The following is a 113132-nucleotide window of genomic DNA, read 5'->3' as shown; positions in this document are numbered from 1 at the left end:
CTCTGCGTGGGAATGCAGCCCGTGACGCTCCGCGTCACTGGACGCGGAGCGTCCCTTGAGGCAAGCGGAGCGTGGGAACGATCACCATAAAGCAGGGTATTTCGGGCCGTTTCGACGGCCTGTTTTTTTGCCTGAAAAAAGACAATCCGCATATTCATTTAGGGTATAACCAAATGAATAAATATGATTTATGGATATATTGATCAGCTGTTAAGGTCACTCCACCAACGCGAGATCGCAAGCTGCGAATCGCCAACACCGTTCAAGGAATTGTCTGAATGCTGGTCGTCTCTCTCGGTGGTAGTCCCAGCCTACGCTCCCGTTCCGGGGTTTTGCTGGAGCGCTCCCAACGCTGGTTGCAAAAGCAAGGGGTGGAAGTGGTGAGTTACCAGGTACGGGACTTCCCGGCCGAAGATTTGCTGCATGCCCGCTTCGACAGCCCGAAGGTGATCGACCTGTTGCAACAGATTGAAAACGCCGATGGCTTGCTGATCGCCACACCGGTTTACAAAGCGTCGTTCTCCGGCGCGTTGAAAACCCTGCTCGATCTGCTGCCCGAACGCGCGCTGAGCCACAAGGTGGTTCTGCCGATGGCTACCGGCGGCAGCATCGCCCACATGCTGGCGGTGGATTACGCGCTCAAACCGGTGTTGTCGGCGTTGAAAGCCCAAGAAATGCTGCAAGGGATTTTCGCCGTAGACAGCCAGATCGCTTACGGCGAGGGCAGCGCCCAGGCGCAGTTGGCGCCGGAGCTTACGCAGCGATTGTTTGAAGCGCTGGAGGAGTTTTTCAGCGCCATGGCTCGTCGGCCCAGGCCGCTCGATCCGAGCCTGTTGAATGAACGTTTGTTGAGTGCCCGCTGGAGCATTTAAGCCAGCACTCAAGCCACACCTGAATTTGAAGTACTCCACCTTACTCAGCCGCTAACGGCCAAGCAGGTGCAGCCAAAACCCAACTGCAAAAAGGAGAGCGCTATGCGCACTGTCATTTTGCGTCGTGGTCTGGTCGCTCTGTTTGCTGCGGCTGTAACCTTCGGCGCCATTACTCAAGCCCAAGCTGAGACGCTAAGAATCGGCTATCAAAAATACGGCACTCTGGTGCTGCTCAAAGCCAAAGGCACTCTGGAAAAACGCCTCGCCGCCCAAGGCGTGGACGTGCAATGGACTGAGTTTCCCGGCGGCCCGCAACTGCTCGAAGGCCTGAACGTCGGCTCCATCGACTTTGGCGTCACCGGTGAAACGCCACCCGTGTTCGCTCAGGCGGCCGGTGCCGATCTGCTCTACGTCGCCTACGAACCACCAGCGCCCCACAGCGAAGCGATTCTGGTGCCGAAGGACTCGCCGATCAAATCGGTGCAGGACCTCAAGGGCAAGAAAGTCGTGCTCAACAAAGGCTCCAACGTGCACTACCTGTTGGTGCGCGCGCTGGAAGACGCCGGCCTCAAATACACCGACATCCAGACCGTGTTCCTGCCGCCCGCCGATGCCCGCGCCGCGTTCGAACGTGGCAGTGTCGATGCCTGGGTGATCTGGGACCCGTACCAGGCCGCCGCCGAACAGCAACTTCAAGCACGCACTTTGCGCGATGGCAAAGGCCTCGTCGACAACCACCAGTTCTACCTGGCGACCAAACCTTACGCGCAGAAAAATCCTGAAGTGATCAAGGCGCTGGTGGAAGAAGTACGCGCGGTTGGCGAATGGTCCAAGGCCAATCCCGAGGACGTGACCCAGCAAGTTTCGCCACTGCTCGGCCTGCCAGCGGACATCACCCTGACCTCGGTGAAACGCCAGGGTTACGGCGCGCTGTTCCTTACACCGGAAGTGGTCGCGGCCCAGCAAAAAATCGCCGACAGCTTCTACCAGCTCAAGCTGATTCCCAAGCCCTTGAGCATCAAAGACGTGATCTGGACACCATCCGCCGCTGTGGCCAAAGCGCCGTAATTCGACTTCCCAAGGAGACCACTCCATGAGCCTCAATATCTTCTGGTTCCTGCCTACCCACGGCGACGGCCATTACCTTGGCACCGCCGAAGGCGCTCGCGCTGTCGACCACGGTTATCTGCAACAGGTCGCGCAAGCGGCGGATCGTCTGGGCTTCGGCGGGGTACTTATTCCAACCGGTCGCTCCTGCGAAGATTCGTGGCTGGTGGCCGCATCGCTGATCCCGGTGACCCAGCGTTTGAAATTCCTTGTCGCCCTGCGCCCCGGGATCATTTCCCCGACGGTGGCAGCGCGTCAGGCCGCGACACTGGATCGTCTGTCCGGTGGTCGTGCGCTGTTCAATCTGGTCACCGGTGGCGATCCGGAAGAACTGGCCGGCGACGGTTTGTTCCTCAGTCACGAAGAACGCTATCAGGCCTCGGTGGAATTCACCCGCATCTGGCGCCGGGTACTGGAAGGTGAAACCGTCGACTATGACGGTCAGCACATCAGCGTGAAGGGCGCCAAATTGCTCTATCCGCCAATCCAGCAACCGCGTCCGCCACTGTATTTCGGCGGCTCGTCGGAAGCCGCGCAAGACCTCGCGGCAGAGCAGGTCGAAATGGTCCTGACCTGGGGCGAGCCACCGGCCGCCGTGGCAGAAAAAATCGAGCAGGTTCGCGTCAAAGCCGCGAAGCTCGGACGCACCGTGCGCTTCGGTATTCGCTTGCATGTGATCGTTCGTGAAACCAATGCCGAGGCGTGGCAAGCGGCGGATCGACTGATCTCGCATCTGGACGACGAAACCATCGCCCGTGCTCAGGCGTCTCTGGCGCGTTTCGATTCGGTTGGCCAGCGACGCATGGCCGCCTTGCATGGCGGCAGCCGCGACAATCTGGAAGTCAGCCCCAACCTCTGGGCCGGCGTCGGTCTGGTGCGCGGCGGGGCGGGTACGGCGCTGGTAGGTGATGGTCCGACCGTGGCGGCTCGGGTGAAGGAATACGCGGACCTGGGCATCGACACGTTCATCTTCTCCGGTTATCCACATCTGGAAGAGTCCTACCGGGTGGCCGAGTTGTTGTTCCCACACCTCGATATCGAGCGCCCGGAGCTGCCGAAAAGCGCCGGTTACGTCAGCCCGTTCGGCGAAATGGTGGCCAACGACATTCTTCCCAACGCCGCGTCCCAGAGCTGAGGCGCCGCCATGAAGAAAATTTTCCACAACCTTGCGCCCTGGGCGTTGCCGGTTTTGCTGCTGGCGGTATGGCAGTTATCGGTGTCGGCGGGCTGGTTGTCGACGCGGATTCTGCCGGCACCGATCGCGGTGATCGAAGCCGGTGTGAGCCTGGTCAGCAGCGGTGCAATCTGGACTCACCTGGCCATCAGCGGCTGGCGCGCGGCGCTCGGTTTCGCCATTGGCGGCGGCATTGGTCTGGCCTTGGGTTTCATCACCGGCTTGTCGACATTGGGCGAGCGCCTGCTCGACAGTTCGGTGCAGATGATCCGCAACGTACCGCACCTGGCGCTGATTCCGCTGGTGATCCTGTGGTTTGGCATCGACGAGTCAGCGAAGATTTTTCTGGTGGCGTTGGGCACGTTGTTCCCGATCTACCTCAACACGTATCACGGCATCCGCAACGTCGATCCGGCGCTGGTGGAAATGTCCCGCAGTTATGGCTTGTCCGGTTTCAACCTGTTTCGCCAGGTGATTTTGCCGGGTGCATTGCCTTCGATTCTGGTCGGTGTGCGTTTTGCGTTGGGCTTCATGTGGCTGACCTTGATCGTGGCGGAAACCATCTCCGCCAGCTCCGGCATCGGCTACCTGGCAATGAATGCCCGGGAGTTCTTGCAGACCGACGTGGTGGTGTTGGCGATTCTTTTGTATGCGGTGCTTGGCAAGCTCGCCGACCTTGCGGCGCGCGGGCTTGAACGCGTGTGGCTGCGCTGGCATCCGGCCTATCAGGTTGCCAAGGGAGGTGCCGCATGACGGCTCAACAACCTCCACGCCTGCTGCGCGGTCTTCCGTTGGTGGTGCGCAAGCTACAAAAGACCTTCGGTTCACGGCAGGTGCTGCGGGAAATCGACCTGCACATTCCGGCCGGGCAGTTTGTGGCAGTGGTCGGGCGTAGTGGCTGCGGCAAAAGTACCTTGCTGCGCTTGCTCGCCGGCCTCGACAAACCCACGGCGGGCGGGTTGCTCGCTGGTGCAGCGCCGCTGAGTGAGGCCCGGGAAGACACGCGGCTGATGTTCCAGGAAGCGCGTCTGCTGCCGTGGAAAAAGGTCATCGACAACGTCGGTCTCGGGCTCAAGGGCAACTGGCGACCGCAAGCACTGGATGCCCTTGAGGCGGTCGGCCTGGCGGATCGCGCCAGCGAGTGGCCGGCAGCGTTGTCCGGTGGGCAGAAGCAGCGGGTGGCCCTGGCTCGCGCGCTGATCCATCAACCGCGCTTGCTGTTGCTCGATGAACCTCTGGGCGCGCTGGATGCCCTGACCCGAATTGAAATGCAGCAACTGATCGAACGGCTTTGGCACAAGCACGGTTTCACCGTGTTGCTGGTGACCCACGACGTCAGCGAAGCGGTGGCGATTGCCGATCGGGTGATCCTGATCGAGGAGGGCGAAGTCGGCCTCGACCTGACAGTGGAATTGCCGCGCCCTCGGGTCCGTGGCTCCCATCGGCTGGCGGCGCTGGAGACCGAAGTGCTCAACCGCGTGCTATCGCTACCCGGCCAACCGCCGGAGCCGGAACCTGTTTCACCCCTGCCCACGCAATTGCGCTGGGCTCAATAACTTAAAGATTCATCCAACGACAGGAATCAACATCATGACTATCAAAGCCATCAACGTTCGTAACCAGTTCAAAGGCTCGATCAAGGAAATCGTGCTGGGTGACGTGCTGTCGGAAATCGATGTGCAGACTGCCTCCGGCATCGTCACTTCGGTGATCACCACACGTTCGGTGAAAGAGCTGGAACTGGCGGTCGGCAGTGAAGTGATCGCGTTTGTAAAATCCACCGAGGTGTCGATCGCCAAGTTGTAAGCGCGTGCGCAAACAACTACCCCGGAGGGTGTGAGCCCTGATCGTTCCCACGCAGAGCGTGGGAACGATCAAAGCACTTCGCGCTTGGGCAGGTAGGGTGGCAAATACAACCCAAGATAAGCATCAAACACTCGCATCCCTTCCTCAGCCATTCGCGGCGTGATCTGCCCATGCTGCTGCACCGAGCGTGCATACACCCGATCGCCCAGCTCCATGGCCAGCGCAAACACATCGACATCACTTGGCAGCGTCGGCAGTTCGAAGTGGTGGTCGAACAGCTTGTGCATCAGGTCGCCGAGTTCGATGTCGTGCTGGCGGTCGGCCTGGGTGACTTCGGTCAGGCCATGCTGGGCGAGGATCAGCTGGCGGGCGGCGGCGTCTTCGTCGTAGATGGCGAGCATGCGTTGTTCCACCAATCGCGACAAATCGCGCCAGCCGTTGAGGGTGTGATGGTCGATGGGCGCTTGCAGGCAGGCGCGGAACGCGGCGTGGACGTCGGCGGTCAGGGCTTCGAGCAGGGCCGGGACGCTGGCGAAGAAATGGTAGACGGAGGAGGGCGGGATCTCGGCGCGTTCGGCGACGCTGTAGATCGACAGGCTGGCCACGCCCTCGGCGGCCAGCAGCGTGCGGGCGGCATCGAGTATCGAATCGATCCGGGCCTGACTGCGGGCGCGGGGTTTGCGAAGGGTGGCGGTGCGCGTCATTGAAGTCTCCTGCGGGGCAGCGGGCATTGTACGAGTCGAGTTGTGTGTTGTCTTCTCGGCCGCCATCGCGGGCAAGCCCGCTCCCACAGGGATCGTCTGCGTATTCAATATCTGTATTCGACACATGACACTGTGGGAGCGGGCTTGCCCGCGATGCAGGCACCTCGGTTCAGCTGAATAAACCCCATAAAAAAACGCCGCAGGCTGTAAGGCCGGCGGCGTTGTTTTTACTGCAACCGCTTACACGGTATGCAGGTACCAGTTGTACTCGAGGTCGGAGATGGAGTGTTCGAACTCCTCCAGCTCACTCTCTTTACAGGCCACGAAGATATCGATGTATTTCGGATCGATGTACTTGGCCATGACTTCGCTGTCGTCCAGCTCGCGCAATGCATCACGCAGGTTGTTCGGCAGGCTTTGCTCGTTCTGCTCGTAGGAGTTGCCTTCCACGGGCGCGCCCGGTTCGATCTTGTTGACCAGGCCGTGGTGCACGCCGGCCAGGACGGACGCCATCAGCAGGTACGGGTTGGCATCGGCGCCGGCAACGCGATGCTCGATGCGCACGGCATCGGAGGAACCGGTCGGTACGCGGATGGCCACGGTGCGGTTGTCCAGGCCCCAGCACGGCGAGTTCGGTACGTAGAACTGTGCACCGAAACGACGGTAGGAGTTGACGTTCGGGCAGAGGAAAGCCATCTGCGCCGGCAGGGTCTCGAGCACACCGCCGATCGCGTGACGCAGTGCGGCGTTCTGCTCGGGATCCTCGCTGGCAAAAATGTTTTTGCCATCTTTATCAAGAATCGAGATGTGGACGTGCAGACCGTTACCCGCCTGGCCCGGATAAGGCTTGGCCATGAAGGTGGTGTCCATCTCATGGTCGTAGGCGATGTTTTTGATCAGACGCTTGAGCAGGACCGCATAGTCGCAGGCCTTGATCGGGTCGGCCACGTGGTGCAGGTTCACTTCGAACTGTGCCGGGGCGCTTTCCTTGACGATCGCGTCGGCAGGGATGCCTTGCTCTTTCGCACCTTCCAGAATGTCCTGGAGGCAGTCGACGTATTCGTCGAGGTCGTCGATCAGGTAGACCTGTGTCGAGTGCGGGCGTTTGCCGGAGACCGGCGAGCGTGGCGGTTGCGGACGACCGTTCACGTTCTCTTGGTCGATCAGGTAGAACTCCAGTTCGAACGCGGCGCAGATGGTCAGGCCCATCTCGTCGAACTTGCGCACCACATTGGCCAGCACTTCTCGCGGGTCGGCAAAGAATGGCTGGCCTTCGAGTTCGTGCATGGTCATTAACAGTTGCGCGGTCGGGCGCTTCTGCCAGGGCTCATTGCACAGGGTGTCGGGGATTGGATAGCAGATTCGGTCAGCATCGCCGATGTCCAGGCCCAGGCCGGTGCTTTCCACCGTCGAGCCATTGATATCCAGAGCAAATAGAGAGGCCGGCAGGTTGATGCCTTTCTCGTAAACCTTGTGGAGACTGGTGCGTTCAATGCGCTTGCCGCGCACCACACCATTCATATCCGCAATCAGAAGGTCAACGTACAGAACCTCAGGATGTTCCTTAAGGAACGCGTTCGCTTCGTTAAGCTGAACGGCACGCGGGGGTACCGACATGATGCAACACCTTTGTTGTTAAAAATATCAATCATTGATCTCTTCGGATTCCAGTCAACCCGAACGGCATGCCGAAGTCAAGCGAGGCCTTTTTTGCCCTAAAAAAGCACTCGCAAGGCTTTTTTGAGGCACTTTGGGGCATTTTTTTGCCTTCAGTCGTCTTGGCGCCCGCGAGCTTGAGCGGACCGTGTTGTATTTTTTACGGGGGTGTTGTGTAAAAAAATGAACAAGGCTAAGCTCGATTTAAACCCATAACAGCAATAATACCGGGGTGCTTCATGTCTCGCCTGCCGTTAATCGGCGTCACCGCCTGCTCAAAGCAGATCGGTCTGCATGCTTATCACATCAGTGGCGACAAATACGTACGCGCCGTGGCATCAGCTGCCAAGGGCCTGCCGTTGATTCTTCCATCCCTGGCGGATCTACTGACATCGTCCGATATTCTGGACGCTCTGGACGGCATTCTCTTTACAGGCTCCCCTTCTAATATAGAACCGTTTCACTATAACGGCCCGGCCAGTGCGCCAGGTACTGCTCATGATTCTGCACGCGATGCCACCACTCTCCCGCTGATCCGCGCCGCTGTCGAGGCCGGTGTTCCTGTGCTCGGCATTTGCCGCGGCTTCCAGGAAATGAATGTGGCGTTTGGCGGCAGTCTGCATCAGAAGGTTCACGAGGCTGGTCCATACATGGATCACCGTGAAGACGACAGGCTGCCGCTGGAAGGACAGTACGCGCCAAGTCACCCGGTGCATGTCCAGCCGGGCGGTGTACTGGCCGGGCTGGGCCTGGCGAGCGAGCTTCAAGTCAACTCGATTCATGGTCAGGGTATTGAACGTCTGGCGCCTGGCCTTCGTGTGGAAGCCGTGGCGCCCGACGGGTTGATCGAAGCCGTCTCTGTTATCGAAGGCAAAGCTTTTGCTTTAGGTGTGCAATGGCATCCCGAATGGCAGGTAAGCTTGAATCCTGACTACCTTGCGATTTTCCAGGCATTTGGCGATGCCTGCCGCAAGCACGCACTACAACGCGACGCCGATGCGTCAAACAACGCCTGACTTATAAGAGTCAGGAAACTCAGCCTAAGAGGCATTTATGAGTAACAACCTCGACCAGCTCACCGATTGGTTGAAAGACCACAAGATCACAGAAGTCGAATGCATGATTGGCGACCTGACCGGCATCACCCGGGGCAAGATTTCGCCGACCAACAAGTTCATTGCCGAAAAAGGCATGCGCCTGCCCGAAAGCGTTCTGTTGCAGACCGTCACCGGCGACTACGTCGAAGACGACATCTATTACGAACTGCTCGACCCGGCCGACATCGACATGATCTGCCGCCCCGACCAGAACGCGGTGTTTCTGGTGCCCTGGGCGATCGAGCCCACCGCGCAGGTGATCCACGACACCTACGACAAGCAGGGCAATCCGATCGAGCTGTCGCCGCGCAACGTGCTCAAGAAGGTGTTGAAACTCTACGCCGACCACGGCTGGCAGCCGATCGTGGCGCCGGAAATGGAGTTCTACCTCACCAAGCGCAGCGATGACCCGGATTACCCGCTGCAACCGCCGATTGGGCGCTCTGGTCGTCCGGAAACCGGTCGCCAATCCTTCTCGATTGAAGCCGCGAACGAATTCGATCCGTTGTTCGAAGACGTCTACGACTGGTGCGAACTGCAAGAGCTGGACCTCGACACGCTGATCCACGAGGACGGCACCGCGCAGATGGAAATCAACTTCCGTCATGGCGATGCCTTGTCCCTGGCTGACCAGATTCTGGTGTTCAAACGCACCATGCGTGAAGCCGCGCTCAAGCACAACGTGGCGGCGACCTTCATGGCCAAGCCCATGACTGGCGAGCCGGGCAGCGCCATGCATTTGCACCAGAGCATTATCAGCATGGAGACCGGCAAAAACGTTTTCTCCAATGAAGACGGGACCATGAGCCAGCTGTTCCTCAACCACATCGGCGGCTTGCAGAAATTCATTCCTGAGCTGCTGCCGTTGTTCGCACCCAACGTCAACTCGTTCCGTCGCTTCCTGCCGGACACCTCGGCACCGGTGAACGTGGAATGGGGCGAAGAAAACCGCACCGTGGGCCTGCGGGTTCCGGATGCCGGGCCGCAGAACCGTCGGGTGGAAAACCGTCTGCCGGGTGCCGATGCCAACCCTTACCTGGCCATCGCCGCCAGCCTGTTGTGCGGCCTTATCGGCATGGTCGAGGGGCTTAACCCGAGTCCTCCGGTCGTGGGTCGTGGCTATGAACGGCGCAACCTGCGCCTGCCGTTGACCATCGAAGACGCTCTGGATCGCATGGAAAACAGCAAGACCATCGAAAAGTACCTGGGCAAGAAATTCATCACGGGCTACATCGCGGTCAAGCGGGCCGAGCATGAAAACTTCAAGCGCGTGATCAGTTCGTGGGAGCGGGAATTCCTGCTCTTCGCCGTCTGATGCGCCGGGCGCCGCTGCGCTTGGCGGCGCCCTCCACTCGAATCTTAGGAGAATTCGCATGACCAGCAACAACCCGCAAACCCGTGAATGGCAAGCCCTGAGCAACGATCACCACCTGGCCCCATTCAGCGACTTCAAGCAGCTGAAAGAGAAAGGCCCGCGGATCATCACCAGCGCCAAGGGCGTTTACCTCTGGGACAGCGAAGGCAACAAGATCCTCGACGGTATGGCCGGCCTGTGGTGTGTAGCGATCGGCTACGGTCGCGATGAGCTGGCCGATGCCGCCAGCAAGCAGATGCGCGAACTGCCTTATTACAACCTGTTCTTCCAGACCGCTCACCCGCCGGTGCTGGAGCTGGCCAAGGTGATTGCCGACGTTGCGCCTGAAGGCATGAATCACGTGTTCTTCACCGGTTCCGGTTCCGAAGGCAACGACACCATGCTGCGGATGGTTCGCCACTACTGGGCGATCAAGGGCCAGCCGAAGAAGAAAGTCATCATCAGTCGCAAGAACGGCTATCACGGTTCGACCGTGGCTGGCGCGAGCCTGGGTGGCATGACGTACATGCACGAACAGGGCGACTTGCCGATCCCGGGCATCGTCCACATTGCCCAGCCGTACTGGTTCGGCGAAGGCGGCGACATGACGCCGAACGAGTTCGGTATCTGGGCGGCCAATCAGCTGGAAGAGAAGATTCTGGAAGTCGGCGTCGACAACGTCGGTGCCTTTATTGCCGAGCCGATCCAGGGCGCCGGCGGCGTGATCATTCCTCCAGACAGTTACTGGCCGCGCATCAAGGAAATCCTCGCCAAGTACGACATTCTGTTCGTGGCCGACGAAGTGATCTGCGGTTTCGGCCGCACCGGTGAATGGTTCGGTACCGATTTCTACGACCTCAAACCCCACATGATGACCATCGCCAAAGGCCTGACGTCCGGCTACATCCCTATGGGTGGCCTGATCGTGCATGACGACGTGGTCGAGGTGCTCAACGAAGGCGGTGATTTCAACCACGGTTTCACGTATTCCGGGCACCCGGTGGCCGCTGCGGTGGCGCTGGAAAACATCCGCATCCTGCGCGACGAGAAAATTGTCGAGCGCGTGCGTGCAGAAACGGCACCCTATTTGCAAAAGCGTCTACGGGAACTGAACGATCACCCGTTGGTGGGGGAAGTGCGTGGGGTCGGTCTGTTGGGGGCCATCGAGCTGGTTCAGGACAAAGCCACCCGCAAACGTTACGAAGGCAAGGGCGTCGGCATGATCTGCCGCACGTTCTGCTTCGAAAACGGCCTGATCATGCGCGCCGTCGGCGACACCATGATCATTGCTCCGCCACTGGTGATCACACCGGCAGAAATCGACGAGTTGGTTACAAAGGCTCGCAAGTGTCTGGACCTGACCCTGAGTGCGTTGCAGGGCTAAGTGCTAGGCTCTGAGCGAGGTGCGGAGATTGCGCTTCGCTCAGTGCAAACAAAGGATGGGTCTTTCCTTGAAAGCCTGCCTTGGATCTTGCCAGACTACCGGTTGTTCGGATGCCCAGTAACAGGCCGCTGAGCACGTGGTTAAAAAGAAAAATTGGAGCATTACCCATGAAGGCATTAGGTATGAAGATAGCTGGCAAGACCCTCCTCGCCATGTCCCTGATGGGCGTGATGGCGGGTGCCGTTCAGGCTGACGACAAGGTGCTGCACGTGTACAACTGGTCCGATTACATCGCACCGGATACCGTGAAGAAGTTCGAGGCCGAGTCGGGTATCAAAGTCGTCTACGACGTGTTCGACAGTAACGAAACCCTAGAAGCCAAGCTGCTGGCAGGCAAGTCCGGCTACGACATCGTCGTGCCGTCGAACAACTTCCTGGCCAAGCAGATCAAGGCCGGTGTTTACCAGAAACTGGACAAGTCCAAACTGCCTAACTGGAAAAACCTGAACACTGACCTGCTCAAAGCGGTATCGGTCAGCGACCCGGGTAACGAACACGCGTTCCCTTACATGTGGGGTTCGATCGGTATCGGTTTCAACGCCGAGAAGGTCAAGGCTGCACTGGGTGCCGACGCGCCAACCAACTCCTGGGACTTGCTGTTCAAACCTGAAAACGCTGCCAAGTTGAAGTCGTGCGGTATCAGTTTCCTCGATTCGCCAACCGAGATGATTCCGGTGGCGTTGCATTACCTGGGCTATCCAACCGACAGCCAGGACAAGAAACAACTGGCCGAAGCCGAAGCATTGTTCCTGAAGATTCGTCCTTCGGTGGGCTACTTCCACTCGTCCAAGTACATCTCCGACCTGGCCAACGGCAACATCTGCGTCGCCGTGGGTTACTCGGGTGACATCTACCAGGCCAAGGCTCGCGCCGCTGAAGCCGGTGACAAGGTGAAAGTCAGCTACAACATTCCGAAAGAAGGTGCCGGCAGCTTCTACGACATGGTCGCCATCCCTAAAGATGCCGAAAACGTCGAAGGCGCCTACAAGTTCATGACCTTCCTGCAGAAGCCGGAAATCATGGCCGAGATCACCAACGCCGTACGTTTCCCGAACGGTAACGCGGCGTCCACCCCACTGGTTGATAAAGAAATCACCAGCGATCCAGGCATCTACCCGCCAGCAGAAGTGTTGGCCAAGCTGTACGCGATTGCCGACTTGCCGGCCGCCACCCAGCGGATCCTGACGCGCAGTTGGACCAAGATCAAATCCGGTAAATAAGCCGGTTTGAGGTAACTACCTGTTGCCGTCGTCTGCGCGGCGGCGGCAACAGGGATAATTAAATGTCAGAAAGTTTTGCTGGAACGGTTTTTCGAGGGTAAGTTGCGCGCCGGTTTTGTTGCCAGACAGCCATGGCTGTCATGTAACGCGGGGCAACTTGGGCCCAACTCATTTTAGAGGACCTCCACGTGCCTATTTTTTCTTTGTTGCGTAATGCCCTGCTGGTCGGCACCGGGCTGACACTTGCTGTCAGTGTTCAGGCCGCAGGCACAGTGCATATTTATAACTGGTCGGACTATATCGGTGAGACCACCCTGGCCGACTTCCAGAAAGAAACCGGCATCAAGCCGGTGTATGACGTATTCGATTCCAACGAAACCCTGGAAGGCAAGTTGCTGGCCGGGCGTACCGGTTATGACGTGGTCGTGCCGTCCAACCACTTCCTGGGCAAGCAAATCAAGGCCGGGGCTTTTCAGAAGCTCGATAAATCGAAACTGACCAACTATTCCAACCTCGATCCGGTACTGCTCAAGCGTCTGGAGCAAAACGATCCGGGCAACCAGTACGCCGTGCCGTATCTATGGGGTACCAACGGCATCGGTTACAACGTCGACAAGGTCAAGGCAGTGCTTGGCCTCGACAAGATCGATTCCTGGGATGTGGTGTTCGAGCCGCAAAACATCAAGAAACTGCACAGCTGTGGCGTGGCGTTCCTCGACTCCGCCGATGAAATGATGCCCACGGTCCTCAACTACATGGGCCTGAACCCCAACAGCACCAACCCTGAAGACTACAAAAAGGCTGAAGCCAAGTTGCTGGCGGTGCGGCCTTACGTGACGTATTTCCATTCGTCCAAATACATCGCGGACCTGGCCAACGGTGACATCTGCGTGGCGATCGGCTTCTCCGGCGATATGTTCCAGGCCAAGGCCCGCGCGGCTGAAGCCGGCAAAGGCATGAACATCGCCTACTCGATTCCGAAAGAGGGTGGCGCGCTCTGGTTCGACATGCTGGCGATCCCCAAGGATGCGGCCAACGTCAAAGAAGCCCATGCCTTTATCAACTATTTGCTGAAACCCGAGGTGATTGCCAAGGTCAGCGATTCCGTAGGCTACGCCAACCCGAACCCCGGGTCGGACGAACTGATGGAACAGTCCATACGCACCGACGCATCGGTATATCCACCGCAAGCGGTCCTCGACAAGACATACGTATCCATCGAGTTGCCACCGAACATTCAACGTTTGATGACGCGCAGCTGGACCAAGGTCAAGTCGGGCAAATAGCTTCAAACTATCCAGGTTCGCCACGTTGAGCGAACTGCAAATTCTGTTGGGAGTTTCGTAAATGGCAGTTGCCTCCGGCGCCTATAAGAAAGCCCTCGAGGGCGACCAGACACCTAAACAGGTGTTGGTCAAAATCGACCGGGTCACCAAAAAGTTCGACGAGACGATTGCCGTGGACGACGTGTCCCTGGAAATCAAGAAAGGCGAAATCTTCGCCCTGCTCGGCGGCTCGGGTTCGGGCAAATCCACCTTGCTGCGGATGCTGGCAGGTTTCGAACGGCCCACGGAGGGGCGCATTTTCCTCGATGGCGTAGACATCACTGACATGCCGCCGTACGAGCGGCCGATCAACATGATGTTCCAGTCTTACGCCCTGTTCCCGCACATGACCGTGGCGCAGAACATCGCCTTCGGCCTCAAGCAGGACAAGATTCCGACGGCTGAAGTCGATGCCCGCGTGGCCGAGATGCTCAAGCTGGTGCAGATGAGCCAGTACGCCAAGCGCAAACCCCATCAGTTGTCCGGTGGTCAGCGTCAGCGTGTGGCACTCGCGCGCTCTTTGGCCAAGCGGCCGAAGCTGTTGCTGCTCGACGAACCGATGGGTGCGCTGGACAAAAAACTGCGCTCGCAAATGCAGCTGGAACTGGTCGAGATCATCGAGCGGGTCGGCGTGACCTGTGTGATGGTGACCCACGATCAGGAAGAGGCCATGACCATGGCCGAGCGCATCGCGATCATGCACCTGGGCTGGATTGCCCAGATCGGCAGCCCGATCGACATCTACGAAACCCCGACCAGCCGTCTGGTCTGCGAATTCATCGGCAACGTCAACATCTTCGAAGGCGAAGTGATCGACGACGCCGAAGGCCACGCGACCATCACCTGCAAGGACCTGGATCGGCAGATTTATGTGGGCCACGGCATCAGCACGTCGGTGCAGGACAAGTCCGTGACCTACGCGATCCGTCCGGAAAAACTGCTGGTGACGCCGACCATGCCGACCTGCGAGTACAACTGGTCCAGCGGCAAGGTCCATGACATCGCCTACCTCGGCGGCCACTCGGTGTTCTACGTCGAATTGCCGAGCGGCAAGATCGTCCAGTCGTTCGTCGCCAACGCCGAGCGCCGCGGTCAGCGCCCGACTTGGGGTGATCAGGTTTACGTGTGGTGGGAAGACGACAGCGGCGTGGTACTTCGCTCATGAACATGCGCAAGCTCAAACGCCGGCTCAATCGAATAATTCCCGGTGGCCGTCAGCTGGTCATCGGGGTTCCGTTCATCTGGCTGTTCCTGTTCTTCATGCTGCCGTTCTTCATCGTCTTGAAGATCAGCTTCGCCGAAGCCGACGTGGCCATTCCGCCGTACACCGAGATCTACAGCTTCATCGACCAGAAGCTCCAGGTGCTGCTTAACCTGAGCAACTACGCGATGCTCGGCGACGACGAGTTGTACATCGCCGCTTACCTCGGCTCGTTGAAGATGGCGCTGATCAGCACCGTCCTCTGTCTATTGATCGGCTACCCGATGGCCTACGCCATTGCCAGCGCCCGCAAAGAGCTGCAAACGGTGCTGGTGTTGCTGATCATGATGCCGACCTGGACTGCGATCCTGATCCGCGTGTATGCGTGGATGGGCATCCTCAGCAACAACGGTCTGCTCAATGGTTTTCTGATGAGCATGGGCTGGATCGACGAGCCGCTGCAGATCCTCAACACCAACCTTGCGGTGTACATCGGCGTCGTCTATTCGTACCTGCCGTTCATGATCCTGCCGCTCTACGCCAACCTGGTCAAACACGACACCAGCCTGCTGGAAGCCGCATCCGACCTGGGTTCGAGCACCTTCAACAGTTTCTGGAAGATCACCGTGCCGCTGTCGAAAAACGGCATCATCGCAGGCTGCATGCTGGTGTTCATCCCGGTGGTGGGCGAGTTCGTGATCCCGGAACTGCTCGGTGGTCCGGAAACCCTGATGATCGGTAAAGTGCTCTGGCAAGAATTCTTCAACAACCGTGACTGGCCGGTGGCGTCTGCCCTGGCGGTGGTGATGCTGGCGATCCTGATTGTGCCGATCATCCTGTTCAACCGTAGTCAGGCCAAAGAAATGGAGGGCAAGGAATGAAGCGCTTCCGTTTCTCAAGTTTCATGCTGGTAGCGGGTTTGCTGTTCGTCTACGCGCCGATGCTGATCCTGGTGATCTACTCGTTCAACGCCTCGAAACTGGTGACGGTGTGGGGCGGCTGGTCGATCAAGTGGTACGTGGGGTTGATGGACAACACCCAACTGATGGGCTCGGTGGTGCGCTCGCTGGAAATCGCCTGCTACACGGCGATTGCAGCGGTGGCACTGGGGACGCTGGCGGCCTTCGTGCTGACGCGGATCACTCACTTCAAGGGCCGTACACTGTTCGGTGGTTTGGTCACCGCGCCACTGGTAATGCCTGAAGTGATCACCGGTCTGTCGCTGTTGCTGCTGTTCGTGGCCATGGCGCAGATGATCGGCTGGCCACAGGAACGCGGCATCGTCACCATCTGGATCGCCCACACCACGTTCTGTGCAGCGTATGTGGCGGTGGTGGTGTCGGCGCGCTTGCGTGAACTGGACCTGTCGATCGAAGAAGCAGCCATGGACCTGGGTGCGCGGCCGTGGAAGGTGTTCTTCCTGATCACCATTCCAATGATCGCGCCGTCGCTGGCGGCGGGCGGGATGATGTCGTTCGCTTTGTCGCTGGATGACCTGGTGCTGGCGAGCTTCGTGTCCGGGCCGGGTTCCACGACCCTGCCGATGGAAGTGTTCTCGGCGGTGCGCCTGGGCGTGAAGCCCGAGATCAACGCCGTGGCCAGCCTGATTCTGCTGGCGGTGTCGCTGGTGACGTTCCTGGTCTGGTACTTCAGCCGTCGTGCCGAAGAAATTCGCAAGCGTGCGATCCAGCAGGCCATCGAAGAAGGCGCCGCCGATTCCTGGAAACAACCGGACGTGCGCCGGGCGCAGGCGCCGGAAGCGGCTTGAGCCTGATGCCGGGTTGAGCACATCTGTGTGGCCAACCCAAATCCACTGTGGGAGCGGCGGTGCGACGATTCGACTTGCTCGCGAAGACGGACTGACATTCAACATCCATGTTGACTGACACACCGCTTTCGCGAGCAAGCCCGGCTCCCACATTGGTTTATGCCACCCAAGGTGATTTGCGGATGATCTCGACGAAGTTCATCGGTTTGAAACCCGGCTCGCTGTCCACCAGTACATCCGCGTTCACCGTGCCAAACGTGCTGTCCGGCTTATGTTTGAAGCCATTCAGGATCAAACACCTACCTGTGGCGAGGGAGCTTGCTCCCGTTCGACTGCGCAGCAGTCGCAGATAGCCGGATGCGGTATGCCTGACAGAATTCGGTGGGAACACCACGATGGCAACGGTTTTACTCATGGCATGAAACGCTCTCTGTCCCCGCAGGATCACTATCGGCTGGTGGTGATCGGTGTCGAGCATGGGGTGATGGTGTGTTCCAACGGTTTATCGCTCAATGCCCACCGGCATTTCAGTGAAGCGCTGGAGGCTTATGACTTGCTGTTGGTGGCGGGCGGGCCGCAGTTGCCGTTCATGAATTTTGGCGCGGCGTTCGATGCCTGGTTGCGCGATGCCTGTGCGCTGGCGCAACGGTTTGGTTCGATCTGCAATGGCGCCTTCATGCTCGCCCGGGCCGGATTGCTCGACGGGCGAACCGTCACCACCCATTGGGGCGATGCCGCAGCGCTGGCGCAGTTGTGCCCGTCGACTCAGGTCGAGGCTGATCGCTTGTACGTGCAGGACGGCGAGCTTTACACCTCGGCCGGGGTTACGGCGGGGATCGATCTGTCGCTGTATCTGCTGGCCCGGGATCACGGGCCGGACGTGGCACTCAGCGTGGCCAAGCGGCTGGTGGTGTTCACTCAGCGCTCGGGCGGGCAATCGCAGTTCAGCCCGTTCCTCACGCCCCATGCCGAACCGACTTCGGCGGTGGCGTTGGTCCAGCTCTATGTGTTGGCCAACCTCAATGGCGACCTGACCATCGCTGATCTGGCCAACGCCGCCAACATGAGCACGCGCAACTTTTCCCGGGTGTTCGCCAAGGAGGCGAAAATCACCCCGGCGGAATTCGTCGAACGGGCGAGGGTGGACGCGGCGCGGGTGATGCTCGAAAGCACCCATGCGCCGCTGAAAACCGTGGCGTACCAGTGCGGGTTTCGCGATGCCCAGCACATGCGCAGTGTGTTCAACCGCAGGCTGGGAGTGACGCCGCAGCAGTTCAGGTTGAATTTTTCGGTGATGGTTTAGCGGCAATTTGTGTTGCTTGTCAGGGCCTCTTCGCGAGCAAGCCCGCTCCCACATTAGACCGTGTCTGTCCGGACAACTCGGTCAACTGTGGGAGCGGGCTTGCTCGCGAAGGCGTCAGCCCGGCCAACTAAAATCTACTGCGCAGCCCGCGCCGGCAACAGCTTCAACGTACTACGTGTATTGGCCGTCACTTCTTCATCATTGAAATGCGCCTGGTAATAAACCCCTTCGATATACGCCTCGGTTTGGTCGGCATAGTGGCTGTCGAACGGCACGCCGCTCTGGCCGACCGGGTTGATGGTCAGGCTGTGGGCCGGGTCGGCGAAGTCGATCAGCCGTCGCGTCGACGGGCCGTAAGTCACGGGCCACGGCGCCGGGCCGATCTTGGCCGAGAGGTTATTCGGCACTTCGTGGGTGCCGGGCGCCGCGAACGGTCCGACGTTGAAGATCCGCTCCAGCGGTTTCTGCGTCCCCAGCGGATGGCCGTGAGTCAGGGTGTGCGCCTTGCCCCACTGCCATTGTGTGGAATCGGCGCCCAGAGAGGTCTTGAGATGAGCCATGCTCGCTTGCCAGGCCACCTTGACCGTATCGGCGCGGGTTTCCTTGCCGGGGGTGTTGCGGTTGTCCCACCACGGTGAGTCGGCGGAGGCCGCCAGACGCGGCAGTGCGGCATCGATCACCCGGGTCGGGAGCAGCGTTTCGAAGAAGTCATTGCCCAGTTCATCGCGCATCGCCGCGTCGGTGAGGTTAAACAAGAACTGGTTGAACAGCGTGGCGCTGATGGAGTCCAGCGGGTAATCGCCGCTCCACTGCGCCAGTTGCTCCACCATCTTGAGCTCGACGGGATCGCTCACCACTTCACGCAGTACCGGTAGCAACGGCGCCAGCAGACGCGGACCGTAGTCGGTGGTGGTGCCCAGTTGTAGCTTCTGGTTAGCCTCGTTGTCCCACTTCACGTTCTTGTCGCTGAGCTGACGATTGAGCTGCTGACCGCGATCGGCGAGGTTGTAGTACCCGGGAATTTCCATGCCGGTCGGCGACACTGGCTGGAAGTTGGCCGAGACGATATAGCCCCGCGCCGGGTTCTCTTCCTGTGGGTTGGCGCTGAACGGGTAAAAACCTTCCTTGTCTGCCTGAGGGGTGCTGCCGTCGAGGATGAAACCGGGCTTCACCCCGGCCGGGCGCTTGGGCAGCAGTGCCGAGGCCCACCAACCGATGTCGCCCTTGGCGTTGGCGTAGACGATGTTCAGCCCCGGAGCCTGAACCTTGGCCGACGCGGCGCGGGCCTTGGCCAGAGTGTCGGCGCGGTTGAGCTGGTAGAAACCGTCGAGGATCGGATTCGGGGTCTCGAGGAAAGCCCACCACATCGCGACCGGCGTCTTGCTGGCGGCAGCGCCAAGCGCATCGTTGATGATCGGGCCGTGGGGCGATTGGCGCAGAGTCAGCGTGACCGGTGACTGGCCTTTGACCGCGATCTGTTGTTCGGTGTTGACCATGTCGACCCATTGGCCGCGATACCAGACCTGGTTCGGGTTGTCCGGGTTGACCTTCTCGGCGATCAGATCCAGATCGTCGTTCTGGAACATCGTCAGGCTCCAGCCGAAGTCCAGGTTGTGGCCCAGAAACGCAAACGGCACCAGCGCCTGATGGTAGCCATAAAGCTCGAAGCCCGGCGCCGAAAGGTGCGCTTCGTACCACACCGACGGCACCGAGAAGCGAATGTGCGGGTCACCGGCCAGTAGTGGCTTGCCGCTTTTGCTGCGGTTGCCGGAAATCACCCAGGCATTGCTGCCTTCGAATTGTGGCAGGCCATTGTCGGCTAACGCCTGCTCACTCAAGCGGGCGAGGGCGTTCAGACCCTTCCAGTCATTGGCGGTGAGAGCCGGCGCAGGGTTGGCGCGCCCTTTGGCCAGCACACCCTTGGGCTGCCAGTCGAGATCGAAGATGTTCAGGTACTCGGCGCCCAGTTGGTCACGCACGTAAGTCAGCAACGGTTCGGTGCGAAACGCCGCGGCAAAGCTGTAGGCCATGTAGCCGGCGATGCTGATGCTGTCTTCAGCGGTGAAAGGGCGCTTGGGAATTCCCAGCACATCGAACTCTACCGGCGCAGCGTGGCTGTCCTGATATTGATTGATGCCGTCCAGATAAGCTTGCAGGGCCTTCCATGCCGGCGACTGACGATCCAGCGCAGCCACATAGCTTCCAGCCCGTTCGCGGATGCGCAGGCTGCGAAACAATTTGTCGGTGTCGATCAGTTTCGGGCCGAGGACTTCGGCCAGCTCGCCACGGGCCAGGCGCCGCATGGCTTCCATCTGGAACAGTCGGTCCTGGGCGTGCACGTAGCCGAGGGCGCGGTAGAGGTCGGTTTCGTTTTCGGCACGGATATGCGGCACGCCGCGCACGTCGTAGCGCACGGTCACCGAACCTTGCAGGTGCTGCAATTGCACCTGGCCCTGGCGCGTCGGTTGCTTGCTGTACACGTACCAGCTGCACCCGGCGACGAGCACGACAATCAGCAAGGCAAGTACGGTCAGGACGCGTTTCATGGTGACTCCTTGTTGTTATGAGTGGCAGTAGTTCCTTGGTGCCACTGTTTAACACGGCTCACCGAATTGGCCCACCGCTCGTAGGAGGAATTCGTATTTAAACGTGTTTGCTACTTCGTGGGGTCGACTGAGCAAGGTCGGTAACACCCCACCGCGAGTGTGTGCGTGGCCATCCCAAGAAAGTGTCACTGAATCTACGGACTCCATCTTCTAGTGTTCGTTGTCGTGTCTGGATTAAACAGTGTTACGTATGAGTTGTTTGGAGTAGTGTCTCATATAGGTAATTCCTTGCGCATAATTAGTACGTCTCCTACGCAAAGGCTGGTTGCTGGTTCGTACTGCGAAGTATATAAATAGTTGAGTCAAAAGTTCGCGGATAAATGAGATGGTTTTAGGCGGAAGAACATGATCTATAGCGTTGAGGCCGCTGATCTAGGATTAATGAAGCGGCACCATATTTCTGGGTGAGTAGCGGATTAATTGGTTGAGGTGATGTGGTTATAGGAGATTTCCTTCGTTAATTAGCGAATTGTACTACAAAAATAGCATTGCGAGTTATTGCTAAGCTGCCTATAAAGAATACAAGTGGTTTGGGTGGTGGGATGCGGGAGTCTCATAGTGACTCTGCCTTTTCAATCTGGAAACGACCTGTACAGATAAATGTGGGTAAGATTTCAGGGGGGGAGTGGCCTGGTTCCGTGCCCGAAAAGTGCAGCTTCACTTTTAATGTTGGTTTTTTGCCAGCTGCGTCGATAGAAGATATCGAAACTTTATTGAATACTCGAGTGAAATAACTGTTTCTGAGGAGGACATTTTTTTAAAGCGATTAGATCAATCTGTTTCCGAGGCGCGGGGGGTTAGCAAAGAACAATGGAATATTTGCATGGAGGGCTAGTTGTGATGCTCGACATTATGCCCGGGAAGCCAATATTCCCACTGCGATTTTTGGTGCAGGCTCTTTAAGTGATGCACACTCAGCTAATGAGAAAATCGATATCGATCAAATGCGATCTGGCATTAAAGCATTAGCAAATTTTTTATCTAACCCTTTAGTTGTTGTCTAGATTTTTGGTAATGGTTCGGTGGGCTGAAACCGTTTGTTTCCGTAAGTATTAGAATAATATGCGGGTATTAAATATGATAGATATAAAGCAGCTGCAAGAAAATCATCAGTCGATGAAGTCCAATTTGTCGGCACGAAATATAAAAATCGATTTGGATCGCATTATTTCTCTCTATGAGGACGTTAAATCGCAAAAGCGAGAGCTTGAGGATATGCAAGGTCAGTTGAATGCTCTTTCGAAAGGTCCCAGAGATAGTGCCTCAACGGCGGAAAGCCCGCCGTCCGTCGCGATGAGTACGAAGACATTAAAAGGTGCCATTATAAAAGCTAAGGAGAGGTTTAATTTACTTGATGCAGAACTTTCATTGTGTATCCGCCAGTTACCAAATTGGACATCGTCAGATGTGCCAATTGGCCTCAGCGATGAAGATAACTTAACTGTTCGAGTAAGTGGAGACATTCCCAAGTTCTTCTTGCCCAGTAAGGATCATCTTGAATTGGGGCGTAGTCTCGACTTGCTTGATTTTGACTCGGGTGCAAAAGTCGCAGGTTCAAAATTTTATTTTCTTAAAAATCAAGCAGTGTTCCTCCAGCACGCGCTGAAGAGCTATATTTTCAACAAGGCATTAAAGGCCGGCTTCACACCTTTGCAAACGCCGGACATATCTTACAATCATATAATGGAAGGCGTAGGATTTTCTCCCAAGGGGGACGAAAGCAATACGTACGAACTGGGTGGCCTAGATAAGAGTCTTATCGCTACAGCCGAAATATGTATTGCCGGTATGCATTCTGATGAGGTAATTGATCGTGCTCGACTGCCACTTCTTTATATTGCCGAAAGCCATTGTTTCAGGCGAGAAGCTGGGGCCTCCGGTAAGTCTAGCAAAGGCCTTTATAGGGTCCATCAATTTGAAAAATTAGAATTATTTGTAGTGTGTTTGCCCGAGGATAGCGCTGAATATCATGATAAAATTCTTGCATTGCAGGAAGAGATTTATACCGAGCTTGGTATTCCGTATCGAGTCGTACTAAATTGCACTGGCGACTTGGGGGCGCCGGCGTACAAAAAATACGATATTGAGGCTTGGATGCCGGGTAAAGGCACTGCCGGGGAATATGGTGAAATAACGTCAGCAAGTAATTGTACTGACTATCAATCGCGGCGCCTTAATATTAAATATAAGGATCCTCTTCTGAAGAAAAATCAGTATGTTCATACTCTCAATGGAACCGCTTCGGCACTAGGAAGAACGATGATCGCGATTTTGGAAAACTTTCAAAAGGCTGACGGCTCCGTAGAAATTCCGGGGCCATTAAGACGTTATTTGGATTTTAAAGATATTGTCTAATACCTTTGCCTAATATCATAAATCTTCGTAAAGCAATTTTTGCCCATCCTGACTTAAGGTGGGCATATTGCACTAGTTATCTATTGTTTTTTTTTTGGCCACGGGCAGTAGCAACCCACCGCCAGCGTATTCGTGGCATTCACCGCCCGCCCTTCATTCAGCGCTTGCAGGATCGGCTCGATAAAACTGTTGCTCGAGTTGCAGGTCAGGCCTTCGCTGTACGGACCGAAATACGCCAGCCTGCCACTGCGGTCCCAGATCGCCACCGCCGGGCTGGCAGGGATCTGTTCGGAACCTGGCAAGACAGTGATGGTTTTAAGGCGACTCAAGGTGCTCGGCAACTGACCGTGGCTGCCGGGCTTTTGTACCGCATAGAACTCGACACCCTGCGGTAGATATTGCTCAACCAGTTCGGTCAGGTGTTGTTGATTGCCGACATTGCACGGGCAGGCCGGGTCCCAGAAGTGCACCAGGCGAATGGCGCCGGGGCCTGCGAGTTCGTCCGGCAGGCGCAACGGGTCGCCGGAGAACACCGCAGTGTGCGAACTGAAGGCGCGCAAGTAGCGCCCCTGAAACCAGTCATAGGCGGCCCACAGCACGCCGGCACACACAAGGGCGAGCAGGCTGGTAAGCAGTGTGGTGCGGTAGGCCGGGCGCATGGGTTTCCATCCTCGAAGGTCGGCTAGCTTGCCATGCTTGCCGCGACAGATGAATATCGCAGGCCCATAAAGTCCGTTTCGCGTTCTGGAATAGCCCATGTCTGCCACTTTCGACCCCGATCATTTGCGTGCCGGCCTGCGGCCATTGGCCGAGTGGCAGCCGCTGTCGATGGAAGCCATGGCCTATCAGCATTTTTATGGACTGGATTTTGCGCAGCGAACCTTGCGCAATGGCCTGGGGCGTTTCGAGGTCGATGGCTATGAAGTGGTCAGCCAGCTCTGGTGGCCCGAGCGGGCGAAGGCGACCCTGTTTCTGTTTCACGGCTTCTACGATCACACCGGGCTCTACCGGCATGTAATCGAGTGGGCGCTGGACCAGGGTTTTGCGGTGATCGCCTGTGACCTGCCGGGGCATGGCCTGTCCAGTGGCGAACGGGCGAGCATCAAGGATTTCGCCGAGTATCAGAGCACGCTGCAAGGGCTATTGGCCGAGGCGCAATCGCTGGGCCTTCCGCAGCCTTGGCACTTGTGCGGGCAAAGCACCGGCGGGGCGATCGTGATCGATCATGTGCTCAATCAGGGGGCGAGCAGTCCCGCCCAAGGGCAGGTAATTCTGCTGTCGCCCCTGGTGCGGCCGCGAGCCTGGGGCTGGTCGAAGCTCAGTTATTACTTGCTCAAGCCGTTCGTCAACGGTATCGCCCGGCGTTTCAGCGAGAATTCCAACGACCCTGACTTCCTGGCGTTCCTGCAAGCCGATCCGCTGCAACCGCTGCGCCTGCCAACGGCCTGGGTCGGTGCGTTGGGGCGGTGGATCAAGCGTATCGAAGCGGCACCGAAGAGTCCGCGGCGGCCGCTGATCGTGCAGGGGCAGGCGGACATGACCGTAGATTGGCAACACAACCTTGAGGTGTTGCGGGGCAAGTTCGATCGGCCTCAGGTGCTGATGCTGCCTGAAGCGCGGCATCATCTGGCGAATGAGACATCGGCGTTGCGTGGGGAGTATTTCGGGTTTTTGAGCAAGCGGATGAAGGGGCGGAATCTTTAGCGGTCGTTCGGGCCTCTTCGCGAGCAAGCCCGCTCCCACATTAGATCTCCAGCGGATACAGAATTTGCATACGCCAGAGATCAAGTGTGGGAGCGGGCTTGCTCGCGAAAGCGATGTTCCAGACGCTGAATATTATTGACTGAGGCTCGACGTACTCTGCCCCACCGCCAACCCCGCCCGAATCGCCGCCAATGCCGCTTGGTAGTAAGCCTTGCCTTCAGTGGACTCGGCAAAGGTCGCGAACTCTTCCAGCTCTTCATCCGTCAGGTCGCGATAGACATACAGCAGTGTGTTGTTCAGGTCAGCGCCGATCTGCTCCATCAGGCGCTGACGCTGACCATTCAACATGCCTTGAGCCTGACCGCCCCCGAGCAGGCCGGGGATCATCGAGCTAAGGCTGTCGGCCGCCACGCCCGCGATCGCCAGGCTGACTTCAGCACCGGCCTCGCGGGCAGGCAGGGCCTGGGCGAGGTGGCCAATGATGAGTTGACGGGTATCGCTGGCCTGTATTTTCGGCAAGCCCTTGGCGTTTTTCGCCAATTGATCGCGGCGGGTCGCCAGCAGTTCGGCGGCGACGATTTTCTTGCCCAAGGGCGATTGGAAGAAGGTCAGTGCAGGTTTCGGATCGGTGAGTTTCTTGCGCAGTTGCGCCTCGGCACGCTGGTCCATGGCTTTGGGAGCAAAGCGCTGGTTGCTGTTATTGACCAGAGCCTGAAACACTGCCGGCGGCAGGCTATTCTGGTAACGCTGCTGAGCGGTGGAGAGAGCATCGTTGAAATGCGCGCGTTGTTCTGCCCAGCCGGCGACCTTGTACAACTGGTCGTGGCCGTCCGCCCAGGCGGGCAAAACGCAGAACATCAACAGTGAGAAAAGCAAACGACGCATAGGGGCTCCTGTCAGCAGGCGACTATTCTCCGTGGGGTATTCGTACTTGTCGAGAATTCGTATCAGGTTGAGTGCCTTATCCGACCAATCCTCCGCTGCGCGGCTCTGTCGGATTTGCGGGCACAGGAATACTATGCGCGCCATGCACATACCCTCTGATCACCCGCTGCTGTTACGTATCGTCGACGACCTGGCTGAGCGCGGTTGGTCGCAGCAGAATATTTTCCTGCCTCTGGATCTGACCCAAGCGCTGGCGGCCGAGTGCCGAAAACGTGCTGCGGAGGGCGAACTCGCCCCGGCCGCCGTGGGGCGCGGGCCGTTTTCGGAGATCCGCGAGGGCATTCGTGGCGACCATATTCAGTGGCTCGAACCCGGTCAGGCCGAGGCTTGCGACCGCTATCTGGGGTTGATGGACGGCCTGCGTGAGGCGATGAATCGCGATTTGTTTCTGGGCCTGGAAGATTACGAAAGCCATTTCGCCCTGTACCCGCCCGGCGCTTTCTACCTCAAGCATGTCGACCGTTTTCGCGACGACGACCGGCGCATGGTCTCGGCGGTGATCTACCTCAATGACGGCTGGCTGCCCGAACATGGCGGCCAGCTACGCATGTACCTGGACGAAGGTGTCGAACACGATGTAGTGCCCACCGGAGGATGCCTGGTGGTGTTCCTGTCGGGCGAAGTACCCCACGAAGTCCTGCCCGCGACCCGCGAGCGCCTGTCGTTGACGGGCTGGTTCCGCCGTCGTGGCAACGAGCCGTTCTGATCATGCAAAAAATTCTGGTAAGCCGCTGTTTGCTCGGTCACCGCGTTCGTTACGACGGCGGGGCGAGCGGGCCATTCAATCTGTTGGAACAGTGGATTGCCGAAGGCCGGGTGGTGCCGTTGTGCCCGGAAGTCGCCGGTGGTTTGCCGACGCCAAGGGCGGCGGCGGAGATTCCGGGCGGGCAGGGCGATGAAGTGCTTGATGGTCTTGTATCGGTCATCACCACCGAGGGCGAGGACGTCAGTGCCGAGTTTCTTTCGGGGGCTTATCAGGCGCTGGAACTGGTGCAACAGCACGGCATCCGCATAGCCGTGCTCAAGGCCAACAGTCCGTCTTGCGGGAATCTGTTGACCTATGACGGGACGTTCAGTGGCGTGAAGGTCAGCGGTGAAGGGGTTACCGCTGCATTGCTCAAGCGCAATGGCGTTCAGGTTTTCAGCGAGTTGGAGTTGCCACAAGCGGCGATAGCCCTGGCAACCCTGAACTGACGACCTGTCCAAAACCCATGTGGGAGCGGGCTTGCTCGCGAAGAGGGAGTGTCAATCGACATCAATGTTGCCTGACACACTGCATTCGCGAGCAAGTCGGATCGCCGCACCGCCGCTCCCACATTAAATCTTCATTGTCTTATTGTTTCGGCGCCACATTCGCATCCGCCCCGAACCACTTCTGTGACAACGCTTCCAGCCGACCATCCGCCTTGATCCGCTGCAGCGCGTTTTCCAGGCTGGCATGAAATGCCGGGTTACCCTTCTGAAACGGAATCGCCAGGCTCACGGTCTGGCTGGCTTTCGGCTTTTCCTCTGTGAGTGACTGCACCAGTAGTATTGAGCGCGGTTCTTCTTTCTGCGCGATCAATTGCGCATTGGTTTGAATGTAAGGTTGGCTGAAGTCGAAACGCTCCGTGAGCGCCGGACTCTCTGTAATGTGGTTGATGGCGATGTCGTATTTGCCACTTTCGACGCCGGTCAGCAAATCACTGGAATCGGTGACGACAAAGTCGGCGCGCACATCCAGCTCAGCGGCCAGCAACTGCCCCAGCTCGACCTCGAACCCGGTCAGTTTGTCGTCCTCCTTGAAATTGAAGGGCGGTGTATTAGCCTCAAGGGCAATGCGCAATTCGCCGCGGTCGTTTACATCGTCAATCAGTTCGGCATGAGCCAAAGGGCTCAAAAGGGGTAGCAGGCAAATCAGGCCAGGCAAAAATCGCATGGTCACTCCTTTGAATTCATTTATCGCGACGCGCTGTTCAGGCTCGCTTTGCTATGGTTGTCGTGTGCCTTCGACAACGAATGGCCGTGAAGTTGTCACGGTCGAGCGAATTTTACGGAAAAACTGGAGAAGAGAATGAAAAGCTTTATGTCACGTGCAGCGTTGGCTGGTGTGCTGATGGGTGTTTCGGTGTTGGCCAGTGCTGCCACGCCGGCTCCGAAAGGTGCCGAAGCGTCCATTGTCTCTCCTGAGGACGGCGCCACGGTTCCCCAGACCTTCACCGTCAAATTCGCTGTGAAGAACATCGCGCTGGCGCCTGCCGGTGATGTCACCAAAAACACGGGGCATCATCACCTGCTGATCGATGTCGACAAGCTCCCCGCCGAAGGTGCGCCGATCCCGACGGATGCCAATCACATGCACTTCGGTAAAGCGCAGACCCAGGCCGAAATCAAACTGGCACCAGGCAAGCACACCTTGCAGCTCGAACTGGGCGACAGTGGTCACATGCCGTTCGATCCGCCAATCGTTTCGAAGAAAATCACCGTGACTGTGAAGTAACTTTTTCACCGGCATGAAAAAGGGAGCTCCAAGGAGCTCCCTTTTTTGTCGCTCAAGTCGCGATCAGAACAACACGCGGCTACGGATAGTGCCGTTGATGAGCTGCAGCTTCTCTTGCGCCAGGTCCGAGTATTCGGCGTCTACGTCGATCACCACGTAGCCGACTTTCTCGTTGGTCTGCAGGAACTGACCGGAAATGTTGATGCCGTTTTCGGCGAAGACCTTGTTGATCTCGCTCATCACACCCGGAATGTTCTCGTGGATGTGCAGCAGACGGTGCTTGCCAGGGTGAGCCGGCAGAGCCACTTCCGGGAAGTTCACGGACGACACCGACGTACCGTTGTCGCTGTACTTGACCAGTTTTTCCGCCACTTCCAGACCGATGTTGGCCTGCGCTTCAGCGGTGGAACCACCGATGTGCGGGGTCAGGATCACGTTGTCCAGGCCACGTAGCGGGCTTTCGAACTCTTCTTCGTTGGAGCGCGGCTCCACCGGGAACACGTCGATGGCCGCGCCGATCAGGTGCTTGTCCTTGATCGCGTCCGCCAGGGCGTCCAGCTCGACCACGGTGCCGCGAGCAGCGTTGATCAGAATGCCGCCCTTCTTGATGGCGCGGATTTCCTTCTCGCCGATCATCCACTGGGTGGCAGCGGTTTCCGGAACGTGCAGGGTGACGATGTCGGACATGCCCAGCAGCTCGTGCAGGTTACCGACCTGGGTAGCGTTGCCCAGTGGCAGCTTGGTCACGGTGTCGTAGAAGTACACCTGCATCCCTAAGCCTTCCGCCAGGACCGACAATTGAGTACCGATCGAGCCGTAACCGACGATACCCAGCTTTTTGCCACGGATTTCGAAGGAGTTGGCTGCGCTCTTGATCCAGCCGCCACGGTGGCAGGAAGCGTTCTTCTCAGGGATGCCGCGCAGCAACAGGATCGCCTCGGCCAGCACCAGCTCGGCGACGGAGCGGGTGTTGGAGTACGGCGCATTGAATACCGCGATGCCGCGTTCACGAGCCGCGCCGAGGTCGACCTGGTTGGTGCCGATGCAGAAACAGCCGACAGCCACCAGTTTCTTCGCGTGATCGAAGATCTCTTCGGTCAGTTGAGTGCGGGAGCGAATGCCGATGAAGTGAGCATCAGCGATCTTTTCCTTCAGCTGGGCTTCCGGCAGAGAACCTGTGAGGTACTCGATGCTGGTGTAGCCCGCCGCCTTGAGGACGTCGACAGCCGATTGGTGGACGCCTTCGAGAAGAAGGAACTTGATCTTGCTCTTATCGAGAGAAGTCTTGCTCATCTGCGTAAACCTGTATCCCGGAGAAAATTGGCAGGGAAGTAGCCAGCAGACGCTGACCCGAGCGGCATGACAGCCGTCGCCGCAGAACAGCCGTTGGGCACTATCCTGCGGGGTCGGTATGCTAGCATATGCGCCCTGCTAAACACTCGTTCCTGCGACGTGAAGCGTCTTCAGGATGACCATGAATTGTTCGAGAGTTCTGTCGATGACCACTCCTGCCTTGATTGATGAGCTGAAGACCTTGGTTGAGCCTGGCAAGGTGCTGACCGATGCCGACTCCCTGAATGCTTACGGCAAGGATTGGACCAAGCATTTCGCCCCGGCCCCGACAGCCATTGTTTTCCCCAAGACCACCGAGCAGGTCCAGGCCATTGTCCGTTGGGCCAACGAACACAAGGTTGCGCTGGTGCCGTCCGGCGGTCGTACCGGGCTTTCCGCTGCGGCCGTGGCAGCCAATGGCGAAGTGGTCGTGTCCTTCGACTACATGAATCAGATCCTCGACGTGAACCTGACTGACCGCACGGCCGTTTGTCAGCCGGGCGTGGTCACCGAACAATTGCAGAACAAGGCCGAAGAGCACGGTCTGTACTACCCGGTGGACTTCGCCTCGGCAGGTTCCAGTCAGATTGGTGGCAATATCGGCACCAATGCCGGCGGAATCAAGGTCATTCGCTATGGCATGACCCGCAACTGGGTGGCCGGCATGAAAGTCGTCACGGGCAAGGGCGATCTGCTGGAATTGAATAAAGACTTGATCAAGAACGCCACTGGCTACGACCTGCGCCAGCTGTTTATCGGCGCCGAAGGCACGCTGGGCTTTGTGGTCGAAGCCACCATGCGTCTGGATCGTGCGCCGAAAAACCTCACAGCGATGGTCCTCGGCACTGCCGATTTTGATTCGATCATGCCGGTGTTGCACGCGTTCCAGAGCAAACTTGATCTGACCGCATTCGAGTTCTTCTCCGATAAAGCCCTGGCCAAGGTCATGGCGCGCGGCGATGTGCCGGCACCGTTCGAATCCGATTGCCCGTTCTACGCACTGCTGGAATTCGAAGCGACCACCATCGATGTGGCCAATCACGCCCTGGAAACCTTCGAGCACTGCGTCGAGCAGGGCTGGGTGCTGGATGGCGTGATGAGCCAGAGCGAAAGCCAGTTGCAGAACCTCTGGAAGCTGCGCGAGTACATCTCCGAAACCATTTCCCACTGGACGCCATACAAAAACGACATTTCGGTCACTGTGTCGAAAGTCCCGGCGTTCCTGAAGGAAATCGACGCGATCGTCGGCGAACACTACCCCGATTTCGAAATCGTCTGGTTCGGCCACATCGGCGACGGCAACCTGCACTTGAACATCCTCAAGCCGGATAACCTGAGCAAGGACGAGTTCTTCGCCAAGTGCGCGACCGTCAACAAGTGGGTGTTCGAAACCGTCGAGAAGTACAACGGTTCGATTTCCGCCGAACATGGCGTGGGCATGACCAAGCGTGACTACTTGACCTACAGTCGCTCGCCGGTTGAGATCGAGTACATGAAAGCCGTCAAAGCGGTGTTCGACCCGAACGGCATCATGAACCCGGGCAAGATTTTCGCTGTTTGATTCTTCGAACTTTAAGAGCACGAAGCAGGAGTCGGTAATGAGCTATCAGCACCAGTATGTCGACGGTACGCGTATTCATTTCCCGTTGGGGAAAGTGGTGTGCATCGGCCGTAACTACGCCGAACATGCCAAGGAGCTGGACAATCCGGTGCCCACCGAGCCGCTGCTATTCATCAAGCCGGGCAGTTGCGTGGTGCCGCTGGAAGGCGGTTTCAGCATTCCGACCGAACGTGGCTCGGTGCATTACGAAGCGGAAATCGCCGTGTTGATTGGCAAGCCGTTGTCGACCAAACCGAGCCGTGAAGAAGTGTTGGATGCTATCTCCGGCATCGCCCCGGCTCTGGACCTGACCCTGCGCGACAAACAGGCCGAGCTGAAAGCCAAGGGGCTGCCGTGGGAAATCGCCAAATCCTTCGACGGTGCGGCAGTGATTGCGCCGTTCGTGGCTGGCAGTACCTTCGCCGACCTGACCGACATCGGCATCCGCCTGAGCATCAATGGCGAAGTCCGCCAGGATGGCAACAGCAAGGACATGCTCAATCCGATCGTGCCGATGATCCAGTACATGGCCGGCTGCTTCTCGTTGCAGGCCGGTGACGTGATCCTCACCGGCACGCCGGTGGGTGTTGGCCCCCTGAATGTCGGCGACGAACTGGTGCTCGAACTGCCGGGCGCCAGTCGCTTCACCAGCAGCGTACGCTGACCCAACGCAAAACCCTGTGGGAGCGGCGGTGCGACGATTCGACTTGCTCGCGAAGAGGCCGTCAAATCCAACATCAATGTTGGATGACAGACCGCATTCGCGAGCAAGCCCGCTCCCACTTTGGTTTGTGATCCTTCCTGCAAATCGCATCTGCCCGCACAGGGCAATCCCGCCATTTCCCGTTTTTTTCACATTTTGTCTGGATAATTCCGGGGCTTCTGGCGTCTGAGCCAGTCTCAATGTGCTATTACCCATAGCCTGAATTTCTGGAACGCATCCCCGCATGACCACCCAACCGCTGCCCAAGCTGAAAACTGCCCGACGCTCGCGCTTTGTCATGCGTTGGTATTCCTGGTTTTTACTGGTGGCGGCCGCCGTGTATGGCCTCGTGTTTGCGATGCACTGGGATGATCGCGGCGTGCTCTGGGTAATGGAGCGGTTCGAAAGCCCGGCCGAACGTCAGGAGAGTGTCTGGCTGCCGGATTACCGGACGGTGATCGACGCCAAGCTGCTGCCAGGCATGGAGGAGGATGAAGCGTCGGACCTGTCTTATGACCCGCAGACCAAAACCCTGTTTGCGGTAATGGGCAAGAATCCGTTCCTGGTCGAGCTGACGTTGCAGGGCGATGTGTTGCGGAAAATGCCGCTGGTGGGTTGGGGCAACCCGGAAGGGGTGACGGTCATGGGCAACGGTTTGCTGGCGATTACCGATGAGCGCAAACACTTGCTTTCCATCGTCAAGGTCGATGCCGATACTCGCGAACTGAATATCACCAGTTTCCCGAAATATGACCTTGGGCCGTCGAAAAATCAGAATAAAGCCTTTGAGGCGATCGTTTGGGATGCGCGCAACCAGCAACTGCTGCTGGGTGAAGAGCGTCCACCGGCGCTGTTCAGCTGGAAAAGCGACGGCAGCCAGACCCTCAAGGGCGACAAGCAAAAGCTGGCCAGCGACGAACTGGATATCCGCAATCTGTCGGCCCTGGCCATTGATCCGCGCACCGGTCATACGCTGGTGTTGTCCGCCGATTCTCACCTGTTGCTGGAACTGGATGAGAAGGGCGAACAGGTCAGTTTCATGACCTTGCTCGGCGGTTTCAATGGTCTGAAAAAAACCATCCCCCGTGCCGAAGGCGTGACCATGGACGAAGCGGGAACGCTGTACATGGTGAGTGAGCCGAACCTGTTCTACCGCTTCGAAAAGCAAAAATAATAGCCCTACGCCATTAAGCTTGAATTCATACTGCCGTGGTATTTCATCCGCCCGTTTTGTTTCCGAGCTTGCCTGAATGCGCCGATTTGCCCGTCCAAAATCCCTGATGCTGATCCTGTCGGTAATCGTGCTGATCGTGCTGGTTGTCATCGGTCAGCACCTGCGTCTGTTCGAGCGCGCCTGGTTCAATGTGCAGGCGTTATGGCAACCGATGAATGCCCAGTCCATCGGCCTGGATCAGTATCAGGTAGCGATCGAGGCGCGAGTCATTGACGGTCTGGACGATGATGTTTCGGCGCTGACCTACGATCCCGTGCGCAAAAGCCTGTTCACCGTCACCAACAAAAATGCCGAACTGATCGAGTTGTCCCTGGAAGGCAAAATCCTGCGGCGTGTGGCGCTGGTCGGGTTTGGCGACGCGGAGGCGGTGGAGTTCATCAGTGCTGACACTTACGTGATCACCGACGAGCGCCAGCAACGGCTGATCAAGGTTCATCTGGAGAAGGACACGACGTTCCTCGATGCCGCGGACGCTGAGCAGATGACCCTCGGTGTGCACATGAGGGGCAATAAGGGGTTTGAAGGGTTGGCCTATGACTCAGTGGGCAAACGCTTGTTTGTCGCCAAGGAGCGCGACCCGATGCTGATTTACGAAGTGCAGGGGTTTCCGCATTACAACCCGGAAAAATCCTACGCGGTGCATGTGGTGAACAACCCCAAGCGTGATGCCGGGATGTTCGTGCGAGACCTGTCGAGCCTGCAGTACGACGAGCGCAGCGGCCATTTGCTGGCGCTGTCCGATGAGTCGCGACTGATCCTGGAGCTGGATGTCGACGGACGGCCGCTGACCACCCTGTCACTGAGCAAGGGCCGTCAGGGATTGCAGAAGACTGTGCCGCAGGCGGAAGGCATCGCCATGGACGATGACGGCACCCTGTACCTCGTCAGCGAGCCGAACCTTTTCTACGTCTTCAAAAAACCGGCACAACCCTGACAAACACTACAAAACAAATGTGGGAGCGGGCTTGCTCGCGAAAGCGCTCTGTCAGCCGACATCTCTATTGGCTGACACGGCCTCTTCGCGAGCAAGCCCGCTCCCACACTGTTTAGTGTTTGCCTTATTGGGCGCGCAGGGTTTTCACACCTCCGCTCGTGCCCAGCAGCAGCAAATCAGCCGGGCGAGCTGCGAACAAACCGTTGGTGACCACGCCGACGATGGCATTGATCTGTGTTTCCAGTTCCACCGGGTTGGTGATCTGCATGTTGAACACATCGAGGATGATGTTGCCGTTGTCGGTCAGCACGCCTTCACGGTAAACCGGGTCGCCGCCGAGTTTCACCAGTTCGCGGGCCACATGGCTGCGGGCCATCGGGATCACTTCCACCGGCAGCGGGAACGCACCGAGGACCGGCACCAGTTTGCTGGCGTCGGCAATGCAGATGAAGGTCTTGGCCACAGCCGCAACAATCTTCTCGCGGGTCAGGGCCGCGCCACCGCCCTTGATCAGGTTCAGGTGTTCGTCGCTTTCATCGGCGCCGTCGACGTAGAACTCCAGATTGCTCACGGTATTGAGCTCATACACCGGAATGCCATGGCTCTTGAGGCGGGCGGCGGTGGCTTCGGAACTGGCGACCGCGCCATCGAACGCGCCTTTGTGCTTGGCCAGGGCATCGATGAAACAGTTGGCGGTGGAGCCGGTGCCGACCCCGACGATGCTCTTGTCGTCGAGTTTTGGAAGGATGAAGTCGACGGCGGCCTGGGCTACGGCCTGTTTGAGTTGATCCTGGGTCATGCGGGCTCCGAAGTGCCGAAAGGGGAACGAAAGGCCGGCATTATAGGCCTCGCGATGGGGAAGGTCATTGCCGGTATGTCGAATGGTGGCGAGGGGGCTTGCCTGTGGCGAGGGAGCTTGCTCCCGCTCGGCTGCGCAGCAGTCGTAAAACCTGCTGATGCAGTGTGTCTGAAAGAACGGGGTGTCGGTTTTGGGAACGCTTCGCGCTCCAACGGGAGCAAGCTCCCTCGCCACAATGAGTCTCTTGCGCTCGCGAGCGGTTAAAACCACCTGTTTAGTGTGGTCGCCCGCCCAAAAGCCGGGTTAGACTCCTTGACCCTGCCCAACCCGCTCAGTGATGCTTTCCGATGCTCGAACAGTACGTCAAAAAGATCCTCACCTCGCGCGTTTATGACGTTGCCGTAGAAACCCCATTGCAGACTGCCCGCCAGCTCTCCGAGCGGCTGGGCAACGATATCTGGCTCAAGCGTGAAGACTTGCAGCCGGTGTTCTCGTTCAAGATTCGCGGCGCCTATAACAAGTTGACGCAATTGAGCGATGAAGAGCGCGCTCGCGGCGTCGTCACCGCGTCGGCGGGCAATCATGCGCAAGGCTTGGCCCTGGCGGCCAAGGTACTGGGCGTGAAAGCGACCATCGTGATGCCCAAGACTACCCCGGAGATCAAGGTCGAAGGTGTGCGCTCGCGCGGCGGCAAAGTGGTGCTGCACGGGGATTCGTTCCCGGAAGCCCTGGCCTACTCGCTGAAACTGGTCGATGAGAAAGGCTACGTCTACATTCACCCTTACGACGACCCCCACACCATTGCCGGGCAGGGCACGGTGGCGATGGAGATTCTGCGCCAGCATCCGGGGCGTCTGGATGCGATCTTCGTTCCTGTGGGCGGTGGCGGCCTGATCGCCGGAATTGCGGCGTACGTGAAATACCTGCGCCCGGACATCAAAATCATCGGCGTCGAACCGGATGACTCCAACTGCCTGCAAGCCGCCATGGCGGCCGGCGAGCGCGTGGTGCTGCCGACCGTGGGTCTCTTCGCCGATGGCGTCGCGGTGGCGCAGATCGGCCAGCATACCTTCGATATCTGCAAAGATTACGTAGACGAAGTCATCACCGTCAGCACCGACGAGATCTGTGCCGCAATAAAGGATATCTACGACGATACCCGCTCGATCACTGAGCCTGCTGGTGCCTTGGGCGTGGCCGGGATCAAGAAATATGTCGAGCAACGCGGTGTCACGGGGCATACCTTCGTGGCCATCGACTCCGGCGCCAACGTCAACTTCGACCGCCTGCGCCATGTGGCCGAGCGCGCTGAACTGGGCGAGGGCCGCGAAGCCATCATCGCCGTGACCATCCCCGAGAAACCGGGCAGCTTCAAGGCGTTCTGCGAAGCCATCGGCAAGCGCCAGATCACCGAATTCAACTACCGCTACAGCACCGGCAGTGAAGCGCACATTTTTGTCGGCGTGCAGACGCATCCGGAAAACGACCCGCGCAGCGCGCTGCTCGCCAGTCTTACCGAGCAGGGTTTCCCGGTGCTCGACCTGACCGACAACGAACTGGCCAAGTTGCACATTCGCCATATGGTTGGCGGGCGTGCTGCCCACGTTGTCGATGAAGTGGTGCTGCGTTTCGAGTTCCCGGAGCGTCCGGGGGCGTTGTTCAACTTCCTCAACAAGCTCGGTGGGCGCTGGAACATTTCGATGTTTCACTACCGCAACCACGGCGCGGCGGATGGCCGGGTGGTCGCGGGCCTGCAAGTGCCGCACGACGAGCGTCATCTGGTACCGGCCGCGCTGGAAGAAATCGGTTACCCGTACTGGGACGAAAGCGACAATCCGGCCTATAAGCTGTTTCTCGGCTGAGCGGCTACGCTGACGAGCAAGCCATAAGGAAATCGAACAATGGAAACGTTAACCACCCTTAAAATCGCTCACATGGTGGCGACGGTAGTGCTGCTAATCAGCGCACTGGGACTGGCGATCTGGGTCTGGCGCATACGCCGCAGCGGTGATGCGACGGCTCACACTCGTACCTTGCAACGGCCGCAGGTGTTCATCTGGCTGTTGATGGGGCTGGCATTGCTGAGCATGCCGTTCACCGGCTGGTGGATGGTGCATCTGGTGGGCTGGCCGTTGGGGCAGACCTGGCTGTTGGCTTCCAGTGTGCTTTACGCCGTGGCGGCGTTGGGCTGGTTCTGGTTGGTGGTGCGGCTCAACAAGTTGCGCAAGGCGCCGACGGGGAACGGCAAATTCACCTTTGCGCTCGCACTGTTCAGCTTTGTTTGTTTCATCGCGATTGCGGGGTTGATGGGCGCGAAGCCGGTTTAAGGCTTCAGACCGAGTTGGCCCCTTCGCGAGCAAGCCCGCTCCCACATTGATCTCGGCTGTGCACAAATCCTGTGTCCACCGAAATCATTGTGGGAGCGGGCTTGCTCGCGAAGGCGATATCAGTCGCGCAACGACATCACCGGCCAGCCACGCTTCTCGGCCTCGGCGCGCAAATTCGGATCAGGATCGACCGCCACCGGATTCGCCACTTGCTCAAGAAGCGGCAAATCATTCATCGAGTCGCTATAAAAATAACTGTCTTCCAGTGAATACCCGGTCTCTTCCAGCCAACGAATCAACCGGGTCACCTTGCCTTCTCGGAAACATGGGACATCGGTGCTGCGCCCGCTGTAACGGCCGTCGATCATTTCGCATTCGGTGGCGATCAGGGTTTCAACGCCTAAACGTGCTGCAATGGGCCCGGTCACAAAGCGGTTGGTGGCAGTGATGATCACCAGTTTGTCGCCGGCTTCACGGTGTTTGGTCAGCAGTTCGATGGCCTTGGGCAGCACGATCGGTTCGATGCAGTCGCGCATATAGTCCAGGTGCCATTGATCCAGCGTGGCCATCTCGGTGCGGCCAAGAACTTCCAGGCAGAAGTTCAGGTACGCGTCGTTATCCAGCTTGCCGGCCAGGTAATCCTGATAGAACTCGTCGTTGCGTGCCTTGTAGGCGACGGCGTCGAGGAAACCGCGCTCGCACAGGTAATCGCCCCAGGCGTGGTCACTGTCACCGCCCAGTAGCGTGTTGTCCAAGTCGAATAAAGCCAGCCGCATTGCAGTTACTCGCTGAAAAGTCTGTAGAAAGGTCTCCAGAATACGGACTTTTCACAAGAGTGCACATAAGGTAGGTCGGCTCGTTGCTGCTTTCACAACCTTTGTGGAACAATGCGGTGATATGCGTTTGCGAGGTTGTTGCCGTGATCGACCCCGATGGTTTCCGCCCCAATGTCGGGATCATTCTGACGAATGATGCCGGCCAGGTGCTATGGGCTCGCCGTATCAATCAAGATGCCTGGCAGTTTCCACAGGGAGGGATCAACCCCCAGGAGACGCCGGAAGACGCCTTGTACCGCGAGTTGAACGAAGAAGTGGGCCTGGAGCGCGAAGATGTTGAAATTCTCGCCTGCACCCGGGGCTGGTTGCGTTATCGTTTGCCGCAACGTCTGGTCAGGACGCACAGCCAACCACTGTGCATTGGCCAGAAACAGAAATGGTTTCTCCTGCGCCTGATCTCCAACGAGCAGCGGGTGCGGATGGATTTGACCGGTAAACCGGAATTCGATGGCTGGCGCTGGGTCAGTTATTGGTATCCGTTGGGCCAGGTGGTGACATTCAAGCGCGAGGTGTATCGACGCGCTCTCAAAGAGCTTGCCCCGCGCCTTTTAGCGCGCGACTGACGACGGAGTTCGACCCCGAGCCATGCTCAATACGCTGCGCAAGATCGTCCAGGAAGTTAACTCCGCCAAGGATCTCAAGGCGGCGTTGGGGATTATTGTGTTGCGCGTCAAAGAGGCCATGGGCAGCCAGGTCTGCTCGGTCTACCTGCTTGATCCAGAGACCAACCGCTTCGTGCTGATGGCCACCGAGGGCTTGAACAAGCGCTCGATCGGCAAGGTCAGCATGGCCCCCAACGAAGGTTTGGTCGGTCTGGTCGGCACGCGTGAAGAACCCCTGAACCTCGAAAACGCCGCGGATCACCCGCGCTATCGCTACTTTGCCGAGACCGGCGAAGAGCGCTTTGCCTCGTTCCTCGGAGCGCCGATCATTCACCACCGTCGCGTCGTCGGCGTGTTGGTCATTCAGCAAAAAGAACGCCGCCAGTTCGATGAAGGTGAAGAAGCCTTCCTCGTGACCATGAGCGCGCAACTCGCCGGCGTTATCGCCCACGCCGAGGCCACCGGTTCGATCCGTGGCCTGGGCCGTCAGGGCAAAGGCATCCAGGAAGCAAAGTTCGTCGGTGTACCGGGTTCGCCGGGCGCGGCGGTCGGAACCGCGGTCGTCATGCTGCCTCCGGCCGATCTGGACGTAGTACCGGACAAGGCCATCGCCGACATCGACGCGGAACTCGGATTGTTCAAGACCGCCATCGAAGGCGTGCGCGCCGACATGCGTGCCTTGTCCGCCAAGCTGGCAACCCAGCTGCGGCCTGAAGAACGGGCGCTGTTCGACGTTTACCTGATGATGCTCGACGATGCCTCGCTCGGCAGCGAAATCACCACGGTGATCAAGACCGGTCAGTGGGCCCAGGGCGCACTGCGTCAGGTGGTCACCGACCACGTCAACCGTTTCGAATTGATGGACGACGCCTACCTGCGCGAGCGCGCCTCGGACGTCAAAGACCTCGGTCGGCGCTTGCTGGCTTATCTGCAGGAAGAGCGGCAGCAGACGCTGGTCTACCCCGACAACACCATTCTGGTCAGTGAAGAACTGACGCCGGCGATGCTCGGCGAGGTGCCGGAAGGCAAGCTGGTCGGCCTGGTGTCGGTACTCGGTTCCGGCAACTCCCACGTGGCGATCCTGGCGCGTGCCATGGGTATCCCGACGGTGATGGGCCTGGTCGACTTGCCGTATTCCAAGGTCGACGGCATCCAGATGATCGTCGACGGCTACCACGGGGAGGTCTATACCAACCCGAGTGACGTGCTGCGCAAGCAGTTCGCCGAGGTGGTCGAGGAAGAGAAGCAACTGGCCCTCGGGCTGGATGCTTTGCGGGATCTGCCGTGCATAACGGTCGACGGTCACCGCATGCCGCTGTGGGTCAACACCGGCCTGCTGGCGGACGTGGCGCGGGCGCAGAAGCGTGGTGCCGAGGGCGTGGGACTGTACCGCACCGAAGTGCCGTTCATGATCAACCAGCGCTTCCCCAGCGAAAAGGAGCAGTTGGCGATCTATCGCGAACAACTCGCCGCGTTCCACCCGCAACCGGTGACCATGCGTACCCTGGACATTGGTGGCGACAAGGCGCTGTCGTACTTCCCGATCAAGGAAGACAACCCGTTCCTCGGCTGGCGCGGCATTCGCGTGACCCTTGACCACCCGGAAATCTTCCTGGTACAGACCCGCGCCATGCTCAAGGCCAGCGAAGGCCTGAATAACTTGCGCATTCTGCTGCCAATGATTTCCGGCACCCATGAACTGGAAGAAGCCTTGCACCTGATCCATCGGGCCTGGGGCGAAGTCCGCGACGAAGGCACCGACGTGCCGATGCCGCCGGTTGGCGTAATGATCGAGATTCCGGCGGCGGTATATCAGACCAAGGAACTGGCGCGACAAGTAGACTTTCTGTCGGTCGGCTCCAACGATCTGACCCAGTACCTGTTGGCGGTGGACCGCAACAACCCGCGGGTGGCCGATCTCTACGACTACCTGCACCCGGCAGTGTTGCAAGCCTTGCAGAGCGTGGTGCGCGACGCCCATGCCGAAGGCAAGCCCGTGAGTATCTGCGGCGAAATGGCGGGTGACCCGGCGGCGGCTGTGTTGTTGATGGCGATGGGTTTCGACAGCCTGTCGATGAACGCCACCAACTTGCCGAAAGTGAAGTGGATGCTGCGTCAGATCAACCTGAGCAAGGCCAAGGAGTTGCTGGCGGAGCTGATGACCATCGACAACCCGCAAGTTATCCACAGCTCGTTGCAACTGGCGCTGAAGAACCTTGGGTTGGCGCGGATGATTAATCCGGCTTCGGTTAAAACCCTTTAAAAGGCTGATGGCCTCATCGCAGGCAAGCCAGCTCCCACAGGAATTTGGGTCGATTCACTGATTTGTGATCAGCACCAAAACCTGTGGGAGCTGGCTTGCCTGCGATGGGGCCAGTCCAGGCAGCACAAAATTAAATCCTGACTTCCACTTCCCCCAAATGCCCCCCATACGGCCCGAAACTCCTTTCGACCATATGCCGCACCCCATCCGCCTGAACGATCAATACCGTGCTCGCCCGTGTCCCGTAAGTCGGGCTCTTGATAAACACGCTCGACAACAACGTCTCGGTGGCCTGCCCCACGCCGGTGTCCGGCAGTTCGGCAAGCGGTGCCGTCTGCGGGTCGCTGAGCAAGGCCAATAGCGCCTGCGGCTGCGGATCGCCCAACACCTCGCTCAATGCTGCCTTGGCCTTGAGCACTTTCGGCCACGGTGTATCCAGTCCCGCGTTCGATAACCCATAAATGCCCGGTTTGAGCATGACCGCCTCCGTCTCCCGGGCATTGAAGTGCCATAACTCGTGGGTATTGCCGACCAACAGATTAAACCCTGCATATTCAGGCGAGCGTCCGACAACGTCCTTTAAATAGTCGTCAATCGACATGTCCCCGCTGAGGAACTGCGCCACCAGTTCACCTCGCGATTTGCGCGCTGGCGGTTGAAGGGGATCACGGATATTGGTCAGCGCGGCGAAGCGCCCGTTGGCGCCGACACCGAGCCACGTACCGCCAGCCTCAAGGTCGCGACCGGCGTACATGTGCGGGGCTTGCGGCCATTGCCCCAGGGGCAGGCTGGGCCGGGCATAGAATTCGTCGCGGTTGGCCGCCACGATCAGCGGCTGGGCATGACCCGGCCGCCAGGCAAAAACAATCAGGCACATAAGGTGGTCCTTGTGTGTTTTTTGCTCACTCTACGCAGACATCGCTCATCGATCCATCGCCATCCACAGTGGAGCCCGAGGCCATGCTTCCGTTACCATGCCGCTCCTGATTCGGGATGCTTGGGGATGCGCCATGGAAATTCTGCTCTATCTGGCGCTGGGCGCCTGTGCGGGCGTGCTGGCCGGGCTGTTCGGGGTAGGCGGTGGGATCATTATTGTCCCGGTGCTGGTGTTCAGTTTCACCTTGCAGGGATTTGATGCGTCGATCCTGACGCATTTGGCAGTCGGTACCTCGCTGGCGACGATCATCTTTACCTCGGTCAATGCAGTTCGCGAGCACCATCGCCGCGGCGCCGTGCGTTGGCCGATTTTTGCCTGGATGACCCTCGGCATTCTGATCGGTGCCGGTTTCGGCGCGCTGACTGCCGAAGCGATTTCCGGGCCGAATTTGCAGAAGATCATTGGGGTATTTGCCCTGATCATCGCCGTTCAACTGGCTTTGGACTTCAAACCCAAGGCCAGCCGAACGGTGCCCGGTAAAGTCGGTCTGACCGTAGCCGGCAGCATCATTGGCTGGGCCTCGGCGATTTTCGGGATCGGCGGCGGCTCATTGACTGTGCCGTTCCTGACCTGGCGCAGCGTACCGATGCAGCAGGCGGTGGCCACTTCGTCGGCCTGTGGTCTGCCAATCGCCTTGGCCAGTGCATTAAGTTTCATGATTCTGGGGTGGCACGATCCATTGCTGCCGGCCCATAGTCTCGGTTTTGTTTATTTACCGGCGCTGCTGGGGATCGCCCTGACCAGCATGGTTTTCGCCCGCCTCGGTGCGCGACTGGCCCACACGCTGTCGCCGCGCTTGCTGAAAAGACTGTTTGCCGCTTTGCTGTTTTGCGTCGGCTTGAGCTTCTTGCTCTGACGCGCAACGCAATCCTGGCTTAATCCTGGTGTGACAGCGTCGCCCGGGAATTTGAAGGTTTCAACTCTAACGAGGAGTCGCAATGCTGCCTTACCCGCAGATCGACCCGGTGGCCCTGGCCATCGGTCCGCTGAAAATCCACTGGTACGGCCTGATGTACCTGATCGGCATCGGCGGTGCGTGGTGGCTGGCGTCACGCCGGCTGAACCGCTTCGATCCGACCTGGAGCAAAGAGAGACTCTCCGACATGGTGTTCTGGATGTCGATGGGCGTCATCGTTGGTGGCCGTTTGGGTTATGTGCTGTTTTACGATCTGAGCGCCTACATCGCCAACCCACTGTTGATTTTCGAAGTGTGGAAGGGCGGCATGTCGTTCCACGGTGGCTTCATCGGCGTGATGCTCGCGGCGTTGTGGTTCGGTAAAAAGAACAACAAGTCGTTCTTCCAGCTGATGGACTTCGTCGCGCCGATGGTGCCGATCGGCTTGGGTGCCGGGCGCATTGGCAACTTCATCAACGCTGAGTTGTGGGGCAAGGCGACCGACGTGCCGTGGGCGATGGTCTTCCCGACCGATCCGGCCCAACTGGCGCGTCACCCGTCGCAGCTGTACCAGTTCGCGCTGGAAGGCGTGGCGCTGTTCGCGATCCTCTGGCTGTTCTCGCGCAAGCCGCGGCCGACCATGGCGGTGTCCGGGATGTTTGCGCTGTTCTACGGCCTCTTCCGTTTCATCGTCGAATTCGTTCGTGTACCGGACGCGCAACTGGGCTATCTGGCGTGGAACTGGCTGACCATGGGCCAAGTGCTGTGCGTACCGATGATCGTCGGCGGGTTGTTCCTGATCTGGCTGGCTTATCGACGCGCCCCGGCTGCCCCGGCTGCCGCTGTATAAGAAGCAGGCGCTAAAAATTCGAACCCCGGGGCGACGGTCCCGGGTTCAAGGACACAGGTAATTCATGAAGCAATATCTCGAACTGGTCGCCCACGTCATCAAGAACGGCACCAAACAGGCCAACCGCACCGGCGTGAACACCATCAGCTTTCCGGGCGCGATGCTGCGCTTCGATCTGCAGGAAGGCTTCCCGGCGATCACCACTCGCAAGATGGCCTTCAAATCCGCCATCGGCGAAATGTGCGGTTTTCTGCGCGGGGTGAACAACGCCGCCGAATTTCGTGCGCTGGGCTGCAAGGTCTGGGACCAGAACGCCAACGAAAACGCTCAGTGGCTGGCCAACCCGTTCCGTCAGGGCGAAGATGACCTCGGCGAGATCTACGGCGTGCAATGGCGCAAATGGCCGGCGTACAAGCAGATCCCGGTCAGCAATCAGGCCGCCATCGAGCAGACGTTGAGCCAGGGTTATCGTCAAATCGCCGAAGGCGAAGAAGACGGTCAGGCCTACGTGGTGCTGTACAAGGCGATCGACCAGATCCGCCAGTGCGTCGACACCATCATCAAGGACCCGGGCAGCCGTCGCATTTTGTTTCACGGCTGGAACGTCGCCCAGCTCGACGAAATGGCCCTGCCGCCGTGCCACTTGCTGTACCAGTTCCACCCGAACGTCGAGACCAAGGAAATCTCCCTGACCCTCTACATCCGCTCCAACGATCTGGGCCTGGGCACGCCGTTCAACCTCACCGAAGGCGCCGCGCTGCTGAGCCTGATCGGTCGCCTGACCGGTTACACACCGCGCTGGTTCACCTATTTCATCGGCGACGCCCACGTCTATGAAAACCACCTGGACATGCTCAACGAACAGCTCAAGCGCGAGCCGTTCCCGATGCCGAAACTGGTGATTTCCGACCGCGTGCCAGAGTTTGCCAAGACCGGTGTTTATCAGCCGGAGTGGTTGGAGTTGATCGAGCCGAGCGATTTCTCGCTGGAAGGCTATGAGCACCACGCGCCGATGACTGCGCCGATGGCGGTCTGAAGCGTCACACGGTCCCTCTGGATCTCTGATGTTCACCAGCGGTGAGTTTACAGAAGATCCAATGTGGGAGCGGGCTTGCTCGCGAAGGCGGTGGATCAGTCGACATCAATGTTGAATGAATGACCGCCTTCGCGAGCAAGTCGAATCGTCGCACCGCCGCTCCCACAGGGGATTTGTGGTGTTCTTAGTGGCCATGACTTCTCCCAACATGAGAACGCTCAACCTCCGTCGCCACAACTCCGCCGCTCACTTCCAGCCGCTGCAAAATCCCGCACTGATCGATATCCGGCCCTTCGCTACAGCGTTGGCGCAGGTCGAGCAGTTGTGTCTGCAACGCCAGCAAACCATCGATCCGAGCCTTCACATGGTGGATGTGTTCGTCGATCAATGCGTTGACGTTTTCGCATTGATCCTGCGGGCTGTCGCGCAGGGCCAGCAGGCTACGGATTTCCTCGAGCGTCATGTCCAGAGTGCGGCAGTTGCGGATGAAAGTCAGGCGCTCGGCGTGCGCCTGGGTGTAGACGCGATAATTGCCGTCGCTGCGGGCCGGCTCCGGCAGGAGGTTTTCGCGCTCGTAGTAGCGGATGGTTTCCACGGCGCAGTCGGTGAGTTTCGCCAGTTCTCCGATTTTCATCGCGACAATCTCCAGAAGGGTGCTTGACCCTATAGTGGCTACAGGGTCTTTACTTGGCAACAGGCACCTTCATGGACGCGACCAATGAGCGATTCTCTGCACACCCACAAACCCGACGCTGGGCACAGCCACAAGCTACAGCCTGTACAGAAACATGATCATGGCGGCCACGGGGATTCCTGCTGTTCCTCCAAAGCGGCGGCACCTTCGCGGATTATGCTGAGCGAGACGCCAACCGCTGGCGCGCGGCTGAGCAGTTTCCGCATTGAGGCCATGGACTGCCCGACCGAGCAGACGCTGATCCAGAACAAACTGGGGAAACTTTCGGGTGTGCAGCAACTGGAATTCAACCTGATCAACCGGGTGTTGGGCGTGACCCATGACCTGCCAAGCACCACGCCGATCATCGAGGCCATCAAATCCCTCGGCATGCACGCCGAGCCGATGGAGCCGGGCGCTGAAGCGTCGGCGTCGAGCCCTGAACCTGTAAAAAAGCCCTGGTGGCCGCTGGCGCTGTCCGGCGTCGGGGCGCTCACCGCCGAGCTTATCCACTTCACCAATGCGGCGCCGAACTGGGTGGTGGCGGTTATCGCGCTAATTTCGATCCTCAGCGGTGGCCTCAGCACCTACAAGAAGGGCTGGATCGCCCTGAAAAACCTCAACCTGAACATCAACGCGCTGATGAGCATCGCGGTGACCGGCGCGATTCTGATCGGTCAATGGCCGGAAGCGGCGATGGTGATGTTCCTGTTCACCGTGGCCGAGTTGATCGAAGCCAGGTCTCTGGACCGGGCACGCAACGCCATCGGCGGGCTGATGCAGATGGCCCCCGAGCAAGCCACGGTGCAGCAGGCCGACGGCAACTGGGTCGCACAACCGGTTAAAAGCATCGAACTGGGTGCGCGGGTGCGGGTGCGTCCCGGCGAACGGATCGGTCTGGACGGCGAAGTGCTGTCCGGCAGCTCGACCATCGATCAGGCGCCGATTACCGGCGAAAGCCTGCCGGTGGAGAAGACCGTCGGAGACAAGGTGTTCGCCGGCACCATCAACCAGTCCGGTTCTCTGGAATACACGGTAACCGCAGCGGCGAACAACTCGACCTTGGCGCGGATTATCCACGCCGTGGAACAGGCCCAGGGCGCGCGCGCACCGACCCAGCGTTTCGTCGACAGTTTCTCGAAAATCTACACCCCGGCGGTGTTCATCCTGGCCTTGGCCGTAGCGGTGATCCCGCCGCTGTTCATGGATGCGCTGTGGTTCGACTGGATCTACCGGGCGCTGGTGTTGCTGGTGGTCGCCTGCCCGTGTGCCTTGGTGATTTCCACCCCGGTGACCATCGTCAGCGGCCTCGCGGCGGCGGCGCGCAAAGGGATTCTGGTCAAGGGCGGCGTTTACCTGGAGCACGGCCACAAACTCGATTACCTGGCCCTCGACAAGACCGGCACCCTCACTCACGGCAAACCGGTGCAGACCGACTATGTGTCCCTCGACCCAACCGCTGATGAAACAGCCCCGGCCATTGCGGCGGCACTGGCTGGTCGTTCGGATCACCCGGTGTCGCTCGCCATCGCCAATGCGGCTGTGGATAAACAAACCAAGCCGCTGGTTGTGGATAACTTCGAAGCCCTGGCCGGTCGTGGTGTGCGCGGCGAGATCAACGGTGAGCTCTATCACTTGGGCAACCATCGCCTGGTGGAAGATTTGGGCCTGTGTTCGCCAGAGCTGGAAGAGAAACTGTTTGCTCTGGAGAAACAGGGCAAATCCGTGGTGCTGTTGCTCGACAAGTCGGGTCCCTTGGCGCTGTTTGCCGTCGCGGACACAGTGAAAGCGTCCAGTCGCGAGGCGATCCAGCAGCTGCATGCGTTGGGCATCAAAACCCTGATGTTGACCGGCGACAACGTTCACACCGCCCAAGCCATCGCCGCCCACGTGGGCATCGATCAGGCGCAGGGCGATTTGTTGCCGACCGATAAGCTGCAAGCCATCGAAACGCTTTATGCCCAAGGCCACCGGGTCGGAATGGTCGGCGACGGCATCAACGACGCCCCGGCACTGGCGCGGGCCGAGATCGGTTTCGCCATGGCGGCCGCCGGTACCGACACTGCCATTGAAACCGCCGATGTCGCCCTGATGGACGACGATCTACGCAAGATCCCGGCCTTCATCCGCCTGTCGCGGCAGACCTCGAATATCCTCAAACAGAACATCGCCCTGGCATTGGTCATCAAAGCGATCTTTCTTGGGGTAACCTTCGCCGGGATCGCCACCATGTGGATGGCGGTGTTCGCCGACATGGGCGTGAGCCTGTTGGTGGTGTTCAACGGTTTGCGCCTGTTGCGCAAATAGACGATTTGCTGAGGCCCCGGCTTAAGAATTGCGGTGACTGGTCTGGCGCCTTCGCGAGCAAGCCCGCTCCCACATTGGATCTGCGTCGTACACAAAAACTTTGGTCACCGAAGATCAAATGTGGGAGCGGGCTTGCTCGCGAAGAGACCCGCCTGAACAGCACATCACTCGGGCTCTACAGCTGCTGCGCCAACCCCTCAACCTGCTCCTGCCGCTCCCCCTGATTCAACTTCGAATGAGGATTGAGTGACGACCACTGCGGATGCGCCCGCGCCTTGTTCAGCGCATCTGGCAGTTTGCCTTCGCGCCAGGTTTTGTCCTGCGGCGTGGCGACCTGAATGCTGTCCATCGCCGCATGCCCACGGGAATTCAGAGCCTGCAGCAATTGTCGCTGGCGCAAGGCCAACAGCCGTAACACACCGTCGTCGACGGTCAGTTCTCGCTGCCCTTTGATTTTTCCCAGCAGGCGACTGCCATAACTGCGGGCAGTTTGCAGGGCGCCGCCGGCAATCGCTCCGGCCAGTGCCGCCGCGCCGAGGGTCAGGCCGCCCACCAGCAAATCGACCCCGGCCCCGGCCGCCGCGCCGGCCGCGATACCGCCGCCGACCCGTACACCGAGCTGCTTCAGGGTTTCCGGGTTGAACAGGTCATCGCCCCAGCGGCCATCGAGCAACGGCAAGTCACTGGCCGCCGCATCTTGCGGGCGGAAGGCGTAGAGCTTGAGCAAGGCCTCGACGCAGCGTTGTTCGCGCTGACGCACTGCTTTGCGCAGTTCGCTGATCGCTTGCTGCTCCTGCGCCATCTCGCTGACTACACTGCGGCGGTAGGCGGCACAATCAATCAATAAATCGGCAATCAGCCGCGCTGCACTTTGCTGACGGGCCAGGCGTTGGGCCTGCTGGTCGGCGATCAAGCGCTCCAGTTGTTCACGGGAGTTTTCCAGCAGCAGCGCGAGGCTTTCATAGAGTCGACGCTCGCCATCTTCCGGTGGCGCGACGCTGTCGAAACGCACCAATGCATGCAAGCCCAATCGCGCCAGGGCTTCGCGCCAGTCAGGTTCGCGATGCTGGGCGCTGCTGACAAAATTCAGCACCGGCAGCAGTGGTTTGCCGCAACTGGCCAATACTTCCAGTTCGTCGCGGTACTTGGCCAGCACCGGCTCCCGGGCGTCGATCACATAGAGGCCGGCGTCCGAGGCGAGCAGTTGCCGCAGCACTTTGGCTTCTTGCTCGAAACGCTGTCGGGCTTCGCTGCCCTCAAGAAAACGCGCCAGTCGCGCTGGGCCGTCGAGGCGTTCGCCGGGTCGTTCCAGGCGTTCGAGGTAGTCGAGCAGGGCGATGGCGTCTTCCAGGCCCGGAGTGTCGAAGAGATCAAGCAATGGCTCGCCGTCTACCGACAATCGCGCGCCTTCGACGTGGCGAGTGGTGCTGGGGCGATGGGACACTTCGCCGAAGCCGACATCTCGCGTCAGCGTTCGCAGCAACGAAGTTTTGCCGACATTGGTGTGACCGACCACGGCGAGCTTCAAGGGATTAGTCATGACCCGTCTCCAGCCAGTTCAACGGCGCGCAATCGGCGAAGGGCAGGTCAAGTTGTCGTAGCGCAACATGCCAGTCACCCAGGCGTTCGGCATCCAGCGCTTCGCCGGGCGGCGCTTGCAACAACCACACACGGGTGGCGCTGGCGCTGCGAGCCAGTTCGGCAATCAGCGCCAGGCTGCCACGGTCCGGCGAACGCCGTGGGTCACAGGCGATGGCCAGACGGGCCGGGGGGAAACGACTCAGCTGTTCGAGCAGTTTGTGCCGGGATTCACGGCTGTCGAGGATGCCGGCGTTGTTGATGTTTTTCGGCAACTGCGGCGGCCAGGGGCGTTGGTCGTCCAGCTCAATGGCCACCAACAGCGCGCCATCGCTTTGCAGATCGCTGGCAGAATTTTCAACCCGATGAAGTTGTTCTGGCGCGGCATCGCTGATGCCCAGGCGTTCGCTGGTGGGCATCAGCCGTTCGCGCAACTGGGCGTAGCCGGGCAGGTTCAAATCCAGATGCAGGGCTGCTTGACCGGTTTTCCAGCGCCACAGGCAGAACAATGCGAGCAATAGGCGCGGCAAAACACCGTACACCAGCAGCACCCCAACCAGCCACCCCGCCCAGGCCTGGCGGGCGCTTTCGATGTTCAGCGCAGCATCGCCGCTGGCGCGGATCATCTCCACGCTGGGCACGCTGAAACCGAGCAAGGCCGGCAGGGCACCGAGGGCTTGGGTCATGGCGACGAAGGTGTCGCCGCCGAGAATGGTGGTCTCCCAGACGAAGCCGTAGCGCCGGGTCGCCATCAGCGTCAGCACCATCACCAAGGCGCTGAGCATTGCCAGCAACCACAACCCGTTGACCAGCACGCCCAGCGCCCAACGATTGAGTTTCTGCCGTTGCAGCAACAGCAGCAGGGCCGGCGCCAGTTGCACGGCGTTGGCATCGCGGGCGAGTTTTTCACTGAGCCACAGCCACAAGCGTCCAAGGGCTGCACCCTGTTCGCCGGCAAACACCAGGCCCAAGGCCCAACTCAGCAACAGAATCAGATTCAGCCCGAGCAGGCTGCCCAACGCCCAGAACACATTGACTGGGGTCTGGCCGTCGCCCAGCGCAGCAAATGCCAGGCCGGCGCCGCTGACCACCGCCAGCACGGCCAGTACGATCAGCGCCAGTCGCGCGCCTTGCAGCCAATGTTTGAGGGCGTGGGTCTGTCCGTCGCGCTCGGCCAGCCACAGGGCGCGGCGTTGAATGCGCGTCGGCAGGTCGCCGCCGGCGCTACGGGCGATTCGGTTGGCTTCCAGATCATCCAAGGGGCCTGCGTGTTCTTCACGCAGGCGTATGGTTTCGCTCAGCCAGAGGTTTTGCAGTGGAGTCAGTTCAGTCACGCGGCATCCCGTCGCTTAATTGAGCGGTGAGCATAACCGCTGTGACGCTTATCGGGGTAAGGGAGGCTCTGGTATCCTCGCCGACATGACTAAATCACTCCCCCTCAGCCTGATCGCAGCCCTCGGTGAAAACCGTGTGATCGGCGTCGACAACAGCATGCCCTGGCACTTGCCGGGGGACTTCAAATACTTCAAGGCCACCACCCTCGGCAAGCCGATCATCATGGGTCGCAAGACCTGGGATTCCCTCGGTCGTCCGCTGCCCGGCCGATTGAACATCGTGGTCAGCCGTCAGGCGGATCTGCAGCTGGAAGGCGCGGAGGTTTATCCGTCGCTGGAGGGAGCAGTGGTTCGCGCGCAGCAATGGGCGAACGAGCAGGGCGTCGATGAGGTGATGTTGATTGGCGGGGCGCAGTTGTATGCGCAAGGCCTCGCACAAGCAGATCGGCTTTACCTGACCCGCGTGGCGCTGAGCCCGGAAGGGGATGCGTGGTTTCCGGAATTTGATTTGAACCAGTGGAAGCTGGTGTCGAATGTTCCGAATTCGGCGGAGGGTGACAAGCCGGCGTATAGCTTTGAGGTATGGGAAAAAGCCTAGAAGCTTCGCGAGCAAGCCCGCTCCCACATTTGATCTCGGGTGTTCACAAATGCTGTGTACACCGCAGGACCAATGTGGGAGCGGGCTTGCTCGCGAAAGCGGTCTGTCAGTCGCCGATCAAGCCTGAGCCAACGCCCCATGCTCATCCGCATCCAGCAGCTCTTTATCCGTCTGCTGCATGATCTGGCTGGTGATCGCACCCGCCGTGATCGAACCACTCACGTTCAACGCCGTACGACCCATATCAATCAGCGGCTCAACCGAAATCAGCAACGCCACCAGTGACACCGGCAAGCCCATGGCCGGGAGCACGATCAACGCGGCGAAGGTCGCGCCACCACCGACCCCGGCCACACCGGCCGAACTCAGCGTCACAATCGCCACCAACGTCGCGATCCACAGCGGGTCCAGCGGGTTGATGCCTACGGTCGGCGCGACCATCACGGCCAACATTGCCGGGTACAGACCGGCACAGCCGTTCTGGCCAATGGTCGCGCCGAACGAGGCGGCGAAACTGGCGATGGACTGTGGAATACCCAAACGGCTGGTCTGGGCTTCGATGCTCAGCGGAATGGTGGCGGCGCTGGAGCGGCTGGTGAAGGCAAACGTCAGCACCGGCCAGATCTTGCGGAAGAACCGTAGCGGGTTGATCCCTGCGGCTGACACCAGCAGGCCATGGACTACAAACATCAAGCCCAGACCGATGTAGGACACCACCACGAAACTACCGAGCTTGATGATGTCTTGCAGATTGGAGCCGGCAACCACTTTGGTCATCAGCGCCAATACGCCGTACGGGGTCAGCTTCATCACCAGACGCACCAGGCGCATCACCCAGGCTTGCAGGGTGTCGATGGCGTTGATCACTTTCTGACCTTTCTCGACATCATCCTTGAGCAGTTGCAGTGCGGCGACCCCAAGGAATGCCGCGAAGATCACCACACTGATGATCGATGTCGGCTTGGCGCGGGCCAAATCGGCGAACGGGTTTTGCGGGATGAACGACAGCAGTAGCTGTGGCACATTCAGGTCGGCAACCTTGCCTGCGTAATCGCTCTGAATGGTTTGCAGGCGAGCCATTTCCTGGGTGCCAGCGACCAAGCCTTCGGCGGTGAGGCCGAACAGGTTGGTCAGGCCGATGCCGATCAGCGCCGCGATGGCGGTGGTGAACAGCAGCGTGCCGATGGTCAGGAAGCTGATTTTGCCCAGCGACGAAGCATTGTGCAGTCGCGCCACGGCGCTGAGGATCGAGGCGAACACTAGCGGGATCACGATCATTTGCAGCAACTGCACGTAACCGTTGCCCACCAGATCGAACCAACCGATCGAGGCTTTGAGTACCGGGTTGCCCGCACCATAAATCGTGTGCAGAGCGACACCAAATACCACGCCCAGCGCCAGCGCCAGCAGAACCTTTTTTGCCAGGCTCCAGGTGGTGTGACGGGTTTGCGCCAGGCCAAAGAGCAAGGCGAGGAATACCAGCAGATTGAGAATCAGCGGCAGATTCATAGAAGCTCCAATAACTTGTGCCAGCTGCATTCCGGGGCAGCTGCGAACCGGCAAGCCTAACAGCTTGATATGTAATGATTTAATATCAAAAACAGCGGCTGACTGTCGTTTTTGGAATAAGCCGCTGACGCTGTGGGGAATGCCGCTGACGGAATCAGGATGCAAGCGGTCGCGGGCAGGCGGGGACTGTCATAAAGATTTGTTAGCGTCGATATCTTTCAATCAGGGAGAAACGCCGATGAAACTCGCACCGAAATTTCTGGCTGCCGCACTGAGTTTGGGACTGGGCCTTGCCGGCCAGGTCTTCGCCACGGATTTGAAGCACTGGCCAGCCGATCAGGCCAAGGCGCTGGACGCGATGATCGCGGCCAATGCCAACAAGGGTAACTTCGCGGTGTTCGACATGGACAACACCAGTTACCGCTACGACCTCGAAGAGTCCTTGTTGCCGTTCATGGAAAACAAGGGCCTGATCACCCGCGAGAGCCTCGATCCCTCCCTGAAACTGATCCCGTTCAAGGACACCGCCGACCATAAGGAAAGCCTGTTCAGCTACTACTATCGCCTCTGCGAAATCGACGACATGGTGTGCTATCCATGGGTCGCCCAAGTGTTTTCCGGTTTCACGCTTCAGGAGCTCAAGGGCAACGTCGATGAGCTGATGGCGTCTGGTAAACCGGTGCCGAGCACTTATTACGACGGCGATGTGGTCAAGACCATCGACGTCAACCCGCCGAAAATCTTCACCGGTCAGAAAGAGCTCTACAACAAGCTGATGGAGAACGGCATCGAGGTCTATGTGATGACCGCCGCCTCCGAAGAACTGGTGCGCATGGTCGCTTCCGATCCGAAGTATGGCTACAACGTCAAACCGCAGAACGTGATCGGCGTGAGCCTAATGCTCAAGGACCGCAAAACCGGCGAGTTGACCACGGCACGCAAGCAGGTCACTGCCGGCAAGTATGACGAGAAGGCTAACCTGGGCCTCGAACTGACCCCATACCTGTGGACCCCGGCCACCTGGATGGCGGGTAAACAGTCGGCGATCCTGACGTACATCGATGAATGGAAAAAACCGGTCCTGGTGGGCGGCGATACCCCGACCAGCGACGGCTACATGCTGTTCCACAGCGTTGACGTGTCCAAGGGCGGCATCCATTTGTGGGTCAACCGCAAAGACAAATACATGACCCAGATTAACGGCATGATGGCGAAAAACGCAGCAGCCCAGGCGAAAGAAGGGTTGGCGGTGACGGCGGACAAGAACTGGGTGATCGTCAAGCCGGAAGAGATTCAGTAAGACCGAGTTGCTGCCAGACTCACTCTCAAAGGCAACATAGAACAAATGTGGGAGCGGCGGTGCGGCGATCCGACTTGCTCGCGAAGGCGGTCTGACAGTCAACATCGATGTTGAATGATCGTTCCCACGCTCTGCGTGGGAATGCAGCCCGTGACGCTCCGCGTCACTGGACGCGGAGCGTCCCTTGAGGCATTCCCACGCGGGAGCGTGGGAACGATCAGCCCCGCACTTGGCGGGGCATTTTTGTTTCTGCGACTGACGCTTACAGCCCGTCGAGCATCGCCTTGTTACGTACCGCACCCTTGTCGGCGCTGGTGGCCAACAGGGCATAGGCTTTCAGCGCAGTGGTCACTTTACGTGGACGCACTTCCACCGGCTTCCAGCCTTTTTTGTCCTGCTCGGCACGGCGCGCGGCCATTTCTTCATCGCTGATCAACAGGTTGATCGAGCGGTTCGGAATGTCGATCAGAACCTTGTCGCCATCCTGCACCAGACCGATCGCGCCGCCAGCAGCAGCTTCTGGCGAAGCGTGGCCGATAGACAGGCCCGAAGTGCCGCCAGAGAAACGGCCGTCCGTGAGCAAGGCGCAGGCTTTGCCCAGGCCTTTGGATTTCAGGTAAGACGTCGGGTACAGCATTTCCTGCATGCCCGGGCCGCCTTTCGGGCCTTCATAACGAATGATCACGATGTCGCCGGCCTTCACTTCGTCGGCGAGGATGCCGCGTACGGCGCTGTCCTGGCTTTCGAAGATCTTCGCGTTGCCTTCGAAGACGTGAATCGACTCGTCGACGCCGGCGGTTTTCACCACGCAGCCGTCCAGAGCGATGTTGCCGTACAGAACGGCCAGGCCACCTTCTTTCGAGTAAGCGTGTTCGACACTGCGGATGCAGCCGTTTTCACGGTCGTCGTCCAGGGTTTCCCAACGGGTCGACTGGCTGAACGCAGTTTGCGTCGGGATACCCGCCGGGCCGGCCTTGAAGAAGTGATGCACAGCTTCGTCGGTGGTCTGGGTGATGTCCCACTTGGCGATGCCTTCAGCCAAGGACTTGCTGTGCACGGTCGGCAGGTCGGTGTGCAACAGACCACCACGGGCCAGGGAACCGAGGATGCTGAAGATCCCGCCGGCACGGTGCACGTCTTCCATGTGGTACTTCTGGATGTTCGGCGCGACTTTGCACAGTTGCGGCACATGGCGGGAGAGACGGTCGATGTCGCGCAGGTCGAAATCGATCTCGGCTTCCTGGGCCGCGGCCAGCAAGTGCAGGATGGTGTTGGTGGAACCGCCCATGGCGATGTCCAGGGTCATGGCGTTTTCGAACGCCTTGAAGTTGGCGATGTTGCGTGGCAACACCGACTCATCGTTCTCGCCGTAGTAACGCTTGCACAGCTCGACGATGGTGCGGCCAGCTTGCAGGAACAGCTGTTCGCGGTCGCTGTGGGTGGCCAGAGTCGAACCGTTGCCCGGCAATGCCAGGCCCAGGGCTTCAACCAGGCAGTTCATCGAGTTGGCGGTGAACATGCCGGAGCAGGAGCCGCAGGTCGGGCAAGCGCTGCGCTCGTACTCGGCGACTTTCTCGTCAGAAGCGCTGGAGTCGGCGGCAATCACCATGGCGTCGACCAGGTCGAGACCGTGGCTGGCCAGTTTGGTCTTGCCGGCTTCCATCGGACCGCCGGAGACGAAGATCACCGGGATGTTCAGGCGCAGGGACGCCATCAACATGCCTGGGGTGATCTTGTCGCAGTTGGAGATGCAGACGATGGCGTCGGCGCAGTGAGCGTTGACCATGTATTCGACGGAGTCGGCGATGATCTCGCGGCTCGGCAGCGAATAGAGCATGCCGTCGTGGCCCATGGCGATGCCGTCATCCACGGCGATGGTGTTGAATTCTTTGGCGACGCCGCCGGCCCGTTCGATTTCGCGAGCGACCAGTTGCCCCAGATCCTTGAGGTGTACATGGCCTGGAACGAACTGGGTAAAGGAGTTGGCAATGGCGATGATCGGCTTCTTGAAGTCGTCATCTTTCATCCCCGTGGCGCGCCACAGTGCGCGGGCACCGGCCATGTTGCGGCCGTGGGTGGATGTTTTCGAGCGGTAATCAGGCATGAAGCACTCCGGGCGGCTAATCAGGTATCAAAAGGGAAGTGAGCTTCTATTGACGTCTGGAACACTCAGAAATGGCCGTGTGTCCGGAAGTTGCCGATAACTTTGCGGGATCGCCGCGCGCTTCAGCTTGAGCTCATAAACCCGCCGGGGGATGACTGGCGATGAATCTCGCGATTCTACACCGCTGGCGGCTGGAGGGAATGCCGGAAAATGTTGATCCAGCGCTGATGGGGCGTGTGGGGTGACGATCGGCGGGGTTATTCGACGCTTGGGCTGGCTCTCGGGCTTTTGGATCGGCGATTGATGCGACTGTTCAGCGCCAGCGCCACGCCGCTCAAAATGATGAAGCTGTATCCCAGGGTGGATTGCAGGTTGGCCGGGCTCAAGCTGATGAGTGCACTGATCAACCCGCCGCAGATGAAAATCACCGTGCTGCCGGCCGACGCCGAAGTCCCTGCATTTTCAGGGAACAGGCTCATGGCTTTGGAGGTGGCGGCCGGTCGGGCGATAGTGGTACCTGCGGTACAAATGAGCATCGGTATCAGGACGGTGGCCGGTGACAGCGCAAATTGATTTGAAAGATAAAGCATGATGAGGCCGGACAGCAGGATCAGGCTCAGCCCGCTGATGATTTGATGACCTGGACTGATGTATCTACCCAGCACAACCGCAACACTGCCGCCGACGATGTAGGCGCCGCCATATACCAGCAGGATTAACGAGAAGTCATAGGCCGATAGCTGGAGTTGATCCATGAAAATCAGCGGTGAAATAACGATGAAGGAAAAATGGCAGGCGAAGGCAAAGGCGGAAATCAGCCAGTAAGACAGGAAGTCGAAATCGCACAAGACCCGGCGATAGGGCTGGAAGATATTCGGGCGCGCTCCGGTTGCCGCCGGTCGAGTGTTTTCGAGAGAAAAACAGGCTTTGAGCAGCACGATTGCAGCCAGTGCGGTAAACACCCAGAAGCTGCCCTGCCAACCCAGCGTGGCTTGCAGAAACGTACCGGCCAAGGGTGAGACCGAGATGAAAATGCCGGTGGCAGTGACCATCAGAATCCGCAAGCGGTCACGCTCCTCACCCTCGAACAGATCCTGAACCAGCGCTTGTGACAGTACGAAGCACCCGCAGCCGAGCGCCTGAATGATTCGGAACAGAAGGAAGTGGGAATAGTCCGTGGTCAGTATGCAGCCCATCGCACCCAGCATCGAAACGATTATGCCGGCGAGCAACAGCCCTTTTCGCCCGATCACATCCGACAACGGCCCGATCAGCAGTTGAGACGCCGCTATACCGATGGCAAACAGACTGATCGAGAGCGCAATGTCGGCGGGCGTACTGCGAAAGTGTTCGGCAAGCGCTGGGAATGAGGGAAGCAGAACATCCAGCGGGAACACGCCAAGCAGCACCATTGCCAATAACAGGCTGACTGCCCCCCGACGTTGTTTGACGGTTGGCGCAGATCGTCGCTCATTCATCGATCAGTCCTGCCTTCATGAAAAGTTTACGGTTGTAAGCCAGGTCGATGAAACCGGCTTTTTTCAAAGCTTGAAGCGTCGCACCGGCACCGGATCTTGCCCGCTGAAGGGTCGCTTGCGGGCTGGTCAGTTCGCCGAGAACTTGCGTGACGACGGTCTCGTCGAGACCTGCGCCTTGCAGGCTTTCCCGCATCCACCGCTCATCGACCTCGAAGAAAATCCGGATGATGTCCAACAGCAGCCTGGCAGCGAACGTGCGTTGGCGGCTGTTCATCGTCAGCCACAGGTAATGGAACACTTCAGAGAAATAGCGACTGTGGCGAGCCTCGTCCGCGAGATGATCCCTGAGCATTGTCTGGACGCTGGACACCAGATCGTCACGGCAGACGTCGAGCAGTTCTTTGGCAATGATCGTCTCCGACACGAACCCGACGAGAAACCAGGCCAGCGCCCGGTGTTTGTCAGGTGTGCGCTCGAGCAAAGTGTTCAATCGCGTGATGCGGTGTGGCATGACCGGGCGCAGGCTGACCCCGTAGACCCCGGCAATCTGCTCGGCGAGGCTATTGGAGAACAGGGCGTGATAACCCTCGTCGGTATAAAGCTGAAGCGCGGCGGTCTTCATCCGTGGGGGAATGTTGACCTTCAATTCACCGTGGATGGTCTCCACGGATCGGTTGACAATGCGGTGTTCGAGCACAGTGGTGTAGTCGAGGAAGTACACCAGATGATTGGCCGACAGCCGATGGATGACGGTTTTCCCCAGCGCTTTGATTGCCGGGTGATTCAGGTAGGCCAGGAAGCTTGGGGGAAACCAGTGACGTGTTTCCAGTTGCTGTTCCAGATCTGGCGGCAATAGATAGTCATGCTCGCTGGTGCGCACCGACGCGCGGGTATTCCAGTCGCCGAGGGTGAAGCGCAGAGACCAGGAAACGGGACGGTCTAACGGGGCAATGATGGGGGCGGTCATTGTTGCGGCTCCCGACGGCTCAGCAGATCTTTCAATTCCTTGCACATCACTTGTCCGTCGCTGTGGCCACAGCCGACAAAAAACAAGGGTTGTTCTGCGTTGTCCTCGAGCCCCAGCAATGTTTCGACCTGATCGTCCGTCAGTGCTCCGGTCAGCCACGTGTTCAGCCCCAGTGCAGTGGCCGCGAGTTGAAAGGTCTGGGAAATATGGCCTGCCTCGACGTAAGCCATTCGGTAGGCTCGTGAGTGTTCATACTTCCACCACAATTTGTCGAAGCGAGCGGTAATGAACAGGCCCACGGGCAGGTTATTGATGAAGTGCTGCCCGCACAGCAACTGCCCCAGGGGCGAGTCAGGTGCCGGGTTGATGAAGCTCAGTGCATGATCGGTGGGGTGGTAGGCGTAGAACCCGGGTTTCAGGCCGCTGACGTTTTGTACATGAAGAAAGCCTTCGCAGGCATTCAGGCCGCCACCGGACGGGCTGCTGCGTCGGGCACCGAGGCCTTCGACAATGGTTTCGTCGACGTCATTTTCGCGTTCATGCAGGTAGCCCAGGGACAGATAAAGCAGTGTGCCGACCTCTTCCAGTGAAACCGCTTCATCCGTGAAGGTGCGGCAGGTTTTTCGGCCGATCAGGGCGTTGGCAAGAGAACCCTTCGGCAGGCAGGACGGTTTTGGCAGGGCAATCAGCTCGTGTGCCTGGCGCTCTGTGAGCCTGGCGTCTGGCGGTACGGCCAGTACTTCGATGCAATGGTCCAGATAGTATTTGGACCATTCATGGATATTCTGAGGAATATGTTCGCAGGGGATATTCTTGGTGCCGATATGGAATATTTTCGACAGTTCATCCCAGCCCCATTCAATAGTGTCTTGTATTGAGGTAGTCAGTATTCCGGAGTTTAGAAATTGAATGTCTATTCTGTTGTTGTCGTTATACAGGTTAGGGTTGCTGATAAGTTGTGCAAGTCGGGTTGAATATTCAAGATTGAGTTCAAATTGTTTGTGATTCTTGTAATCCCAGACTATTTGACCGGGCGTACGAGGGAGCATGAACAAGTATGGATTTATCTGCATGATGGACGGTTCACTCTGGACTGTGTCATAGAAAACGCTGGGTAGCCGGCACTCCCCAGCGTCTCATTTACTTAACGGGCTTTTGGCGCAACCAGAAAAGCCAGATTAGCGATCTTGTTAGCTTCCAGAGTAATTGCTTTCATGTTTTGAACTCCTTGTCATTGATAGTGAGTGTCACTTCGCGGTGACAACTTAATCATAGGCTGTAATGAGCTCTTATCAAGGGGATGTTAAGTAGGAATGTTCCAGTAATTTTGTCGGAACGATCTGAGGGTTAGAGAAAGTTTGTAGGCTATTTACTTTTAAATAAAATATGCAGGGAAACGTCCTGCAAGTCAGTAGGACCGCAAGAGTAAGAAGCAGAGTTGAAGAGTGGACGTCGTGGCGTTAAAACGGCTGACGGAGAGCCTGTTGGCTCCCCGTCAAACCAGCGTACTCAGCTGTTTGGCAGCAGACGGCAGGTGATGCTCTTGATGTAACGAGTCTCGGCAATCGCCGGGTGTACCGGGTGGTCTGGGCCCTGGCCGCCGCGCTCCAGCATCTGGATATTGCGGTCCAGGTGACGGGCGCTGGTCAGCAGAATGTTCTGCAGGTCGTCTTCCGGCAGGTGCATCGAGCATGAAGCGCTGACCAGGATGCCGTCCTTGCTAAGCAGGCGCATGGCTTGTTCGTTCAGGCGACGGTAGGCGCCTTCACCGTTCTTCATGTCTTTCTTGCGTTTGATGAAGGCAGGAGGGTCGGCCACGATGACGTCGAAACGTTCTTCGCTGGCTTTCAGTTCCTTCAGGGCTTCGAATACGTCGCCTTCGATGCAGGTCATTTTTTCGGCGACGCCGTTCAGTGCGGCGTTGCGCTCGACGCCGTCGAGGGCGAAGGCCGAAGCGTCGACGCAGAACACTTCACTGGCGCCGAAGGCCGCTGCTTGAACGCCCCAGCCGCCGATGTAGCTGTACAAGTCCAGTACGCGTTTGCCTTTGGCATAAGGGGCCAGACGCGCGCGGTTCATGCGGTGGTCGTAGAACCAGCCGGTTTTCTGCCCCTGGATGACTGGCGCTTCGAATTTCACGCCATTCTCTTCCAGAGCGACCCATTCCGGCACCAGGCCGAACACGGTTTCGACGTAGCGGTTGAGGCCTTCGGCATCACGGGCAGCGGAGTCATTCTTGAACAGAATGCCGCTTGGCTTGAGCACTTGGGTCAGCGCGGCGATCACGTCATCTTTGTGAGCTTCCATGGTCGCCGAGGCGATCTGCACCACCAGGATATCGCCGAAACGGTCGACCACCAGGCCTGGCAGCAGATCGGAATCGCCGTAGACCAGACGATAGAACGGCTTGTCGAACAGGCGATCGCGCAGGGAAAGGGCAACGTTCAGGCGATGCACCAGCAGCGACTTGTCCAGCGGCAACTTGATGTCGCGCGACAGCAAGCGGGCGCAGATCAGGTTGTTCGGGCTCATGGCAACGATGCCCAGCGGTTTGCCGCTGGCGGCTTCGAGGATCGCCTGGTCGCCGGCCTTGAAACCGTGCAAAGGAGTAGCGGCTACATCGATTTCGTTGCTGTAAACCCACAAGTGGCCGTTTCGCAGGCGACGGTCGGCGTTGGCTTTGAGGCGCAGGCTAGGCAGGGACATGACGTCGCTCCGGAAAAAAGAGCGGGAGTATAGCGTGTTGAGGGAGTGGCGGGTTTGGTGGTCGATGAACGCGAATGAGGGCAGTCAGTAAGGTGCGGAACCTGTGGGAGCGGGCTTGCTCGCGAAGGCGGTGTGTCAGGCAACATCTATGTCGACTGACACGCCCTCTTCGCGAGCAAGCCCGCTCCCACATGAATGCGCTGGACTGACTGTCAGACCCATCTTTTTAAGGGTTAGAATCCCCGCCTGACCCGGAGTGTGTACTTATGTCCCAAGAGTTGACGACCGAACAGATTCAACAGTCCCTGCAAGGCATCAGTGTGCCACCCCAGCCGCAGATCATGGTGGATCTGCAGATGGAGCAGTACATGCCCGACCCGGACCTGGAAATGATCGCGAAGTTGATCTCCCAGGATCCAGGCCTTTCCGGTGCCTTGCTGAAAATCGTCAATTCGCCGTACTACGGCTTGAGTAACAAGATCACCGCGATCCAGCGGGCAGTGAACCTGTTGGGCAGCCGTTCGATCATTAACCTGATCAATGCGCAGTCGATCAAGGGCGAGCTGAACGACGACGCCATCGTCACCCTCAACCGTTTCTGGGACACGGCGCAGGACGTGGCGATGACGTGCCTGACCCTGGCCAAGCGCGTCGGCGTCCAGGCCGGTGATGAAGCCTATGCGCTGGGCCTGTTCCACGATTGCGGCATCCCGCTGATGATCAAGAAATTCCCCGATTACATGAAAGTGCTGGAACAGGCCTATGGCAACGCCAGCGCCGAATGCCGCGTAGTGGATACCGAGAACAGGCAATACAACACCAATCATGCCGTGGTCGGGTATTACACCGCCAAATCCTGGCGCCTGCCGGAACACGTCACCCAGGCCATTGCCAACCATCACAATGCCCTGGCCATTTTCAGCGATGAATCGTCGCGCAACACACCGCTGAAAAACCTGCTGGCGATCCTGAAGATGGCCGAGCACATTTGCGCCTCCTTCCGGGTACTGGGCAACCAGTCCGAAGACCATGAATGGAACAGTGTCGGGCCACTTGTGCTCGATTACATCGGTCTATCGGAATACGATTTCGAAACCCAGAAACAAGAGATTCGCGACCTCGCCACTCGTTGAGTGTCGAACCTCGCCTGATTCGAGAGCCCCATGCCTGAATTGCCGGAAGTCGAAACCACCCGCCGCGGAATTGCACCGCACCTGGAAGGCCAGCGCGTCAGCCGAGTGATCGTGCGTGAGCGCCGTCTGCGCTGGCCGATTCCCGAAGACCTGGATGTGCGGCTATCCGGCCAGCGCATCGTGCTGGTGGAACGGCGCGCCAAGTACCTGCTGATCAACGCCGAAGTCGGCACGCTGATCAGTCATTTGGGGATGTCGGGGAATCTGCGGCTGGTGGAAGTCGGCATGCCGGCGGCCAAGCATGAGCATGTGGACATCGAACTGGAATCGGGCCTGGCGCTGCGTTACACCGACCCGCGACGGTTTGGGGCGATGCTCTGGAGTCTCGATCCGCTGAATCATGAGCTGCTGGTTCGCCTGGGGCCGGAGCCGTTGACCGACCTGTTTGACGGCGAGCGCCTGTTCCAGCAATCCCGCGGACGCTCCATGGCGGTCAAGCCGTTCATCATGGACAACGCGGTGGTGGTCGGCGTCGGCAATATCTACGCGACCGAAGCGTTGTTTGCAGCCGGCATTGACCCTCGGCGTGAAGCCAGGAGCATTTCCCGGGCGCGCTATTTGAAGCTGGCGATCGAGATCAAACGCATCCTGGCCGCCGCTATCGAACGCGGCGGCACCACGCTACGGGATTTTATCGGTGGTGATGGTCAACCGGGTTACTTCCAGCAGGAACTGTTCGTGTACGGCCGTGGAGGTGAACACTGCAAGGTCTGTGGCACAGGGCTGCGGGAGGTCAAACTGGGGCAACGCGCCAGTGTTTTTTGTCCGCGCTGTCAGAGCTGATATCGGCTACGGTCTATAGTCAGTGTTCTCACTGCCTAGCCGAAGGACCGTGCCATGAATCTGTTTCGAACCCTTGTCGTTACGCTGCTGCTGAGCGTCGGTGCGCCCACGCTGGCGGCTGAGAACGGCAGCGGCGATCCACGTTACACCATCCAGAACCCACCGGCCTACGCCATGCTTGGCGATTTACTGATTGCCCGACCGTTACTGGTGGTGGCGACGGTGATCGGTGCCGGGGCGTTTGTGCTGTCGTTGCCGTTTACCGCGCTGGGTGGCGGCATTGGCGATGCGGGGCAGGCGTTGGTGGTCGATCCGGCGAAAGCCGCATTTGTGCGGTGCCTGGGGTGTATCGGGGAGGGGTTTGAGCAGCGGGAGTGAGGCAGTTAAGTTTTCAGTGCTGCTGATGACGCCTTCGCGAGCAAGCCCGCTCCCACATGGGATTTGTGAACGACGCAGATTCAATGTGGGAGCGGGCTTGCTCGCGAAGAGGCCCGGGAAGACAACACAAAACGGTCAGGTTCAAGCCTTACCGGTAATCTTGCGGTACTTCTCCATCAACTGTTCTTCAGTCTCCGGATGAGCCTCGTCCAGCGGGATACAATCCACCGGACAGACCTGCTGGCACTGCGGTTCGTCGTAGTGGCCGACACATTGTGTGCACAGGTTCGGGTCGATCACGTAGATCTCTTCGCCCTGGGAGATGGCGGCGTTCGGGCACTCGGGTTCGCAGACGTCGCAGTTGATGCAGTCGTCGGTGATGATCAGGGACATGCTAACTCCAGCCGGGGCGGCAGGCCCGGGCGCAATAAATCAATGCGCACAATTGTGCCGCATTGTCGCTGTAGGAGCCAGCTTGCTGGCGAAGGCGGTGTATCAGGTGCACTGCGTGGTTCGTTCGCTGGCAAGTCGGACCGCCGCACCGCACCCCTGCAGCAGGGATTACTTCTTGAAGCGCAGGGTGAGGGCGTCGGCCACCACCGGGTGGACGAACTTGGTGATATCGCCACCCAAGGCTGCGATTTCACGAACCAGCGTCGAGGAAATGAACGAATAACGCTCGGATGGGGTAAGAAACAGGCTTTCCACATCCGGCGCCAGTTGGCGGTTCATGTTGGCCAGCTGGAATTCGTATTCGAAGTCCGATACTGCGCGCAAACCACGCAGGAATATGTTGGCGTTCTTCTCTTTGGCGAAGTGCGCGAGCAACGTCGAGAAACCGACGACTTCAACGTTCGGCAAATGTTTGGTGACCTCGCGGGCCAGCTCCACGCGTTGTTCCAGGGGAAACAGCGGGTTTTTTTTCGGGCTGGCGGCGACGGCAATGATCACATGATCGAACAGGCGCGAGGCGCGTTCGACCAGATCGCCATGGCCCTTGGTAATAGGGTCGAAGGTACCTGGGTACAACACTCGGTTCATCGCGTCGTCCTGGCGGGAATCCGTTGGGGAGTCGGATGGTATCGCAGCCTTCCCGGTCGGCCAAGTCGCCTTTTGGGTAAGAAAGCACTATAGACGATGGGAATATTCCGCGTTTTCATGGGTTTTTCAAACGTTCGGCCAGCGAAGTGGCCAATTGCGCCGTCAGTCCGTAAACCGACAATTGTGGGTTTGCGCCAATGCTGGTGGGGAAAAGCGAGCCGTCATGAATCGACAGATTGGTGAGTTGGTGATGTCGGCCGAGGCTATCGGTCACGGCGTTTTTCGGGTTTTCACCCATGGCGCAACCGCCCATCACATGAGCACTGCCCAGACCCGTGCGATACAACTCAAGGCTCAGGCCATCAATCAGCGAGCGTGCTTGGGCGAGGGTTTTCACGTAACGAGCGTCGGCGTGCATCGGCATCACGGCGTTGGCGCCACCGGCGAACTGGATCTCGGCCATGCTGTGGAAAGCCCGGCGCAACCCGTCCCAGGCGTAGGGTGAAACCTGATAGTCGAGTACCGGTGTGGCGTCACCGCGCAATTCAACGCTGCCGCCAGGGCTGTCCGGGTGAAAACCATCTCGCAGCAACGCCAGCATGGCGTGGGTGTGCGGCAGGTTTTCCATGTGCCGGGCGCTTTCCGTGCCGAAACCACCGAGCAGGGTGCTGGCCAGCGCGGGGTGCAGCGGTGGAACCTCCAGTTTGTAAGACATCTTGCCGGTGGTGCCATCCTGCCATTGGAAATGGTCGGAATAGATTGACTGCGGCGCGCCGTAGAACGGGTTGATCACCTCATCGAACAGCCCGGCGGACATATTTACCAGGTGCAGGAAGGTCCGTTTGCCCAGCCGCTCGTGCGGATCCGGCGCTTCGGAGCGCAATAGCAGCGCCGGGCTGTTGATCCCGCCGCCGGCCAACACGTAATGCCGCGCCTTGACCTTAATCGTGCGTCCGGTGGGCGCAACGCAACGCTCATCCATCGCCACACATTGCAGCCCCGTAACCCTGCCGTCTTTGATCGACAGCTTTTCGGCGCGGGCCAGATAGAGCAGCTCGCCACCTTTTTCCAGGGTTGCCGGGATGGTTGTGACCAGCATTGATTGCTTGGCGTTGGTCGGACAACCCATACCGCAGTAGCCGATGTTCCAGCAGCCGCGCACGTTGCGCGGAATCACATGCCAGGCGTAGCCGAGTTTTTCGCAGCCTTTGCGGATGACGTCGTTGTTGGCGTTGGGCGGCATCAGCCATGGAGCGACACCCAGGCGTTGTTCCATTTTCTCGAACCAGGGCGCCATCTCGGCCGGCGTGTGGCCTTTGACGTCATGCTCCTTGGCCCAGTGTTCCAGTGTCGGATCCGGGGTGCGAAAGCTCGAGGTCCAGTTGATCAGCGTGGTGCCGCCCACTGCCCGGCCCTGAAGGATGGTAATTGCGCCGTCCTTGCTCATGCGGCCGATGCCTTCCTGATAGAGGCTGGTGTAGGCCTGGTCTTCGAGCATCTTGAAGTCGCTGCTGGTCTTGAGCGGGCCTTCTTCGATCAGCAACACCTTGTAGCCGGCGGCGCTGAGGATTTCGGCAGTGGTCCCGCCGCCGGCACCGCTGCCGATGATCGCCACGTCCGCGTCTAAGGTCAGGTCCTGGGTCAGTCGGGCGCCGTTGTAGGTTTTCCAGCCACGGGCCAGGCCTTCGCGGAACGGATCGGGTACAGGCATGTCTGGGGTTCTCTTATTATTTTGGATTTGATGGTGATGCGGCTGACGTCGCGGGCAAGCCACGCTCCCACAGGGTTTGAGTCGTTCACAAAAGGGTGGTCCATCTCAAAACCTGTGGGAGCGTGGCTTGCCCGCGATAGGGTCGACTCGGTCTCAAACCGTAGGCGGCCCGGGATACCCGCAATGCACCCACGACTCCGCCCGGCTGTACCACGCCATCATCACCATTTGCAGCAACGAGCTGTGGCCCATGCGCAGCAGGTGCAACGAGCTGTTTTCCCAACGCTCGAGAAAGTGGCGGATCTCGCCGGCACTGGCGTTTTCCCAGCTACCCCAGATCCCGGTCAGTGGCCCGCGGGTGATGCTCATCCCCAACACATCGAATAATTGCCGGGTCAGTTTGAGCATTTCCGGCGACAGGTGATTCAGGCCGTTATCCAGGCAGTGCAAGGTCCCGGCAACAGCGGCCGGCATTTTTTCAACGGCCACCGCGCCATCGAGCATCACCGGAATCACTGCCCGCAGAAACAGCAGGTCACCGCTGCGCAGAATCGCAAAACCGCTGGCCGGGTTGCTCGACGAGCAGCCGCTGAGGCTCGCGCCTAATCCGGCCGTGGCCAGAAAGGCGCTGGCGCCGAGGCTGAATTTAAGCAGGCCGCGCCGTGACAGCGCGGGTGTGTCGGACAGGCTTGGGCTCATTATTGTTATTACCCGGCGGTGATGATCGTTAGCGGATAAACAGCTTCTGGATCAGTTTCTGAATGGATTTTCCGTACGGCGGATAGATCAGCTTCGCCGCGTTGAAGCGCTGTTTGATCAGTACACCTTTGGCCTTGCTGAAAGTCAGGAAACCTTCGCGTCCGTGGTAGTGGCCCATGCCCGATGCCCCGATGCCGCCGAACGGCATGTCGTCCTGAGCCACGTGCAGCAAGGTGTCATTGAGGCAAACGCCGCCGGAATGGGTTTCGTCGAGGACGCGGTTTTGCTCGCGCTTGTCGTAGCCGAAGTAATACAGCGCCAGCGGACGAGGTCGCTGGTTGATGTAGGTAAACGCTTCATCGAGATCCTTGTACGGCACGATCGGCAGCAACGGGCCGAAGATTTCGTCCTGCATCACCGTCATGTCGTCGCTGACGTTGAGCAGCAGGCTATGACTCATGCGCCGACCCTGGCCCTGATCGAACAGCGGAATCAGCAGCGCGCCCTTGCTGGTGGCGTCGCTGAGGTAGCCGTTGAGCCGCGCCAGTTGTCGATCATTGATGATGGCGGTGTAGTCCGGGTTATCGGCCAGTGTCGGATAAAACCCGCAAACCGCCTGACGATAGGCTTCGACGAAAGAGCCTACGCGGTCTTCCGGCACCAGCACATAGTCCGGGGCGACACAGGTTTGCCCGGCGTTGAGGGTCTTGCCGAAAGCGATGCGTTCGGCGGCGTCCTTGAGCGGCACATCGCGGGAAACGATGGCCGGAGACTTGCCGCCCAGTTCGAGGGTCACCGGCGTCAGGTTCTCGGCCGCCGCGCGCATCACATGTTTGCCGATGCTGGTGGCGCCGGTGAACAGCAAGTGATCGAAACGCAGCCGCGAGAACGCCACGCCGATATCGGCCTCGCCCAATACCACGCAGACCAGGTCCTGGGGAAAGATTCGACCTAGCAGTTCCTTGAGCAGCAAGCCGGTGGCCGGGGTCGATTCGCTGAGTTTGAGCATCACCCGATTGCCCGCCGACAACGCACCCACCAGCGGCCCGATGGCCAGATAAAGCGGGTAGTTCCACGGCACGATCACTCCGACCACGCCCAACGGCTGATAAACGACTTTGGCCGACGCCGGCTGAAAGGCGATGCCGACTTTGCGTCGCGAGGTTTTCATCCAGGTTTTGAGATGCCGGCTGGCGTAGTGAATGCCGTGCAGGCTGGGCATCAACTCGGCGAGCAGGGTTTCATCGGCGCTGCGGTGGCTGAAATCCTGGCTGATGGCATCGATCAGGGCCTGGCGCTCATTGCTCAGCAGATCCCGCAACGCTTTTAGCCATTGCTGGCGCTGAGCCGCGGGGGGCATCGGGTGGGCCGCATATGCCGCGCGTTGAGCGTCGAACAGGGTTTGGAGCTCGTCCAGAGGCTGCTGCAGGTTTTTCAGGTAGGCAATGTCAGCAGGCATGGTCGGCTCCGGATTTATTGTAATGAGGAACTTTTTAGAGTCTATGCTCTATAAAGTCAAATGCCATCCTGGTGCAGCTTTGTTTATCCATCCGCGGATAGGTCGTAAGATGCCCATCACCGCACTCTGAATTAAAGCTCAAGCCATGGCCCCTCGGATCAAAACCAGCGAGCGCATCGTGCAGAACAGCCTGGAGCTGTTCAATCAGCAGGGCGAGCGCAGCATCAGCACCAACCACATTGCTGCCCACATGGAGATTTCCCCGGGCAACCTGTACTACCACTTCCCCAACAAGCAGGCGATCATCGCCGTGTTGTTCAGTGAGTACGAAAGCCTGGTGGACAGCTTCCTGCGCCCGCCCCAGGGGCGTGCCGCGACAGTTGAAGACAAGCGCTTCTATCTCAAGGAATTGCTCTCCGCCATGTGGCGCTACCGCTTCCTGCATCGCGACCTTGAGCATTTGCTCGACAGCGATCCCGAGCTGGCCGCCCGTTACCGGCGTTTTTCCCAGCGCTGCCTGATCCAGGGCACACACATCTACGCGGGCTTCGTCGAGGCGGGCATTCTGTGCATGGATAAGGTTCAGATCGAATCCCTGACCCTCAATGCCTGGATCATCCTCACATCGTGGGTGCGTTTTCTGTGCACCACGCGCGAAAATTCCAACCATCTGAGCGAACAGGCCATCAAACGTGGCGTTTATCAGGTGCTGGTGCTGGAGGCGGGGTTCGTCACCGATCAAGCTCGCAATGCGGTGAATGCACTGTTCGAAGAGTTTTATGTGCCGCTGGCCCGGGCGCTGGAAGAAGTGGGATAGAGAAGTGGAATAAAGAGTGCAGTAGGATTCCAGACAAAAAATCACAGGAGCCCGTTATGCCCATTGCGCAACTGATCAGCCCGCAAGCGTTGGACCTGAAAAAGGAGACGCCGGGGCTGGTGATTCTGGATTGTCGTTTTGCCCTCGAAGACCCGGACTACGGTCAGCGCAGCTACGCCGAAGGGCATATTGCCGGATCGAGCTTTGCCGATCTTGAGCGTGATTTGAGCGGGGCAGTGGTCAAGGGGGTTACCGGGCGTCATCCATTGCCCGAGCCCGCCGACTTGATCGAACGCTTGCAAACCTGGGGCATCAACGCCGACAGCGAAGTGGTTTTGTACGATGACGGTCCCGGCGCCTACGCGGCGCGGGCCTGGTGGTTGCTGGCGTGGCTGGGCAAGCGCGATGGCGTGTTCATTCTCGATGGCGGACTGAAAGCCTGGCATGCCGCCGGATTGCCCCTGAGTCTTGATCCGCCAACAATCACTCGCGGCACCTTCACCGGGACGCCGGATGCTTCGTTGGTGCTCAGCGCCGAACAACTCCAGCAACGTCTCGGCCAGCCCGCGCTGACCTTGCTCGACGCCCGCGGCTTGCCGCGCTTCAAGGGCGAAGTGGAGCCGATCGATCCGATTGCCGGGCACATCCCCGGCGCACAATGTGCCGCGTTCACCGATAACCTGAGCAGCGACGGTCGGTTCCTGCCGGCCGAACAGCTCAAGCAGCGGTTTGCCGCAAAACTCGGTGATCGTTCACCGACGGAGTTGGTCGCGTATTGCGGTTCCGGTGTGACCGCCTGCCACAACTTGTTCGCCCTGTGCCTGGCGGGTTATCCGCTTGGGGCGTTGTATGCGGGGTCGTGGAGCGAGTGGATCAACGATCCTGCGCGAGGCGTCGCCACCGGCGAGTAAACGCAAAGCCAATGTGGGAGCGGGCTTGCTCGCGAAGGCGGTGTAACAGACGACATTAATATCGACTGACCCACCGCTTTCGCGAGCAAGCCCGCTCCCACATTTGGATCTTCGTCATCCATAACCAGGCAGCTGCCGAGCGCTGCGATACGCCCCCGGTCCTACGCCGTAAACCTGTTTGAATTGCCGACTCAGATGGCTCTGGTCGGCAAAACCCAGTTGGGTCGCTACTTCCAGCGGCAGGCAGCCTCGCTGTAGCAGCGCCCGTGCCCGGGCGATACGCTGCTGCATCAACCAGGTGTGTGGCGGCATGCCGGTAGCTCTGCGGAATACCCGGGCGAAGTGAAAGGGCGACAGGTTCACCGTCGACGCCAGTTCTTCCAGCGAAGGCGGCACCGCCAATCGTGATTGCAGCAGTTCCTTGGCCAGGGTCACCGCCCGATGTTCCTTACCGGGTCTGCTGGCGATCGGAACGGCTGCGTGACGTTGCAACAGCGACAGCATCATTTCCCGCCAGACGGTTTGTTGCTGCAGGGCAGTGGACGGGCTCTCCAGCAAACAATGCAATTGGCAGAATCCCTTCACCAGATCCGGATCGCGATACAACGTGGCGCCAAACGCCGGCAAGGTATCGGTCGGCAGTTCGAGCTCGTCCAGCAGTGAAAGAATCTGCCCGCTGTCGGGATAAAACGCCCGGTACAACCAACCGTCTTCCGTCCCTTTGTGACCGGTGTGCAGTTCATCCGGATTGATCAGTACGAGCGTGCCGCTGCCCGCCAGATGCTCGGCGCCTCGATAGCGATAACGCTGGGCGCCAGCCATGATCATGCCGATCACATAGCCGTCATGCACATGAGGGGCGAAGCGCTGTTCGATGTAGCGTGCGGACAACAACTCGACCCCGGCCAACGGCGCCGTTTGCCAGAAGTGAATCGACTCGCCCTGACCGGAATCCATGGGTTACTTGCGCCCTGTGGTGGCCAGCCATTGGGGAATGCGCCGTTCCAGGTAGTAACCCGGTTGCCGGAAGGAGCCCTCGACGAAGCCGACATGCCCACCCTTGGCCTGCAACTCGAATTGCGTGCAGGCAGACAATTCGTCGGCTTGCGGCAGGCTATGAGGAAAGACAAACGGGTCATCGGCCGCCTGGATAATCAGGGTCGGTGTGCGAATCTCCCCAAGGAAATAACGACTCGAAGCGCGGCGATAATAATCCGCGGCATCGGCGAAACCATTCAGTGGTGCGGTCACCCGGCCATCGAAATCCCAGAAGGTGCGCATATTCTCCAGTGAGCCCAGCGCCGCCAATGCCGCCAGGCCATCCTGATGCCCTTCATGCTGGAACCTGCGCTGCTTGTTCTTGATGTAGGCGACCATCTCTCGCATGAAATGCGCTTGATAGAATTTGGAAAAACCCTGGCTGATACGATCGGCGCAGTGATCGAGGCGAAACGGCACCGACACTGCCACGGCGCCTAGCACACCGCTGTTGCTGCCCGTTTCGCCCAGATGCTTGAGCAACACGTTACCGCCCATGGAATAACCGACCGCATACAGCGGTGCAAGGGGGCGTTGGTTTCGCAGGTGTTTGATGGTTTCCGCCAGGTCTTCACTGGCCCCGGAATGGTAACTGCGTGGCAACAGATTGGGCTCGCCGGAGCAGCCTCGCCAGTTCAGCGCGACGCTGGCCCAACCCTGGGCACCCAGCGCCTTTTGCATCCCGGCCACATAAGGCGAGTTCGATGAGCCGGTCAGGCCGTGCAGCACCAACACCAGCGGCGCATTCGTGCTGTGGGGGCCGTGCCAGTCCAGGTCAAGGAAGTCGCCGTCTTCGAGCCACAAACGTTCGCGTTCGCGGTCGATATGCGTGGTTTTGCGCCATAGCGGTCCCCACAGGGTTTGTAAGTGCGGATTACCCAGACCGTAGGCGGGCGTGAAGGCGGGGGTGAAACGTTCTGGCAGATGGGACACGATTGCTCTCGATGCAGCGGTGCTTACCCGCAGCGTTAGCTGACTGAGTTTCGCACCGTTTTTTCAGGCCGGACTAACCGGCAATCCCTGCCATACGTTGCCACAACGCGTAATACACCCGTCCGGATTTTTGCTCCCGATGCAGGCGCCAATTTTCCGGCAAGCCCAATATCGACGGTGCGGTTTCGCTTTCAGTGTAGACCCACGCATCGTCGGTCAGCCAATGACGCTCTTCGAGCAAAGTGCAAACGACCGGCAACAGGTTCTGATTGAATGGAGGGTCGAGAAACACCAGATCGAACGCTGTGGCCGGTTGGGTTTCCAGATAGCGCAAGGCGTCGGCAGTCTGTACCTGGCCGGTGGTGCAGCGCAGGGTACCCAGATGTTCTTTCAGGCTGGACACCGCGATGTTGCTGGCGTCCAGCGCCTGGCCCATGGCCGCGCCGCGGGACAAGGCTTCCAGAAACAGCGCGCCGCTGCCGGCAAACGGATCGAACACCTTGGCTCCGGCGACGTAAGGCGCGAGCCAGTTGAACAGGGTTTCACGCACCCGGTCCGGGGTCGGTCGCAGGCCCGGGGCGTCAGGGAAGCTCAGCTTTCGGCTGCGCCATTCGCCGCCGATGATGCGCAGTTGATTCACACCGTTATGCACGTTGTGGACAGGTTTTTTCGGGCGAGTGGCCATTAATGCTCCGGAACCCCGAGCGGTTGCTCGGCAGGTTTGTCAGTAGGGGCCGGCAACGGCTTTTGTGGCACGGTCGGGCCAGCGCTGACGATGACCAGTTTGTCCGTGCTCAGGTGTTTGTTCAATGCGGCTTTGACTTGCTCGACGGTCAGGCTCTGGGACTGCTGCATGAAGTCTTCCAGGTAGCTCAGCGGCAAGTTGTAGAAACCCATGGCGCCAAGCTGCCCGACGATATCGGCGTTGCTGGCGGTGGACAGCGGGAAGCTGCCGGCCAGTTCACGTTTGGCATCGTCGAGTTCTTTCTCGGTGGGGCCGGTTTTAAGGTAGTCGGCGAGCACGTCCTGCACCAGTTTCAGCGTGCCTTCGCTCATCTCCGCGCGGGTCTGCAGGTTGATCATGAACGGGCCGCGAACCTGCATCGGGCTGAAGCCCGAATACACGCCATAGGCCAGGCCGCGCTTCTCGCGCACTTCGCTCATCAACCGGGTGCCGAAGCCACCGCCGCCAAGGATCTGATTGCCCAAGGACAACGCTGCGTAATCCGGATCATCACGGTCGATGCCCAGTTGCGCGATCATCAGGTTGGTTTGCTTGGACGGAAACTCGATGTGGCCGATGCTGGACTTGGGGTCGGTCGGTTGTTCGATTTTTGCCAAGGCCGGCCCCTTGGGCAGGTCGGCGGACACTTGTGCGGCAACCGCCTCGGCCTCGGCGCGGGACAGATCGCCCACCAGCGCAATCACCACGTTGCCAGCGGCGTAGGCTTTCTGATGGAAGGCTCGCAACTGCGCCAGGGTGATCGGAGGGATGCTTTTCGCCGTGCCGTCGCTGGAATGCGCGTACGGGTGATCGCCATACAAGCGGTTCATCAGCTCCAGGCTGGCGAGTTTGCCGGGGTTCTGTTTCTGGTATTCGAAGCCGGCCAGCATCTGGTTCTTGATGCGGGCGAACGAGTCGGCGGGGAAGGTCGGTTTGCCGACGACTTCAGCGAACAGCTTCAAGGCCGGCGCGCGTTTGTCCACGTCACTGAGGCTGCGCAAGGAGGCAATCGCCATGTCTTTATACGCGCCGTTACCGAAGTCAGCCCCCAGGCCTTCGAAGCTCTGGGCGATAGCGCCAACGTCTTTGCCGGCCACACCTTCGTTGAGCATGGCGTTGGTCAGCAGTGCCAGGCCGGATGCATCGCCGTCCTGGCTGCTGCCAGCGGCGAAGATCAGGCGCATATCGAACATCGGCAGCTCACGGGCTTCGACGAACAATACCTTGGCGCCTTCGGCGGTGTTCCAGGTCTGCACGTTCAGCGAGCGACGGCTTGGGGCTTTGCCGTCGAGTTCCGCCAGGGATTGCAGTTTCTGGCTGGCCTTGGCTTTGTCAAGGGCTTCGCTGGCTTTGGACTCGTCGGGTTTTGACAAATAGAAAGCGGCAGACCCGATCAGTGCGACAGCGATCAGGCCGATCAGGGCCAGGCGCGATTTTTTACGCTCACTCATGAGTCGTCTCCTGTGGCAGTACATGGGCGACGCTGAGACGTTCGCGGGTGAAATACAGCTTGGCGGCCTTCTGGATATCTTGTGGGGTCACGCTTTCCAGGTCGGCGAGTTCGGTGTCCATCAGTTTCCAGGACAGGCCGACGGTTTCCAGTTGGCCGATGGCGGTGGCCTGGCTGGTGATCGAGTCACGTTCGTAGACCAGGCCGGCAATGACCTGCGCTCGCACGCGCTCCAGCTCTTCAGTGGACGGCGCGGTGGTTTTCAGCTGTTCGAGCAGTTTCCACAGGCCGGCTTCCGCCTGGGCCATGGTTTTCTTCTTCTGAGTGTTCGGCGTGGCCGACAAAGTGAACAGGCTGTCGCCGCGGGTGTAGGCGTCGTAGCTCGACGAACCGCCGGACACCAGCTCTTCGCCGCGTTCCAGTTGCGTCGGGATCCGGCCGCTGTAGCCGCCGTCGAGCAGTGCAGAGATCAGGCGCAGGGCGTTCACCGAGCGCTTGTCTTCGGCCGTGGTGATGCTCGGCACGTTGAAGGCCAGCATCAGGCTCGGCAATTGGGTTTGCACATGCAGGGTAATCTTCCGTTCGCCGGGCTCGGCCAGTTCCAGCGGAATTTTCGCCGGTGGCACGTCACGCTTGGCGATCGGGCCGAAGTAACGCTGGGCCAGGGTTTTGACTTCGTCCGGGGTTACGTCACCGACCACGACCAGGGTGGCGTTGTTCGGCACATACCAGGATTGATACCAGTGGCGCAGCTCTTCGACCTTCATGCGGTCGAGGTCCGCCATCCATCCGATGGTCGGCGTGTGATATCCGCTGGCGGGGTAGGCCATGGCCATGAAGCGTTCGTAGGCCTTGGACATCGGCTTGTCGTCGGTGCGCAGGCGACGTTCTTCTTTGATGACTTCGATCTCGCGGGTGAACTCGTCGGCTGGCAGGCGCAGATTGGCCATGCGGTCGGCTTCCAGCTCGAAGGCCACGCCCAGGCGATCACGGGCCAGCACTTGGTAATACGCGGTGAAGTCATCGCTGGTGAAGGCGTTCTCTTCGGCACCGAGGTCGCGCAGGATCAGCGACGCTTCGCCGGGGCCGACTTTCTCGCTGCCCTTGAACATCATGTGTTCCAGCGCGTGGGACAGCCCGGTCTGGCCCGGGGTCTCATAGCTTGAGCCAACCTTGTACCAGACTTGGGAGACGACGACTGGCGCACGATGGTCTTCGCGCACGACAACCTTCAGGCCGTTGTCAAGGGTGAATTCGTGGGTGGGTTGTGGATCGGCAGCCAGGGCCGAGAGGGGCAGACAAACTGTGCTGAACAGCAGGCCTGCAGCGCGGCGGGCTAGAGCATTCATTCGTTTTTAAACCTGTTGGGCTGCCCGCTTGGTCTTAGCGTCGGCGGGCGAGAGGGTGCTAGGATACTGATCCGTTTTACTGGCGGCCACGCCTATCAGGCCTTTGGGTTTGATCAGGCTGTATAGGTTTACGACGGAAGGCATGTGTTTAGCAGCTAAACTCTGCTTTTTCGCCGATTTTGCCGGTCTAGTCCTTCGTGAAATCGTATCTTTGAGGTGCCGTTGGTACCTCGACAAAATGTTGCGCGCGAACAAGCTGGATGAATCGCAGTCTGTTCTGCATCGAATTATTTATTGCCGAGGCGCCCTTTGGCGCGTCGCTACTGTGAGATAGCCGTCCTCCATGTTTGGTTCCAACGACGACAAGAAGACCCCAGCTGCGGCTGGCGAGAAGAAAAGCCTGTTCGGATGGCTGCGCAAAAAGCCGCAGGAACCCGTTGTCGAACAGCCACAGCCACTTCCTGAGCCAACACCTGCGCCGGTCATGGAACAAGTGCCTGCGCCGATTGCCCTGCCGATTGCCGAGCCGGTGCTGCAACCCGCGGCCGAGCCTGCGCCTGAGCCTGGAACCGTAGTCGTGGCCCCGTTGCCACTGACGCCAGCCGCCGAGCCGTGGCTGACGTTGCCGGTGGCGGAAGAGCCGGTGGCGTTGGTCGAAGATGAGCAAGCGGTTCACATCACGCCACCGATTCCGGCCCAGGCCGCATTTGCACCTGAGCCGGTTCAGGCGCCAGTGGTTGAGCCGGTCGTTGAGCCCGTGTTCGTGGCCGAGCCTGCACCGGTTGTTCCAGAACCAGAAGTGCCGGTATTTGTTGCTCCCGCTCCGGTTGCACCGGTTGTTCCAGAACCAGAAGTGCCGGTATTTGTTGCTCCCGCTCCGGTTGCTCCGATTGTTCAAGCACCAGAGCCTGCACCTGCACCTGCACCTGCACCTGCACCGGTCATCGTTCCTGTTGTCGCCACGCCTGTTGCTCCCGTCGAAACTCCGGTCGAGCCTGTGCGTACCGAAGAGTCCAAAGCCGGTTTCTTCGCCCGCCTCAAGCAAGGCCTGTCCAAGACCAGCGCCAGCATTGGCGAGGGCATGGCCAGCCTGTTCCTCGGCAAGAAAATCATCGATGACGAGTTGCTCGAAGACATCGAAACCCGTCTGCTGACCGCCGATGTCGGCGTCGAAGCGACGTCGGTGATCATTCAGCGCCTGACCCAGAAAGTCGCTCGCAAAGAACTGGCCGATGCCGACGCGTTGTACAAATCCCTGCAAGCCGAGCTGGCAGCGATGCTCAAACCCGTCGAACAGCCGTTGAAAATCACCTCGCAGAACAAGCCATTCGTGATTCTGGTGGTGGGCGTCAACGGCGCCGGCAAGACCACCACCATCGGTAAATTGGCGAAGAAACTGCAACTCGACGGCAAGAAAGTCATGCTTGCCGCCGGTGACACCTTTCGCGCCGCCGCGGTCGAGCAATTGCAGGTCTGGGGTGAGCGCAACAAGATTCCGGTCATCGCCCAGCACACTGGCGCCGACTCGGCTTCGGTCATCTTCGATGCCGTGCAGGCCGCCAAGGCTCGTGGCATTGACGTGCTGATCGCCGACACCGCCGGTCGTTTGCACACCAAAGACAACCTGATGGAAGAACTGAAAAAAGTTCGCCGGGTGATCGGCAAGCTCGATGCCGATGCGCCGCACGAAGTGCTGCTGGTGCTCGACGCCGGTACCGGCCAGAACGCCATCAACCAGGCCAAGCAATTCAACCAGACCGTCGAACTGACCGGCCTGGCGCTGACCAAACTCGATGGCACCGCCAAGGGCGGGGTGATTTTCGCCCTGGCCAAGCAGTTTGGCTTGCCGATTCGCTATATCGGCGTCGGCGAAGGCATCGACGATTTGCGTACTTTTGAAGCAGAACCCTTTGTCCAGGCATTGTTTGCCGAGCGGGAGCGTTCATGATTCGTTTCGAACAGGTCGGTAAACGCTACCCGAATGGTCACGTCGGCTTGCATGAGCTGAGCTTTCGAGTCCGTCGGGGCGAATTCTTGTTTGTCACCGGCCATTCCGGCGCCGGTAAAAGCACCTTGTTGCGGCTGTTGCTGGCCATGGAACGTCCGACCACCGGCAAATTGCTGTTGGCAGGGCAAGACCTGAGCACCATCAGCAATGCGCAAATCCCGTTCCTGCGTCGGCAAATCGGCGTGGTGTTTCAGAACCACCAACTGCTGTTCGATCGCACGGTGTTCAACAACGTCGCGTTGCCGCTGCAGATCCTTGGCTTGTCCAAGGCTGAAGTCGCCAAGCGCGTGGACTCGGCCCTGGAGCGCGTGGCGCTCTCGGACAAGACCGATCTCTATCCCGGCGACCTGTCCACCGGCCAGCAACAGCGCGTCGGCATCGCTCGCGCCATCGTTCACCGTCCAGCCTTGCTGCTGGCGGACGAACCGACCGGTAACCTCGACCCGCGTCTGGCGGCAGAAATCATGGGCGTGTTCGAAGACATCAACCGTCTGGGCACCAGTGTGCTGATCGCCAGTCACGACCTGGCACTGATTGCCCGCATGCGTCACCGAATGCTCACCTTGCAGCGTGGCCGATTGATCGGCGACGGGGAGGCTGGCGTATGAGTGCAACACGTAGCCCCAAAGTTTCCGAGCGCGTGGCCCCGAAAGCCGCCGATCCGCAACCGCAGCAGCAGAAAAAAAAGCGCGACGATGACGATGGCCCGGATTTCTCTACGCTGTTCCGCGCCTGGGTCGAAAGCCATCGTGCCAGTCTGCTGGACAGCTTGCGCCGCTTGGGCAAACACCCGATCGGTAGCTTTTTCACCTGCATGGTGATGGCTGTTGCCCTCAGTTTACCGATGGGCCTGTCACTTCTGCTAAGTAACGTGGAACGTCTCGGCGGTTCCTGGCAGCGTGCGGCGCAGATTTCCCTGTACCTGCAACTCGATGCCAGCCCTGAACAGGGCGAGTCGTTGCGTGAGCAGATCAAGGGCATGCCGGGCGTGGCCGACGCCGAGTACGTGGGTCGCGATCAGGCGCTGGAAGAGTTCCAGCAGCAGTCCGGACTGGGCGAAGCGCTCAAGGAACTCCCGGAAAACCCGCTGCCGGGCGTGGTCCTGGTGACCCCGAACGAGGTCGACAAGCCCGCGCTTGAAGCATTGAGACAAAAACTTTCCGAATTGCCGAAGGTACAACAGGCGCAACTTGATCTAGTCTGGGTCGAGCGTCTGGCAGCCATTCTCAAACTGGGCGACCGTTTTGTCTTCGGTCTGACCGTGCTTTTGGTTTCTGCATTACTTTTGGTGATAGGCAATACCATTCGTCTTCATATTGAAAACCGCCGCACAGAGATAGAAGTGATTAAACTCGTCGGCGGCACTGACAGCTATGTGCGCAGGCCCTTTCTGTATATGGGCGCGTTGTATGGCTTCGGTGCGGGGTTTCTTTCCTGGGGCGTATTGGCGTTCGGCCTGAACTGGCTGAATGACGCGGTGGTTGGATTGGCCGGTTTGTACGGCAGTGATTTTGCGCTGGCCGGAGTGCCAGTTGCCGACGGTCTATCGCTCTTGCTTGGCGCGGTGCTGTTGGGGTATATCGGTGCATGGATTGCAGTCGCACGCCACCTGCGGGAGCTTGCGCCAAAGTAATATCATTTTGCTCGTATTGACCTTTCAGCGTTTATGGGAACTTGTCTTTTGGTTCCCGGTCAATTTTCGCAGTGCTGAACTGCACGAGTTATGTAAGTCGGAGGTTTTTTCGTATGACCAATTCTTTGCAACCTGCATATGCTCTGGTCCCGGGTGCGAACCTGGAGGCCTATGTGCACACGGTGAACAGCATCCCATTGCTGACGCCGGAGCAGGAGCGTGAACTGGCCGAGAGTCTCTATTATGAGCAGGATTTGGGGGCGGCTCGGCAGATGGTGCTCGCCCACCTGCGTTTTGTCGTACACATTGCCCGTAGCTATTCCGGCTACGGCCTGGCCCAGGCTGACCTGATTCAGGAAGGCAACGTCGGCCTGATGAAGGCGGTCAAGCGTTTCAACCCGGAAATGGGCGTACGCCTGGTGTCCTTTGCGGTGCACTGGATCAAGGCGGAAATCCACGAGTTCATCCTGCGTAACTGGCGGATCGTGAAAGTCGCGACCACCAAGGCTCAGCGCAAGTTGTTCTTCAACCTGCGCAGCCAGAAGAAACGTCTGGCCTGGCTGAACAACGAGGAAGTCCATCGTGTGGCGGAAAGCCTCGGCGTAGAGCCGCGGGAAGTGCGCGAAATGGAAAGTCGCCTGACCGGCCATGACATGGCTTTCGACCCGGCTGCGGAAGCGGACGACGACAGTGCATTCCAGTCGCCGGCCAACTATCTGGAAGACCACCGGTACGACCCGGCCCGTCAACTGGAAGACGCCGACTGGAGCGACAACTCCAACCACAACCTGCACGAAGCGCTTGAAGTGCTGGACGACCGCAGCCGCGACATCCTCTACCAGCGCTGGCTGGCAGAAGAAAAAGCCACGCTGCACGACCTGGCGCAGAAGTACAACGTGTCGGCCGAGCGTATTCGTCAGCTCGAGAAGAGCGCGATGAACAAGCTCAAGTTGTCGATTGCCGCGTAACCTGCGCACCGGCAATAAAAAACGCCCCGATCATTGATCGGGGCGTTTTTGTTTGTGCGCAATATTCCTGTTAACCACAGGGGGGGCTTTAGCGTTATTGAGACCAAGGTGCCCGCCGCGAATCGTTGAGCCCGACCAGATAACTGTCACCGCCCAACTGACTCATCTGCTGCCGAATCCAGCCCGCCCGCCGTGCTACGTAGTTGGTTGGATGGCTGGCGCTCCACACCCGCGGGTTCGGAAGTACTGCGGCCAGCAAACTCGACTGCTGCCGGGACAGCGAACGCGCGCCCACACCAAAGTGATGCTGAGCCGCCGCTTCGGCGCCAAACACCCCTTCATCCCATTCGACGCTGTTGAGGTACACCTCAAGAATCCGCTGCTTGGGCCAGAGCACCTCGATCAGCCCGGTAAACCAGGCTTCCAGGCCCTTGCGCAGCCAGCTGCGGCCAGACCACAGAAACAGGTTCTTCGATACCTGCTGGCTCAAAGTGCTGGCGCCACGAATCGAGCCACCGCGTTCGTTATGCGCAAACGCTGCCTGAATCGCGCCGATATCAAAGCCCCAATGCTCGGGAAACTTCTGGTCTTCACCGGCAATCACCGCGACTTTCAGGTCGTCGGAGATTTCATCCCAGGGTTTCCAGGTGCGTTGCAGGTCAATGGGTTCACCGTCGAACCAGGATTCGATCTTGCGCTCGACCATCAGCGCCGTTCCCGGTGGCGGCACCACCCGAAACAGTAATACCAGCAATACGCTGCCGCCCGCGAACCAGAGCAGGGCCTTCGTGAAACGACGGAAAAATAACTGCAGCATAGAGATGGCTTGGCCGAACCCGTTGAGCCGGCCATTATACAGACCCTGTTGATCGAGTCTGACTGGAGTTCTTCATGCTGCGTGGCTTTCTAATGCTGGCCGCTTTCTTCGGCTTCACCGGCGTTGCCCTGGGCGCATTCGCCGCTCACGGCCTGAAAAGCCGTCTGACGCCCGAGTACTTGGCGATTTTCCATACGGGCGTCACCTATCAACTGGTGCACACCCTGGCGTTGCTGGGTGTAGCGCTGCTCGCCACGCAGATTCCCGGTCGACTGATTACTTGGGCCGGCGCATCCTTTGCTATAGGCATTCTGTTGTTTTCCGGCAGCCTGTACCTGCTGACGATGACAGGCATCAGCAAGCTCGGGATCGTTACGCCCTTCGGTGGCCTGGCGTTCCTGGTCGGCTGGGTTTGCCTGGGGCTCGCCGCCTGGCGGGCGTAGGAGCGAGGCTTGCCCGCGAAGGCGTCGTATCAGCCACCATCTTCTTCGACTGACACTATGCCTTCGCGGGCAAGCCTCGCTCCTACGGGATCGTGTTTCAAGACGAATGGCTTGGGTCGGCCTGACTGATCGGGCTAGAATGCCAGCCCCTAAAATGATGGCGGCATTCGGCATGCGCATTCAGTTGAACGGCGAATCCCTTGAACTGCCCGACGGTGAAACCGTTGCGGCCCTGCTGACCCGTCTGGAACTGACCGGGCGCCGGGTGGCGGTCGAGCTCAATCTGGATATCGTCCCGCGCAGCCAGCATGCAGAAACCACGCTGAACGACGGCGATTCCGTCGAAGTGGTCCATGCCATCGGCGGCGGCTAGTCGTCCGGCCCTAATGGGCACAGAATTCTGCAAGAACCTCACCCCTACAGAGGATTTCCCATGAGCATCGTTCGTAGCGACAAGCCCTTCGTCCTGGCCGGTCGTACCTACCAGTCGCGTTTGCTGGTAGGCACCGGCAAGTACCGTGACATGGAAGAAACCCGCCTGGCCATCGAAGCCTCGGGTGCCGAGATCGTTACCTTCGCCGTGCGCCGTACCAACCTCGGTCAGAACCCGGGCGAACCGAACCTGCTCGAAGTCCTGTCGCCGGATCGCTACACATTCCTGCCTAACACCGCCGGCTGCTTCGACGCTACCGAGGCTGTGCGCACCTGCCGCCTGGCCCGTGAGCTGCTCGGCGGCCACAACCTGGTGAAGCTGGAAGTGCTGGCGGACCAGAAAACCCTGTTCCCCAACGTGATCGAAACCCTCAAGGCCGCCGAAGTGCTGGTCAAGGAAGGCTTCGACGTGATGGTGTACACCAGCGATGACCCGATCATTGCCCGTCAACTGGCGGAAATCGGCTGCATCGCGGTCATGCCGCTGGCCGGTCTGATTGGTACGGGCTTGGGCATCTGCAACCCGTACAACCTGCAGATCATCCTCGAAGAAGCCAAGATTCCCGTGCTGGTAGATGCCGGTGTCGGCACCGCTTCCGACGCCACCATCGCCATGGAATTGGGTTGCGAAGCGGTGCTGATGAACTCGGCCATCGCCCATGCCCAGCAGCCGATCATGATGGCCGAAGCCATGAAACACGCCATCGTGGCGGGCCGTCTGGCCTACCTCGCCGGCCGCATGCCGAAAAAACTCTATGCCAGCGCCTCCTCGCCGCTGGATGGTCTGATCAAGTAAGAGCCATTGATGACTGAATCGAACGACACGCCTATCCAGCAAGAAGAAGGCGAAGAGCGCCAACACCGCCGCATCAAGAGTTTCGTGATGCGCGCCGGGCGCATGACCGAAGGCCAGCAGCGTGGTCTGGACCAAGGTACGCCGCTGTTCGTACTGCCTTTGGCCGACGCACCGGTGGACTTCGATCAGGTGTTCGGGCGCGCAGCAAAGCGCTCGCTGGAAATCGGTTTCGGCATGGGCCATTCGCTGCTGGAAATGGCCGCGGCCTCGCCGGAGCAGGATTTCATTGGCGTGGAGGTTCACCGTCCGGGTGTCGGCGCGCTGCTCAATGGCGTACTGACTCAGGGCCTGACTAACCTGCGGGTTTACGATTGCGATGCGATCGAAGTGCTTAACCGTTGCATCGCCGACAACAGCCTCGATCGCCTGATGCTGTTTTTCCCGGACCCGTGGCACAAGAGCCGTCACCACAAGCGTCGTATCGTTCAGGCATCGTTCGCTGAGCTGGTGCGCAGCAAGTTGAAAGTCGGCGGTGTGTTGCACATGGCCACCGACTGGGAACCGTACGCCGAGTACATGCTGGAAGTGATGAACGTCGCGCCGGGCTATCGCAACCTCGCCGAAGACGGCAAATGCGTCCCGCGCCCGGCCGAACGCCCGATCACCAAGTTCGAACGCCGCGGCGAACGCCTTGGGCATGGCGTGTGGGATCTGAAGTTCGAAAAACAGTCCTAAACCCTACGCAATACCAAATGTGGGAGCTGGCTTGCTCGCGAAGGCGTCGTATCAGTCAACATCACTGTTGAATGATCTACCGCTTTCGCGAGCAAGCCCGCTCCCACATTTGTTTTGTGTTGTGCTTGGAGATCAGCGGCGGTCGGCTACGACGCCGATCAACACCAGCACCACCAACAGCACCGGCGCCAGGCTGTAGTTGTTGAACTGGCTCAGGCCTTTGATGATCCATGGCGTCGCATAGATCAGCGCCACGCCGCTGCCGACCATGCACAGCAGGGCCATCAGCGGGACGCGCAAAGCGCCGGCGATGCTGCCCAGGCGTTGGTCGACCCAGCCCTTGATGTCGGCGCCAAACAGCACCAGCAAGCAGCCCACCAGCGCCAGAGAGATTTCCGACAGGTTGCTACGGCTCCAGCGGGACACGGTGGCAAGCAGGTCGAGTACCAGATCCATTCGATTTCCTTATGTCAGAAAATTCTGCAGCAAGTCATTGAGAAAGAGTTGTCCGCGCAGCGTGGCCGCCAGACGTGACGGTTCGACCTGCAACAAGCCACTTTGTTCGGCCTCGCGACGGCCTTCAGCGAGGCTTTCCAGAGGTAGCCCAGTGCGCTCTGGATACAACCGCGCTTCGACGCCCTCGGTCAGGCGCAAGGCGTTCATCAGGAACTCGAACGGCAGCTCTTCGTTGGTCAGGGCTTTCTCGCCGGCCTGGAAGCTTTTGGCCGGGTTGAGGTAGTCCTTCGGCAGGCGGGTCTTCCAGGTGCGCACGATGCGCCCGTCCGGATGGCTGAGCTTGCCATGGGCGCCGGCACCGATGCCGATGAAGTCGCCGAAACTCCAGTAATTGAGGTTATGCCGTGCCGGACGACCGGGCAGGGCATAGGCCGAGACTTCGTATTGCGCGTAACCGTGTTCGGCCAACAGCGCCTGACCGGCCTCCTGAATATCCCACAGGGTGTCGTCTTCCGGCAGCGTGGGCGGCTGGTTCCAGAACACCGTGTTCGGTTCCAGCGTCAGCTGATACCAGGACAGGTGCGTCGGCTTCAGGGCAATGGCCTGGCGCAGGTCGTTCAGGGCATCGTCCAGCGACTGATCGGGCAAGCCGTGCATCAGGTCCAGATTGAAGTTGTCGAAGCCGGCCTGACGGGCCATGCCGGCGGCACGCACGGCTTCATCACCGTTGTGAATACGCCCCAGGGCCTTGAGTTTCTCTTCCTGAAAGCTCTGGATGCCGATCGACAGGCGATTGATGCCCAGCGCCCGGTAAGCGACGAATTTCTCCTGCTCGAACGTCCCGGGATTGGCTTCCAGAGTGATTTCGATGTCGCTGGCAAACGGAATACGTTGCTCGACGCCCTTGAGCAAACGACCCAGCGCCTTGGCACTGAACAGGCTCGGCGTACCGCCACCGAAGAAGATCGAACTCAGCTCGCGGCCATAAACCGCATGCAGGTCTTGATCGAGGTCGGCCAGCAGGGCGTCGACATATTCTTCTTCCGGCAGCACGGGGCTGGCGGTGTGGGAGTTGAAGTCGCAATAAGGGCATTTGCGTACACACCACGGGATGTGGATGTACAACGCCAGGGGCGGCAGCACGGGCAGGGCCGCTCGAGGCGATTGTGCGGCGCCGCCGAAGATCAGCGGCGACGCGGACGAGTCATGGATCATTTCAGGCCCAGACGCTGGCGCAGCAGATCCATTGCACGGGCGCGGTGGCTGATGAGGTTCTTGTCGCTCGGGCTTAGTTCGGCGCTGGAACAATTGCGCTCCGGCACCCAGAACAGCGGATCGTAGCCAAAACCGTGTAAACCGCTGGCCTGGGTCAGGATGCGCCCGTGCCACAGGCCTTCGCAGAGAATCGGCAACGGATCGTCGGCATGACGCACCAGCGCCAGCACACAGACGAACTGCGCGCCGCGCTCGGCTTCGGGCACGTCTTTCAAGACGTCGAGCAGTTTGGCGTTGTTCGCCGCATCGCCTTTACCGTCGGCGTAACGGGCCGAATAGATACCCGGCGCACCGCCGAGGAAATCCACCGCCAGCCCCGAATCGTCGGCCAAGGCCGGCAGACCGGAAATGCGCGAGGCATTGCGGGCCTTGAGAATGGCGTTCTCGACGAACGACAGGCCGGTTTCTTCAGGCTCGACGCTGCTGAACTCGCCGATCGAGCGCAAGTGCACCGATTCGCCGAGCATGGCCTGGAGTTCCTTGAGTTTGCCGGCGTTATGGCTGGCCAGTACGAGTTGCGTGAAATTCATCATTGGCCGGGGAAAAGCTCTTGTTGGAAGCTGATGGTGTTGGTTTTGTCGCCGGTCTGCACCTTGATGTCAAAGGTGCGGATTTCCTGCTGATCCACCGGGAACTGGGCGATGTAGTATACCGCGCCTGTTTCAGTGATCTGTTTGAACTTCAGCGGGATGCTTTGGCTGGTCAGGTCTTTGACCGTGCCGCTGACCTGAGCCGTCTGTGGTTTACCTTCCTTGAGTACCGAGACGTTGATCACGCCCTGATTCTTGCTGCGGTTCAGCTCGGCCGCTTTGGCGATATCCGGGGTCAGGAAAGTGGAATTGAAGGTGTTGTAATGCACCGTCACGTCGCCAAAGGTTTCCTTGCGCTCGCCCTTGATGACATCGGCGGCCATGGCGGTGACGCTCAGGCAGGCAGTAAGTAAAAACAGTGCTAGACGACCCATGATCGTTCTCCTCGAAGTGTCGTGATTCAGACCGCGACCTTGTGGTCCGGCAGACCGGGGCTGCTGACGCGATAGATGCCGATCTCACCTAACAGATTAGGCCATAGCTTACTGGCCCACCCATGCCGATGCTGTTGATCCACGGCAAGCCGATCAATGACCTTGGCTTCACGTTCGCGACACAGTGCTTCAAAGTCTTCGAAAGTGCAGAAGTGAATGTTCGGCGTGTTGTACCAGGTGTACGGCAGAAAGTCGGACACCGGCATCCGGCCCTTGCTCGCCAGGTACCAGCGGCAGCGCCAGTGACCGAAGTTGGGGAAGGTGATGATGCACTGGCGACCGACCCGCAGCATTTCGTCGAGGATCTTGTCCGGGTAATGCACAGCTTGCAGGGCCTGGGTCATGACCACGATGTCGAAGCTGTTGCTGGCGAAGTTGCCCAGGCCCTTGTCCAGATCTTGCTCGATGACGTTGATGCCCTTGGCAACGCACTCGGCAATGTTGTCCGGGTCGTTTTCCAGGCCATAGCCGGTGACCTGCTTGTGGTCACGCAGCCAGGTCAGCAACTCGCCGTCACCGCAACCGAGGTCGAGCACACGGCTGCCGGCGGGGATCCATTCCTGGATGATTTCCAGATCGGCTCTCATGTCTTCCTCAAAGCGCTATACGGTTCATGTAATTGCTGAAGGCCTGCAAATAACGCGGGATCGGAATCAGGAAGGCGTCGTGGCCTTGCGGAGCATCGATCTCCAGGTAGCAGACGTCTTTCCTGGCCGCCATCAGCGCGTCCACCAGTTCCCGCGAGCGGGCAGGGGAGAAACGCCAGTCGGTGGTGAAGGACATCACGCAGAACCTGGCTTGGGCGTTGGCAAAGGTTTTCGCCAGGTCATCGTCGAAGTTCGCCGCCGGGTCGAAGTAGTCCAGTGCCTTGGTCATCAGCAGGTAGGTGTTGGCGTCGAAACGTCCGGAAAATTCCTCGCCCTGATATCGCAGGTAGCTTTCGACCTGGAACTCGACGCTGTGGAAGTCGTAGTTGAGCTTTTCGCTCTTCAGGCCGCGACCGAATTTCTCGCCCATGGAGTCGTCGGACAGGTACGTGATGTGCCCGACCATCCGCGCCAGCATCAGCCCGCGCTTGGGGATCACGCCCGCTTCCTGGAATGAGCCGCCGTGGAACTCCGGGTCGGTGAGGATCGCCTGGCGTGCGACTTCGTTGAACGCGATGTTCTGTGCCGACAGCTTCGGTGCCGAGGCGATGGCCAGGCAGTGCCGCACGCGGTCCGGGTAGGTGATGGTCCACTGCAAGGCCTGCATGCCGCCGAGGCTGCCGCCGATCACCGCCGCCCATTGGCGAATGCCGAGCAGGTCGGCGAGGCGTGCCTGGCTATGCACCCAGTCTTCTACGGTCAGTACCGGGAAATCGGCGCCGAATGGCTTGCCGGTTTCCAGATTGATGCTGCTGGGGCCGGTGGAGCCGTTGCACCCGCCAAGATTATTCAGGCTGACCACGAAAAACTTGTTGGTGTCGATCGGTTTGCCGGGGCCGATGCAGCTGTCCCACCAACCGGGTTTGCGGTCGTCGGGGCTGTGGAAGCCGGCAGCGTGATGGTGACCGGACAAGGCGTGGCAGATCAGCACGGCGTTGCTCGCCGTAGCGTTCAGCGTGCCGTAGGTTTCGTAGATCAGGTCATAAGCGGGCAGCGAACGGCCGCAGGCCAAGGCCAGGGGTTCACTGAAGTGCGCCACTTGCGGCGTCACCAGACCAACAGAATCGGGGGGGAAGGCAGCTGGCATCGACCCTGCTCTCATTGAAATGAGGCGTAAGTCTAAAGACCGCTGTGGCTAGCGGCAAGCAAAGGCCGGGCCTGATTTTCCCCCGATGTACCTGTGGCGAGGGAGCTTGCTCCCGTTGGGCCGGGCTGGCGCTCCAGCGCGAAGCGGCCCTGAAAGTTGATGCCCGGGTCTGTCAGGGATATTGCGGCGACTGGTCTGGGGCCGCTTCGCAGCCCAGCGGGAGCAAGCTCCCTCGCCACATTGAGGTCAGGCCGGGCGCACCAGATCCGGCAAATCCGGCAGCTTCTTCGGCGAACAAATCCGCACCCGCTTCTGCCGGTTCAGCTCCCCACTGATCAAACTCACCTGACCCTTGGAAACCCCGAACGCCCTGGCCAGAAACGCCATCAGATACGCATTGGCCTTGCCTTCAACGGGCGGTGCGGTCAGGCGGATCTTCAGACGATCGCCATGCAGCCCGCAGAAATCATCGCTGCGGGCCGCCGGTTGCAGGTGACACTCCAGAATCAGGTCATCACCGTCCCAGCGAAAGTAGCTCATCAGATCAGACCGAGCAGCCCCTGTGGCATGAAGGCAAAGTACGCAAGGCGAGGGATCAGCCAGCTTTGCAGCAACTGGATCACGATAAACGCGAAGATCGGCGAGATGTCGAGGCCGCCCAGGTTTGGAATGATCCGGCGGAACGGGGCGAGTACCGGTTCAGTGATCTGCGCGACCAGCTCTGCGCCCGGATTGTGGCTGCCCGGGGCGACCCAGGACAGAATCACACTGATGATCATCGCGTAGAACAGAACACTCAAAAACAGCGAGAAGATAGCGATCAGTGCCCAAGGCACCAAAAGCAGCACGTCGACTTCGAAGCCTTTGAGCAGCAGGATGACGGCTATCAGCACCATCTGCACGATCAGCGCCAGTACCAGTGACGACATGTCCAGCCCGAACATGCTCGGGATTACCCGGCGCAGGGGCTTGAGCAGCGGTTGAGTGGCTTTCACGATGAACTGGCAGAGCGGGTTGTAAAAATTCGCCCGAACCAATTGCAGAATGAAGCGCAACAGCACGATCAGCAGGTACAGGCTGCCCAAGGTCTTGATTATGAAAATGGCAGCGTCATTGAGTCCGAGCATCATTGATTCCTTTGTAAGAGCTGATTAACGACCCAGTTGCTCAGCCATCTCGGCCGAGCGATGCGCAGCGGCGCCGAGTGCTTTTTCAACCAGGGCTTCGAAGCCGTCGGCCTGGAAGGACTTGATCGCCGCTTCGGTGGTGCCCGCAGGCGACGTCACGCGACGACGCAGTTCAGCCGCGTCGACATCACTGGCGACTGCCATGTGTGCAGCGCCCAAAGCGGTTTGCAGGGTCAGTTGGGCGGCGATATCCGCTGGCAGACCGAGCTTCACGCCGGCGGCGGTCATGGCTTCGATCAGCAGGAAGAAATACGCCGGGCCCGAGCCGGAAACGGCGGTCACCGCGTCCAGTTGTTGTTCTTCGTCCAGCCACAGGGCAACGCCCACCGCCGAGAGCAGTGCTTCCGCTTGCTGGCGCTGTGCGGCGCTCACTTCGCCGGTGGCGAACAAACCGCTCACGCCCTGACGCAGCAGCGCCGGGGTATTGGGCATGCAGCGCACGATAGGCTGGGCGCCAAGCCAGTTGTTCATGCTGGCGCAGGTGATGCCGGCCGCAATCGAGACCACCAGTTGATTCGGCTTGAGGCTTGGGCGAATGGCTTCACAAACGGTTTTCATCGCCTGGGGTTTGACCGCCAGCACGATCACGTCCACGCCCTCAATGGCTTGGGCGTTGTCGGCAAACATTTCGATGCCGTGTTCGGCGCTCACGCGGGCACGGGTTTCTTCACCCGGATCGCTGGCGCGGATCTGCGCGGCGTCCAGACCTTTGGCGCGCAGGCCGCCGATCAGGCTGGCGGCCATGTTGCCGGCTCCGATAAAGGCAATACGAGTCTTGCTCATGTCAGGTCCTTATAAAGAGAGGAGTCAGTCATTGTCAGGACTGGCTGTAATCACGGGCGCCAAACAGGGCTGTACCGATACGAACCCAAGTGGCGCCCTGGGCGATGGCCGACTCGAGGTCGTGGCTCATGCCCATGGAAAGTGTGTCGAGTGGCAGATTCAAGCTGGCTTGCAGGCTTTGCACGGCAGCAAAAGCGGCGTCCTGGGCGGCGCGATCTTCAGTCGGCTCGGGAATCGCCATCAGCCCGCGCAATTTCAAGCGCGGCAGAGCGCTGATGGCATTGGCCAGGGCGGGCAGGTCGGCCGGGGTGCAGCCGGACTTGCTGGCTTCACCACTGACGTTGACCTGGATGCAGATGTTCAATGGCGGTAAATCGGCAGGGCGTTGTTCGGACAGGCGTTGTGCGATTTTCAAGCGATCCACGGAATGCACCCAGTCGAAATGCTCGGCGATAGCGCGAGTCTTGTTCGATTGAATGGGGCCGATGAAGTGCCAGATCAAGGGCAGGTCGGCCAATTCGAGCTGTTTGCTCAGGGCTTCCTGCAGGTAGTTCTCGCCAAAATCGCGCAGGCCGGCGGCATACGCTTCACGCAAAGCCTCGGCGGGCTTGGTCTTGCTCACGGCCAGCAACTGGACGCTGCCTTGGTCGCGATGGGCGGCTTCGGTCGCAGCCTGGATACGCGAACTAACCTGAAGGATGTTGTCTGCTATCGTGGACATTCAAGAGGCGCCAGCGGGTCTGAGGTTCGCGGCATTCTACTGGAATTGAGGAGCGCTATGGATATCACTGAGCTGCTGGCTTTCAGCGCGAAACAGGGCGCGTCCGACCTGCACCTGTCCGCCGGCCTGCCACCGATGATCCGTGTCGACGGCGATGTGCGACGCATCAACCTGCCGGCCCTGGACCACAAGGAAGTGCATGAGCTGATCTACGACATCATGAACGACCTCCAGCGGGTGGACTTCGAGAAGCATCTTGAAACCGACTTTTCCTTCGAAGTGCCCGGTGTGGCGCGTTTTCGGGTCAATGCCTTCAACCAGAATCGTGGTGCTGGCGCGGTATTCCGGACCATCCCGTCCAAGGTGCTGAGCATGGACGACCTGGGCATGGGGGAAGTGTTTCGCAAGATTACCGAAGCGCCCCGGGGTCTGGTGCTGGTGACCGGCCCAACCGGCTCCGGTAAATCCACCACACTGGCGGCGATGATCGATTACCTGAACAATCATCGCCATCATCACATCCTCACCATCGAAGACCCGATCGAGTTCGTCCACGAATCACGCAAATGCCTGATCAACCAGCGCGAAGTCCATCGCGATACCCGCAGTTTCGCCACGGCACTACGCTCGGCCCTGCGCGAAGACCCGGATGTGATTCTGGTGGGGGAGATGCGTGATCTGGAGACTATCCGGCTGGCGTTGACCGCCGCCGAGACCGGTCATCTGGTGTTCGGCACGTTGCACACTACATCGGCGGCGAAAACCATCGACCGAGTCGTGGACGTGTTTCCGGGCGACGAGAAATCGATGGTGCGTTCGATGCTCTCTGAATCATTGCTGGCGGTGGTGTCCCAGACACTGATCAAGAAAATCGGCGGCGGGCGGATTGCCGCCCACGAAATCATGCTCGGCACCGCGGCGATCCGTAACCTGATCCGCGAAGACAAGGTGGCGCAGATGTACTCGTCGATTCAGACGGGAGGGTCGCTGGGGATGCAGACGCTGGATATGTGCTTGAAGGAGTTGGTGACCACGGGCGTGATCAGCCGCGAGCATGCACGAGAGAAGGCGCGGTCGCCGGATAACTTCTGACAGGAAGTTGATCGTTCCCACGCTCTGCGTGGGAATGCCTCAAGGGACGCTCCGCGTTCCAGCTTTCGAAAGGGACGCAGAGCGTCCCGGGCTGCATTCCCACGCAGAGCGTGGGAATGATCAGTGTCGGATCAACGCTGAACAACCCGCAACGCGTTCTGTTCTTTGGGCAGAACCCGCTTGGCAACCACGTAGTGGCTTTCCCAGTACGGTTTCTTCAGGGTGTCGATGGTCACCGACTTGCCACGGCGCGGTGCGTGGATGAAGCGGTCGTTGCCCAGGTAGATGGCAACATGATTGACCCGACGGCTCTTGATATTGAAAAAAATCAGGTCGCCTGGCTTCAGATCGTTGCGATCGACCTTCTCGCCATGACCGCTGGCCATCGCGTTGGAGGTACGTGGCAGGTCAAACGTGGCGTCGTTAAACGCGTATTTCACCAGACCGCTGCAATCGAACCCTTTACTTGGGCTGCTGCCACCCCAACGATAAGGTGTACCGAGCACGTTTACCGCACGGCTCAACACGTTGCTGCTTTCCTTGGTCGCCATTGGTGGGACCAGTTTGCTGGCGCTGCTCAGTTGGCTGGAGCGTTTTACTGTCTGTTTGTTTTTGCTCGAAGGAGCAGAAACGTGGGATTTTGGGGTGTAACCATTAACGTTCGGAAGACGTTGCTCACGATTGGTGGCGTGGGCGGCCAGGGGCAATAATAGGCAAATGGTTAGCCATGTCTTGAAAAATGGACGCATTAGGCAAGGCTCATATGGGTGAACGCGCAACTTTATAACAGCTTTTTTGGCCCTTCCGAGGCCGTTGGTCGATTCAGACTGGGGGCCACGGAACTAAAAAGCGGAAAAATTGACGTGAGTTGTCTGACAAAAGTCAGGTATTACAAGGCTTTGACAGGAATGAAGGTAGCATTTGCCGTATGTCGGCCGCCTGTAAAAAAGTCACAAAGAATTCAAGAATATTTCTCTATCGTATGAGTCGAGGTCATCCATGAACACCTATCAACACCCCGTTTCAGAGCAAGACACACATAGCAAAGTGATCGGTTACCTGTTGTGGATTTTCGGTTTTACCGGGGCCCACCGCTTCTATTACGGCAAGCCGGTGACCGGGACGATCTGGTTTTTTACCTTCGGTTTGCTGGGGATCGGCTGGTTGATCGACCTGTTTCTGATCCCGGCCATGGATCGTGAGGCGGACCTGCGCTTTACCGCTGGCCCCATCGAATACAACGTTGCGTGGATTCTGCTGACGTTTCTCGGGGTTTTCGGTGTGCACCGGATGTATCAGGGGAAGTGGATCAGCGGGTTGCTGTACCTGGTGACGGGCGGGTTGTTCTTTCTGGGGGTGTTGTATGACTTCTGGACGTTGAATGACCAAGTGTCGATTCGCAACACGCAGAACAGAGGTGCCTTCCAGTAAGTTGTGGCGAGGGAGCTTGCTCCCGCTGGGTCGCGAAGCGACCCCAAAACAGGTCTGCTGCGCAGCCCAGCGGGAGCAAGCTCTTATAGAACAAAATTTATCTCATTGATTTTAAAGATAAATTTATTTGCCGATTTATCGGCATGTTCTCTGCGCGACAGCGCAGCCTCATCGCAGGCTGGGCGGACTCCCTCGCCACAAGCCTTAAGCCTGGTGGCTGATCCGCCCATCCACCAGGGTGTAACGCACCACACCCGGCAGGCTGTGACCAATGAACGGGCAGTTTTCGCCCTTGGACAGCCAGGTCTCACCGGCCACGGTCGAGGCCGCAGGGTCGAACAGTACGATATCTGCCGGCCCACCCACCGCCAGCTTGCCCGCCGGCAAGCGCAACGCTTCGGCAGGACCTGCGCCCAAGCGTGCGAGCAGCGTCGGCAAGTCCAGCAAACCGTCTTCCACCAAGGTCATAGCCAGCGGCAGCAGCAATTCAACACTGCTGATACCCGGCTCGGTCGCGCCGAACGGCGCCAGCTTCGCATCGCGTTCATGGGGCTGGTGATGGCTGGAGATGGCTGACACCACCCCCGACTTCACCGCTGCCCGCAAGCCGTCGCGGTCCGCGCGGGTGCGCAGCGGCGGCTGGACGTGATAGAGGCTGCTGAAGTCGATCAGCGCTTCGTCGGTGAGGATCAGCTGATACAACGCCACGTCCGCCGTGACCTTCAGGCCACGGGCCTGGGCCTGGGCGATCAGCGCCACACCGCGGGCGCTGGTGAGCTGGCTGAAGTGCGCACGCACGCCGCTTTGCTCGACCAGCAGCAGATCCCGGGCCAGGGCCACGGTTTCGGCGGTTTCCGGAATGCCCGGCAAACCGAGGAAACTCGCAGTCGGGCCTTCGTGGGCCAAGCCACCTTCGGCCAGATCATGGTCCTGCGAGTTGAAAATTACCGTCAGGTCGAACGTCGCCGCGTATTCCAGCGCCCGGCACAGGGTGCGGGTGTTGCGAAAGCTCTCCAGACCGTTGCCGAAAGCCACGCAGCCGGCATCGCGCAAGGCGACCAGTTCGGCCAGCTGTTCGCCATCCAGGCCCTTGCTCAGGGCGCCGATCGGGAAGACTTTGGTATTGCCGGCTTCGCGGGCGCGGTCGAGGATCAGTTCGGCCACGGCCGAGGTGTCCAGCACCGGTTTGGTTTTCGGTGGGCAGCACAGGCTGGTCACGCCACCGGCAGCAGCGGCGCGGGTTTCGCTGGCGATCGAGCCTTTGCGGCTGTAACCCGGCTCGCGCAGGGCGACGTTCAGGTCAACCAGGCCCGGGGCCGCCACCAGACCTTTGGCGTCGATGGTGTCTACTGCAACAAAACCCGCTGGAGCGGCGCCGAGGGCGACGATCTTGCAGGCTTCAACGTGGATATCAGTCACTTGATCCAGGCCGCTGACCGGATCGATAACGCGTGCGCCGAGAATGCTGAGCTTCACTGGGCGTTCTCCTGCTCGAATTGGCGCTGGGCAGTTTGCCCGCTCATGGCCATGGACAGCACAGCCATACGAATCGCGATGCCGTAGGTCACCTGGTTGAGGATCACCGAGTGCGGGCCGTCGGCCACCGCCGACTCAATTTCCACACCACGGTTGATCGGCCCCGGGTGCATGACGATGCAATCCGGTTTGGCGCCGGCCAGGCGCGCGGTGGTCAGGCCGAACAGGCGGTAGAACTCACCTTCGCTTGGCAGCAGGCCACCGGTCATGCGTTCACGCTGCAGGCGCAGCATGATCACCACGTCGACGTCTTTCAGGCCTTCGGTCATGTCGGTGTAGACCTTCACGCCGTACTGCTCGATGCCGATCGGCAGCAGGGTTTTCGGCGCGATCACGCGGATGTCCGGGCAGCCGAGGGTTTTCAGGGCCAGCATGTTCGAGCGCGCTACCCGCGAGTGCAGGATGTCGCCGACGATGGCCACCGAAAGGTTTTCGAAACCGCCCTTGTGCCGACGAATAGTGAGCATGTCGAGCATGCCCTGGGTCGGGTGGGCGTGACGGCCGTCGCCGCCGTTGATGATCGCCACTTGCGGGCACACGTGCTCGGCAATGAAGTGTGCCGCGCCGGAGTCACCGTGGCGCACGACGAACATGTCGGCGGCCATGGCTTCCAGGTTGCGCAGGGTGTCGAGCAGGGTTTCGCCCTTGCTCGCCGACGACGTGGACACGTTCAGGGTGATCACGTCGGCCGACAGCCGCTGGGCCGCCAGTTCGAAGGTGGTGCGGGTGCGCGTGGAGTTTTCGAAGAACACGTTGCACACGGTCTTGCCGCGCAGCAACGGGACTTTCTTCACCGCCCGGGCGCCCACTTCGAGGAACGAGTCGGCAGTGTCGAGGATTTCCGTCAGCAACTCGCGGCGCAAACCGTCGAGAGAGAGGAAGTGGCGCAGCTGGCCCTGATCATTGAGCTGCAGCGGGCGCTTGGTTTCTAGAGGCGTCATCGCGAGGGGGACTCTCAATAGGGCGAAATTAAAGGGCGAGGTCTTGAAGTTCGAGCTTGAGTTCCGGGCCGGACAGTTTCACCCGTTCGTGGGCCGCCAGCGACAGAGTCGCGCCGACTACGTTCGGGCGGATCGGCAACTCACCGGCGTCCAGGTCCAGCAGGCACACCAGCGTCACACTGGCCGGACGCCCGTAGTCGAAGAGTTCGTTCATCGCGGCGCGGATAGTGCGGCCGCTCATCAGCACGTCATCGATCAGCACCAGGTGCTGGCCTTCGATCTCGAACGGCAGCGCCGATGGGCGTACTTGTGGGTGCAGGCCATTCTGGCTGAAGTCGTCGCGGTAGAACGAAACGTCCAGGGTGCCCAGGGGCGAATCGCTGCCCAGTTCATCGAGCAACGCCTGCGCGACCCAGACGCCACCGGTCCGAATGCCGATATAGCGCGGTTCGCTGATGCCCCGTTTGGCCAGATAGGTGTCAAGACGGATCGCCATCTGGCTGATCAGTTCGGCGGGATTGGGCAGGCTCATGGTTTGCTCCTTCTTTGTCCCGAGCCGAATGCTGCTTGAGGGGTGGCTCGGGTTGTCGCTAAGGGAGACGCCGCAGCGGCTCTTCAGAATTGGGTGCGGTCAGGATTCGAACAGTGCGGTGTTTTCGTCGAGCCAGCCTTGCAGCAGCAGCGCGGCGGCGATGGCATCGACCGGGTTGTCGCGGTAACTGCCTTTCTGGCCGCCACGGACCAGGCGTTCGCCCTTGGCCTCGAAGGTGGTCAGGCGCTCGTCGTGAGTATAGAAGGGCAGGTTGTAGCGTCCGTTCAGGCGCCGGGCGAACTTCTCGGCCCGCAGGCACATGTCGCTGGGCGTGCCATCCATGTTAAGCGGCAGGCCGACCACCACGGCGTCGGGTTTCCACTCTTTAATCAGGGCTTCGACCTGATTCCAGTCGGGAATGCCGTTTTGCGCCTTCAAGGTGCACAACTCGCGGGCCTGGCCGGTAATCACCTGGCCGACCGCAACGCCAATCTGTTTGGTGCCGTAGTCGAAACCCAAAATCAGCCGCAGGGCCATCAGGCGTGTCCCGCCTGGCTGGTGAGCAGGCTGAGGTTGACGCCCAGGTGCTTGGCCGCCGCTTCAAGACGCAATTCGCTGCTGGTGTTGAACAGGATGTCGGCGTGGAACGGGCAGGTCAGCCAGGCGTTGTCGGCCAGTTCGGCTTCCAATTGCCCGGCTTCCCAACCGGCGTAGCCGAGGGTGATCAGGCTTTTCGCGGGGCCGACGCCGTCGGCGATGGCGAACAGCACGTCCTGCGAGGTCGACAGCGATAACTCGCCGTCCAGATCAACGGTCGCCTGATAGGTTTTTCCCGGCGGGTGCAGGACAAAACCGCGATCGGTTTGCACCGGGCCGCCAATAAAGATCGGCACATGCTGGCAGAGCACCGGCGGTTCGATATCGGGGCGCAATTGCTCGAGGATATCGGCCAGGTTCAGGTCCTGCGGACGGTTGACCACCAGCCCCATGGCACCATTGGCCGTGTGCTCGACGATGTAGGTCAAGGTGTGCGCAAAGTTCGGGTCGGCCATATGAGGCATGGCGATCAGGAAGTGATGCTTGAGATAGCTGGGGCTGACGTTCTTCATGAGCGCTAGTGTGGCGTTGGAGGGGCGAACTGACAAGCCGGGGATGCCGCAATTTGGCAGTCGGCACAGACCAAATGTGGGAGCGGGCTTGCTCGCGAAGAGGGCGGCACATTCAACATTGATGTCGACTGGCCCGACGCCTTCGCGAGCAAGCCCGCTCCCACAGGGGGTTTGTGCTGGTCAATTACTGGACAACCGGTCCCCACGCGCAAACTTCCACGTGCGGATGATTTCCAGCCGATCGATGTCCGACAGATCCCCGGTAAACGGTGCAAACGGCGCCGCCAGCCTTACGATGCGCTGCGCCGCCTGGTCCAGCAGCGGCTGGCCGGACGATTCCAGCACCAGCACTTCATACAGCGAGCCGTCGCGGTTGATCGAGACCATCAGTCGCAAATTGCCGTAAATCTGTTTGCGCCGGGCTTCGTCGGGGTAGTTGAGGTTGCCGATGCGCTCGACCTTCTTGCGCCATTCATCTTTGTACCAGGCGCCTTTGTCGCGCATGGTCGATGCGGCGCTCAAACGATGAATGCGCGGGCGCTTGGCGTACAGCTGTTGTTCGCTGGCCAGTTCCGCTTCCAGGCTGGCGATGTCGCTGGACAACTGCGCGCTGTCGAACGTCGGTGCCGCCACTTGGGGTTTGGTCAGGGGCTTGGGTTCTTCAGTCTTGGTTGCGGCTTTTTTCGGCTTCGGCGCGACGGTGGTCACAGACGCTTTAGGTGCGGCTTCTTGCACTTGAGGCTTGGCCGCTGGCGGTGGGGTGACTTGCTGCACCTTGTTGTCCTGGAATGGCGCGACCTCGGTGGTCTTGGGAATCGCCTTTTTATCCAGGGTGCCGCTGCCTTCCTGATTTTCCTGGGCGAGAAAGTCAGCTTTTTCCGGCTTCTTTTCGCTTTTGAAAGTGGCGAGGGTAATTTCCAGGGTTTTGCTGATTTGCTGGGGTTCGACCATGGTGAACCCGACGCCCAGCAGCAAGGCCAGGTGGATCAGCGCCGCGAGAAACAGGGTGAAGCCGAGGCGATCGGCCGGGCGCACGCCACGATGGGCGAGTTCAGCGGGCAGATCGGACGGGAGTGTCATAACAAGGAAACCAACATCGCGTTTTCACAGGCCGGGCATGATAACGCAATGTTGGTTTGGCTTATCAACGAGCCTTGAGCTTCTGATCGATGGCATCCATCAGCAGGCCACCGATGTCGGTGCCGAACGCGTTATCGATCTCGCGAATGCAGGTCGGGCTGGTGACGTTGATTTCGGTCAGGTGTTCACCGATCACATCCAGACCGACGAACAGCAGGCCTTTCTCGCGCAACGTCGGGCCGACTTGCGCGGCGATCCAGCGATCTTTCTCGGTCAGCGGTCGGGCTTCGCCACGGCCACCGGCGGCGAGGTTGCCACGGGTTTCGCCTGCGGCCGGAATCCGGGCCAGGCAGTAATCCACCGGTTCGCCGTCGATCATCAGGATGCGCTTGTCGCCATCAACGATCGCCGGCAGGTAACCCTGGATCATGATCTGCTGCCGACCATGCAAGGTCAGGGTTTCGAGGATCACCGACAGGTTCGGGTGACCAGCGGTGTGACGGAAGATCGACGAGCCGCCCATGCCGTCCAGCGGCTTGAGGATCACGTCACCGTGATGGTCGGCGAATTCACGCAACACGTCCGGGCGACGGCTGACGATAGTCGGCGGCGTGCACTGCGGGAACAGCGTGGCAAACAGTTTCTCGTTGCAGTCACGCAGGCTTTGCGGCTTGTTGACCACCAACACGCCGGCGCGCTCGGCCTGCTCCAGCAGGTAAGTGGAGTAGACGAACTCCATGTCGAACGGCGGATCCTTGCGCATCAGGATCACGTCCAGATCGCTCAGCAGCGCATCGCTTTCGGCGCCCAGTTCAAACCATTTTTCCGGGTTGGCGAACACCTTCAGCGGACGCATCCGCCCGCGAGCCTCGCCTTCAGCCTGATACAAATCGCGCTGTTCCATATAGAACAGTTCCCAGCCACGCTTTTGCGCGGCCAGCAGCATGGCCAGCGAGCTATCCTTTTTATAGGAGATGCTGGCGATAGGATCCATGACAATCCCGACGCGAACGCTCATGGGGTTTTCCTCGAAATGGGGTGGAAAGTGTTGTGAAAAAGTGGCGTCAGAGTGGCGCTGAGTGTGTTCCCGGTCAAGGAGAAACCACCGCAAAGGTCGCCCGATAGATTGGATTGGGAGACTGTGCTAAAAAGGCTGGCCCTTGAGTATCAAGGGCTTCGAGCCAACGATGAGCCGTAAACGGACAAATTGATTCACAAAGGCGACGGTAGAGCCACTATGGAACAGCATTCCAGCGCCTTGAAGGTCATGGTGATCGATGATTCGAAAACGATTCGTCGCACCGCCGAAACGCTGTTGAAAAACGTGGGCTGTGAAGTTATCACCGCAATCGATGGTTTCGATGCCCTGGCCAAGATTGCCGACAATCACCCCGGCATCATCTTTGTCGACATCATGATGCCGCGTCTGGATGGCTATCAGACCTGCGCTTTAATCAAGAACAACAGTGCGTTCAAGTCCACGCCAGTGATTATGCTGTCGTCCAGGGACGGGTTGTTCGACAAGGCCAAGGGACGGATCGTCGGTTCCGACCAGTTTTTGACCAAGCCTTTCAGCAAGGAAGAACTGCTGAACGCGATTCAGGCCCATGTACCGGGCTTCGCCGCCGTTTCGCCGCAGTAGGACACCACAGTGACGCTCGGCCATGGGGCCTGGCGTCGACAAGAATGGGGAAGACCATGGCACGTATTCTGATCGTCGATGACTCGCCGACCGAAATGTACAAATTGACCGGCATGCTCGAAAAGCACGGTCATGAGGTGTTGAAAGCCGAAAACGGCGCCGACGGCGTGGCCCTGGCCCGTCAGGAAAAACCCGACGCGGTGCTGATGGACATCGTCATGCCCGGCCTCAATGGTTTTCAGGCGACCCGTCAGCTGACCAAAGACCCGGAAACCGGGCACATTCCGGTGATCATCATCACCACCAAGGATCAAGAAACCGACAAAGTCTGGGGCACACGCCAAGGCGCCAAGGACTACCTGACCAAACCGGTCGATGAAGAGACCCTGATCAAAACCCTGAACAACGTGCTGGCCGGTTGATCGTCCGGTCATGACCGAATCGCTGACGGCTTTCGAACTGCTGCTGCAGATTGACCAGCGCTGTCGTCTGCTGGCGGCGGACCTGCCGTCCCAGCCGACCCGACAGCACAGTTGGAGCGGCATCGGCTTTCGCTTGGGCGAGCATTGGTACGTCGCGCCCATGGGCGAAGTCAGCGAAGTCCTGCACGAACCGCGCGTTACACAATTGCCGGGGGTCAAACCCTGGGTCAAGGGCGTGGCTAACCTGCGCGGGCGCCTGCTGCCGATCATGGATTTGTATGGCTTTTTTTATGGTTATGAGCCCGGCCATGAACTGCCTGCCTTGCGTAAGCAACGGCGGATATTGGTGGTGGAGTACAAGGACGTGTTTGCAGGGTTGATGGTCGATGAGGTCTTCGGCTTGCAGCACTTTGCCCAGGACAGTCTGGAGCCGGTGCCGGCCGATGACTTGCAAGGGCCAATGTCGGCGTTCGTCAAAGGCCGGTTTCAGCGTGAGCAGAAGTGGCAGGTGTTCAGCCCGTTTGCGTTGGCGCAGTCGCAAGGATTCATGAACGTGGCCGTATAACCGGCGCGACACCGATCTAATGTGGGAGCGGGCTTGCTCGCGAAGGCGGTGTCACATCCAACAATGATGTCGACTGTGACACCGCCTTCGCGAGCAAGCCCGCTCCCACAGGGTTCTCGGCAAGGTTCATAGGTGTTGGTTAACAGGCGAGGACCGATGATAAAAGCAAAAACAGACAAGCCAGAAGGGTCGCGCAGCCGGTCGCAGATCATCGTGCTGTTCATCGCGCTGATCGTCTTCATCATGCTGCTGTTCGCCAACTTCGCGTACCTCAACACCCAGGCGAATTACGACAAGCAGTACATCGGCCACGCCGGTGAGTTGCGCGTGCTGTCCCAACGCATCGCCAAGAACGCCACCGAAGCCGCCGCCGGCAAGGCTGCGGCGTTCAAGTTACTCAGCGATGCGCGCAACGACTTCGCCCAGCGTTGGGGCTACCTGAAGAAAGGCGATCCTTCTACCGGCCTGCCGCCGGCACCGTCTACCGTGCGCCCGGAGATGCGCGCCGTGCAGCTGGATTGGGAGCGCTTGCTGAAAAACACCGACGCCATCCTCTCCAGCGAACAGACCGTGCTGTCCTTGCATCAAGTGGCCGCAACCCTGGCCGAAACCGTGCCGCAGTTGCAGATTGAGTATGAAAAGGTCGTCGAAACCCTGCTGCAACGTGGCGCCCCGGCCGCTCAGGTGGCGATGGCCCAGCGTCAATCGCTACTGGCCGAACGGATTCTCGGTGCGGTGAACACTGTGCTGTCCGGCGATGAAAATTCGCAGCAGGCAGCCGACGCTTTCGGTCGCGACGCGGCGCGTTTTGGCCTGGTGCTCAACGGCATGCTTCAAGGCAATGCGGCACTGAAAATCAGCCAGGTCGAAGACCGCGATGCGCGCGCCCGGTTGACCGAGATTTCCGAACTGTTCGAATTCGTATCGGGTTCCGTGGACGAAATCCTCGAAACCTCGCCGCAGCTGTTCAAGGTCCGCGAATCGGCCACCAACATCTTTACCTTGTCGCAAACCCTGCTCGATGAAGCCTCGCACCTGGCCAGTCGTTTCGAAAACCTCGCCGGCGGGCGCAACACCGATACCATCGGCGGCTATGTGCTGGGCCTGCTCGCGTTGATGTCGATCATCCTCATCGGCCTGGTGATGGTGCGTGAAACCAACCGTCAGCTGCGTGAAACCGCCGAGAAGAATGAGCGCAACCAGAACGCGATCATGCGTTTGCTGGACGAAATCGAAGACCTCGCCGACGGCGACCTGACCGTGACCGCCTCGGTGACCGAAGACTTCACCGGCACCATCGCCGACTCGATCAACTATTCCGTCGACCAACTGCGCGATCTGGTGGCGACCATCAACCTCACCGCCGGCCAGGTCGCCGCCGCCGTGCAGGAAACCCAGGCCACCGCCATGCACCTGGCCCAGGCCTCGGAGCATCAGGCCCAGCAGATTTCCGAAGCCTCCACAGCCATCAATGACATGGCCCAGTCCATCGATCAGGTCTCGGCCAACGCCGCCGAATCCTCTGCGGTGGCCGAGCGCTCGGTGGAAATCGCCAACAAGGGCAACGAAGTGGTGCACAACACCATCCATGGCATGGACAATATTCGCGAGCAGATTCAGGACACGGCCAAGCGCATCAAACGGCTGGGGGAGTCTTCTCAGGAAATCGGTGACATTGTCAGCCTGATCGATGACATTGCCGACCAGACCAATATCCTCGCCCTTAATGCGGCGATTCAAGCGTCCATGGCCGGTGACGCCGGGCGCGGTTTTGCGGTGGTGGCCGACGAAGTGCAGCGCCTGGCCGAGCGTTCGTCCGCGGCGACCCGGCAGATCGAAACGCTGGTGCGGGCGATTCAGACCGACACCAACGAAGCGGTGATTTCCATGGAACAGACCACCACCGAGGTGGTGCGCGGCGCGCGTCTGGCGCAGGATGCCGGGGTGGCCCTGGAAGAAATCGAAGGTGTATCGAAGACTCTCGCGGCATTGATCCAGAGTATTTCCAATGCCGCGCAGCAACAGACTTCGTCGGCCGGCCAGATTTCCCTGACGATGAACGTGATCCAGCAGATCACCACGCAGACCTCGTCCGGCTCCACCGCCACCGCCGAGAGCATTGGCAACCTGGCGAAAATGGCCAGCCAGCTGCGGCGTTCGGTGTCCGGTTTCACCTTGCCGGCCAAGTCTGCGGACAACGCTTGAACCGCCCCTGGGCGGATGCATCTTGATTGGAGTGGTTATGGGTGATCGGCACGACTATGTGGCCCTCGAATGGGTCAAAGGCGAGATTGCCGAAACGCTGAAACAGGCTCATCAGGCGATCGAAACCCTGATCGACGATCCACAGGCGACGCACACACTGAGCGAGTGTCTGGCCTGTGTCCATCAGGTTCACGGTAGTTTGCAGATGGTCGAGTTCTACGGCGCGGCCCTGCTCGCCGAAGAAATCGAGCAGCTGACCAGCGCCTTACAGCAGAACCGCATCAGCCATCGCGACGAGGCGATCCATCTGTTGCTGCACGCCTTGGGGCAATTGCCGACTTACCTCGACCGGGTGCAAAGCGCCCGTCGTGATTTGCCGCTAGTCGTGTTGCCGTTGATCAATGACCTGCGCAGTGCTCGCGGCGAAAGCCTGTTGTCGGAAACCAGTTTGTTCAGCCCGCAACTGCCGGACCTGCCGCCCCTGAGCGAAGAAACCCTGGCGCTGCTGGAACCGTCCGACTTGCCGAATGTACTGCGCAAGTTGCGGCAGATGTTGCAGATGGCGCTGGTCGGCTTGCTGCGCGAGCAGGATAGCGAAACCCACTTCGGTTATCTGGCCAGGGTGTTTGCGCGCCTCGAAGCGCTGTGCGGCAATGCGCCCCTGAGCCCGTTATGGCAAGTCGCTTTGGCGCTGGTCGAAGGCATGCGCAACGGCTCGATCGCCAACAGCCCGGCGTTGCGCAGCCTGTTCAAGGACGCCGACAAAGAGCTCAAGCGTTTGCTCGAACAGGGCATGCCCGGAATCAATCAACCGGCGACGCCCGAGCTGCTCAAGAGTTTGTTGTTCTATATTGCCAAGGCCGAACACCCCACCGGGCAGATGCTGACCATGAAAGATCGCTACTCACTTGACGATGCGCTACCCGACGGCGCGATGGTCGATGAAGAACGGGCACGGCTGGCCGGCCCTGATCGCGATGCCATGCGCTCGGTATTGGCGGCGCTGTGCGAAGAGCTGGTGCGGGTCAAGGAGCGCCTGGACCTGTTCGTGCGCAGCGACCGTCAGCACACCTCGGACCTCGAAACCCTGCTGGCGCCCCTGCGGCAAATCGCCGACACCTTGGCGGTGCTCGGTTTCGGCCAGCCGCGCAAGGTCATCATCGATCAATTGGCGGTGGTGCTGAGCCTCGCCCAAGGCCAGCGCGAACCCAACGACGCGACCCTCATGGACGTCGCCGGGGCCTTGCTCTACGTCGAAGCGACCCTGGCCGGCATGGTTGGCACCGTGGAGCCGGAAAGCCAGGAAGACAGCCGTCTGCCGACCACCGACCTGACGCAGATCCATCAGATCGTGATCAAGGAAGCGCGCATCTGCCTGCAGCAGGCCAAGGACATGATCGTCGACTACATCGACGCCGACTGGGACCGCCAGCATTTGCAACCCTTGCCGGCGTTGCTGACCCAAGTGCGCGGCGCGCTGGCGATGATTCCGTTGGCCCGCGCGGCGAGCCTGGTCGAGACCTGCAACGGCTTCATCCGCGAGCATCTGCTGGTGGACCCCGGCCAGCCTGGCTGGCAGCAACTGGACAGCCTGGCCGACGTCATCACCAGCATCGAGTATTACCTGGAGCGCCTCGGCGATGACCCCGAAGCACCGGGGGAACACCTGCTCGATGTCGCGGAAAAAGGCCTGGCCTCGCTCGGCTTCTTCCCCAGCGAACAGCAAGTGCCGATGCTCAAGGATGTGCTCAGCCCCAGTGAAGCCCTGGTCATGCAAGACATGCAGGAACTGGACGACCCCGAAATCGTTCAGTCCCTGGCCGATGTGCTGGCCAGTTCGGTGTCGTCGGTCAACCCACCAGCGCTGATCACGCCGGGTAGCCTGTTGCCGCCGCCCGCCGGTGAAGAGCCGGTGGACGATGAACTGCGGGACGTCTTCCTTGAAGAGACTGACGAGGTGCTGGAAATCCTTCAAGAATACTTGCCACGTTGGTCGACCAATCCCGACAACACATCAGCCTTGGTTGAATTACGCCGCGCCTTCCATACCCTCAAAGGCAGCGGCCGGATGGTCCGTGCGCTGGTGCTGGGCGAACTGGCGTGGGCGGTGGAAAACCTGCTCAATCGCGTGCTTGAACACAGCGTTGCACCTTCGCCTGCGGTGCAACAACTGGTGGGCGATGCGCTGAAGCTGCTGCCGGATCTGGTAGTCGAATTCGCCGGCAATACTCAACGTCAACGCAACGATGTCGATCAATTGGCCGCCCGTGCGCATGCCCTCGCCAAGGGTGATAAGCCGGTGTCCGATGAGGACGTGCAGGATGTCACGGCGCTCGATCCACTGTTGCTGGAGATCTTCCGCAACGAAGCCGAAACCCATTTGAGCAGCCTCAACCGCTTCCTTGATCAAGCCTCCGAGCACGTGCCGCTTCAGGCCAGCGACGAGTTGCAGCGGGCGTTGCATACGCTCAAGGGCAGCGCCTCGATGGCTGGCGTGCTGCCGATTGCCGAGTTGGCGGCGTCGCTGGATGAACTGGCCCGGGAGTACAAGGCGCACCGGATTGCCCTCGACCTGGACGAAGTCGAATTGCTGCTGGAAGCCGAAGGGCTGTTCCGCCTTGGGCTGCGACAGCTCAAGAGCGAGCCGCTGGCCGAAATTCCCGACGCCCGCTCGTTGATCGAGCGAACCCACACAGTGCTGACCGAGCGTCTGCAAAGCCTCTTGAGCGCACCCAACACGGGACTGCGCATCAAGCGCGATCCGCAACTGATCAACAACTTCCTCGCCCAAGGCATGGACATCCTGCTGGACGCCGAAAGCCTGTTGCAGCGCTGGCAGGAGCATCCCGGCGAACGGCAGGAACTCAGCGCGCTGCTGGACGAACTGACCACCCTCGGCGAAGGCGCGCACCTGGCCGATCTGCATCCGGTGGATGAGCTCTGCGAAGCTTTGCTCGACCTGTATGGCGCAGTGGAAGAAAGCAGCCTGGCGGTCAGCGACAGGTTTTTCCACGAGGCGCAAAGTGCCCATGAAGCGCTGATCAACATGCTCGACGAACTGGCCGCCGGCCAGGAAGTCACTGCGCAACCGGCGCGCGTTCGGGCCTTGCGCGGCTTGCTCGATGAGAGTCTCGATCCATCCTCCATGGGCCTGATCCGCAGTGACGGCAGCCGCACCCTGAGCATCCGCGAACTGGGCAGCGCCACCGCCGAGCTGGAGCAGAGCGCGACTCAGGTTGAGCTGGACGACGAAATCGTTTCGATCTTCCTTGAAGAAGCGGTGGATATCCTCGAAAGCGCCGGCCAGGCCTTGCAGCGCTGGCTGGGCGACCCGGACAACGCCGCGCCGCTGTCGTCCTTGCAGCGCGATTTGCACACCCTCAAGGGCGGTGCGCGGATGGCCGAGGTCGAGCCGGTCGGCGATCTGGCCCATGAACTGGAAAGCCTTTACGAAGGCCTGGTGGACCGTCGTTACAGCCACAGCGAAGGGCTGGCGCAGTTACTGCAACAGAGCCATGACCGACTGGCCATGTTCCTTGATCAGTTACAGCACAACCGTCCGCTGGGGGATCCGGGCGAGTTGATCGAAGCCATTCGTGAGTTTCGTCAGGGCAATGCCGGCAGCGCTGAGGCGATCGAACCAGCGGTCAGCAAAGACTCGGCGGGTCATGATCCCGAGCTTCTGGAGATCTTCCTCGAGGAAGGTTTCGACATCATTGAAAACTCCGGCGCGGCGCTGTTGCGCTGGCAGGCCGAGCCGTCGAATCGCCAGGAAGTGGAAACCCTGCTGCGCGACCTGCACACCCTCAAGGGTGGCGCACGGATGGTGGAGATTGTGCCGATTGGCGACCTGGCCCACGAACTGGAATTCCTCTACGAAGGCTTGTCGGCTGGCGTGCTGCAACCCACCGCCGAGCTATTCTCGCTGTTGCAACGCAGCCATGACCGACTGGCGCAGATGCTCGACGCCACCCGCGCCGGTCAGCCATTGCCACCGGCCGATCGGCTGATCGACGCGATCAAGAATTTCAGCCATCCAGCAGTGCCCGAAACATCGGCACCCGTGACGCTGCCTGTAGCGCCAAAAGCCGAGCCAGCCACGCTGCAACCGGAAGGCACCGATACGGTCAAGGTTTCGGCGGAGTTGCTCGACGACCTGGTCAACCTGGCCGGGGAAACTTCAATCTTCCGCGGGCGCATCGAACAACAGGTCAACGACGCACGGGTGGCCCTGAGCGAGATGGAAACCACCATCGAGCGCATGCGCGACCAGTTGCGCCGCCTCGATACAGAAACCCAGGGGCGGATTCTCAGCCGTCAGCAAGTCGAGGCCGAACGCCTGGGCTACGAAGAGTTCGACCCGCTGGAGATGGACCGTCACTCGCAGCTGCAACAGTTGTCTCGGGCGCTGTTCGAGTCCGCCTCCGACTTGCTCGACCTCAAGGAAACCCTCGAGCGGCGTAATCATGACGCGGAAAATCTGCTGCAACAGCAGGGCCGCATCAACACCGAATTGCAGGAAGGCCTGATGCGTACGCGCATGGTGCCGTTCGAGCGAATGCTGCCGCGTTTGAAGCGCATCGTTCGTCAGGTCGCCAGCGAACTGGGCAAGGACGTGGACTTTATCGTTGGCAACGCGGAAGGCGAGATGGACCGCAACGTTCTCGAGCGCATGGCCGCGCCGCTGGAACACATGCTGCGCAACGCCGTCGACCATGGGCTGGAATCGGCCGAGGTGCGTATCGCGGCGGGTAAACCGGCCCAAGGCAAGATCACCCTCGACTTGTCCCGTGAGGGTGGCGATATCATTTTCGACATCCGCGACGACGGTGCCGGCGTGCCGCTGGACGCCGTGCGACGCAAGGCGATCAAGCGCGGGTTGCTCGACGCGGACAGCGACATCAGCGACCGCGACGTGCTGCAATTCATCCTGCAACCCGGGTTCTCCACCGCCGAGAAAATCACCCAGATCTCCGGGCGTGGCGTCGGCATGGACGTGGTTCACGAAGAAGTCCGGCAGCTCGGCGGCAGCATGATCATCGACTCTGTGCCGGGGCAGGGCGTGCATTTCCGGATTCGCCTGCCGTTCACCGTGTCGGTCAATCGCGCGCTGATGGTGCAGTGCGCAGAGGATCAATACGCTATCCCGCTGAACACCATCGACGGCATTGTTCGTGTGTTACCCAACGAACTCGAAGGGCATTACCGGCTCGATCCGCCAACCTACGAATACGCCGGGCAACGTTATGAGCTGTGCTATCTCGGCGAGCTGCTGAAAACCAGCCCCCGCCCGAAACTGCTGGGCCAGAGCCTGCCGTTGCCGGTATTGCTGGTGCAGTGCAACGAGCGGCATGTCGCGGTGCAGGTGGATGCCATGGCCGGCACCCGGGAAATCGTGGTCAAAAGCCTTGGTCCGCAGTTCGCCGCGGTGCAGGGTTTGTCCGGCGCGACGATTCTCGGCGATGGCCGGGTGGTGCTGATTCTCGACTTGCTGGCGCCGATCCGCGCCATGCAAGCGCGGGTGCCGCAACGACCGGTGACGCAGGACGTAGAGCCCGAGTCGCAACGGCCGTTGCTGGTGCTGGTGGTCGACGATTCGGTCACCGTGCGCAAGGTCACCAGCCGTTTGCTGGAGCGCCACGGCATGAACGTGCTGACCGCCAAGGACGGTGTCGACGCCATGTTGCTGCTCGAAGAACACATGCCCGACCTGATGCTGCTGGACATCGAAATGCCGCGCATGGACGGCTTCGAGGTGGCGACCCAGGTGCGCGCGGACGAACGCTTGCAGCATCTGCCAATCATCATGATCACCTCCCGTACCGGCCAGAAACACCGCGACCGCGCCATGGCCATCGGCGTCAATGACTACCTCGGCAAGCCATATCAGGAATCGGTGCTGCTCGACAGCATCGCATTGTGGAGCAAAACCCATGCATGAGCTGCGCGTCAACAAGCGCTCCAGCAACCTCACCGGCCTTTTACTGCCCTTGGCGGATCGCAACCTGATCCTGCCCAACGTCGCTGTCGCTGAACTCATCGACTATCAGCCGGGGGCTTTCGATCTCGATACACCGCCGTGGTATCTGGGGCGGGTGACGTGGCGGGAACGGCAGATTCCGTTGCTTAGTTTTGAGTCGGCGTGTGGCAACAAAGTGGTGATCGGTGAGCGAGCACGGATCGTCATCCTCAATGCCCTCGGCGGGCGGCCTGAGCTGAAGTTCATTGCGCTGCTGGTGCAGGGGATTCCGCGGTCTTACAAGCTCGACAGTCAGCTGAGCTATGTCGATGTGCCGTTGTGTTCGCTGGAACAGGCGGCGGTGCAGGTGGGGGAGCAAGTGGCCAAGGTGCCGGATTTGTTGGCGCTGGAGGAGCTGCTTGTTACAGCAGGGTTAGCCTACTGATCGTTCCCACGCTCCGCGTGGGAATGCCTCAACGGACGCTCCGTGTTCGGCTTTTTGGGACGCAGAGCGTCCCGGGCTGCATTCCCACGCAGAGCGTGGGAACGATCATGAACAAAGGTTTCTGCGCTAAACCCCGGCCTGAGCCTTCATCTGCAACGACTCATGATGATCCAGCACTCGCTCCACCAACAACTGCACGCCATCTGCCAAACGGCTGAGCGCCAAGGCTACAGAGCGACGTGAGCCTTCCACATCGTCCGCCAGATCGGCAGCAATGGCGCTGATGGACAGCAGGTCTTCGGAGGCATTGGCCAGAAGGGCTTCGGTGTCGATATCGGGGGAGACGGTGAAGAGCTGGGACTTACGGCGTTTGGCCGGTTTTTCGTGGGGTGGCGGGAAGTAATGAGAGAAGGCGCGGTCGGCGGCTTCCTTGAGTTTCTCGGCTTCGAGGGAGGCTTGGGAATCGACGCCGGTTTCCGGGGGATTGGGAGTAGCTTTGAACATAGTGATTCTCCGCTTATGGTTTGGAGCTGGCCCTTTCGGTTTCCGAACGAAGGGGTGGCAGCTGTACGCAGGCTGGAAACCCGGGAAACGGCAACCCGGTTGACCCGAAGGTCTCCCGCGCACAGCCGCCATAACGGAGTGCACACTTTAAAGGTGCGCAAGCATACGTCATGAGTGGCGCTTTCACGCCGTTTGCTCGTCGGGGTTTCCAATCCCGGTCGCTGAGTTTGCAGCGACCCCCAAACGATAAAGATCAACGCAAAACCGCACCAGTCGGCGGGTTCCGGCATTGCTGTAGGCAGCGACGCCAGACTGCGTAGCCTCTCACCGTTCAAGCGGACAAACTTTTAAACACAAAACCTCAGGCTGTCGGACCTCCCTGTGGCGAGGGAGCTTGCTCCCGCTGGGTTGCGAAGCAGCCCCAAAACCCGCAACCGGGGTATATCAGGTACACCGAGAACAATGGTTTACGCTGCGTCAGGTTGAAGATTCCCAAAAAGGGACCTATCGTTCCTTTTTTGGGACTTATCGGTCGTTGCCGTGAAAAACCTGTCACTAAGCGAAGCCTTGTTCACCACCACCCAGCAAAAAGTGCTCGGCTTGCTGTTCGGTAAACCCGACCGAAGTTTCTACGCCAACGAAATCGCCCGATGGGCTCAAGTGGGTAAAGGCAGCCTCATGCGCGAACTGGATCGGTTGCAGCGGGCAGGCGTGCTGACCATGACCCGTCAGGGCAACCAGACCCACTATCAAGCCAATCCCGACTGCCCGATCTATGCGGAACTGCTGGGCATCGCTCGCAAAGCCTTTGGTATTGCCGAACCTCTGCGTCAGGCGCTCCAACCCTTTGCCGAACAGATCACTTGGGCATTTGTATACGGCTCTATCGCCAAGGATCAGGCAAACGCATCCAGTGACATTGATCTCATGCTGATCGGCGAGGGCCTGCACTACAGTGAAGTGATGGAGCGGCTTATACCGATGGAGGAGCAATTGGGCCGCGTCCTCAACCCGACGCTCTACACCCCCGACGACTGGGCCGCCAAACTGGTGGCTGAAAATAGTTTTGTCGTGCGGGTGGTGCAGCAGGACAAGATCAATCTGATGGGGGGAAACCCTTTGGAGTCCAAGGATGGGCAGCAACGAGAACCTGGAAAACCTGTTACGTAGCGGTGGACTGAAAGCTGAGCCGCCGGATCGCAAGGAATGCGAAGGGCTGATGCGTTCGGCTGTGGATCGATTGAAAGACGCGCAAACGTCTTCGCTTTCCTTCGCGAGTCGTTTCGACCTGGCCTACAGCGCTGCCCATGCCCTTGCACTGACGGCTCTTCGCTTGTGCGGCTACCGTTCAGACAAGCGATATCTGGTGTTTCAGTGCCTGGTTCATACCGCTGATATTGGCAAAGTACAGGTTCGGCTATTCGCCCTGTGTCATGAGCGACGAAACCTGGCGGAGTACGAAGGCTATATGGATGAAGATCCGGCGTTGTTGGCGCAGCTATTGGAAAGCACTGAGCAGCTGCAGATTCGCGTGCAGCAGCAGATGACCGGACTGTAATGCTCTGTCATTGAAAACTGCGGGATTGTTCTGACCCCTTCGCGAGCAAGCCCGCTCCCACAGGGGTATGCATTCCAATGTGGGAGCGGGCTTGCTCGCGAAGGCGTCGGCACGGGCAACGAATCCCTCCCGCCAACCATTACCCTGACCGTAACAATCCAACACTCTGCTTGATTGATGCCCCCCACCCAACACTCTAAGGTGACTCCCACGACAGCTCCTACAGGGGGCATTGTGTTCTGAAACATTGCGCTTTTAGCCTCAAGGCCTGAGCCTTGCGCGATGCGGTAATGAATTTTGAGGTGAGCAACACATGTATCACGGAGAAAGATTGAATGCCTGGACGCATCTGGTCGGGGCAGTGGCGGCGTTTGTCGGGGGTGTGTGGCTGCTGGTGATCGCCAGCATGGACGGCAGTCCGTGGAAGATCGTCAGCGTGGCGATTTACGCGTTCACCTTGTTGGTGCTCTACAGCGCATCGACCGTGTATCACAGCGTGCGCGGGCGCAAGAAAGCGATCATGCAGAAGGTCGATCACTTTTCGATCTACCTGCTGATTGCCGGCAGTTACACGCCGTTCTGCCTGGTGACCCTGCGCGGGCCGTGGGGCTGGACGCTGTTCGGGATTGTCTGGGGGCTGGCGCTGATCGGGATCCTGCAAGAGATCAAGCCCCGCTCGGAAGCGCGGATTCTGTCGATCGTGATCTACGCGGTGATGGGCTGGATCGTGCTGGTGGCGGTCAAGCCGTTACTGGCGGCGCTGGGCAGCACCGGGTTTGCCTGGCTGGCGTCTGGCGGCGTGCTGTACACCGTGGGCATTGTCTTTTTTGCGCTAGACAGTCGTTTGCGCCATGCCCACGGGATTTGGCATCTGTTCGTGATTGCCGGGAGCGTGCTGCACTTTGTGGCGATTCTGTTTTATGTCTTGTAGATCGCATTGCAGCTATCTGCAAAACCTGTGGGAGCGAGCCTGCTCGCGAATGCGTCAGGTCAGTCGACATCATCGCTGACTGATCCACCGCTTTCCCGAGCAGGCTCGCTCCCACAGGGACACAGGTGATCCAATTGCGCCTGCGCCCGTCGGCTGAACACCTGAAACAAGTCGCTCAAGGTGTGTGGCGGCGGTTCGTCGGCGCGGGTGACTGCGTACAGGGTGATCGGTAGCGCCGGCGCCAGGGGGCGAATCGCCGTGGTGGCGGGGGACGCGCCGAGTGCGGTGAACGGGTCGATCACTGCCAACCCGGCCCCGGATTCAACCATCGCCCGCGCCAGCGAATAGGTCTGCACCGCGATGCGTACCTTCGGTGGCGGATCGACCGCCTCAAGGTAGCTATCCAGTCTGGCGGCCAGCGGGTCGGCGCTGGACAGGCCGATCAGCGGCGCACCGGCCAGTTCGATCAACGGCAGCGGTTTACCGTGAGTGTCGTCGGCCCAAAAGCCCTTCGGCGCCAGCGCCACCAGCATCCCACAGGCCAGGGCCTGCGCCTTCAGGCCCGGATGATCGGGCAGTTGCAACGTCAGGGCGACATCCACTTCGCGCATCAACAGGTTCTGCATCAGCTCGCGGCTGTGGGCGCTGGACAGTTCGCAG

Annotated in this window: 109 protein-coding genes and 2 pseudogenes (1 of these 111 only partly in view); 60 read left to right on the top strand and 51 right to left on the bottom strand. The window is 59.5% G+C overall.

Annotation, left to right across the window (positions count from 1 at the left end; genetic code table 11):
- The first annotated feature begins 278 nt into the window (after nt 1–278).
- From ssuE to IC37_RS11960, 6 genes are all read left to right on the top strand, one after another.
- On the top strand, nt 279–872 hold the full coding sequence (gene ssuE / locus IC37_RS11985; protein ID WP_030130094.1) for an NADPH-dependent FMN reductase: 594 nt from the start codon (nt 279–281) through the stop codon (nt 870–872).
- Nucleotides 873–974: 102 nt separating this feature from the next.
- Nucleotides 975–1940, top strand: coding sequence for a sulfonate ABC transporter substrate-binding protein (locus IC37_RS11980; RefSeq protein WP_030130095.1), 966 nt, complete (start codon nt 975–977; stop codon nt 1938–1940).
- A gap of 25 nt (nt 1941–1965) precedes the next feature.
- On the top strand, nt 1966–3114 hold the full coding sequence (ssuD, locus tag IC37_RS11975; protein ID WP_030130096.1) for an FMNH2-dependent alkanesulfonate monooxygenase: 1149 nt from the start codon (nt 1966–1968) through the stop codon (nt 3112–3114).
- A gap of 9 nt (nt 3115–3123) precedes the next feature.
- Nucleotides 3124–3906, top strand: coding sequence for an aliphatic sulfonate ABC transporter permease SsuC (gene ssuC, locus IC37_RS11970; protein WP_030130097.1), 783 nt, complete (start codon nt 3124–3126; stop codon nt 3904–3906).
- Nucleotides 3903–4709: an aliphatic sulfonates ABC transporter ATP-binding protein gene (gene ssuB, locus IC37_RS11965; protein ID WP_030130098.1), complete on the top strand. Its 807-nt coding sequence runs from the start codon at nt 3903–3905 to the stop codon at nt 4707–4709. The genes ssuC and ssuB overlap by 4 nt, the downstream gene beginning before the upstream one ends.
- A 34-nt stretch (nt 4710–4743) precedes the next feature.
- Nucleotides 4744–4959 (top strand): molybdopterin-binding protein, encoded by a 216-nt coding sequence (locus tag IC37_RS11960; RefSeq protein ID WP_007967989.1) that lies wholly within the window; start codon nt 4744–4746, stop codon nt 4957–4959.
- Nucleotides 4960–5027: 68 nt separating this feature from the next.
- On the opposite strand, the gene IC37_RS11955 is transcribed toward IC37_RS11960, so the two are convergent.
- Together IC37_RS11955 and IC37_RS11950 are read right to left on the bottom strand one after the other, a co-directional pair.
- A complete protein-coding gene (locus IC37_RS11955; protein ID WP_030130099.1) occupies nt 5028–5663 on the bottom strand; it encodes a TetR/AcrR family transcriptional regulator in 636 nt (211 codons plus the stop codon).
- 240 nt (nt 5664–5903) lie between these two features.
- Nucleotides 5904–7280, bottom strand: coding sequence for a glutamine synthetase family protein (locus IC37_RS11950; protein ID WP_030130100.1), 1377 nt, complete (start codon nt 7278–7280; stop codon nt 5904–5906).
- A gap of 278 nt (nt 7281–7558) precedes the next feature.
- Here IC37_RS11950 and IC37_RS11945 point away from each other — a divergent pair, with 278 nt between their 5' ends.
- From IC37_RS11945 to IC37_RS11910, 8 genes are all read left to right on the top strand, one after another.
- Nucleotides 7559–8335 (top strand): gamma-glutamyl-gamma-aminobutyrate hydrolase family protein, encoded by a 777-nt coding sequence (locus tag IC37_RS11945; RefSeq protein ID WP_030130101.1) that lies wholly within the window; start codon nt 7559–7561, stop codon nt 8333–8335.
- Nucleotides 8336–8372: 37 nt separating this feature from the next.
- Nucleotides 8373–9731, top strand: a complete 1359-nt coding sequence (locus tag IC37_RS11940) for a glutamine synthetase family protein (protein WP_030130102.1) — start codon at nt 8373–8375, stop codon at nt 9729–9731.
- A 58-nt stretch (nt 9732–9789) separates the two neighbouring features.
- Nucleotides 9790–11154, top strand: coding sequence for an aspartate aminotransferase family protein (locus tag IC37_RS11935; protein ID WP_030130103.1), 1365 nt, complete (start codon nt 9790–9792; stop codon nt 11152–11154).
- 182 nt (nt 11155–11336) lie between these two features.
- Nucleotides 11337–12434 carry a polyamine ABC transporter substrate-binding protein gene (locus IC37_RS11930; RefSeq protein WP_030130104.1) on the top strand — a complete coding sequence of 366 codons (1098 nt, stop codon included), beginning with the start codon at nt 11337–11339 and terminating at the stop codon, nt 12432–12434.
- 188 nt (nt 12435–12622) lie between these two features.
- On the top strand, nt 12623–13720 hold the full coding sequence (locus IC37_RS11925; protein WP_030130105.1) for a polyamine ABC transporter substrate-binding protein: 1098 nt from the start codon (nt 12623–12625) through the stop codon (nt 13718–13720).
- Nucleotides 13721–13781: 61 nt separating this feature from the next.
- A complete protein-coding gene (locus tag IC37_RS11920; RefSeq protein ID WP_030130106.1) occupies nt 13782–14924 on the top strand; it encodes an ABC transporter ATP-binding protein in 1143 nt (380 codons plus the stop codon).
- A gap of 35 nt (nt 14925–14959) precedes the next feature.
- A complete protein-coding gene (locus IC37_RS11915; protein ID WP_177318856.1) occupies nt 14960–15841 on the top strand; it encodes an ABC transporter permease subunit in 882 nt (293 codons plus the stop codon).
- Nucleotides 15838–16728: an ABC transporter permease subunit gene (locus IC37_RS11910; RefSeq protein ID WP_030130107.1), complete on the top strand. Its 891-nt coding sequence runs from the start codon at nt 15838–15840 to the stop codon at nt 16726–16728. Before IC37_RS11915 ends, IC37_RS11910 begins: the two co-directional genes overlap by 4 nt.
- A 157-nt stretch (nt 16729–16885) precedes the next feature.
- On the opposite strand, the pseudogene IC37_RS11905 reads toward IC37_RS11910, so the two are convergent.
- Nucleotides 16886–17026, bottom strand: a pseudogene (locus IC37_RS11905) (phosphohydrolase); the annotation flags it as partial.
- 126 nt (nt 17027–17152) lie between these two features.
- On the opposite strand from IC37_RS11905, the pseudogene IC37_RS11900 reads away from it, so the two are divergent.
- Nucleotides 17153–18031 (top strand): annotated as a pseudogene (locus tag IC37_RS11900) (GlxA family transcriptional regulator); the annotation flags it as partial.
- 134 nt (nt 18032–18165) lie between these two features.
- Here IC37_RS11900 and IC37_RS11895 read toward each other — a convergent pair.
- Nucleotides 18166–20577, bottom strand: coding sequence for a penicillin acylase family protein (locus IC37_RS11895; RefSeq protein WP_030130109.1), 2412 nt, complete (start codon nt 20575–20577; stop codon nt 18166–18168).
- 548 nt (nt 20578–21125) lie between these two features.
- On the opposite strand from IC37_RS11895, the gene IC37_RS30965 reads away from it, so the two are divergent.
- The 3 genes from IC37_RS30965 to serS all read left to right on the top strand — a co-directional run bounded on the left by IC37_RS30965 (nt 21126) and on the right by serS (nt 22992).
- The gene (locus tag IC37_RS30965; protein ID WP_143519178.1) at nt 21126–21371 is read left to right on the top strand and encodes a peptidase dimerization domain-containing protein; all 246 of its coding nucleotides are present in this window, start codon (nt 21126–21128) and stop codon (nt 21369–21371) included.
- A gap of 36 nt (nt 21372–21407) precedes the next feature.
- Nucleotides 21408–21641 carry a M20/M25/M40 family metallo-hydrolase gene (locus tag IC37_RS30960; protein WP_081729333.1) on the top strand — a complete coding sequence of 78 codons (234 nt, stop codon included), beginning with the start codon at nt 21408–21410 and terminating at the stop codon, nt 21639–21641.
- 73 nt (nt 21642–21714) lie between these two features.
- Nucleotides 21715–22992 carry a serine--tRNA ligase gene (gene serS / locus IC37_RS11880; RefSeq protein ID WP_030130110.1) on the top strand — a complete coding sequence of 426 codons (1278 nt, stop codon included), beginning with the start codon at nt 21715–21717 and terminating at the stop codon, nt 22990–22992.
- Nucleotides 22993–23072: 80 nt separating this feature from the next.
- Here serS and IC37_RS11875 read toward each other — a convergent pair whose 3' ends face one another.
- Entirely contained in the window at nt 23073–23651 is a 579-nt protein-coding gene (locus tag IC37_RS11875; protein WP_030130111.1) for a DUF6436 domain-containing protein, read from the bottom strand.
- A gap of 97 nt (nt 23652–23748) precedes the next feature.
- Between IC37_RS11875 and IC37_RS11870 the strand changes: the two genes are divergently transcribed.
- Complete coding sequence (locus IC37_RS11870; protein ID WP_030130112.1) at nt 23749–24696, top strand: alpha/beta hydrolase; 948 nt, start codon at nt 23749–23751, stop codon at nt 24694–24696.
- Nucleotides 24697–24828: 132 nt separating this feature from the next.
- On the opposite strand, the gene IC37_RS11865 is transcribed toward IC37_RS11870, so the two are convergent.
- Entirely contained in the window at nt 24829–25581 is a 753-nt protein-coding gene (locus tag IC37_RS11865; RefSeq protein WP_030130113.1) for a DUF2059 domain-containing protein, read from the bottom strand.
- 133 nt (nt 25582–25714) lie between these two features.
- On the opposite strand from IC37_RS11865, the gene IC37_RS11860 reads away from it, so the two are divergent.
- Together IC37_RS11860 and IC37_RS11855 are read left to right on the top strand one after the other, a co-directional pair.
- Nucleotides 25715–26347 (top strand): 2OG-Fe(II) oxygenase, encoded by a 633-nt coding sequence (locus IC37_RS11860; protein ID WP_030130114.1) that lies wholly within the window; start codon nt 25715–25717, stop codon nt 26345–26347.
- Between the two features lie 2 nt (nt 26348–26349).
- Entirely contained in the window at nt 26350–26835 is a 486-nt protein-coding gene (locus IC37_RS11855; protein ID WP_030130115.1) for a DUF523 domain-containing protein, read from the top strand.
- 139 nt (nt 26836–26974) lie between these two features.
- Here the strand turns inward: IC37_RS11855 and IC37_RS11845 are convergent, their stop codons facing one another.
- Nucleotides 26975–27559, bottom strand: a complete 585-nt coding sequence (locus tag IC37_RS11845; protein ID WP_030130116.1) for a transporter substrate-binding domain-containing protein — start codon at nt 27557–27559, stop codon at nt 26975–26977.
- A gap of 135 nt (nt 27560–27694) precedes the next feature.
- Between IC37_RS11845 and IC37_RS11840 the strand changes: the two genes are divergently transcribed.
- Nucleotides 27695–28120: a DUF4399 domain-containing protein gene (locus IC37_RS11840; protein ID WP_030130117.1), complete on the top strand. Its 426-nt coding sequence runs from the start codon at nt 27695–27697 to the stop codon at nt 28118–28120.
- 63 nt (nt 28121–28183) lie between these two features.
- On the opposite strand, the gene serA is transcribed toward IC37_RS11840, so the two are convergent.
- Nucleotides 28184–29413: a phosphoglycerate dehydrogenase gene (gene serA / locus IC37_RS11835; protein WP_030130118.1), complete on the bottom strand. Its 1230-nt coding sequence runs from the start codon at nt 29411–29413 to the stop codon at nt 28184–28186.
- Between the two features lie 205 nt (nt 29414–29618).
- Here serA and IC37_RS11825 point away from each other — a divergent pair, with 205 nt between their 5' ends.
- The 4 genes from IC37_RS11825 (at nt 29619) to IC37_RS11810 (ending at nt 33923) form a co-directional block, all read left to right on the top strand.
- The gene (locus IC37_RS11825; protein WP_030130119.1) at nt 29619–31013 is read left to right on the top strand and encodes an FAD-binding oxidoreductase; all 1395 of its coding nucleotides are present in this window, start codon (nt 29619–29621) and stop codon (nt 31011–31013) included.
- Between the two features lie 37 nt (nt 31014–31050).
- Nucleotides 31051–31716, top strand: a complete 666-nt coding sequence (locus tag IC37_RS11820; protein WP_030130120.1) for a fumarylacetoacetate hydrolase family protein — start codon at nt 31051–31053, stop codon at nt 31714–31716.
- A 283-nt stretch (nt 31717–31999) separates the two neighbouring features.
- Complete coding sequence (locus IC37_RS11815; protein ID WP_030130121.1) at nt 32000–32929, top strand: SdiA-regulated domain-containing protein; 930 nt, start codon at nt 32000–32002, stop codon at nt 32927–32929.
- 76 nt (nt 32930–33005) lie between these two features.
- A complete protein-coding gene (locus IC37_RS11810) occupies nt 33006–33923 on the top strand; it encodes an SdiA-regulated domain-containing protein (RefSeq protein ID WP_030130122.1) in 918 nt (305 codons plus the stop codon).
- A gap of 124 nt (nt 33924–34047) precedes the next feature.
- On the opposite strand, the gene rpiA is transcribed toward IC37_RS11810, so the two are convergent.
- Nucleotides 34048–34722 (bottom strand): ribose-5-phosphate isomerase RpiA, encoded by a 675-nt coding sequence (gene rpiA / locus IC37_RS11805; RefSeq protein ID WP_030130123.1) that lies wholly within the window; start codon nt 34720–34722, stop codon nt 34048–34050.
- Between the two features lie 347 nt (nt 34723–35069).
- Here rpiA and ilvA point away from each other — a divergent pair, with 347 nt between their 5' ends.
- Nucleotides 35070–36584: a threonine ammonia-lyase, biosynthetic gene (ilvA, locus tag IC37_RS11800; RefSeq protein WP_030130124.1), complete on the top strand. Its 1515-nt coding sequence runs from the start codon at nt 35070–35072 to the stop codon at nt 36582–36584.
- 39 nt (nt 36585–36623) lie between these two features.
- Complete coding sequence (locus IC37_RS11795; RefSeq protein ID WP_030130125.1) at nt 36624–37049, top strand: DUF2269 domain-containing protein; 426 nt, start codon at nt 36624–36626, stop codon at nt 37047–37049.
- Between the two features lie 119 nt (nt 37050–37168).
- Here the strand turns inward: IC37_RS11795 and IC37_RS11790 are convergent, their stop codons facing one another.
- Nucleotides 37169–37825, bottom strand: a complete 657-nt coding sequence (locus IC37_RS11790; RefSeq protein WP_030130126.1) for an HAD family phosphatase — start codon at nt 37823–37825, stop codon at nt 37169–37171.
- Nucleotides 37826–37968: 143 nt separating this feature from the next.
- Between IC37_RS11790 and IC37_RS11785 the strand changes: the two genes are divergently transcribed.
- Both IC37_RS11785 and ptsP read left to right on the top strand, forming a co-directional pair.
- Nucleotides 37969–38448: an RNA pyrophosphohydrolase gene (locus IC37_RS11785; protein ID WP_007897732.1), complete on the top strand. Its 480-nt coding sequence runs from the start codon at nt 37969–37971 to the stop codon at nt 38446–38448.
- Between the two features lie 22 nt (nt 38449–38470).
- Nucleotides 38471–40750 carry a phosphoenolpyruvate--protein phosphotransferase gene (gene ptsP, locus IC37_RS11780; RefSeq protein ID WP_030130127.1) on the top strand — a complete coding sequence of 760 codons (2280 nt, stop codon included), beginning with the start codon at nt 38471–38473 and terminating at the stop codon, nt 40748–40750.
- 130 nt (nt 40751–40880) lie between these two features.
- On the opposite strand, the gene IC37_RS11775 is transcribed toward ptsP, so the two are convergent.
- On the bottom strand, nt 40881–41627 hold the full coding sequence (locus IC37_RS11775) for an NRDE family protein (RefSeq protein WP_030130128.1): 747 nt from the start codon (nt 41625–41627) through the stop codon (nt 40881–40883).
- A gap of 133 nt (nt 41628–41760) precedes the next feature.
- Between IC37_RS11775 and IC37_RS11770 the strand changes: the two genes are divergently transcribed.
- The 3 genes from IC37_RS11770 (at nt 41761) to IC37_RS11760 (ending at nt 44468) form a co-directional block, all read left to right on the top strand.
- On the top strand, nt 41761–42543 hold the full coding sequence (locus IC37_RS11770) for a sulfite exporter TauE/SafE family protein (RefSeq protein ID WP_030130129.1): 783 nt from the start codon (nt 41761–41763) through the stop codon (nt 42541–42543).
- An 82-nt stretch (nt 42544–42625) separates the two neighbouring features.
- Nucleotides 42626–43432 (top strand): prolipoprotein diacylglyceryl transferase, encoded by an 807-nt coding sequence (gene lgt / locus IC37_RS11765; RefSeq protein ID WP_030130130.1) that lies wholly within the window; start codon nt 42626–42628, stop codon nt 43430–43432.
- A 64-nt stretch (nt 43433–43496) separates the two neighbouring features.
- Nucleotides 43497–44468 (top strand): thymidylate synthase, encoded by a 972-nt coding sequence (locus IC37_RS11760; protein WP_008068024.1) that lies wholly within the window; start codon nt 43497–43499, stop codon nt 44466–44468.
- Nucleotides 44469–44652: 184 nt separating this feature from the next.
- On the opposite strand, the gene cadR is transcribed toward IC37_RS11760, so the two are convergent.
- A complete protein-coding gene (cadR, locus tag IC37_RS11755) occupies nt 44653–45102 on the bottom strand; it encodes a Cd(II)/Pb(II)-responsive transcriptional regulator (RefSeq protein WP_030130131.1) in 450 nt (149 codons plus the stop codon).
- Nucleotides 45103–45186: 84 nt separating this feature from the next.
- Here cadR and IC37_RS11750 point away from each other — a divergent pair, with 84 nt between their 5' ends.
- Nucleotides 45187–47448: a heavy metal translocating P-type ATPase gene (locus IC37_RS11750; RefSeq protein ID WP_030130132.1), complete on the top strand. Its 2262-nt coding sequence runs from the start codon at nt 45187–45189 to the stop codon at nt 47446–47448.
- 175 nt (nt 47449–47623) lie between these two features.
- Here the strand turns inward: IC37_RS11750 and IC37_RS11745 are convergent, their stop codons facing one another.
- The gene (locus IC37_RS11745; RefSeq protein WP_030130133.1) at nt 47624–48988 is read right to left on the bottom strand and encodes a GTPase/DUF3482 domain-containing protein; all 1365 of its coding nucleotides are present in this window, start codon (nt 48986–48988) and stop codon (nt 47624–47626) included.
- Complete coding sequence (locus IC37_RS11740) at nt 48981–50360, bottom strand: DUF2868 domain-containing protein (RefSeq protein WP_095920354.1); 1380 nt, start codon at nt 50358–50360, stop codon at nt 48981–48983. The genes IC37_RS11745 and IC37_RS11740 overlap by 8 nt, the downstream gene beginning before the upstream one ends.
- An 85-nt stretch (nt 50361–50445) precedes the next feature.
- On the opposite strand from IC37_RS11740, the gene IC37_RS11735 reads away from it, so the two are divergent.
- On the top strand, nt 50446–50958 hold the full coding sequence (locus IC37_RS11735; RefSeq protein ID WP_030130134.1) for a dihydrofolate reductase: 513 nt from the start codon (nt 50446–50448) through the stop codon (nt 50956–50958).
- A gap of 117 nt (nt 50959–51075) precedes the next feature.
- Here IC37_RS11735 and IC37_RS11730 read toward each other — a convergent pair whose 3' ends face one another.
- On the bottom strand, nt 51076–52467 hold the full coding sequence (locus IC37_RS11730; RefSeq protein ID WP_030130135.1) for an L-cystine transporter: 1392 nt from the start codon (nt 52465–52467) through the stop codon (nt 51076–51078).
- Between the two features lie 238 nt (nt 52468–52705).
- Between IC37_RS11730 and IC37_RS11725 the strand changes: the two genes are divergently transcribed.
- Entirely contained in the window at nt 52706–53767 is a 1062-nt protein-coding gene (locus tag IC37_RS11725) for a hypothetical protein (RefSeq protein ID WP_030130136.1), read from the top strand.
- A 262-nt stretch (nt 53768–54029) separates the two neighbouring features.
- Here the strand turns inward: IC37_RS11725 and ilvD are convergent, their stop codons facing one another.
- The 5 genes from ilvD to IC37_RS11700 all read right to left on the bottom strand — a co-directional run bounded on the left by ilvD (nt 54030) and on the right by IC37_RS11700 (nt 61022).
- Nucleotides 54030–55871 carry a dihydroxy-acid dehydratase gene (gene ilvD, locus IC37_RS11720; protein ID WP_007897835.1) on the bottom strand — a complete coding sequence of 614 codons (1842 nt, stop codon included), beginning with the start codon at nt 55869–55871 and terminating at the stop codon, nt 54030–54032.
- A gap of 257 nt (nt 55872–56128) precedes the next feature.
- Nucleotides 56129–57349 (bottom strand): MFS transporter, encoded by a 1221-nt coding sequence (locus tag IC37_RS11715; protein WP_030130137.1) that lies wholly within the window; start codon nt 57347–57349, stop codon nt 56129–56131.
- Nucleotides 57342–58316: a diiron oxygenase gene (locus tag IC37_RS11710; RefSeq protein WP_030130138.1), complete on the bottom strand. Its 975-nt coding sequence runs from the start codon at nt 58314–58316 to the stop codon at nt 57342–57344. Before IC37_RS11710 ends, IC37_RS11715 begins: the two co-directional genes overlap by 8 nt.
- Nucleotides 58313–59389, bottom strand: coding sequence for a SagB family peptide dehydrogenase (locus IC37_RS11705; protein WP_030130139.1), 1077 nt, complete (start codon nt 59387–59389; stop codon nt 58313–58315). Before IC37_RS11705 ends, IC37_RS11710 begins: the two co-directional genes overlap by 4 nt.
- Nucleotides 59390–59825: 436 nt before the next feature.
- Nucleotides 59826–61022 (bottom strand): class I SAM-dependent rRNA methyltransferase, encoded by a 1197-nt coding sequence (locus IC37_RS11700; RefSeq protein WP_007897847.1) that lies wholly within the window; start codon nt 61020–61022, stop codon nt 59826–59828.
- Between the two features lie 320 nt (nt 61023–61342).
- Here IC37_RS11700 and IC37_RS11695 point away from each other — a divergent pair, with 320 nt between their 5' ends.
- Genes IC37_RS11695 through IC37_RS11685 form a run of 3 tightly spaced genes read left to right on the top strand, consistent with a single transcriptional unit; the run spans nt 61343 to nt 63376 of the window.
- Nucleotides 61343–62155: an HDOD domain-containing protein gene (locus tag IC37_RS11695; RefSeq protein ID WP_177409391.1), complete on the top strand. Its 813-nt coding sequence runs from the start codon at nt 61343–61345 to the stop codon at nt 62153–62155.
- 30 nt (nt 62156–62185) lie between these two features.
- Nucleotides 62186–62998, top strand: a complete 813-nt coding sequence (gene mutM, locus IC37_RS11690; protein WP_030130141.1) for a bifunctional DNA-formamidopyrimidine glycosylase/DNA-(apurinic or apyrimidinic site) lyase — start codon at nt 62186–62188, stop codon at nt 62996–62998.
- Between the two features lie 54 nt (nt 62999–63052).
- Nucleotides 63053–63376 (top strand): multidrug transporter, encoded by a 324-nt coding sequence (locus IC37_RS11685; RefSeq protein ID WP_030130142.1) that lies wholly within the window; start codon nt 63053–63055, stop codon nt 63374–63376.
- A 141-nt stretch (nt 63377–63517) separates the two neighbouring features.
- Here the strand turns inward: IC37_RS11685 and IC37_RS11680 are convergent, their stop codons facing one another.
- From IC37_RS11680 to IC37_RS11660, 5 genes are all read right to left on the bottom strand, one after another.
- Nucleotides 63518–63769, bottom strand: a complete 252-nt coding sequence (locus tag IC37_RS11680; protein WP_003195146.1) for a YfhL family 4Fe-4S dicluster ferredoxin — start codon at nt 63767–63769, stop codon at nt 63518–63520.
- Between the two features lie 168 nt (nt 63770–63937).
- Nucleotides 63938–64417, bottom strand: coding sequence for a pantetheine-phosphate adenylyltransferase (coaD, locus tag IC37_RS11675; RefSeq protein WP_030130143.1), 480 nt, complete (start codon nt 64415–64417; stop codon nt 63938–63940).
- A gap of 115 nt (nt 64418–64532) precedes the next feature.
- A complete protein-coding gene (locus IC37_RS11670) occupies nt 64533–66128 on the bottom strand; it encodes a GMC family oxidoreductase (protein WP_030130144.1) in 1596 nt (531 codons plus the stop codon).
- A gap of 153 nt (nt 66129–66281) precedes the next feature.
- Nucleotides 66282–66827: a hypothetical protein gene (locus IC37_RS11665; protein ID WP_030130145.1), complete on the bottom strand. Its 546-nt coding sequence runs from the start codon at nt 66825–66827 to the stop codon at nt 66282–66284.
- Nucleotides 66828–66855: 28 nt separating this feature from the next.
- Nucleotides 66856–68286 (bottom strand): coniferyl aldehyde dehydrogenase, encoded by a 1431-nt coding sequence (locus IC37_RS11660; RefSeq protein ID WP_030130146.1) that lies wholly within the window; start codon nt 68284–68286, stop codon nt 66856–66858.
- Between the two features lie 145 nt (nt 68287–68431).
- Between IC37_RS11660 and IC37_RS11655 the strand changes: the two genes are divergently transcribed.
- Nucleotides 68432–69103, top strand: coding sequence for a TetR/AcrR family transcriptional regulator (locus IC37_RS11655; RefSeq protein ID WP_030130147.1), 672 nt, complete (start codon nt 68432–68434; stop codon nt 69101–69103).
- Between the two features lie 56 nt (nt 69104–69159).
- Entirely contained in the window at nt 69160–70014 is an 855-nt protein-coding gene (locus IC37_RS11650; RefSeq protein ID WP_030130148.1) for a sulfurtransferase, read from the top strand.
- Nucleotides 70015–70128: 114 nt separating this feature from the next.
- Here the strand turns inward: IC37_RS11650 and IC37_RS11645 are convergent, their stop codons facing one another.
- The 5 genes from IC37_RS11645 to IC37_RS11625 all read right to left on the bottom strand — a co-directional run bounded on the left by IC37_RS11645 (nt 70129) and on the right by IC37_RS11625 (nt 75508).
- Complete coding sequence (locus IC37_RS11645; protein ID WP_030130149.1) at nt 70129–70971, bottom strand: AraC family transcriptional regulator; 843 nt, start codon at nt 70969–70971, stop codon at nt 70129–70131.
- 3 nt (nt 70972–70974) lie between these two features.
- Nucleotides 70975–71985 (bottom strand): hydrolase, encoded by a 1011-nt coding sequence (locus IC37_RS11640; RefSeq protein WP_030130150.1) that lies wholly within the window; start codon nt 71983–71985, stop codon nt 70975–70977.
- A 73-nt stretch (nt 71986–72058) separates the two neighbouring features.
- Nucleotides 72059–72670 (bottom strand): 16S rRNA (guanine(966)-N(2))-methyltransferase RsmD, encoded by a 612-nt coding sequence (rsmD, locus tag IC37_RS11635; RefSeq protein WP_030130151.1) that lies wholly within the window; start codon nt 72668–72670, stop codon nt 72059–72061.
- Entirely contained in the window at nt 72670–74160 is a 1491-nt protein-coding gene (locus IC37_RS11630) for a pitrilysin family protein (protein ID WP_030130152.1), read from the bottom strand. Before IC37_RS11630 ends, rsmD begins: the two co-directional genes overlap by 1 nt.
- Nucleotides 74153–75508, bottom strand: a complete 1356-nt coding sequence (locus IC37_RS11625) for a pitrilysin family protein (RefSeq protein ID WP_030130153.1) — start codon at nt 75506–75508, stop codon at nt 74153–74155. The genes IC37_RS11630 and IC37_RS11625 overlap by 8 nt, the downstream gene beginning before the upstream one ends.
- 343 nt (nt 75509–75851) lie before the next feature.
- Between IC37_RS11625 and ftsY the strand changes: the two genes are divergently transcribed.
- The 4 genes from ftsY (at nt 75852) to rpoH (ending at nt 80117) form a co-directional block, all read left to right on the top strand.
- Nucleotides 75852–77456 carry a signal recognition particle-docking protein FtsY gene (ftsY, locus tag IC37_RS11620; RefSeq protein WP_030130154.1) on the top strand — a complete coding sequence of 535 codons (1605 nt, stop codon included), beginning with the start codon at nt 75852–75854 and terminating at the stop codon, nt 77454–77456.
- Nucleotides 77453–78124, top strand: a complete 672-nt coding sequence (gene ftsE, locus IC37_RS11615) for a cell division ATP-binding protein FtsE (protein ID WP_007897888.1) — start codon at nt 77453–77455, stop codon at nt 78122–78124. Before ftsY ends, ftsE begins: the two co-directional genes overlap by 4 nt.
- A complete protein-coding gene (ftsX, locus tag IC37_RS11610) occupies nt 78121–79149 on the top strand; it encodes a permease-like cell division protein FtsX (protein WP_030130155.1) in 1029 nt (342 codons plus the stop codon). The genes ftsE and ftsX overlap by 4 nt, the downstream gene beginning before the upstream one ends.
- A gap of 113 nt (nt 79150–79262) precedes the next feature.
- Complete coding sequence (gene rpoH, locus IC37_RS11605; protein WP_007897890.1) at nt 79263–80117, top strand: RNA polymerase sigma factor RpoH; 855 nt, start codon at nt 79263–79265, stop codon at nt 80115–80117.
- Nucleotides 80118–80211: 94 nt separating this feature from the next.
- Here rpoH and mtgA read toward each other — a convergent pair whose 3' ends face one another.
- Complete coding sequence (gene mtgA, locus IC37_RS11600) at nt 80212–80934, bottom strand: monofunctional biosynthetic peptidoglycan transglycosylase (protein WP_030130156.1); 723 nt, start codon at nt 80932–80934, stop codon at nt 80212–80214.
- A 74-nt stretch (nt 80935–81008) separates the two neighbouring features.
- Between mtgA and IC37_RS11595 the strand changes: the two genes are divergently transcribed.
- The 4 genes from IC37_RS11595 to trmB all read left to right on the top strand — a co-directional run bounded on the left by IC37_RS11595 (nt 81009) and on the right by trmB (nt 83340).
- Entirely contained in the window at nt 81009–81377 is a 369-nt protein-coding gene (locus tag IC37_RS11595) for a DUF423 domain-containing protein (protein ID WP_030130157.1), read from the top strand.
- A gap of 172 nt (nt 81378–81549) precedes the next feature.
- Nucleotides 81550–81750 (top strand): sulfur carrier protein ThiS, encoded by a 201-nt coding sequence (thiS, locus tag IC37_RS11590; protein WP_007897898.1) that lies wholly within the window; start codon nt 81550–81552, stop codon nt 81748–81750.
- A 60-nt stretch (nt 81751–81810) separates the two neighbouring features.
- Nucleotides 81811–82605, top strand: coding sequence for a thiazole synthase (locus IC37_RS11585; RefSeq protein WP_007897902.1), 795 nt, complete (start codon nt 81811–81813; stop codon nt 82603–82605).
- A 9-nt stretch (nt 82606–82614) separates the two neighbouring features.
- Nucleotides 82615–83340: a tRNA (guanosine(46)-N7)-methyltransferase TrmB gene (gene trmB, locus IC37_RS11580; protein ID WP_030130159.1), complete on the top strand. Its 726-nt coding sequence runs from the start codon at nt 82615–82617 to the stop codon at nt 83338–83340.
- 132 nt (nt 83341–83472) lie between these two features.
- On the opposite strand, the gene IC37_RS11575 is transcribed toward trmB, so the two are convergent.
- The 10 genes from IC37_RS11575 to IC37_RS11530 all read right to left on the bottom strand — a co-directional run bounded on the left by IC37_RS11575 (nt 83473) and on the right by IC37_RS11530 (nt 90520).
- Nucleotides 83473–83796 (bottom strand): DUF3392 domain-containing protein, encoded by a 324-nt coding sequence (locus IC37_RS11575; protein WP_007897907.1) that lies wholly within the window; start codon nt 83794–83796, stop codon nt 83473–83475.
- Nucleotides 83797–83805: 9 nt separating this feature from the next.
- Nucleotides 83806–85011 (bottom strand): radical SAM family heme chaperone HemW, encoded by a 1206-nt coding sequence (gene hemW / locus IC37_RS11570; RefSeq protein ID WP_030130160.1) that lies wholly within the window; start codon nt 85009–85011, stop codon nt 83806–83808.
- Nucleotides 85008–85604 (bottom strand): RdgB/HAM1 family non-canonical purine NTP pyrophosphatase, encoded by a 597-nt coding sequence (gene rdgB, locus IC37_RS11565; protein WP_030130161.1) that lies wholly within the window; start codon nt 85602–85604, stop codon nt 85008–85010. Before rdgB ends, hemW begins: the two co-directional genes overlap by 4 nt.
- A complete protein-coding gene (locus IC37_RS11560; protein WP_030130162.1) occupies nt 85601–86035 on the bottom strand; it encodes a DUF4426 domain-containing protein in 435 nt (144 codons plus the stop codon). Before IC37_RS11560 ends, rdgB begins: the two co-directional genes overlap by 4 nt.
- A gap of 26 nt (nt 86036–86061) precedes the next feature.
- On the bottom strand, nt 86062–86682 hold the full coding sequence (gene metW / locus IC37_RS11555; protein ID WP_030130163.1) for a methionine biosynthesis protein MetW: 621 nt from the start codon (nt 86680–86682) through the stop codon (nt 86062–86064).
- A 7-nt stretch (nt 86683–86689) separates the two neighbouring features.
- Complete coding sequence (locus IC37_RS11550) at nt 86690–87829, bottom strand: homoserine O-acetyltransferase (RefSeq protein ID WP_030130164.1); 1140 nt, start codon at nt 87827–87829, stop codon at nt 86690–86692.
- Nucleotides 87830–88075: 246 nt separating this feature from the next.
- Nucleotides 88076–88369 (bottom strand): DUF167 domain-containing protein, encoded by a 294-nt coding sequence (locus IC37_RS11545; RefSeq protein WP_030130165.1) that lies wholly within the window; start codon nt 88367–88369, stop codon nt 88076–88078.
- Nucleotides 88369–88956: a YggT family protein gene (locus tag IC37_RS11540; protein WP_030130166.1), complete on the bottom strand. Its 588-nt coding sequence runs from the start codon at nt 88954–88956 to the stop codon at nt 88369–88371. The genes IC37_RS11545 and IC37_RS11540 overlap by 1 nt, the downstream gene beginning before the upstream one ends.
- Before the next feature lie 24 nt (nt 88957–88980).
- The gene (gene proC / locus IC37_RS11535; protein ID WP_030130167.1) at nt 88981–89799 is read right to left on the bottom strand and encodes a pyrroline-5-carboxylate reductase; all 819 of its coding nucleotides are present in this window, start codon (nt 89797–89799) and stop codon (nt 88981–88983) included.
- Between the two features lie 34 nt (nt 89800–89833).
- Nucleotides 89834–90520: a YggS family pyridoxal phosphate-dependent enzyme gene (locus tag IC37_RS11530; RefSeq protein WP_030130168.1), complete on the bottom strand. Its 687-nt coding sequence runs from the start codon at nt 90518–90520 to the stop codon at nt 89834–89836.
- 57 nt (nt 90521–90577) lie between these two features.
- On the opposite strand from IC37_RS11530, the gene IC37_RS11525 reads away from it, so the two are divergent.
- Nucleotides 90578–91612 (top strand): type IV pilus twitching motility protein PilT, encoded by a 1035-nt coding sequence (locus IC37_RS11525; RefSeq protein WP_030130169.1) that lies wholly within the window; start codon nt 90578–90580, stop codon nt 91610–91612.
- A gap of 131 nt (nt 91613–91743) precedes the next feature.
- Here the strand turns inward: IC37_RS11525 and IC37_RS11520 are convergent, their stop codons facing one another.
- The gene (locus IC37_RS11520) at nt 91744–92361 is read right to left on the bottom strand and encodes a C40 family peptidase (protein WP_030130170.1); all 618 of its coding nucleotides are present in this window, start codon (nt 92359–92361) and stop codon (nt 91744–91746) included.
- A 250-nt stretch (nt 92362–92611) separates the two neighbouring features.
- Here IC37_RS11520 and IC37_RS11515 point away from each other — a divergent pair, with 250 nt between their 5' ends.
- A complete protein-coding gene (locus IC37_RS11515; RefSeq protein WP_030130171.1) occupies nt 92612–93043 on the top strand; it encodes a TM2 domain-containing protein in 432 nt (143 codons plus the stop codon).
- Between the two features lie 204 nt (nt 93044–93247).
- On the opposite strand, the gene IC37_RS11510 is transcribed toward IC37_RS11515, so the two are convergent.
- The 7 genes from IC37_RS11510 to gshB form a co-directional block, all read right to left on the bottom strand.
- Nucleotides 93248–94519 carry a dihydroorotase gene (locus IC37_RS11510; RefSeq protein WP_030130172.1) on the bottom strand — a complete coding sequence of 424 codons (1272 nt, stop codon included), beginning with the start codon at nt 94517–94519 and terminating at the stop codon, nt 93248–93250.
- A complete protein-coding gene (locus IC37_RS11505; RefSeq protein ID WP_007897943.1) occupies nt 94516–95520 on the bottom strand; it encodes an aspartate carbamoyltransferase catalytic subunit in 1005 nt (334 codons plus the stop codon). The genes IC37_RS11510 and IC37_RS11505 overlap by 4 nt, the downstream gene beginning before the upstream one ends.
- A 28-nt stretch (nt 95521–95548) precedes the next feature.
- Nucleotides 95549–96052, bottom strand: coding sequence for a bifunctional pyr operon transcriptional regulator/uracil phosphoribosyltransferase PyrR (gene pyrR, locus IC37_RS11500; protein ID WP_008068126.1), 504 nt, complete (start codon nt 96050–96052; stop codon nt 95549–95551).
- A gap of 99 nt (nt 96053–96151) precedes the next feature.
- Nucleotides 96152–96589: a Holliday junction resolvase RuvX gene (ruvX, locus tag IC37_RS11495; protein WP_007897947.1), complete on the bottom strand. Its 438-nt coding sequence runs from the start codon at nt 96587–96589 to the stop codon at nt 96152–96154.
- Nucleotides 96589–97161, bottom strand: coding sequence for a YqgE/AlgH family protein (locus IC37_RS11490; RefSeq protein WP_030130173.1), 573 nt, complete (start codon nt 97159–97161; stop codon nt 96589–96591). Before IC37_RS11490 ends, ruvX begins: the two co-directional genes overlap by 1 nt.
- 180 nt (nt 97162–97341) lie before the next feature.
- On the bottom strand, nt 97342–98241 hold the full coding sequence (locus IC37_RS11480; RefSeq protein ID WP_030130174.1) for an energy transducer TonB: 900 nt from the start codon (nt 98239–98241) through the stop codon (nt 97342–97344).
- A gap of 64 nt (nt 98242–98305) precedes the next feature.
- The gene (gshB, locus tag IC37_RS11475; protein WP_030130175.1) at nt 98306–99259 is read right to left on the bottom strand and encodes a glutathione synthase; all 954 of its coding nucleotides are present in this window, start codon (nt 99257–99259) and stop codon (nt 98306–98308) included.
- 219 nt (nt 99260–99478) lie between these two features.
- On the opposite strand from gshB, the gene pilG reads away from it, so the two are divergent.
- From pilG to IC37_RS11445, 6 genes are all read left to right on the top strand, one after another.
- Nucleotides 99479–99883, top strand: a complete 405-nt coding sequence (gene pilG / locus IC37_RS11470; protein ID WP_007939368.1) for a twitching motility response regulator PilG — start codon at nt 99479–99481, stop codon at nt 99881–99883.
- Nucleotides 99884–99939: 56 nt separating this feature from the next.
- Nucleotides 99940–100305: a twitching motility response regulator PilH gene (gene pilH, locus IC37_RS11465; protein WP_008068134.1), complete on the top strand. Its 366-nt coding sequence runs from the start codon at nt 99940–99942 to the stop codon at nt 100303–100305.
- Nucleotides 100306–100315: 10 nt separating this feature from the next.
- Nucleotides 100316–100870 (top strand): chemotaxis protein CheW, encoded by a 555-nt coding sequence (locus IC37_RS11460; RefSeq protein ID WP_030130176.1) that lies wholly within the window; start codon nt 100316–100318, stop codon nt 100868–100870.
- Between the two features lie 156 nt (nt 100871–101026).
- Nucleotides 101027–103075 (top strand): methyl-accepting chemotaxis protein, encoded by a 2049-nt coding sequence (locus IC37_RS11455; RefSeq protein WP_030130177.1) that lies wholly within the window; start codon nt 101027–101029, stop codon nt 103073–103075.
- Nucleotides 103076–103112: 37 nt separating this feature from the next.
- The gene (locus tag IC37_RS11450; RefSeq protein WP_030130178.1) at nt 103113–109016 is read left to right on the top strand and encodes an Hpt domain-containing protein; all 5904 of its coding nucleotides are present in this window, start codon (nt 103113–103115) and stop codon (nt 109014–109016) included.
- Nucleotides 109009–109479 carry a chemotaxis protein CheW gene (locus IC37_RS11445; protein WP_030130179.1) on the top strand — a complete coding sequence of 157 codons (471 nt, stop codon included), beginning with the start codon at nt 109009–109011 and terminating at the stop codon, nt 109477–109479. The genes IC37_RS11450 and IC37_RS11445 overlap by 8 nt, the downstream gene beginning before the upstream one ends.
- A 126-nt stretch (nt 109480–109605) precedes the next feature.
- On the opposite strand, the gene IC37_RS11440 is transcribed toward IC37_RS11445, so the two are convergent.
- Nucleotides 109606–109983 carry a DUF6124 family protein gene (locus IC37_RS11440; RefSeq protein WP_030130180.1) on the bottom strand — a complete coding sequence of 126 codons (378 nt, stop codon included), beginning with the start codon at nt 109981–109983 and terminating at the stop codon, nt 109606–109608.
- Between the two features lie 540 nt (nt 109984–110523).
- Here IC37_RS11440 and IC37_RS11435 point away from each other — a divergent pair.
- From IC37_RS11435 to IC37_RS11420, 3 genes are all read left to right on the top strand, one after another.
- Complete coding sequence (locus tag IC37_RS11435; RefSeq protein WP_030130181.1) at nt 110524–111153, top strand: nucleotidyltransferase domain-containing protein; 630 nt, start codon at nt 110524–110526, stop codon at nt 111151–111153.
- Complete coding sequence (locus IC37_RS11430; RefSeq protein ID WP_030130182.1) at nt 111116–111541, top strand: hypothetical protein; 426 nt, start codon at nt 111116–111118, stop codon at nt 111539–111541. Before IC37_RS11435 ends, IC37_RS11430 begins: the two co-directional genes overlap by 38 nt.
- A gap of 313 nt (nt 111542–111854) precedes the next feature.
- Nucleotides 111855–112472 (top strand): hemolysin III family protein, encoded by a 618-nt coding sequence (locus IC37_RS11420; protein ID WP_030130183.1) that lies wholly within the window; start codon nt 111855–111857, stop codon nt 112470–112472.
- 59 nt (nt 112473–112531) lie between these two features.
- Here IC37_RS11420 and IC37_RS11415 read toward each other — a convergent pair whose 3' ends face one another.
- On the bottom strand, nt 112532–113132 hold the 3' portion of the coding sequence (locus tag IC37_RS11415) for a LysR family transcriptional regulator (protein WP_030130184.1). The gene runs 362 nt beyond the window's last position; the window shows 601 of its 963 coding nt (coding positions 363–963); its start codon lies beyond the right edge, outside the window — the gene reads right to left on this strand; its stop codon occupies nt 112532–112534.

This window comes from Pseudomonas sp. QTF5 (genome assembly GCF_000512695.2).
Classification (GTDB): domain Bacteria; phylum Pseudomonadota; class Gammaproteobacteria; order Pseudomonadales; family Pseudomonadaceae; genus Aquipseudomonas.
This window is presented reverse-complemented; position numbering and strand designations above follow the sequence as displayed.

Coding starts and splice junctions, on each gene's coding strand:
- IC37_RS11480 (WP_030130174.1), bottom strand. CDS start 98,241: ATGACACTCCCGTCCGATCTGCCCGCTGAACTCGCCCATCGTGGCGTG.
- IC37_RS11515 (WP_030130171.1), top strand. CDS start 92,612: ATGAACACCTATCAACACCCCGTTTCAGAGCAAGACACACATAGCAAA.
- IC37_RS11660 (WP_030130146.1), bottom strand. CDS start 68,286: ATGCCTGCTGACATTGCCTACCTGAAAAACCTGCAGCAGCCTCTGGAC.
- gshB (WP_030130175.1), bottom strand. CDS start 99,259: ATGAGCGTTCGCGTCGGGATTGTCATGGATCCTATCGCCAGCATCTCC.
- IC37_RS11750 (WP_030130132.1), top strand. CDS start 45,187: ATGAGCGATTCTCTGCACACCCACAAACCCGACGCTGGGCACAGCCAC.
- IC37_RS11450 (WP_030130178.1), top strand. CDS start 103,113: ATGGGTGATCGGCACGACTATGTGGCCCTCGAATGGGTCAAAGGCGAG.
- ssuD (WP_030130096.1), top strand. CDS start 1,966: ATGAGCCTCAATATCTTCTGGTTCCTGCCTACCCACGGCGACGGCCAT.
- IC37_RS11955 (WP_030130099.1), bottom strand. CDS start 5,663: ATGACGCGCACCGCCACCCTTCGCAAACCCCGCGCCCGCAGTCAGGCC.
- IC37_RS11420 (WP_030130183.1), top strand. CDS start 111,855: ATGTATCACGGAGAAAGATTGAATGCCTGGACGCATCTGGTCGGGGCA.
- lgt (WP_030130130.1), top strand. CDS start 42,626: ATGCTGCCTTACCCGCAGATCGACCCGGTGGCCCTGGCCATCGGTCCG.
- serS (WP_030130110.1), top strand. CDS start 21,715: ATGATAGATATAAAGCAGCTGCAAGAAAATCATCAGTCGATGAAGTCC.
- IC37_RS11460 (WP_030130176.1), top strand. CDS start 100,316: ATGACCGAATCGCTGACGGCTTTCGAACTGCTGCTGCAGATTGACCAG.
- IC37_RS11760 (WP_008068024.1), top strand. CDS start 43,497: ATGAAGCAATATCTCGAACTGGTCGCCCACGTCATCAAGAACGGCACC.
- mutM (WP_030130141.1), top strand. CDS start 62,186: ATGCCTGAATTGCCGGAAGTCGAAACCACCCGCCGCGGAATTGCACCG.
- IC37_RS11680 (WP_003195146.1), bottom strand. CDS start 63,769: ATGTCCCTGATCATCACCGACGACTGCATCAACTGCGACGTCTGCGAA.
- IC37_RS11825 (WP_030130119.1), top strand. CDS start 29,619: ATGACCACTCCTGCCTTGATTGATGAGCTGAAGACCTTGGTTGAGCCT.
- metW (WP_030130163.1), bottom strand. CDS start 86,682: ATGAGAGCCGATCTGGAAATCATCCAGGAATGGATCCCCGCCGGCAGC.
- ftsE (WP_007897888.1), top strand. CDS start 77,453: ATGATTCGTTTCGAACAGGTCGGTAAACGCTACCCGAATGGTCACGTC.
- IC37_RS11655 (WP_030130147.1), top strand. CDS start 68,432: ATGGCCCCTCGGATCAAAACCAGCGAGCGCATCGTGCAGAACAGCCTG.
- IC37_RS11845 (WP_030130116.1), bottom strand. CDS start 27,559: ATGCGATTTTTGCCTGGCCTGATTTGCCTGCTACCCCTTTTGAGCCCT.
- IC37_RS11855 (WP_030130115.1), top strand. CDS start 26,350: ATGCAAAAAATTCTGGTAAGCCGCTGTTTGCTCGGTCACCGCGTTCGT.
- IC37_RS11575 (WP_007897907.1), bottom strand. CDS start 83,796: ATGGATCTGGTACTCGACCTGCTTGCCACCGTGTCCCGCTGGAGCCGT.
- IC37_RS11550 (WP_030130164.1), bottom strand. CDS start 87,829: ATGCCAGCTGCCTTCCCCCCCGATTCTGTTGGTCTGGTGACGCCGCAA.
- IC37_RS11840 (WP_030130117.1), top strand. CDS start 27,695: ATGAAAAGCTTTATGTCACGTGCAGCGTTGGCTGGTGTGCTGATGGGT.
- IC37_RS11945 (WP_030130101.1), top strand. CDS start 7,559: ATGTCTCGCCTGCCGTTAATCGGCGTCACCGCCTGCTCAAAGCAGATC.
- IC37_RS11665 (WP_030130145.1), bottom strand. CDS start 66,827: ATGAGCCCAAGCCTGTCCGACACACCCGCGCTGTCACGGCGCGGCCTG.
- ptsP (WP_030130127.1), top strand. CDS start 38,471: ATGCTCAATACGCTGCGCAAGATCGTCCAGGAAGTTAACTCCGCCAAG.
- IC37_RS11980 (WP_030130095.1), top strand. CDS start 975: ATGCGCACTGTCATTTTGCGTCGTGGTCTGGTCGCTCTGTTTGCTGCG.
- ssuC (WP_030130097.1), top strand. CDS start 3,124: ATGAAGAAAATTTTCCACAACCTTGCGCCCTGGGCGTTGCCGGTTTTG.
- trmB (WP_030130159.1), top strand. CDS start 82,615: ATGACTGAATCGAACGACACGCCTATCCAGCAAGAAGAAGGCGAAGAG.
- IC37_RS11585 (WP_007897902.1), top strand. CDS start 81,811: ATGAGCATCGTTCGTAGCGACAAGCCCTTCGTCCTGGCCGGTCGTACC.
- pyrR (WP_008068126.1), bottom strand. CDS start 96,052: ATGAGCCTGCCCAATCCCGCCGAACTGATCAGCCAGATGGCGATCCGT.
- IC37_RS11715 (WP_030130137.1), bottom strand. CDS start 57,349: ATGAATGAGCGACGATCTGCGCCAACCGTCAAACAACGTCGGGGGGCA.
- IC37_RS11685 (WP_030130142.1), top strand. CDS start 63,053: ATGAATCTGTTTCGAACCCTTGTCGTTACGCTGCTGCTGAGCGTCGGT.
- IC37_RS11645 (WP_030130149.1), bottom strand. CDS start 70,971: ATGGATTCCGGTCAGGGCGAGTCGATTCACTTCTGGCAAACGGCGCCG.
- IC37_RS11875 (WP_030130111.1), bottom strand. CDS start 23,651: ATGCGCCCGGCCTACCGCACCACACTGCTTACCAGCCTGCTCGCCCTT.
- IC37_RS11430 (WP_030130182.1), top strand. CDS start 111,116: ATGGGCAGCAACGAGAACCTGGAAAACCTGTTACGTAGCGGTGGACTG.
- IC37_RS11940 (WP_030130102.1), top strand. CDS start 8,373: ATGAGTAACAACCTCGACCAGCTCACCGATTGGTTGAAAGACCACAAG.
- IC37_RS11525 (WP_030130169.1), top strand. CDS start 90,578: ATGGATATCACTGAGCTGCTGGCTTTCAGCGCGAAACAGGGCGCGTCC.
- IC37_RS11815 (WP_030130121.1), top strand. CDS start 32,000: ATGACCACCCAACCGCTGCCCAAGCTGAAAACTGCCCGACGCTCGCGC.
- IC37_RS11730 (WP_030130135.1), bottom strand. CDS start 52,467: ATGAATCTGCCGCTGATTCTCAATCTGCTGGTATTCCTCGCCTTGCTC.
- IC37_RS11725 (WP_030130136.1), top strand. CDS start 52,706: ATGAAACTCGCACCGAAATTTCTGGCTGCCGCACTGAGTTTGGGACTG.
- IC37_RS11745 (WP_030130133.1), bottom strand. CDS start 48,988: ATGACTAATCCCTTGAAGCTCGCCGTGGTCGGTCACACCAATGTCGGC.
- IC37_RS11865 (WP_030130113.1), bottom strand. CDS start 25,581: ATGCGTCGTTTGCTTTTCTCACTGTTGATGTTCTGCGTTTTGCCCGCC.
- hemW (WP_030130160.1), bottom strand. CDS start 85,011: ATGATCCATGACTCGTCCGCGTCGCCGCTGATCTTCGGCGGCGCCGCA.
- IC37_RS11930 (WP_030130104.1), top strand. CDS start 11,337: ATGAAGATAGCTGGCAAGACCCTCCTCGCCATGTCCCTGATGGGCGTG.
- IC37_RS11595 (WP_030130157.1), top strand. CDS start 81,009: ATGCTGCGTGGCTTTCTAATGCTGGCCGCTTTCTTCGGCTTCACCGGC.
- IC37_RS11870 (WP_030130112.1), top strand. CDS start 23,749: ATGTCTGCCACTTTCGACCCCGATCATTTGCGTGCCGGCCTGCGGCCA.
- IC37_RS11735 (WP_030130134.1), top strand. CDS start 50,446: ATGACTAAATCACTCCCCCTCAGCCTGATCGCAGCCCTCGGTGAAAAC.
- rsmD (WP_030130151.1), bottom strand. CDS start 72,670: ATGGCCACTCGCCCGAAAAAACCTGTCCACAACGTGCATAACGGTGTG.
- coaD (WP_030130143.1), bottom strand. CDS start 64,417: ATGAACCGAGTGTTGTACCCAGGTACCTTCGACCCTATTACCAAGGGC.
- rpoH (WP_007897890.1), top strand. CDS start 79,263: ATGACCAATTCTTTGCAACCTGCATATGCTCTGGTCCCGGGTGCGAAC.
- thiS (WP_007897898.1), top strand. CDS start 81,550: ATGCGCATTCAGTTGAACGGCGAATCCCTTGAACTGCCCGACGGTGAA.
- pilH (WP_008068134.1), top strand. CDS start 99,940: ATGGCACGTATTCTGATCGTCGATGACTCGCCGACCGAAATGTACAAA.
- IC37_RS11950 (WP_030130100.1), bottom strand. CDS start 7,280: ATGTCGGTACCCCCGCGTGCCGTTCAGCTTAACGAAGCGAACGCGTTC.
- IC37_RS11505 (WP_007897943.1), bottom strand. CDS start 95,520: ATGACGCCTCTAGAAACCAAGCGCCCGCTGCAGCTCAATGATCAGGGC.
- pilG (WP_007939368.1), top strand. CDS start 99,479: ATGGAACAGCATTCCAGCGCCTTGAAGGTCATGGTGATCGATGATTCG.
- cadR (WP_030130131.1), bottom strand. CDS start 45,102: ATGAAAATCGGAGAACTGGCGAAACTCACCGACTGCGCCGTGGAAACC.
- ssuB (WP_030130098.1), top strand. CDS start 3,903: ATGACGGCTCAACAACCTCCACGCCTGCTGCGCGGTCTTCCGTTGGTG.
- proC (WP_030130167.1), bottom strand. CDS start 89,799: ATGAGCAAGACTCGTATTGCCTTTATCGGAGCCGGCAACATGGCCGCC.
- IC37_RS11625 (WP_030130153.1), bottom strand. CDS start 75,508: ATGAATGCTCTAGCCCGCCGCGCTGCAGGCCTGCTGTTCAGCACAGTT.
- IC37_RS11560 (WP_030130162.1), bottom strand. CDS start 86,035: ATGGGTCGTCTAGCACTGTTTTTACTTACTGCCTGCCTGAGCGTCACC.
- IC37_RS11920 (WP_030130106.1), top strand. CDS start 13,782: ATGGCAGTTGCCTCCGGCGCCTATAAGAAAGCCCTCGAGGGCGACCAG.
- rpiA (WP_030130123.1), bottom strand. CDS start 34,722: ATGACCCAGGATCAACTCAAACAGGCCGTAGCCCAGGCCGCCGTCGAC.
- IC37_RS11630 (WP_030130152.1), bottom strand. CDS start 74,160: ATGAGTGAGCGTAAAAAATCGCGCCTGGCCCTGATCGGCCTGATCGCT.
- rdgB (WP_030130161.1), bottom strand. CDS start 85,604: ATGATGAATTTCACGCAACTCGTACTGGCCAGCCATAACGCCGGCAAA.
- IC37_RS11810 (WP_030130122.1), top strand. CDS start 33,006: ATGCGCCGATTTGCCCGTCCAAAATCCCTGATGCTGATCCTGTCGGTA.
- IC37_RS11440 (WP_030130180.1), bottom strand. CDS start 109,983: ATGTTCAAAGCTACTCCCAATCCCCCGGAAACCGGCGTCGATTCCCAA.
- IC37_RS11910 (WP_030130107.1), top strand. CDS start 15,838: ATGAAGCGCTTCCGTTTCTCAAGTTTCATGCTGGTAGCGGGTTTGCTG.
- IC37_RS11820 (WP_030130120.1), top strand. CDS start 31,051: ATGAGCTATCAGCACCAGTATGTCGACGGTACGCGTATTCATTTCCCG.
- IC37_RS11960 (WP_007967989.1), top strand. CDS start 4,744: ATGACTATCAAAGCCATCAACGTTCGTAACCAGTTCAAAGGCTCGATC.
- IC37_RS11895 (WP_030130109.1), bottom strand. CDS start 20,577: ATGAAACGCGTCCTGACCGTACTTGCCTTGCTGATTGTCGTGCTCGTC.
- IC37_RS11775 (WP_030130128.1), bottom strand. CDS start 41,627: ATGTGCCTGATTGTTTTTGCCTGGCGGCCGGGTCATGCCCAGCCGCTG.
- IC37_RS11705 (WP_030130139.1), bottom strand. CDS start 59,389: ATGCAGATAAATCCATACTTGTTCATGCTCCCTCGTACGCCCGGTCAA.
- ftsX (WP_030130155.1), top strand. CDS start 78,121: ATGAGTGCAACACGTAGCCCCAAAGTTTCCGAGCGCGTGGCCCCGAAA.
- mtgA (WP_030130156.1), bottom strand. CDS start 80,934: ATGCTGCAGTTATTTTTCCGTCGTTTCACGAAGGCCCTGCTCTGGTTC.
- ilvD (WP_007897835.1), bottom strand. CDS start 55,871: ATGCCTGATTACCGCTCGAAAACATCCACCCACGGCCGCAACATGGCC.
- IC37_RS11860 (WP_030130114.1), top strand. CDS start 25,715: ATGCGCGCCATGCACATACCCTCTGATCACCCGCTGCTGTTACGTATC.
- IC37_RS11490 (WP_030130173.1), bottom strand. CDS start 97,161: ATGAAGAACGTCAGCCCCAGCTATCTCAAGCATCACTTCCTGATCGCC.
- IC37_RS11530 (WP_030130168.1), bottom strand. CDS start 90,520: ATGTCCACGATAGCAGACAACATCCTTCAGGTTAGTTCGCGTATCCAG.
- ilvA (WP_030130124.1), top strand. CDS start 35,070: ATGCTCGAACAGTACGTCAAAAAGATCCTCACCTCGCGCGTTTATGAC.
- IC37_RS11770 (WP_030130129.1), top strand. CDS start 41,761: ATGGAAATTCTGCTCTATCTGGCGCTGGGCGCCTGTGCGGGCGTGCTG.
- IC37_RS11520 (WP_030130170.1), bottom strand. CDS start 92,361: ATGCGTCCATTTTTCAAGACATGGCTAACCATTTGCCTATTATTGCCC.
- IC37_RS11935 (WP_030130103.1), top strand. CDS start 9,790: ATGACCAGCAACAACCCGCAAACCCGTGAATGGCAAGCCCTGAGCAAC.
- IC37_RS11540 (WP_030130166.1), bottom strand. CDS start 88,956: ATGCTCGGACTCAATGACGCTGCCATTTTCATAATCAAGACCTTGGGC.
- serA (WP_030130118.1), bottom strand. CDS start 29,413: ATGAGCAAGACTTCTCTCGATAAGAGCAAGATCAAGTTCCTTCTTCTC.
- IC37_RS11710 (WP_030130138.1), bottom strand. CDS start 58,316: ATGACCGCCCCCATCATTGCCCCGTTAGACCGTCCCGTTTCCTGGTCT.
- ftsY (WP_030130154.1), top strand. CDS start 75,852: ATGTTTGGTTCCAACGACGACAAGAAGACCCCAGCTGCGGCTGGCGAG.
- IC37_RS11795 (WP_030130125.1), top strand. CDS start 36,624: ATGGAAACGTTAACCACCCTTAAAATCGCTCACATGGTGGCGACGGTA.
- IC37_RS11545 (WP_030130165.1), bottom strand. CDS start 88,369: ATGAGCTACTTTCGCTGGGACGGTGATGACCTGATTCTGGAGTGTCAC.
- IC37_RS11650 (WP_030130148.1), top strand. CDS start 69,160: ATGCCCATTGCGCAACTGATCAGCCCGCAAGCGTTGGACCTGAAAAAG.
- IC37_RS11790 (WP_030130126.1), bottom strand. CDS start 37,825: ATGCGGCTGGCTTTATTCGACTTGGACAACACGCTACTGGGCGGTGAC.
- IC37_RS11445 (WP_030130179.1), top strand. CDS start 109,009: ATGCATGAGCTGCGCGTCAACAAGCGCTCCAGCAACCTCACCGGCCTT.
- IC37_RS11670 (WP_030130144.1), bottom strand. CDS start 66,128: ATGCCTGTACCCGATCCGTTCCGCGAAGGCCTGGCCCGTGGCTGGAAA.
- IC37_RS11700 (WP_007897847.1), bottom strand. CDS start 61,022: ATGTCCCTGCCTAGCCTGCGCCTCAAAGCCAACGCCGACCGTCGCCTG.
- ruvX (WP_007897947.1), bottom strand. CDS start 96,589: ATGGCCCTGCGGCTGATTTTGGGTTTCGACTACGGCACCAAACAGATT.
- ssuE (WP_030130094.1), top strand. CDS start 279: ATGCTGGTCGTCTCTCTCGGTGGTAGTCCCAGCCTACGCTCCCGTTCC.
- IC37_RS11455 (WP_030130177.1), top strand. CDS start 101,027: ATGATAAAAGCAAAAACAGACAAGCCAGAAGGGTCGCGCAGCCGGTCG.